73 protein-coding genes, 1 rRNA gene and 4 pseudogenes (1 of these 78 running past the window's edge) are annotated in these 81,434 nt (G+C 65.9%); 35 read left to right on the top strand and 43 right to left on the bottom strand.

Annotation, left to right across the window (positions count from 1 at the left end; all coding sequences use genetic code 11):
• Nucleotides 1-88 (bottom strand): 16S ribosomal RNA (locus ACNQQL_RS09440); the annotation flags it as partial.
• A 712-nt stretch (nucleotides 89-800) separates the two neighbouring features.
• On the opposite strand from ACNQQL_RS09440, the gene ACNQQL_RS09435 reads away from it, so the two are divergent.
• Nucleotides 801-1,238: an ATPase gene (locus ACNQQL_RS09435; protein ID WP_072440314.1), complete on the top strand. Its 438-nt coding sequence runs from the start codon at nucleotides 801-803 to the stop codon at nucleotides 1,236-1,238.
• A gap of 188 nt (nucleotides 1,239-1,426) precedes the next feature.
• Here the strand turns inward: ACNQQL_RS09435 and ACNQQL_RS09430 are convergent, their stop codons facing one another.
• The 8 genes from ACNQQL_RS09430 to ACNQQL_RS09395 all read right to left on the bottom strand — a co-directional run bounded on the left by ACNQQL_RS09430 (nucleotide 1,427) and on the right by ACNQQL_RS09395 (nucleotide 12,552).
• Nucleotides 1,427-2,113: a DUF429 domain-containing protein gene (locus tag ACNQQL_RS09430; RefSeq protein WP_347063948.1), complete on the bottom strand. Its 687-nt coding sequence runs from the start codon at nucleotides 2,111-2,113 to the stop codon at nucleotides 1,427-1,429.
• 9 nt (nucleotides 2,114-2,122) lie between these two features.
• A complete protein-coding gene (locus ACNQQL_RS09425) occupies nucleotides 2,123-2,647 on the bottom strand; it encodes an HD domain-containing protein (protein ID WP_034182569.1) in 525 nt (174 codons plus the stop codon).
• Between the two features lie 121 nt (nucleotides 2,648-2,768).
• On the bottom strand, nucleotides 2,769-6,239 hold the full coding sequence (locus ACNQQL_RS09420) for an ATP-binding protein (protein ID WP_347063947.1): 3,471 nt from the start codon (nucleotides 6,237-6,239) through the stop codon (nucleotides 2,769-2,771).
• Nucleotides 6,240-6,242: 3 nt separating this feature from the next.
• Nucleotides 6,243-7,493 carry a DNA repair exonuclease gene (locus ACNQQL_RS09415; RefSeq protein ID WP_347063946.1) on the bottom strand — a complete coding sequence of 417 codons (1,251 nt, stop codon included), beginning with the start codon at nucleotides 7,491-7,493 and terminating at the stop codon, nucleotides 6,243-6,245.
• 54 nt (nucleotides 7,494-7,547) lie between these two features.
• Nucleotides 7,548-7,664, bottom strand: a complete 117-nt coding sequence (locus ACNQQL_RS09410; protein WP_371287112.1) for a CbrC family protein — start codon at nucleotides 7,662-7,664, stop codon at nucleotides 7,548-7,550.
• A gap of 444 nt (nucleotides 7,665-8,108) precedes the next feature.
• Complete coding sequence (locus ACNQQL_RS09405) at nucleotides 8,109-8,888, bottom strand: hypothetical protein (RefSeq protein ID WP_204420928.1); 780 nt, start codon at nucleotides 8,886-8,888, stop codon at nucleotides 8,109-8,111.
• Nucleotides 8,889-9,265: 377 nt separating this feature from the next.
• The gene (locus ACNQQL_RS09400) at nucleotides 9,266-9,808 is read right to left on the bottom strand and encodes a hypothetical protein (protein ID WP_347063945.1); all 543 of its coding nucleotides are present in this window, start codon (nucleotides 9,806-9,808) and stop codon (nucleotides 9,266-9,268) included.
• Nucleotides 9,809-10,566: 758 nt separating this feature from the next.
• A complete protein-coding gene (locus tag ACNQQL_RS09395) occupies nucleotides 10,567-12,552 on the bottom strand; it encodes a gamma-glutamyltransferase family protein (RefSeq protein ID WP_347063944.1) in 1,986 nt (661 codons plus the stop codon).
• 117 nt (nucleotides 12,553-12,669) lie between these two features.
• On the opposite strand from ACNQQL_RS09395, the gene ACNQQL_RS09390 reads away from it, so the two are divergent.
• Complete coding sequence (locus ACNQQL_RS09390) at nucleotides 12,670-13,149, top strand: DUF2165 family protein (protein WP_416392563.1); 480 nt, start codon at nucleotides 12,670-12,672, stop codon at nucleotides 13,147-13,149.
• On the top strand, nucleotides 13,122-13,940 hold the full coding sequence (locus tag ACNQQL_RS09385) for a site-specific integrase (RefSeq protein WP_416392562.1): 819 nt from the start codon (nucleotides 13,122-13,124) through the stop codon (nucleotides 13,938-13,940). The genes ACNQQL_RS09390 and ACNQQL_RS09385 overlap by 28 nt, the downstream gene beginning before the upstream one ends.
• A gap of 34 nt (nucleotides 13,941-13,974) precedes the next feature.
• Here ACNQQL_RS09385 and ACNQQL_RS09380 read toward each other — a convergent pair whose 3' ends face one another.
• The 3 genes and pseudogenes from ACNQQL_RS09380 to ACNQQL_RS09370 all read right to left on the bottom strand — a co-directional run.
• Nucleotides 13,975-14,454 carry an RES family NAD+ phosphorylase gene (locus ACNQQL_RS09380; protein WP_175963970.1) on the bottom strand — a complete coding sequence of 160 codons (480 nt, stop codon included), beginning with the start codon at nucleotides 14,452-14,454 and terminating at the stop codon, nucleotides 13,975-13,977.
• The gene (locus ACNQQL_RS09375; RefSeq protein ID WP_347063943.1) at nucleotides 14,451-14,906 is read right to left on the bottom strand and encodes an antitoxin Xre/MbcA/ParS toxin-binding domain-containing protein; all 456 of its coding nucleotides are present in this window, start codon (nucleotides 14,904-14,906) and stop codon (nucleotides 14,451-14,453) included. Before ACNQQL_RS09375 ends, ACNQQL_RS09380 begins: the two co-directional genes overlap by 4 nt.
• A 324-nt stretch (nucleotides 14,907-15,230) precedes the next feature.
• Nucleotides 15,231-15,323: pseudogene (locus tag ACNQQL_RS09370) on the bottom strand (catalase); the annotation flags it as partial.
• On the opposite strand from ACNQQL_RS09370, the pseudogene ACNQQL_RS09365 reads away from it, so the two are divergent.
• The 3 genes and pseudogenes from ACNQQL_RS09365 to ACNQQL_RS09355 all read left to right on the top strand — a co-directional run.
• Nucleotides 15,322-15,483, top strand: a pseudogene (locus ACNQQL_RS09365) (helix-turn-helix domain-containing protein); the annotation flags it as partial. The pseudogenes ACNQQL_RS09370 and ACNQQL_RS09365 overlap by 2 nt on opposite strands.
• Before the next feature lie 322 nt (nucleotides 15,484-15,805).
• Nucleotides 15,806-16,117 carry a DUF4148 domain-containing protein gene (locus ACNQQL_RS09360; protein ID WP_347063942.1) on the top strand — a complete coding sequence of 104 codons (312 nt, stop codon included), beginning with the start codon at nucleotides 15,806-15,808 and terminating at the stop codon, nucleotides 16,115-16,117.
• A 319-nt stretch (nucleotides 16,118-16,436) separates the two neighbouring features.
• Nucleotides 16,437-17,150, top strand: coding sequence for a dienelactone hydrolase family protein (locus ACNQQL_RS09355; RefSeq protein WP_204420930.1), 714 nt, complete (start codon nucleotides 16,437-16,439; stop codon nucleotides 17,148-17,150).
• A gap of 414 nt (nucleotides 17,151-17,564) precedes the next feature.
• On the opposite strand, the gene ACNQQL_RS09350 is transcribed toward ACNQQL_RS09355, so the two are convergent.
• Together ACNQQL_RS09350 and ACNQQL_RS09345 are read right to left on the bottom strand one after the other, a co-directional pair.
• The gene (locus ACNQQL_RS09350; RefSeq protein ID WP_347063941.1) at nucleotides 17,565-18,506 is read right to left on the bottom strand and encodes a LysR family transcriptional regulator; all 942 of its coding nucleotides are present in this window, start codon (nucleotides 18,504-18,506) and stop codon (nucleotides 17,565-17,567) included.
• A 299-nt stretch (nucleotides 18,507-18,805) separates the two neighbouring features.
• Nucleotides 18,806-20,104 (bottom strand): adenylosuccinate synthase, encoded by a 1,299-nt coding sequence (locus ACNQQL_RS09345; protein ID WP_347063940.1) that lies wholly within the window; start codon nucleotides 20,102-20,104, stop codon nucleotides 18,806-18,808.
• A 140-nt stretch (nucleotides 20,105-20,244) separates the two neighbouring features.
• Between ACNQQL_RS09345 and gcvA the strand changes: the two genes are divergently transcribed.
• On the top strand, nucleotides 20,245-21,150 hold the full coding sequence (gene gcvA / locus ACNQQL_RS09340) for a transcriptional regulator GcvA (RefSeq protein WP_347063939.1): 906 nt from the start codon (nucleotides 20,245-20,247) through the stop codon (nucleotides 21,148-21,150).
• A gap of 179 nt (nucleotides 21,151-21,329) precedes the next feature.
• Here the strand turns inward: gcvA and ACNQQL_RS09335 are convergent, their stop codons facing one another.
• Nucleotides 21,330-21,641, bottom strand: a complete 312-nt coding sequence (locus ACNQQL_RS09335) for a DUF4148 domain-containing protein (protein ID WP_347063956.1) — start codon at nucleotides 21,639-21,641, stop codon at nucleotides 21,330-21,332.
• 759 nt (nucleotides 21,642-22,400) lie between these two features.
• A complete protein-coding gene (locus tag ACNQQL_RS09330) occupies nucleotides 22,401-22,682 on the bottom strand; it encodes a hypothetical protein (protein WP_347063938.1) in 282 nt (93 codons plus the stop codon).
• A 1,482-nt stretch (nucleotides 22,683-24,164) separates the two neighbouring features.
• Here ACNQQL_RS09330 and ACNQQL_RS09325 point away from each other — a divergent pair.
• Entirely contained in the window at nucleotides 24,165-25,481 is a 1,317-nt protein-coding gene (locus tag ACNQQL_RS09325; protein ID WP_072440344.1) for a replication initiation protein, read from the top strand.
• Between the two features lie 93 nt (nucleotides 25,482-25,574).
• Here ACNQQL_RS09325 and ACNQQL_RS09320 read toward each other — a convergent pair whose 3' ends face one another.
• The 3 genes from ACNQQL_RS09320 to ACNQQL_RS09310 all read right to left on the bottom strand — a co-directional run bounded on the left by ACNQQL_RS09320 (nucleotide 25,575) and on the right by ACNQQL_RS09310 (nucleotide 30,442).
• Nucleotides 25,575-26,606, bottom strand: a complete 1,032-nt coding sequence (locus tag ACNQQL_RS09320; protein ID WP_347063937.1) for a ParB/RepB/Spo0J family partition protein — start codon at nucleotides 26,604-26,606, stop codon at nucleotides 25,575-25,577.
• Nucleotides 26,599-27,294, bottom strand: coding sequence for a ParA family protein (locus tag ACNQQL_RS09315; RefSeq protein ID WP_006759638.1), 696 nt, complete (start codon nucleotides 27,292-27,294; stop codon nucleotides 26,599-26,601). The genes ACNQQL_RS09320 and ACNQQL_RS09315 overlap by 8 nt, the downstream gene beginning before the upstream one ends.
• A 2,020-nt stretch (nucleotides 27,295-29,314) precedes the next feature.
• Nucleotides 29,315-30,442, bottom strand: a complete 1,128-nt coding sequence (locus tag ACNQQL_RS09310; RefSeq protein WP_347063936.1) for an MBL fold metallo-hydrolase — start codon at nucleotides 30,440-30,442, stop codon at nucleotides 29,315-29,317.
• An 82-nt stretch (nucleotides 30,443-30,524) separates the two neighbouring features.
• Between ACNQQL_RS09310 and ACNQQL_RS09305 the strand changes: the two genes are divergently transcribed.
• Both ACNQQL_RS09305 and ACNQQL_RS09300 read left to right on the top strand, forming a co-directional pair.
• Nucleotides 30,525-31,178 carry a TetR/AcrR family transcriptional regulator gene (locus ACNQQL_RS09305; RefSeq protein ID WP_072440350.1) on the top strand — a complete coding sequence of 218 codons (654 nt, stop codon included), beginning with the start codon at nucleotides 30,525-30,527 and terminating at the stop codon, nucleotides 31,176-31,178.
• 198 nt (nucleotides 31,179-31,376) lie between these two features.
• Nucleotides 31,377-31,868: a flavodoxin family protein gene (locus ACNQQL_RS09300; protein ID WP_072440351.1), complete on the top strand. Its 492-nt coding sequence runs from the start codon at nucleotides 31,377-31,379 to the stop codon at nucleotides 31,866-31,868.
• A 99-nt stretch (nucleotides 31,869-31,967) separates the two neighbouring features.
• On the opposite strand, the gene ACNQQL_RS09295 is transcribed toward ACNQQL_RS09300, so the two are convergent.
• Nucleotides 31,968-32,552, bottom strand: coding sequence for a DUF2889 domain-containing protein (locus ACNQQL_RS09295; RefSeq protein ID WP_204420937.1), 585 nt, complete (start codon nucleotides 32,550-32,552; stop codon nucleotides 31,968-31,970).
• A 771-nt stretch (nucleotides 32,553-33,323) separates the two neighbouring features.
• On the opposite strand from ACNQQL_RS09295, the gene ACNQQL_RS09290 reads away from it, so the two are divergent.
• On the top strand, nucleotides 33,324-33,986 hold the full coding sequence (locus ACNQQL_RS09290; RefSeq protein ID WP_347063955.1) for a ProQ/FinO family protein: 663 nt from the start codon (nucleotides 33,324-33,326) through the stop codon (nucleotides 33,984-33,986).
• A gap of 501 nt (nucleotides 33,987-34,487) precedes the next feature.
• Nucleotides 34,488-35,549, top strand: a complete 1,062-nt coding sequence (locus tag ACNQQL_RS09285) for a DMT family transporter (protein ID WP_347063935.1) — start codon at nucleotides 34,488-34,490, stop codon at nucleotides 35,547-35,549.
• 138 nt (nucleotides 35,550-35,687) lie between these two features.
• Here ACNQQL_RS09285 and ACNQQL_RS09280 read toward each other — a convergent pair.
• From ACNQQL_RS09280 to ACNQQL_RS09245, 8 genes and pseudogenes are all read right to left on the bottom strand, one after another.
• Nucleotides 35,688-36,047 (bottom strand): annotated as a pseudogene (locus tag ACNQQL_RS09280) (bleomycin resistance protein); the annotation flags it as partial.
• 59 nt (nucleotides 36,048-36,106) lie between these two features.
• On the bottom strand, nucleotides 36,107-36,709 hold the full coding sequence (locus ACNQQL_RS09275) for a nitrogen fixation protein NifQ (RefSeq protein WP_347063934.1): 603 nt from the start codon (nucleotides 36,707-36,709) through the stop codon (nucleotides 36,107-36,109).
• A gap of 87 nt (nucleotides 36,710-36,796) precedes the next feature.
• The gene (locus ACNQQL_RS09270) at nucleotides 36,797-37,222 is read right to left on the bottom strand and encodes a TOBE domain-containing protein (RefSeq protein WP_347063933.1); all 426 of its coding nucleotides are present in this window, start codon (nucleotides 37,220-37,222) and stop codon (nucleotides 36,797-36,799) included.
• Between the two features lie 189 nt (nucleotides 37,223-37,411).
• Nucleotides 37,412-38,911, bottom strand: coding sequence for an efflux transporter outer membrane subunit (locus tag ACNQQL_RS09265; protein ID WP_347063932.1), 1,500 nt, complete (start codon nucleotides 38,909-38,911; stop codon nucleotides 37,412-37,414).
• Nucleotides 38,908-39,885, bottom strand: a complete 978-nt coding sequence (locus ACNQQL_RS09260; RefSeq protein WP_204420943.1) for an HlyD family secretion protein — start codon at nucleotides 39,883-39,885, stop codon at nucleotides 38,908-38,910. Before ACNQQL_RS09260 ends, ACNQQL_RS09265 begins: the two co-directional genes overlap by 4 nt.
• A 1-nt stretch (nucleotide 39,886) precedes the next feature.
• On the bottom strand, nucleotides 39,887-40,099 hold the full coding sequence (locus ACNQQL_RS09255) for a DUF1656 domain-containing protein (protein WP_034182541.1): 213 nt from the start codon (nucleotides 40,097-40,099) through the stop codon (nucleotides 39,887-39,889).
• A gap of 34 nt (nucleotides 40,100-40,133) precedes the next feature.
• Nucleotides 40,134-42,266 (bottom strand): FUSC family protein, encoded by a 2,133-nt coding sequence (locus ACNQQL_RS09250; protein WP_347063931.1) that lies wholly within the window; start codon nucleotides 42,264-42,266, stop codon nucleotides 40,134-40,136.
• On the bottom strand, nucleotides 42,263-42,742 hold the full coding sequence (locus ACNQQL_RS09245) for a MarR family winged helix-turn-helix transcriptional regulator (protein WP_347063930.1): 480 nt from the start codon (nucleotides 42,740-42,742) through the stop codon (nucleotides 42,263-42,265). The genes ACNQQL_RS09250 and ACNQQL_RS09245 overlap by 4 nt, the downstream gene beginning before the upstream one ends.
• Before the next feature lie 300 nt (nucleotides 42,743-43,042).
• Between ACNQQL_RS09245 and ACNQQL_RS09240 the strand changes: the two genes are divergently transcribed.
• On the top strand, nucleotides 43,043-43,903 hold the full coding sequence (locus ACNQQL_RS09240) for an FAS1-like dehydratase domain-containing protein (RefSeq protein ID WP_347063929.1): 861 nt from the start codon (nucleotides 43,043-43,045) through the stop codon (nucleotides 43,901-43,903).
• Between the two features lie 87 nt (nucleotides 43,904-43,990).
• Here ACNQQL_RS09240 and ACNQQL_RS09235 read toward each other — a convergent pair whose 3' ends face one another.
• The 3 genes from ACNQQL_RS09235 to ACNQQL_RS09225 all read right to left on the bottom strand — a co-directional run bounded on the left by ACNQQL_RS09235 (nucleotide 43,991) and on the right by ACNQQL_RS09225 (nucleotide 47,452).
• Nucleotides 43,991-45,691, bottom strand: a complete 1,701-nt coding sequence (locus ACNQQL_RS09235) for a dihydroxyacetone kinase family protein (RefSeq protein ID WP_347063928.1) — start codon at nucleotides 45,689-45,691, stop codon at nucleotides 43,991-43,993.
• Between the two features lie 238 nt (nucleotides 45,692-45,929).
• Nucleotides 45,930-47,087 carry a sigma-54 interaction domain-containing protein gene (locus ACNQQL_RS09230; RefSeq protein WP_347063927.1) on the bottom strand — a complete coding sequence of 386 codons (1,158 nt, stop codon included), beginning with the start codon at nucleotides 47,085-47,087 and terminating at the stop codon, nucleotides 45,930-45,932.
• Nucleotides 47,084-47,452, bottom strand: a complete 369-nt coding sequence (locus ACNQQL_RS09225; RefSeq protein WP_347063926.1) for a hypothetical protein — start codon at nucleotides 47,450-47,452, stop codon at nucleotides 47,084-47,086. Before ACNQQL_RS09225 ends, ACNQQL_RS09230 begins: the two co-directional genes overlap by 4 nt.
• Nucleotides 47,453-47,681: 229 nt before the next feature.
• Here ACNQQL_RS09225 and msuE point away from each other — a divergent pair, with 229 nt between their 5' ends.
• Together msuE and sfnG are read left to right on the top strand one after the other, a co-directional pair.
• Nucleotides 47,682-48,242 carry an FMN reductase gene (gene msuE / locus ACNQQL_RS09220; protein WP_072440639.1) on the top strand — a complete coding sequence of 187 codons (561 nt, stop codon included), beginning with the start codon at nucleotides 47,682-47,684 and terminating at the stop codon, nucleotides 48,240-48,242.
• 35 nt (nucleotides 48,243-48,277) lie between these two features.
• Entirely contained in the window at nucleotides 48,278-49,381 is a 1,104-nt protein-coding gene (gene sfnG, locus ACNQQL_RS09215) for a dimethylsulfone monooxygenase SfnG (RefSeq protein WP_347063925.1), read from the top strand.
• A gap of 35 nt (nucleotides 49,382-49,416) precedes the next feature.
• Here sfnG and ACNQQL_RS09210 read toward each other — a convergent pair whose 3' ends face one another.
• Nucleotides 49,417-50,064, bottom strand: a complete 648-nt coding sequence (locus ACNQQL_RS09210) for a LysE family translocator (protein WP_072440641.1) — start codon at nucleotides 50,062-50,064, stop codon at nucleotides 49,417-49,419.
• A gap of 106 nt (nucleotides 50,065-50,170) precedes the next feature.
• On the opposite strand from ACNQQL_RS09210, the gene ACNQQL_RS09205 reads away from it, so the two are divergent.
• Nucleotides 50,171-51,022, top strand: coding sequence for a LysR substrate-binding domain-containing protein (locus ACNQQL_RS09205; protein ID WP_204420952.1), 852 nt, complete (start codon nucleotides 50,171-50,173; stop codon nucleotides 51,020-51,022).
• A gap of 22 nt (nucleotides 51,023-51,044) precedes the next feature.
• Here the strand turns inward: ACNQQL_RS09205 and ACNQQL_RS09200 are convergent, their stop codons facing one another.
• The gene (locus ACNQQL_RS09200) at nucleotides 51,045-51,932 is read right to left on the bottom strand and encodes a LysR substrate-binding domain-containing protein (protein WP_347063924.1); all 888 of its coding nucleotides are present in this window, start codon (nucleotides 51,930-51,932) and stop codon (nucleotides 51,045-51,047) included.
• A gap of 152 nt (nucleotides 51,933-52,084) precedes the next feature.
• Here ACNQQL_RS09200 and ACNQQL_RS09195 point away from each other — a divergent pair, with 152 nt between their 5' ends.
• The gene (locus tag ACNQQL_RS09195; protein WP_347063923.1) at nucleotides 52,085-55,135 is read left to right on the top strand and encodes an FAD-binding and (Fe-S)-binding domain-containing protein; all 3,051 of its coding nucleotides are present in this window, start codon (nucleotides 52,085-52,087) and stop codon (nucleotides 55,133-55,135) included.
• 85 nt (nucleotides 55,136-55,220) lie between these two features.
• Here ACNQQL_RS09195 and ACNQQL_RS09190 read toward each other — a convergent pair whose 3' ends face one another.
• The 3 genes from ACNQQL_RS09190 to ACNQQL_RS09180 all read right to left on the bottom strand — a co-directional run bounded on the left by ACNQQL_RS09190 (nucleotide 55,221) and on the right by ACNQQL_RS09180 (nucleotide 58,300).
• Nucleotides 55,221-55,523, bottom strand: coding sequence for an XRE family transcriptional regulator (locus tag ACNQQL_RS09190; RefSeq protein ID WP_347063922.1), 303 nt, complete (start codon nucleotides 55,521-55,523; stop codon nucleotides 55,221-55,223).
• A gap of 87 nt (nucleotides 55,524-55,610) precedes the next feature.
• Entirely contained in the window at nucleotides 55,611-56,765 is a 1,155-nt protein-coding gene (locus tag ACNQQL_RS09185; RefSeq protein ID WP_347063921.1) for a branched-chain amino acid ABC transporter substrate-binding protein, read from the bottom strand.
• Between the two features lie 635 nt (nucleotides 56,766-57,400).
• A complete protein-coding gene (locus ACNQQL_RS09180; RefSeq protein ID WP_347063920.1) occupies nucleotides 57,401-58,300 on the bottom strand; it encodes a DMT family transporter in 900 nt (299 codons plus the stop codon).
• 57 nt (nucleotides 58,301-58,357) lie between these two features.
• Between ACNQQL_RS09180 and ACNQQL_RS09175 the strand changes: the two genes are divergently transcribed.
• The 4 genes from ACNQQL_RS09175 to ACNQQL_RS09160 all read left to right on the top strand — a co-directional run bounded on the left by ACNQQL_RS09175 (nucleotide 58,358) and on the right by ACNQQL_RS09160 (nucleotide 61,475).
• Entirely contained in the window at nucleotides 58,358-59,344 is a 987-nt protein-coding gene (locus ACNQQL_RS09175; protein ID WP_347063919.1) for a LysR substrate-binding domain-containing protein, read from the top strand.
• A gap of 169 nt (nucleotides 59,345-59,513) precedes the next feature.
• Entirely contained in the window at nucleotides 59,514-60,176 is a 663-nt protein-coding gene (locus ACNQQL_RS09170) for a nitroreductase (protein ID WP_204420956.1), read from the top strand.
• Nucleotides 60,177-60,288: 112 nt separating this feature from the next.
• The gene (locus ACNQQL_RS09165) at nucleotides 60,289-60,750 is read left to right on the top strand and encodes a sodium:proline symporter (RefSeq protein WP_347063918.1); all 462 of its coding nucleotides are present in this window, start codon (nucleotides 60,289-60,291) and stop codon (nucleotides 60,748-60,750) included.
• 224 nt (nucleotides 60,751-60,974) lie between these two features.
• The gene (locus ACNQQL_RS09160) at nucleotides 60,975-61,475 is read left to right on the top strand and encodes a hypothetical protein (RefSeq protein WP_347063917.1); all 501 of its coding nucleotides are present in this window, start codon (nucleotides 60,975-60,977) and stop codon (nucleotides 61,473-61,475) included.
• Between the two features lie 58 nt (nucleotides 61,476-61,533).
• Here the strand turns inward: ACNQQL_RS09160 and ACNQQL_RS09155 are convergent, their stop codons facing one another.
• From ACNQQL_RS09155 to ACNQQL_RS09140, 4 genes and pseudogenes are all read right to left on the bottom strand, one after another.
• On the bottom strand, nucleotides 61,534-62,697 hold the full coding sequence (locus tag ACNQQL_RS09155; RefSeq protein ID WP_347063916.1) for an acyltransferase: 1,164 nt from the start codon (nucleotides 62,695-62,697) through the stop codon (nucleotides 61,534-61,536).
• Between the two features lie 155 nt (nucleotides 62,698-62,852).
• Nucleotides 62,853-63,014: pseudogene (locus ACNQQL_RS09150) on the bottom strand (glutathione S-transferase); the annotation flags it as partial.
• 63 nt (nucleotides 63,015-63,077) lie between these two features.
• Nucleotides 63,078-64,250 carry a porin gene (locus ACNQQL_RS09145; protein WP_347063915.1) on the bottom strand — a complete coding sequence of 391 codons (1,173 nt, stop codon included), beginning with the start codon at nucleotides 64,248-64,250 and terminating at the stop codon, nucleotides 63,078-63,080.
• A 214-nt stretch (nucleotides 64,251-64,464) separates the two neighbouring features.
• Complete coding sequence (locus ACNQQL_RS09140) at nucleotides 64,465-66,321, bottom strand: ABC transporter ATP-binding protein (protein WP_347063914.1); 1,857 nt, start codon at nucleotides 66,319-66,321, stop codon at nucleotides 64,465-64,467.
• Nucleotides 66,322-66,611: 290 nt separating this feature from the next.
• On the opposite strand from ACNQQL_RS09140, the gene ACNQQL_RS09135 reads away from it, so the two are divergent.
• The 6 genes from ACNQQL_RS09135 to ACNQQL_RS09110 all read left to right on the top strand — a co-directional run bounded on the left by ACNQQL_RS09135 (nucleotide 66,612) and on the right by ACNQQL_RS09110 (nucleotide 70,895).
• Nucleotides 66,612-67,178 (top strand): TetR/AcrR family transcriptional regulator, encoded by a 567-nt coding sequence (locus ACNQQL_RS09135; protein WP_204420970.1) that lies wholly within the window; start codon nucleotides 66,612-66,614, stop codon nucleotides 67,176-67,178.
• A 223-nt stretch (nucleotides 67,179-67,401) separates the two neighbouring features.
• Nucleotides 67,402-67,827 carry an organic hydroperoxide resistance protein gene (locus tag ACNQQL_RS09130; RefSeq protein WP_204420971.1) on the top strand — a complete coding sequence of 142 codons (426 nt, stop codon included), beginning with the start codon at nucleotides 67,402-67,404 and terminating at the stop codon, nucleotides 67,825-67,827.
• Between the two features lie 57 nt (nucleotides 67,828-67,884).
• A complete protein-coding gene (locus ACNQQL_RS09125; protein ID WP_072440396.1) occupies nucleotides 67,885-68,919 on the top strand; it encodes an alpha/beta hydrolase in 1,035 nt (344 codons plus the stop codon).
• 350 nt (nucleotides 68,920-69,269) lie between these two features.
• Nucleotides 69,270-69,641 carry a CidA/LrgA family protein gene (locus tag ACNQQL_RS09120; protein ID WP_034182620.1) on the top strand — a complete coding sequence of 124 codons (372 nt, stop codon included), beginning with the start codon at nucleotides 69,270-69,272 and terminating at the stop codon, nucleotides 69,639-69,641.
• Nucleotides 69,638-70,372, top strand: coding sequence for an LrgB family protein (locus ACNQQL_RS09115; RefSeq protein WP_034182521.1), 735 nt, complete (start codon nucleotides 69,638-69,640; stop codon nucleotides 70,370-70,372). The genes ACNQQL_RS09120 and ACNQQL_RS09115 overlap by 4 nt, the downstream gene beginning before the upstream one ends.
• A 217-nt stretch (nucleotides 70,373-70,589) precedes the next feature.
• Complete coding sequence (locus ACNQQL_RS09110) at nucleotides 70,590-70,895, top strand: hypothetical protein (RefSeq protein ID WP_072440397.1); 306 nt, start codon at nucleotides 70,590-70,592, stop codon at nucleotides 70,893-70,895.
• A gap of 120 nt (nucleotides 70,896-71,015) precedes the next feature.
• On the opposite strand, the gene wrbA is transcribed toward ACNQQL_RS09110, so the two are convergent.
• Entirely contained in the window at nucleotides 71,016-71,618 is a 603-nt protein-coding gene (gene wrbA, locus ACNQQL_RS09105; RefSeq protein ID WP_034182519.1) for an NAD(P)H:quinone oxidoreductase, read from the bottom strand.
• Between the two features lie 61 nt (nucleotides 71,619-71,679).
• Nucleotides 71,680-72,405, bottom strand: a complete 726-nt coding sequence (locus ACNQQL_RS09100; protein WP_347063913.1) for a pirin family protein — start codon at nucleotides 72,403-72,405, stop codon at nucleotides 71,680-71,682.
• Between the two features lie 128 nt (nucleotides 72,406-72,533).
• On the opposite strand from ACNQQL_RS09100, the gene ACNQQL_RS09095 reads away from it, so the two are divergent.
• From ACNQQL_RS09095 to ACNQQL_RS09080, 4 genes are all read left to right on the top strand, one after another.
• Nucleotides 72,534-73,451 carry a LysR family transcriptional regulator gene (locus ACNQQL_RS09095; protein WP_347063912.1) on the top strand — a complete coding sequence of 306 codons (918 nt, stop codon included), beginning with the start codon at nucleotides 72,534-72,536 and terminating at the stop codon, nucleotides 73,449-73,451.
• Between the two features lie 93 nt (nucleotides 73,452-73,544).
• A complete protein-coding gene (locus ACNQQL_RS09090; protein ID WP_347063911.1) occupies nucleotides 73,545-74,666 on the top strand; it encodes a Fic family protein in 1,122 nt (373 codons plus the stop codon).
• A gap of 30 nt (nucleotides 74,667-74,696) precedes the next feature.
• Entirely contained in the window at nucleotides 74,697-74,861 is a 165-nt protein-coding gene (locus tag ACNQQL_RS09085) for a hypothetical protein (RefSeq protein ID WP_347063910.1), read from the top strand.
• 131 nt (nucleotides 74,862-74,992) lie between these two features.
• Complete coding sequence (locus tag ACNQQL_RS09080; protein ID WP_347063909.1) at nucleotides 74,993-76,063, top strand: lysozyme inhibitor LprI family protein; 1,071 nt, start codon at nucleotides 74,993-74,995, stop codon at nucleotides 76,061-76,063.
• A gap of 34 nt (nucleotides 76,064-76,097) precedes the next feature.
• Here the strand turns inward: ACNQQL_RS09080 and ACNQQL_RS09075 are convergent, their stop codons facing one another.
• Entirely contained in the window at nucleotides 76,098-77,183 is a 1,086-nt protein-coding gene (locus tag ACNQQL_RS09075; RefSeq protein WP_347063908.1) for a LacI family DNA-binding transcriptional regulator, read from the bottom strand.
• A gap of 241 nt (nucleotides 77,184-77,424) precedes the next feature.
• Between ACNQQL_RS09075 and rbsK the strand changes: the two genes are divergently transcribed.
• From rbsK to ACNQQL_RS09055, 4 genes are all read left to right on the top strand, one after another.
• Nucleotides 77,425-78,351 carry a ribokinase gene (rbsK, locus tag ACNQQL_RS09070; protein ID WP_347063907.1) on the top strand — a complete coding sequence of 309 codons (927 nt, stop codon included), beginning with the start codon at nucleotides 77,425-77,427 and terminating at the stop codon, nucleotides 78,349-78,351.
• Nucleotides 78,352-78,411: 60 nt separating this feature from the next.
• Nucleotides 78,412-79,731 carry an MFS transporter gene (locus ACNQQL_RS09065; RefSeq protein WP_072440408.1) on the top strand — a complete coding sequence of 440 codons (1,320 nt, stop codon included), beginning with the start codon at nucleotides 78,412-78,414 and terminating at the stop codon, nucleotides 79,729-79,731.
• Between the two features lie 43 nt (nucleotides 79,732-79,774).
• Nucleotides 79,775-80,722: a dihydrodipicolinate synthase family protein gene (locus tag ACNQQL_RS09060; protein ID WP_347063906.1), complete on the top strand. Its 948-nt coding sequence runs from the start codon at nucleotides 79,775-79,777 to the stop codon at nucleotides 80,720-80,722.
• A gap of 473 nt (nucleotides 80,723-81,195) precedes the next feature.
• Nucleotides 81,196-81,434, top strand: partial view of a hypothetical protein gene (locus ACNQQL_RS09055; protein ID WP_347063905.1) — the beginning only. The gene runs 409 nt beyond the window's last position; the window shows 239 of its 648 coding nt (coding positions 1-239); it begins with the start codon at nucleotides 81,196-81,198; the stop codon falls past the right edge of the window.

The following is an 81,434-nucleotide window of genomic DNA, read 5'->3' as shown; positions in this document are numbered from 1 at the left end:
GGTGCAAGCACCCGTGCTGCCGTTCGACTTGCATGTGTAAGGCATGCCGCCAGCGTTCAATCTGAGCCAGGATCAAACTCTTCAGTTTAAACCTGTTACTGTTTTCGGTTCTTTCGAACCGGTCGCTCACTCAAAGCTGACAGGAATATGAATCACTTCATAAACCTGACTTACTTTAGTGTGAGACTCTTGATACTTTCGCTTTCTGATCCGAAGATCAGCTCGCTTCCATCAAGCGCCCACACTTATCGGCTGTTAATTTTTAAAGAGCATTTCTGCGAGAAACTTCGTGTTTCTCAGCAGCGCTGCGTTTTCAGCAGCAAAGAAACGAGATCATGAACCGTGTTTCGCAGATCGTCAACAACTTTTTAACTGCTTCGTTGCGACTGCGGGGTCCATCTTCCTGCGCCAGCCGTGCGCCCAACCCGCTGCACACCACCGACTTCGCTTCCCCTCTCCCGCGCCGCGTTGCCGTTAGCGCGAAAGAGGCGTGATTCTATGCACCCCGCACCCTTCGCGCAAGCCCCTTTGTGAAATTATTTTGAAAAAGCCGCCATAGATACCGGGAAAGCCTCTCTTTCCTCATATATATACGAGGCCGACGGCATGCTGTCCCAGGCGCGCTCCGGATTCGCATCCCCGCCAATCAACGGGCCGCTGGAACGCAACGCCGCGCCGCCCGGCTGCAACGTCGCGCGTTCGTGCCTTCATGGGTTTCGCAACCCTGTCCTGAGGATCGGACAAGGGGGCTCGCGCAGTCGAGTATCATGCCGCGACCGAACCACGTACTCACATCGACGATGGATAGCACCACTCAACCCGGCGACGCCGATCTTCGCGACGAATATGCAGCGCTGCGCGAGCGCGCCATCCTGCTCGAAGAACAGGCCCCGCCGCTTCTGCAACGCATCTCGGATGTATTGCCGCGGATCAGCGGCGAATCCGAACTCGCGGACGAGCATCGCGAACGGCTCATCGGCGCACGCAATGCGGCGCTGGTTTCGATCGAAAACTATCAGCAAGCGATTCCTTTCCTGCAGACGGCCGACTCGATCATCGAGCAGATGGACAAGACACCCGAGCGCGACGAAGACATCGAGTGGCGTGAATCGCTGCTGCAACGGCTCGACGAACTGATCGACGTCGCGGTCGTGATGATCGACGATGCGGAAGGCTACTTCGAACAGGCGCAAGCCTGCGATCTGTCCAGCGTGCCGAAATCCATCCTCGAGGATTGAGCAGTGCCGCTCGGGATCGCGCGGCGCACCGGCGTCATGTCGTGTGCACCCGCAATCCCGATGCGTGCCGACAGACAATCGCTGCCTGACACCTTCGTCGTCAGGCCAGCCGCACACCTCCCGCAAAAGCTCACCTTGCCGCAACGACAATCCTGCGATCTGCGCCCGCCCGGGGTCGCGCGTCGCATCTACAGTGAGTCGAGCACAATCGTTTCGCTCACGATCGGCACACGGATATACCCCCCCTCTGCATCGCCATACGCATGCGCGCTTCCATCGATGACGTATTGCGCCGTCAGCGCGCACAAGGTCGCGTCCCGCGCATCGACGGATAGCAGCGTCGACACGTCGATCCCCAGACGCGCCAGCAATTGCCGGCGCTGGTTGCGCTTCTGCTTTGCCGACGCAACCGCCTTGCCCAGCATCGCGCAGGTAATCGCGTACGGATAGGTTTCGAAGCTCGCGCGCCCGCCCGCATAGTGCGCGCCGGTCAGCAACGGATACGCATCCGCGAGCGCGCGGTAGACACGCTCTCCGGTGAACATCCAGTCGAAGAAGCCCGACGTGCTCGCGACCGCCTGCTCCCGCGACGGCGTCGGAAAGCACGAGATCCGTTCGCGCGCGAGCGCCTGTTCGGCCGCCCGGCGCCCGCTTCCCGCCCACCACAGGCTCGGCGCGTCGACGCCAACGGCCACGACGTCATGGGCGAGGCACAGCGCAGGCAACGCCTCGGGCGCGATCCGCCGTTCGCGGCAGACAACCGTCGACCCGCGCAGGATCACGAGATCGCACAGCTTCCTGTCGCCCCCGACGTCGACACCCGCCACGGCAGCCGGTTGCCGTGCGACGGATCCGACGGATCGGGCCGAACGCATGCGGGCGCCTCAGTCCGCGGGCCGTGCGCCGTACGCGGCGTCGAAGATCGCCTCGAGACCGGGATGCACGCCGCGCATCGGATCGACAACCGATTTCGCCCAGTCGAAGTACGCCTGCTTGCGCTCGAGCGGCCAGTCCGCGGGCGGATGCCGCGCGATGTCACGCAGGTTGCAGATCTTGTCGGCCAGCTTGACGAGCTTCGCGCGCCGGCTGATGGTCGCCGCATGCTCGACCTGCAGGCGCTTGCGCTCGTCCTTCGGCAGCGACTTGTCGTCCGTGACTTCCATCACGATGTCCGCCACGTCCTTGCCGAACAGCCGCAGCAGTTCCTGCTCGGTCGTCTCCGTATCCTCGACCGTGTCGTGCAGCACGGCCGCGACGATCACGCGTTCGTCCTCGACGCCGGCTTCGTTGGCCAGCACGTCGGCGAGCGCGATCGGATGATTGATGTACGGCGACGCTTCTTCGTCCTTGCGCCGTTGATTGCGATGCTTGTCCGCCGCGAACGCGATCGCGGCTACCAGCTTTTTCATGTTCCCCCCTCGTGTGGCCAGTCCCGCGACCGGCAGAACCGGTCGCGTGCATTTCGGAACCGCACATACTACCTGCACGCGATGACCCTTCCCGTGTGCCGGCATCCCTGCGCGCCCCGCATCACGCGCCGGCCGGCGCGCGCTGCAGCTCGACCACGTTGACCCGCGCGCCGAATACGTCCTTCACGAGCGGCAGCAGGTGATCGTGGTGCGTCAGGAACAGCACCTGGGTTCGCGTCGACAGATCGCGCAGCGCGTCGAGCCCGGCCTTCGCGCGCGCGTCGTCGAAGTTGATGAACAGGTCGTCGGCAACGAACGGCAGCGCGGTCCTGCTGCCGAGCTGCAGCTCCAGCGCCGCGATTCGCAGCGCGAGGAACAGCTGATCGCGCGTCCCTTCGCTCAACCCGGCGACCTCGACCGACGTTCCCTTCGTCCGCCGTGCATACAGCGCCGGCGGCGTCCGCTCGGTATCGACGGTGAGCTTCGCGAACTCGCCCAGCGTGAGCCCGGCGAAGATCTCGCCCGCCCGCCTGAGCATCGGCCCCTGCTTCTGGTCGCGATAGCGATCCGTCGCCCACTTCAGCAACCGGCTCGCGGTGGCCGCCTCCAGATACTGTTCGGCCGCGTCGCCCATCGCCGCCAGCGCTTCCTGCCGCTTCGATTCGGCGACGGCCGCGTTCGCCTGGCCGTCGATCGCGCCGAACGCCTGGTCGGCCACGACCTGCTGTTGTGCGAGCTCGTTCAACCGCTTGCCGACATCGCCCAGCGACTGTTTCACAGCCTCCAGACGCGCCGGCACGTCGGCGATGTCCTGTTCCGCAACCTCAGCCTCGACGGCCGAACGGGACAGCCCGTCGCCGTCGCGCACCAGCGCCTCGTGCGCGGCATCGACCGCCTGCCGAAGCTGGCGCTGTCGATCCGAGCGTTCGGCCAGCGGCAGCGCCGCGTCGATCGACGCCACGCCGGCCAATTGAAGCAGCGGCTGGATACGCGCATCGGCGCCCGCCACCGCGGCGGCCGCATCCGTGACCTTGCCGTCGGCCTGCCGCACGGCTTCGTCGGCACGCTCGATCGCGCGCGCGATTTCCTTTGCGGCCGCGAGACGCATCGCCAGCCTGCGTGCAACGTCCAGCCAGTCGCCGCTCGCCAGCCATTCCGGCGCGAGCGCTTCGGCAAGCCGCCGCGCGCCGGCCTCGAGCGCGGCCAGCTCGGCGCGGATCGCAGCGATCCGGTTGCGCGGCGCATCCGCATCGGCCAGTTCGGCCGTCACCACATTCGCGAGCCCGAGCGCGCCTTCTGCCGCCGCCAGCGTCACCGCGCTCGCGGAAAGTTTCGCGTCGGCCAGCGCGTCGCGGCATTGCGCGTGCCACGCATCGTAGGCTGCTTGCGCATGGCCGACTCGCGACTGCGCCGTTGCGCAACCGCGTTCGGCTTCCCGCGCGCGGTCGTCGAGGCTGTCCTTCTGCGCGATCGCTTTCTCGGCCGACTGCACGAACGTCTCGGCGATGGCGACGAGTGCCGCCAGTCCGTCCGTCTCGCTGCCTCGCGACACCGTATGCAGCGCCGAACGCAACGCGGCTTCGGCACCGGCGCGCGCCGCGCGAATCGTGTCGAATTCGCGGCGCTGACGATCGAGATCGGCCTGCGCCGCGAACACCGTATCGCGCTTTGCGAGCCAGTCGCCCATCGCCGCCAGCGGCATGCCGGGCACCGCGGCCGTCATCGCGAGCTCGGCCCATGCGTCGCGATGCGCGGCCAACTCGCGCTCGCGTTCGTCCGACGCAGCCTGTCTGCGCGCCACACCGGCACGCGCGGATTCGACCTGCTGACGCAGCGACTGCAGCGTCGCCGCCGCCTGCGTGGCGCCGAGCTGCGCATCGACGAGTTCGTCGGCCAGACGAATCGCGTCGTCGACCGCCGGTGCGCCCGTTGCCAGATCGACGGCGCCGCTGCGGATGTCGCCCCATGCGCCGTCGCGTCGTGCGCGCGCCGCCAGCACGTCGGCGGTCGTGACGACCTTGTGGTTCTCCGCGAAATGCTTCTCCTGCAATTCGAGCCGCTCGAGCTCTTCGAGCGCGCCGTCCCGCGCGTCGCGCGCGGCAGCGGCCGCGCTGGCGCGCTCACTGTCCTCCTTGAGCAGCGCGCCGAGCCGCGCCGCCGACGGCACGTCGAGCGCGCGCAGCGTGTCGACCGGCATGCGCCACTGGCCAAGCGCATCGAGCGCGCCGGACAGCGTGCGCCCGGCGGCAGCGATTTCGTGTTCGAGCGCCTGTTCGCGCTGGCCGCTGTTGCGAAAGCCTTGCGCATCGGCGAGCGCCGCGCGCAGCGCTTCCGGCACGTCGGCGGTCGACAGGCGCGCCCGTTGCTCCTGCACCTGCGCAAGCTCGCGCGTGCGTTCGTCGAGCGATTCTCGCGCGCCGGCGAGCGCCTGGTGCAGCGCGCCGTGTTCGCGCAGCAGGTTCGCGACGGTCTTCAGCGACAGCGCCGTCGGCAGCGATGCGCGCAGCGTCGCTTCGTCCGTCGGCCAGCCGAGCTGCGCGGCGGCCGAAAACGCGGCGGACAGGTGCCGCTCGACGTCGGCGCCGAGCAGCAACAGATCCTGCGCGTGATTCATGCAGGCACCGCGCAGCCGATCGAGCGCTTCGATGTCGGCTTCGAGCGCCAGCGTGTCGGCGTCGGCATCGATCGCATCGCGCGCCTGCCGTTTCGCAAGCAGGTCGGCACGCCGTTCTTCGAGCACCTTCTGTTCGGCCGCGAGATCGCCCTGCGCCTTCAACAGGTCCGCATACGCGGTCGGCGGCAACTCGACGACCGCGCCCAGTTCTGCCAGCGCCGCATCCTTGACCGTCAGCTCCTTCAGGTACGGCGCCAACCGCCGAACGCGCTCGAGCTTCGAGCGCAGCGATTCGAGCCGGCGCTGCTCCACCCGCGCGTGCTCGATCTGCTGTTCGACCGCCTCGCGCGCGTCCTTGCGATCGACCCAGTCGCGCGTGCGCACCTGCACCGTCTTCAGTTCGGTCACGGCTTCGTTGAACGATGTTTCTGCCAGCGCAAACGCGCTGCCGCTGCGGCGCGGTGCCCAAAGTTCGACCGAACGCGCGTCGAGTTCCTCGCGCACCGGCCCGAGACTGCCAACACCGGCGGCCGATTCGAACAGTACCTGGCCGAGCTTGTCGGACGCGTCGAGAATGCTGCGGCCACCGTCGACCAGCCGCCCGTGATCGAGCCCGAACATCTGCTCGAAGAATTCGCGCGTCGCGCCATCGAGGATGGCGGCCAGATAGTCGTCGGGAAGTTTGTCGTCGGCAGGCGTGCGCAACGGACTGCGTCCGCGCGCACGGTGGAACGCGAACTCGCCCGTGCCGTTCTCGAGCACGCCGCCGATCCGCAGTTCAGGCGTGCTGTGCAGGAAATCGAGCGGCGTCTGCAGCTTCATCCCGAACAACAGCTCGGACACGGCCGTGCGGATCGTCGACTTGCCGGCCTCGTTCGGCCCGACGATCACATGAAAATCCTCGCCGGCCGACGGGAACCGCAGTGTTTCGTCGGTGAATTTGCCGTACTTGATCAGATCGAGCTGGCTGATGCGCATCGCTTACTCCCCCCTTGCCAGCCGCGCGAGCAACGCGGGACCGACCTGCTCGACCAGCGCCGTGAGCTCGCCCGCGCGCGCCATCGTCAACAACGGCACTTCCTCCTTCACGTCGCTGCGGACCTTGCCGACGAACGGCTTCAGGTCGCGTTCGAGCAGCGCGAGGAAATCCGGATCGTGCGCGGCTTCGGCCAGGATCTGCTTCAAATCCTCCAGCGCTTCAAGCTGCTCGCTCTCGCCCTGCTGATGATCGGCGGCGGACGTCGCGAGCCGGACCTTCTCCAGCCACAGCCGCTCGTTGCCGATGATGCCGATCTGGTTCAGCACCTCCGCACGCAGCTGCGGCGCGCGGCCGAAAAAGAGCCCATGCGCGGGCGTGCGCCCCGTGACCGTCACGCGCACCGCGCGCGGCACGTGGCCGTCGACGGTCAGCAGCGCCTCCAGCGACTGGCCGATCTTTCTCGACAGGTCGGCGACCGTGAAGCAATCGGATGCGTCGACCGACACGGCTTCCCAACGAAGCACGTCGAGATACAGGCGCTCGACCTGCGTGCGGCCTTGCTCGACCGTCACGAGCACCGCGCCGCGGCGCCCCGTCTCGCGGATATGGCGCCCCTGCAGGTTGCCCGGAAACACGACGGTGGACGGCCCCGTCCATTGCTGGAATTCGTGCACGTGGCCGAGCGCCCAGTAGTCGTAGCCCTTTGCGTGCAGTTCGGCCAGCGTGCACGGCGCATAGTTCGCGTGCGCCGCATAACCTTCGAGCGCCGTGTGCAGCACGCCGATGTTGTAGTACCCGGGGACCGGGTCCGGATAACCGATCGCGAGATTGTCGACGACGGCCTTGTCCTTGAAGCTCTGCCCGTGCAGCGCGACATCGAATTCCGGCAGCTTGTGGGTTTCGGGCTTGCGGTGGCCGAACACGGTGACGTTGTCGGGCAGCGTCAGCTTCTTCGTCATCTCGCTTTCGGCATCGTGGTTGCCGCCGAGGACGAATGCGCGAATGCCGGCCTTGCGCAGGCGCCCCATCTGCTGGCCGAAGAAGATGCCCGTGTTGTGATCCTTCCAGTCGCCGTCGTACAGATCGCCGGCGATCACGAGGAACGCCACTTCCTCTTCGATCGCGCGATCCACGAGTTGCCGCAGCGCCTCGCGCGACGCGTTGCGCAACTGCGCGGCCGGCGCGTCGGGATACGCGCTCAGGCCGTGCAACGGGCTGTCAAGGTGAATGTCTGCCGTGTGGATGAACTTCACGAAGATTCCTCTGTTTCATGACGAAGGGCGGCGCCGCTCGCGCAGGCCCGGCCGTCAATCGCAATCCTGGTAGCCGCACGCATCGCCGCAACACACGCCCCGCGCGTCCGACCGGATCACGCTGCCGGTTGCCAGCGGGTCGGGATGGTACCTGAAAGCGGGTAACGACATGGGGTTCTCCGTCGGTCCGGATGGTGGAGAAAGCACGCGATGCGAATTCGAACAACCATTGTGCCGTGGCGCGACTGTCTTACCGCGGAACCTCGACTTCAGCAAACGTGCCGCTCACGAAACGATAGACGCGATGCGTTGCGCCGTCGTGCGCGAGATATTTCCACCGGATGTCGCTGCCGCCCGGTGCGTCGCGCCCATTCGATCGCATGGCCGTTGGCGGGACGCACCGATTCGGGCGTCGGCGTTTGGAAACCAACAGCGCCAGCGCCGCTGTCTTCAATGCAACCGATATCGTCCGGCGGTTTCGTATTCGCATGGATCGCGCGGGATCACAGCGGGGTTCGTCGTATGCGCCGGCGTACCACCCGGGCATTACCGTTTCCGGATCGCGCCGCGTGCGTCGTTCGTCGCGACGAACGCGGCGCGATCCGCTGCATGCCGTCACTCGCCGCGCGGCACCGGCGGCGGCGCAAAGCCGTTGTCGTTGCCGGGGAACGGATTCGCGTTGCGGCGCAGCGCTTCCTCATCGTTCTCCTTCTGCGCGAACAGCGCGACGCCGATCACGCCGACGTTCGCGGCATCGCCGTACTTCGAGTTCGCGACATAGCTGTCAGGTACCGCCGCGAAGCGGAACGCGGCGACTTCGTCGCGGCTCTTGCGGAAGCCCTCGATCGTCAGCGTGCGGCCCGGATACAGCACGTAACCGCCGTTCGTATAGCTGCCCGGCCGCCCTGACAGCACGTCGAGCCCGTCGACCGTCGACACGACTTCGAACGTGCGGCGCCCCTGGTTGCGCAGCACGATCATGTAGCGCGAACCCTCGACACCCGCCATGTGCCAGCGGCCGTTGCTGCGCGCGAGGCGCAGCGGCGCGCCCTTCTCGTCCGTAAACGACAGCGCGATGTCGCCGTTCGCGAGCGCGACGCGGGTCGGCAGCCGGCGCACCTGGGATGCGGGAAGATGTCCGGGCAGCGCGTCGTTGTAGTAGACCGACGCGAGATCCGTCGGCTTCGCCGGATCCGCGCGTTCGAATTCGACATTGCGGGTTTCGGATCGCACCGACTCGCCCCACGCGGTGCCGAGCCCGCGGCGTTCGCTGGCGTCCGGAACCAGCGGTGAAGCCGCAGACGCGCCGATACTGCCTGACGGCGGGGGCGGCGCTGCGCAGGCCGCCAGCCAGAGCGCGCAGGCGAGCGCGAGAAGACGGAACAGGATGGTCATGACGTGATGCCTCGGAATGTTATCGGGCCGCGCCGGGCTGGCCGGAACGGCGTTTTGGTGTCGTCTGTCGTCACGATGTCGATCGGACATGCTTGCCCGCGTCGGCCGGCGCTGCCATCGCGGCGGCCCGGCAACCGGGAGCCCCGCTATTTAAGCATGGCGGCCGGGCAATGGGCAGGGGCCGCGCGCGTCGCCTGTCGCGGGCTCGTGCCCGGGGCATCCGGTAGCGCGCGTGCCCATCGCGCCGCCGGATTCGCGGCGAACGCCGATGCATCGCCGTATTGCGAGGAACGTCGAACGGCGTGCCGTGTGCGCCGATAAAAAAAACGGCCCGGCCCGCTTCGAAGCGGACCGGGCCGTGACTGGATGCGTGTTGCTTACAGCGCGCCGCCTTGTGCCGAAGCCGAACCCTTCACGCCGACCGATGCGCCGCCCTGCACCGAATTCGTCGCGCCTTCGAGCGCTTCGCCGGCCTTCGCCTTCGCGCCGCCCGCAACATCGCCTGCCGTCGACACCGCGCCTTGCGCGTGGCTCTTTGCGGTGCCTGCGACATGCTTCACGTGCGACTTCGTCGAGTGTACGGCCGAGGCCGCGGCATCCTTCGCCGTACCCGCTGCCGAACCCACCGCCTGGGTCGCGCCACCCACCGCATTGCCGGCTGCCGCGCCGACGCCGCCGACCGTCTTGCCGACGCCGTTCAGCGCACCGCCGACGAGGTTGCCTGCGCCCGAACCCGAGCCTCCCGCATTCGCGCCGGCACCTGCCTGCACGCCCACGCCGCCGCCGAGCAGCGGCGTCTGGACCTGTGCGCCGACGCCTGCGGAACCCTCTGCGCCGGTCTGGGCCGTCTGTGCGAAAGCAGCCGACGTCGCCATCGCCGTCAGAGCGGCACCCAGCAGAATCGTACGAATCTTGTTCATGGTCATTCTCCCCAAAGACGTTGTTGCTGCGGGCCGCGTTCGTGCGGCTTGTCGCATGCCTCGCCGCGACGTGCGGCAGGTGGAGCTAATGTAGCGGCGCCGACGCGCAAAACGATTGATTTGCGGGGACTGTTACTTCAGTTGCAAATGCTGACGATTGACTCACACTGTTTGACAATCGGGGGCTTGAGATGGGAAAGACGGCGTACTTGCCGACGAGCAGGCGCGAACCCGACGGCATGCGGCACGGGTCGCCCCGCGATCACGCTTCACCCGATCGCCGCGCATCGGGAAACCACGAACGTGAAACGGCTAGCAGGGGAACCAGCCGTTTTTATATGCATTCCAAAGTATGTGTGTCGACCGGACCTCGGTGCGGTGCGACAACTGGCACCTCGCGATCGATTCGATATCGTCGGACACGCACGCCGCCGCTCCGGCGTTGTCCGATGCGCCGAGGCGAGCTTGAATGCCTTTTCCCGCAATGCGTCTACTGCCGGCCTGTCGATCGCCGTACCCGGATCGTCGTCGATCGCATCGAATGCCGCCATCCACTGCGCATCGAACGGCTCGGCATCGCGACTGTCCAGCGCGCTGTCGCAATCGACACCGCCGAGGAAATCGAAACGCCTGGCACCGACAGGACTGCGTCCATTTCAAGCAGACGTGCATGCGTCATCGCAGCCCCTTGAAGAAACGCGACCCCGATCGCCTGTTGGCAGATACAGGCAGATCGGGGCCGTGCGCGTTCCGCCCGGTTACGGCCGGAACGTATCGCCGAGCACGACGCCTTCGCGACGCGGATCGGTGCCGCCCTGCAACGCGGGCGACTGGCCGACCGTCACGCGCATTACGGTGTTGACGCCGCTCGCCTGCGCGGACGTCGACACCTTGTGCCCGAGCGCGAGCAGCCCCGTGATCAGCGGATCGTTCGCACCGTTGTTCGCCGCGTTGACGTTCGGATGCTCGCCACCGATCGTGGTCGTCGGGCTGTTGCTCGCGCCGAAATCGACGAGGCCCGCGGACTGCTGCGCATCGAGCCCCCAGTCGAGCGCGCCGACCAGCGTCTTGACCACGTATTGCGGAATCGTACCGCCGCCCGGCGAACCGGTCGCCATCACGAAATCGCCGCGCGAGCCGTCGGCGGCCTGACCGAACACGATCGTCGGCGCCATCGAGCTGCGCGGCCGCTTGCCCGGCTGCAGGCGGTTGGCCACCGGATTGCCGGCGCTGTCGACCGGGTTCGCGGAAAAGTCGGTCAACTGATTGTTCAGCAGGAAACCGTTGGTCATGTGGAACGAGCCCATGCTCGACTCGACCGTCGTCGTCGCGCTCAGCACGTTGCCGTCGCCGTCGACGATCGTGAACTGGTTCGTGCCGTGCTCGATCAGCGTCGTGTCGACGCCGAGCGGCACCGCGCCGAAATTGCCGGGCTGTGCGGTGCCCATGCTCTTGGTCGTGTCGATCAGCGCCGCTCGCGATTTCAGGTACGGCTTGTTCAGCAGCGTGTCCCACGTGCCGCCCGGCAGCGGCACGAAATCCGTATCGGCCACGTACTTGTCGCGGTCGGCATACGCGAGCCGTTCGGCCTCCGTGACGAGGTGCACGCCCGCGACGGTCGGCTTGCCGCCCTCGAGATCGATTGCCGTCGGCTTCAGCGACTTCAGGTCGAAGTTCTCGAGAATGCCGAGCGCCGCGGCGACCGCGATGCCGCCTGACGACGGCGGCGGCATCCCGCACACCCAGTAGCTGCGATAGGTCGTGCATACGGGTTCGCGGCGCTTCGCCTGATACGCGGCCAGATCCGCGACGGTCGTCTTGCCCGGCGTGAGCGTCGAGCCGTCCGCGCCCTTCGTCGTTGCGATCTTCGCGACGATGTCCTGCGCGATCTGCCCGGTGTACAGCGCATTCGCACCCGACTGCGCCATCAGCGTCAGCGTGTGCGCGTACGCGGGGTTCTTCAGTACGGTGCCGAGCGTCTTCGGCGAGCCATCGGCATTCAGGAAATACGCGGCGGCCTCGGGGTCGCGCTTCAGGTTCGCGGCGTTTGCCGCGATCGCGTCGGCGAGCCGGCCGCCGATCGGGAAGCCGTTGGTCGCGAGCGTGATCGCATCGCCGAACAGGTTCTGCCACGGCAACCGGCCGTGATCCTGCTGCAGTGTCTCGATGAGCCGCGGCACGCCGATCGTGCCGATCGAGCGGCCGCTGGCGCGCGCGGTCGGCAGCGGCGCCGAATGGTCGGTCGTGTCGTCGACGTAGCGCAGGTAGTTCTCCGTCGCGGCGGCCGGAGCGGTTTCCCGGCCGTCGTACGCCTGCAGCGTCTTGCCGCGCGCATCGTAGTAGAGCAGCACGCCGCCCGACCCGAGGCCCGTCGCCTCCGGCACCGTCAGGCCGAGCACGGCCTGCACGGCGACCGCCGCGTCGGCGGCCGTGCCGCCTTTCTTCAGCACCGCGCAGCCGGCAGCGCTCGCGTAAGCGTTCGACGTCGCCACCAGGTAGGTCTTCGCATAGACGGGCTTCATCCCGGTGCGATAACCCGACGACGCTTCCGGCAGCGACGGATCACCCGGCTGGTTCGAGCCCACCACAACCGTCGCGCCGCTGTTGTCGACCGCGAGGCAGCTCGTATCGGTCGAAGGTGCCTGCGTGCGCCCCGCTTCGTTCTCGACGTCGCCGCCGCATGCCGTCAGCAGGGCAGCCGCGAGCAACGCGGACGCATACGGGAAAATCGCTGTTCTGTTCATTGTCTGTCGATGTTCTTTTAGGTCGTTGCGATGGACATCGCGCTGCCTGCGACCCCCTCGGTGCACAGGCAATGCGTTCGATAGTCCCACGAACAAATTTTTTTCCGCAATAAGGAAATGACGCGACCGGTCGTTGTATGTGCAGCGCCACCGCGCCGGCTTGAGGGTTCGCTTGCTGCACTGCATCGGCGCGCGCAGGTCCTCGACCCGCGTCAGCGCGTTGTCGAAATCGCGCAGGCCACGCCGCTCGCGCAGGCAATTCCTGCCGCCGTGGTCAGTGGCGAATGGTTCGGAATGTGGATGTCGAAGCAATGGAACGAATGCTCGACGACGGTATCGACGAGACGCGTGCCGCGCACTGATGCGCCGGTTGCATTGCACGGGCCGACCGGATTGGAATGGACATCGGGACGATTGCCGGCGTCACCGCGTCCGGCTATAAATCGTGGATGGATACGAATCGCTGGATTCACGATCCCGTCGGCGCCTTTCGCGCATGGCAGGAAACCACCGCGACCGGCGCCGGCCGCCGGCCGTTCGCGCCGCGCTCGGTCGTGCAGCACGTCGCGATGTTCGAACGGTTCCTGCGCCATCTGATCGCGCACCGCGTGTCGCTGGCCACGTTCGGGCCCGACCACGTCGCAGCCTTCCTGACGGAGCTCGAACGCACGTGCGCGCCCGGCACCTCGACCCGCGTGCGTTACGCGAAGCTGATCGACCGGCTGGGCCGGCATCTGGTCGACACCGGCGTGCGGACGATCCATCCGGCCGGCCGGACGACGCGCCATCTCGCGTGGCCGGACGGCGAGCCCGAGCCGTGCTACCTGCCGCCCGACGCCGACGCGGCGCTGCAGCGCCACGTGCAGCCGCGACCGGACGACACGCCGGCCGACTGCCGGAATCGCGCGATCGTCGCGCTGCTGCTTGCGAGCGGCATCACGTCCGCCGAGATTCGCGTGACGACGCATGACGCGCCCGATCTCGACGCGCTGCCGCCGGCGCTGTCCGTGCCGCGCGATCGCGCGCGGCCGGCGCGCCGGATCGAACTCGCCGCGTTCGCGCTGGCGCCGCTCGCCGCATGGCGTGCGCGCTCGGCAGACGCACCGGCATCGGTACTGCTGTTTCCCGCGCCACGCGGCGGTGGCGCGATGAACGACATGTTTCTGCTGCTCGTGGTGCGCGACGCGCTGACCTCGATCGGCTTCCACGCAGCGGACATGAGCCCGCGCGTGCTGCGCAACACGTATGCGCGCCGCCAGTTGCTCGCCGGCCACACGCACGCCGATGTCAGCGCCATGCTCGGCCTCTTCAGTACGCGAACGGTCACGCGCATCCGGCAGACGCTGCCGCCCGATGCGGCCGCGGATCGCGCCGCGCACGAGCGTTGAACCAGCTCACGGCATGGGCCCTGTTCTTTTTTTTCTATTCGCCCGGCTTCGACTCGATCAGCCGCAGAATCCGGGTGTCGTACGGCGATTGCATGACTTCCGCGACGCGAATCTCGGGCGCGGCCGGATGCAGCGGATTCAGCAGGAAGTTGTGCGCGTGCGGCACGACGACACTCGGGACGCGCAACAGCGCGCTCGGCTGCGTATGCAGCCACTCGGTGCCGGCGCTGCGGGTCCAGTCGACGTTCGTTTGCCAGTCGTCCGGCGCGTCGCCTTCCGCGATCTCGGCGACGTCCACCGATTCCGGCACCTCGATACGAAGCAACTGGTATCCGCTCGGCAATTGCGCGACGGTGGCGATTTCGAAATGCACGAGCGTCTCGAGCAATGCGAGTGCCGGATGCTCGGCGAGATACACGACGGGCTGTCCGGCAAAATGCCAGCGCCCGCCGGCGCGCAACCCGCCGATGCCTTTCAGGTCGGCGTAATTGCTGATCCGCCACAGCGTCATCAAGCGAAGTACCCCTCGTCGATCTGCGTGAGGACCTCTTCGACGAGCCGCGCGCCATGCTCGGTGCTCGCCATGTCGAGCGACGTGCGGCCGCCGAAGCGCTGAAGCCCGTTGCGCAGCCACGCCATCGCCTTGTCCTGGTCGCCGAACGTGGCCGTCGCCTGCGCGACGATGCGCGCGAGGCGAATCGCCTTGTCGGATTCCTCCGGCGACAGGCGTTCGTGCGCCTGGCGACGGTGGCTCAGCGTGCGGCGCGGGATGATGAAGGCCAGTTCGTCCGATTTCAGCCCGCGCTCCGACAGCCGGTCGATCACCGAGACGTCGACACGCGCGCTCGCCAGCTCGGCAAGATCGGCACCCGATCGGACACGGATCGCCAGTAGCTGCTCGAGAATCGTGAATTCGGCCTGACGCGGATGCGCGACACCCGAAGGATGAAAAGCGATGTTGCTCATGACCTCTCTCCGGCAATTTGCCCAATCATTATAGGCGTTTTGCCGATGACTTGTGGGGGCGGGTTGGGAGAGCCGTGGTGGCCTGTCCGTCAAGCGTCGGCGAAGGAGCCAGCGGATGTGGCCGGCTGTCTGGCAGCAGATTCCGGCGATTGCGAATCGAAGATTCGCCTGGGTGAGGTGATGCAGCTATTCAGTATATAAAGTTAGAGAAACATCTGGTGATTGTTACGTAACAACTTTTTTACTGATTTAAGGCGATTCCGCCCTCGGCGGTGCTCGCGAAGCGTTCTCGCTCACGCTTCGACGGGGCGTGGCCACTAAGAGACACTTCGGCGCGTTCACGGGAATCTGATTGAAATTGACGCCGAGACGGTAACGCTGCGCATCGCCGGCGAAAAACAGGCGCGCCTGCAATACGGCGGCTCGTCATTTGCTCGAGAACACGCATGACACGCAGAAGCAGGTCGCCGCGAAAGGCGGCTTCGCGAATGTCGATACGCTCAGGCGGTCATTCACCCGGCACGTCGGGATCACGCCCACCGAATATCGGAAGCGTCAGGCGGCCCCGACCAAGTGACGCGGAAGTACATGAGCCATGCCGACCGTCTCGCCCAAATACTTCGGAATGCGATTCACTTGATCGTCACGCGGCCGCTGGTCGATCGATCACATCGAGACCCGAACGGCTGCGCCTTACGCCCCTGTGCAGCGCGAACCGACAGGCCCTCCGGCATGCCCGCAATCACCAGACCAAAACGCTAATCCCCGCGGATCGTTTACCCAGTTGCAATAATTATTCGCTGGAACGCGTATTTCCGACCGGTAACGCGATCGCTACGATGCAATCAACCACTGAACGCAACAAGCGAAGCGCGAAATCAATGAAACCGGAGGTCATCATGAAGTCGTTCATCTACGCTGTCGTCACCGCAACCGCCCTGTCCGCCTCGTATGGCGCATTCGCACAATCGAACCCGTCGGGCCAGTTGACGCGTGCCCAGGTGCGCGCGGAACTCGTCCAGCTCGAACAGGCCGGCTACAAGCCCGAAGTCTCCGATCAGTACTACCCCCGCGCGCTGCAGACGGCACAGGCCCGCGTAACGAACGCCGATGAAACCGGTTACGGCGCACAAGCCGCCGCCGGCGTGCGTGCCGGCCGCGCAATCGCGGTCAAGCAGGATGGCCGCGACTCCGTGTATTTCGGCCAGTAAGCCCGACGCACACGGCGCGTTCCGATCCGCGCGCGGCAAACGAAACACCCCGCTCCCGTTCATCGGGCGCGGGGTGTTCGCTTTTCGGTGATCCGCTCCGTGACCGGATCGCGACCGTCGACTGACACGCCCCCGCCGATCGCGCGCCGCGCGGCGCCGTTCACGCAGGCAGCCGGCGTTTGCGCATAGAATGGCCGCGTGGTCGGTGTCGGCCGAAACGAACGCGAGCAAACCACGACGCCCTGCATGCCCGATCGTCGCCGCGCCCGCTGGCCGGCCCGCTGCCGTACTCATCGCATTTTTGAAAAGGAGCGGTTTCATGTCTCAAGCATCCGGTTCCATGATCACGTTTCGCCGCCCGGACGGCCAGGAACTACAGGGTTATCTCGCCAGGCCGGAAAAGACCGAAGGCGCGCCCGCGGTCGTCGTCATCCAGGAATGGTGGGGGCTGAACGACCAGATTCGCGGCGTCGCGGATCGCCTCGCGCGCTGCGGCTACTTCGCGCTCGTGCCCGACCTGTATCGCGGCAAGTCGACGGTCGAGGAAGAAGAGGCACACCACCTGATGACCGGCCTCGATTTCGGCGACGCCGCATCGCAGGACATTCCCGGCGCCGTCACATATCTGAAGACGTTGGCTCCGCGCGTCGCGGTGACGGGCTTCTGCATGGGCGGTGCGCTGACGCTGTTGTCGCTGCAGTTCGCCGACGCGGACGCGGGCGTCACGTGGTACGGCTTCCCGCCGCTCGACTACCTCGATCCGGCGAAGCTCAACGTGCCGCTGATGGGCCACTGGGCCACACAGGATGCATTCTTCGCGATCGACCAGGTCGACGCGCTGGAAAAGAAGCTGACCGATGCGAAGGTCGGTGTCGAATTCCATCGTTATCTCGCGCATCACGGATTCGCGAACGAAACGGCCGTCGGCACCGGCCGCATCGCCGGCACGCAGTTCGATCCAGTGTGGTCGCAAATCGCGTGGGATCGCACGCTTACGTTCTTCGGCCGCACGCTCTGGGCGAAGCCGCAGTAATACGCGATCGACGCGCTCGCGATAAGCCGACGCAAAGAGAAACGCCACGGACTTTCATCCGTGGCGTTTTTGTTTGCCGGGTACCGTCGAGCGGCGTGGCGGCCGGCCGTACGTGTACCCGCTTCCGGACGACGTCGCGCTGCCGTTCCGCCGTTGAGCGAATACTGGGCCGGCTGCACCGCCGCGCGAACGCGATGAAGCAGGTCGAACCGATTCCAGGAAGTTGGCACCGCGCATCGAACCAACCATGTTCGATATCGAAAGCAAGCGATTTCACAAGGACGTGCTGGTTGCCGGGGGCGTCGTTTACCGGATCGATCGCGATCGCATCGTCGACGTCTGCCTTAAATGCAGGACTACGGATTATTTCATTTACCGGAGCAAAACGCGCATATGAACAGCGGCAGTGCCGACTCAGGATTTGCAGGACGCATTCAGCGCGGCCTCGTCGGCGGACAGCATTTCGGGCACGCATTCGCGCAGGAAATCGATGAACGTGCGGATCTTCGCGTCGAGATACTGACGCGAAGCGTACAGCGTGTAGACCGTCAGCTTCTGCAACCGGTATTCGGGCAGCACGCGCACCAGCGCACCGCTCGCGAGCGCGGGCAGTGCGGACGACATCGGCAGCGAGCCGATCCCGAGGCCGGCGCGCAGTGCGGCACCCAGCGCATCGGCGATGTTCACCTGGAAATCGGGCAACGGCAGGTCGAACGTCTCGTGACCGTCCGGGCCGTCGAGATGCCAGCGATCGCGCGGGAACACCGGCGTGACGATCTGCAGGCACGCATGCCCTTCGAGCTCGCGCACCGTGCGCGGCGTGCCGCGCTCCTTCAGATACGCGGGCGACGCGCACAGCACGCTGTGCACCTCGCCGAGCCGCTGCGACACGAGCCCCGAATCGGGCAGCTCCGTCGTGCTCAACTGCAGCGACACGTCGTAACCTTCGTCGATGATGTCGGGCACGTGCTGCGACAGCGTCAGCTCGACCGCGACCGACGGATAGCGCTGCCGGTAGCGCACGACCGCGGGCACCACATAGGCCTGGCCGAAACTCGTCGTCGCGTGAACGTGCAGCCGTCCGGACGGCTTCGCCTGTGCGTCCGCCGCCTCGGCTTCCGCTTCGTCGATATAACCAAGGATGCGCTGGCAACGATCGAGATAGCGCTGCCCGGCGTCGGTCAGCGCGATGCGGCGCGTGCTGCGGTTGAGCAGACGCGTGCGCAGATGCGTTTCGAGTTGCGCGACAGAACGCGATGCGTATGCCGTCGTGATGTCCAGGCGCTGGGCCGCGCTCGTGAAGCTGCTCTCCTCCGCGACCCGGACGAAAATGCGCATCATCTGTAACGTGTCCATCGGCCTGTCCCCGGGATTGAGATCACGGCGCGCCGCCGTGCGGCCGTGGTGCCGACGGCGCCGGCGCAGGCCGGTCTGGCGCGAATTGTGCGGAACAGTACAGCAGCGCTGCAGGCGTGTCCAGTTCGCCGTGTGCGGCGTGATCCGGACGCCGAATCGTATCGTGGAGCCGCCCTTCGCGCCGCGTCCGGGCCTGGCGTGTACGCGATCGAACACGCCGGCACGCAAACTACGTCGGGTCGGCAAAAACTACCCGGCGACCACGATGCCGATCCGCGATTTACGCCATCGACGGCACGTTACGCGGCGGCCGCCGCATCGAACGGATTACGCAACACGATCGTGTCGTCGCGCTCCGCACCCGTCGTGATCATCGATACCGGCGCGCCCGCGACCGCTTCGATGCGCGCAATGAAATCCTGTGCGGCGCGCGGCAGCGCCGCACGCTCGCGCACGCCCTTCACGGTGCCATGCCAGCCGTCGAACCGTTCGTAGACCGGCTTCGCGCGCGACTGCGCGTCGAGGCTCGCGGGCAGATGGTCGACCCGCGCGCCGTCGAGTTCGTAGCCGACGCACAGCTCGATCGACTTGAAACCGTCGAGTACATCGAGCTTGGTAAGCGTCAGCGAATCGATGCCCGAGATCCTGACCGCTTGGCGCAACTGCGCGGCATCGAGCCATCCGCAGCGTCGCGGCCGGCCGGTGTTGACGCCGAATTCCTGCCCGCGTGCGCGTAGTGTTTCGCCCGTTGCATCGGTCAACTCGGTGAGGAACGGGCCGCCGCCGACACGCGTCGCATACGCCTTGGTCACGCCCAGCACGTGGCCGAGCTTCGACGCGCCGAGGCCCGTGCCGGCCGCTGCCGCCGATGCGACAGTGCCCGACGACGTCACGAACGGATACGTGCCCCAGTCGATGTCCAGCATCACGGCCTGCGAACCCTCGAACAGGATGCGTTCGCCGCGGTCGGTCGCGTCGTTGAGGTCGGCCCAGACGGGACGCACGAACGGCAGGATCTTCGGCGCGAGATCGACGAGCGTCGCCAGCATCGCGTCGCGCGAACACTCGTCGAGCCCCAGGCCACGGAACCACGCGTTGTGATGGTCGACGAGCACGTCGAGCTTGTCGGCGAGCCGGCCGGGTTCCGCGAGATCGCCGACGCGCAGCCCGCGACGCCCGACCTTGTCCTCGTAAGCCGGCCCGATCCCGCGCAGCGTGGTACCGATCGGTTCGCGGCGCAGGCGCTCCTGCGCCTGGTCGATCGCGCGGTGAATCGGCAGCACCAGCGTCGCGTTCTCGGCGATCGACAGGTTGTCCGGCGTCACCGATAGTCCGAGCTCGGCCATCCGCGCGATCTCCGCGAGCAGCGCTTCCGGATCGAGCGCCACGCCGTTGCCGATCACACCGCGCTTGCCGCGCACGATGCCGCTCGGCAGCAGCGCAAGCTTGTATGTCTTGCCGCCGACGACCAGCGTATGGCCCGCGTTGTGGCCGCCGTTGTAGCGTGCGACGAGGTCGGCCTGAGCCGCCAGCCAGTCCACGACGCGCCCCTTGCCCTCGTCACCCCATTGGGCACCCACGACCACCACGTTCGGCATGCTCCGCACTCCATGTGAGAAATTCAGACACTCGTTCGGCCGAGCCGGCCGTTTGTGTGCCATATTGGCGGAGCTGGATCGCCCGATCAAACGATTAAACCTGAACTATCGCGTGAGTAAATTTCACGTGAAACGATGCAATGGCCCGACGTCTTCCTCCGTTGAATTCGCTACGCGCGTTCGAAGCAGCCGCCCGACTCGGCAGCTTCACGCTTGCCGCCGACGAGCTGTGCGTGACGCACGGCGCGATCAGCCGGCACGTGCAGCAACTGGAGGCGTGGCTCGGACGGCCGCTATTCGAACGCCACAACCGGCGGGTTGAACTGACCGACGCCGGCCGTGCGTATCTCGCCGAAGTCGGTGCGTCGTTCGACCGGATCGCGCTCGCCACCGCGCAGCACTTCGGCCACGCGCAGCAGCGCGTGCTGCGCGTCAGCGCGCCCGCGACGTTTTCGTTGCGCTGGCTCGTGCCGAAGCTGTCGTCGTTCCAGGTCGCCCATCCGACGATCGCGGTACGGCTGTCGACGTCGAACGAGCCGATCGAGAAACTGCGCGACAAGGTCGACCTGATCGTTCGAGGCGGCCCGCAAGCCATCGACGGTTACGTCGCGGAGGAATTCCTGTCCGAAGTCCGGCTGCCGGTGTGTGCGCCGAAGCTGCTGGAAGGCCGGCCGTTGCATACGCCCGCCGATCTCGCCGGCTTCACGCTGCTGCACGCGGCGACCTATCCCGGCATGTGGCCCGAATGGCTCGCGGCGGCCGGGCATCCGAATCTCGTGCCGCGACATTCGCTCACGCTCGAGCATTTCTACCTGACGCTGCAAGGCGCACTCGACGGACTCGGCGTCGCGATGGGGCCGATCGCGCTCGTCGCGGACGACATCGCCGAAGGCCGGCTCGTGCAGCCGTTCAGCGAACCGGCTCTGCCGCCGTGGCGCTACTTCACGTATGTGGCGTCCGCGCGCGCGGACGACGAGGCGGTGCGTGCATTCAAGAACTGGCTGAAGGTGACGGGGAACGCAGCCGCATCGGGCGCGCAGCACTGACCGTATCGACCTGCCGGTCGTGCCCGCCATTCAATGCAGGATTCCGAATTAAATAGCACAAATGCGCGGATCGGGTTTGCGCTCGTTCATGAGCGGCATTCTGCTTTTGACGTGCATCGCGTGACCGCGATGCACGCGGCAAGCCGCGGATCGTATCGCGGCTTGCCCCCGAACGGCGCTTACTGGCTTGCGCCGGCGGCTTTCTTCTCCGCGTTCTGCAGGTTCTGCGGATAGTTCGGGTCGTTGGCCGCCGGCTTGTAACCAGCGTCTTCGAGTTTCTTCAGCTCGGCGGTGTTTTTCGCGCGCGCAGCCTTGCGCTCCGCTTTGCGTTGAGCCCTGGCCGCCTTGCGTGCCTGGCTCTTCGCCGCCTTGGCGTCCTGTGCAGCAGGCGCGCTGGCGGCGTCGGTCTGGGCAAATGCAGGAACTGCCGAGCCGAACAGGAACGCGGCTGCGGTAGCAGCCAGCGTGAGTTTTCTGATCTGGATTCGCATCGCTGAACTCTCTTTTCTGATGATTATCACGGTTGGAAAGACCATCGAGATACCGCCCCTGTCCTGATCGGTCGTCATGTCGCGATCGGGACCTGTGCATCATAACCGCGTCGTGAAAAATGTGGCGCCAACGTGCAAACGGAGTTGGGGATACACGTATGGGAGAACACAGGGATGTTGCTCTACCGTCGCGCGGAAGAGGCAGGGACGGTACATCGCGTTTCGGCGCGCGGTGAAGATCGCGCGGTCGAGACAGCGGCAACGTCGGACGTACAGCACGCTTCGGTGATGAAGATCGATCACATGGCGTGATGCGAGGCTGCGATTCCGATGACATTCGTATCGTCGTGTCCAGCTCGCATGCCGATTGCTGTTTCATAGGTGGTGTTAGCAGCACGCTCATGCTTGCCGTGATCTTCATCACACGAAGCGCAATCACCGCGATAGTTGTCGATCTGTGTGCAACGTTGCCGCTCGACGCGGCTCCAGCGACGGGTTCTCCCATAAACGATCACGATTCGGTTCGTCCGGTGATCGATGCGATCGTCTCGTGTTACCGCACCGGAAGGCGACGTCGTCTGGTGTGTATAGCGAAATGGGTAGACGCTCGGCATAGGGTGAGGACGTTGACCGGAACCCCCTCACGAATGCGCGGGGGGAGCCGCACAAGCATTGCGATACTCCGTCCGGCACACGTTGCGCGTCGTGTTGATGCCGCGACAACGCTTGTCAGCCGGCCCGACTCTGGTCGTGAACACTTCAGGCAACGCGCGCGGGCCACAGATTTTTCATTCGACGATTTTGGCCGTCGAGTATCCCGTGCGGATGCCGCGGCTGCACGGCTTGCATATACCTGTGGGACGCGTCGCCGGTGAGCTTTTCCGGGATCAGGAAGTTTCTGACGGTGAGAATGTTCGGGATCGTTATTCGAATTCGATTGCGGTGAGCTTCTTCAGCGGCAGCATCTTCACGTTGGCTCGTAACTCTCACGAGATCGGCCCAGGAGCCGGCGACCTGTGCGGCTTGGTAGTTGCCATTCAAGAGCACAGCGTTACTCTTCGGTCGATCCAAAGGTAGAAAGTTGCGGGACCTCGGGGCGGAGAAGCAAGCCGCGTCTATTTCCTCTGTGCACAGTCCACAGGCTAAATGTAACGAGAAGCGTCGATAGACGACCGGCAAAAAACTTGTCCACCGAACGGGAAGCATGAGTACAAAAAGCCATTCGCGTGCCGTCCAGGGTGATTTCGAACTGCTGTGGGTGAAACTGACGATGTTCGTGCGTTCGGTCGCTGGTCCGATTTGGCTGTCGATCACAGGAGCGCGGGTCGTCGCGGCCCCGGCTTTTCGGTCCCATAGATGGGAACCTGAATGCGGAAACCGGTGATCTTCGCCCGATTTCCTCCCATAGGTTTCTACTTTTAGGTGTTGTGAGTGGGCACTTACCTCCCCGGGAAACGTTGTCGGGCCTGAGGCCTTGTTCCATCAAGGCCTCAGGCTCTGTCCAGCAGGCCTGAATCGAAGCGGCGGGATGCTTGACGAACCATGGACAGATCCCATGGGTAGCGGTTTATGGGGCTTGTCTTTCTGTGACAGCACACGTGTGTTTACATCTTTGGTAAACCACGTTTACTTCTTTAACTACTTTTAGACGGCTCACAGCCTTATTCCACAAGGCTTTGGCCGGTGTTCGGTACCCATTTATGGGAGCACAGGTGGAAGGGTTTGGGGTTTCAGGTCTGTGGATTTGGGGTTTTGGGTACCGGGTTGTGGGGAATCGGGGCTGTGGATATGGGGCAAGCGTACCCGGTTATGGGAAATCAGCCTGAAAACAAGATGGGTAGTCGTCTATGGGAACGCAGGCAGGTAGCCTTTTATGGGGCGTTTTTTTTGATCCGTAAGTGCTTGCGTCCACAGTGATTTTTTTCAGGTAGCCGTTTATGGTGTCTCTCGATGGTAACCTTTTATGGGTGGTCAATCGGGCCGGTCGAGCGTGTTTCACCAGGACCCCTCTGCTGGCTGCTCCCATAGACAGGATCGATGTCGCGGACAGGTAACCTTTTATGGGATAACCGAATGGTTGCCGTTTATGGGAGCGATTTCTCCCTTCGAGGCCGAAAGTAACGCAATTGCCCATGTCGAAGGCTGCCGACAGGTAGCCGTCCATGGGAGTCGATGAAGGTAGCCCGTTATGGGAGAAAAACGGCCGCGTGTTGCAAGGCACCAGGAATCCGGTCGTCGATCGCGATTCCGCTCGTTTGCCCCCATGGATGGGTACCTTCCCTAGGGCAAATCTCGTGCCGGGTTTCTGTAGCCGGACCCGAAAGGTAGCTTCTTGTGGGAGGTTTTTTGGCCAAAAGGTAGATGGATATGGGGCCCCGCGCAGATTGCTTCATCACGAATTTCCCTTTTGCATCTGAAGGTTAGCCGTGATATTGCAAGTGATGCTGGAGCGAGGGCGTTGCTCTACGGCGTGAGAAGGTATAAAGTCCGCTCTCAACAAGGTCACCTTATCCGGACATCACGATGCCGCGCAAGCCCGCAAGCAAAGGCTCAGACAAACAGGTTTCACTGTTTCAGACACCCGAGCCTCCCGACTTGCTGCGCAAGGCGGTCCAGGCGATTCATATCGCGCCCAAGTCGGGAAAGATCGGTCTGCAGCAGCGCAAGATGTTCAGCTCGCTGATCAAGAACGCGCTTCGGCAGGAGGCGTTCGAGCCGGGTCGAACGAGCTTCTCGATCTCGATCGCCTCGCTTTCGCACGAGAGCGGGTTGAACAGCAACAACACGAAGTACGTGAAGGACACGGTCAACTCGCTGATCAGTACCGTCGTCAACTGGGACTACCTGGCCGCGGACCGTTCGACGGTCTGGAAAGCGTCGGGCCTGCTCGCGGGCGCGGAGCTCGAGCAATCGGTGCTGAAGTACAGCTTCTCCGACCAGATTCGCAGCGAGCTGCTCAATCCGGAAATCTACGCGCTGATCGATATGCGGATCGCCCGCGAATTCCGGCGCTCACACTCGCTCGCGCTGTGGGAAAACACGGTGCGCTACGAAGGGATCGGCATCACCGCGAAGATTCCGCTGCCGAAATTCCGCGACCTCATTCTCGGCCAGGACAAAGCGTCGCAGTCGTACAAGGAATACAAGCTGTTCAAGAGCAAGGTCCTGGTGCCGTGCATTCAGGAGGTGAACGAAGTATCGGATCACACGCTCGAGCTGATCGAACACAAGTCCGGCCGCAGCGTGGAAGCCGTTCAGTTCAAGGTGACGCGCAAGCAGAGTGCCGATACGGTCGAAGACGGCGACGTCAAGAACGAAGCGCTGGTCGAGGAGGTCGCGAAGTTCGGCATTCCGCGTTCGGAAGCCCGCCGGCTGATCACGCAATACGGCGTGCAGCGCATCAAGGCGGCGATTGCCTATACGCTCAATCGGACTACGAAGAAGAACGCGGCGCCGGTCGACAACGTGGCCGCGTATTTCCGCAAGGCGCTGACGCACGGCTACACGCTGGCCGACGGGCAGGGAACCGAAGCGGCCGCACCGGCGAAGGAATCCGCGCAGAGCAAGCAGGAGCAGATTCGCGACAAATATCTGGCGGCGAAGGTTGAGGAAGCCGGCGCGTATTTCCGCGAGTTGGAGATCGACGACCAGACCAAGCTGATCGATCGCTACAACGAGACGGTGGCGGGCTCGAAGGATCTCACGCTGTCGCCGAAGAAGAAGGCGAGCAAGCTCGCGCAGACCAGCTTTTTCCGATGGCTGGCGCTGGATACCTGGGGCGAACCGACCTCGGACGACCTGCTGGAGTTCCTGCTCAAAAGCAGTCTCGCAAGCAACTGAACAAGGCCTCGCAACCGGGCGGGCGTCATGCGCCGGACTTCATCGTCCGGTTTCGCGGCGCAACGCGGATGCGAGGCCTTTTGCTTGGGCGCGTTACTTCTGCGTGGCGGCTGCCAGCTCGGCGACGTAGGCGTCGATAACGGTCTTGAGCCTGTCGGCGAGCGCTTCCTGGTGGGACGTGTCGACGCCCTTGAGCTGCAGGTCCAGACGCCCGTCCGGGTAGGTCTTCAACTGGCCGATCGCTTGCGATTCGAGCGCGAAGTCGTGACGAACGCTGTAGCGCGTGCGTCCCGCTTTCTTGTTGTCGTCACTCTGCGCACGCAGGAAATTCTCGAGATCGCGGACCGATTTCTTCCGGTCGATCACGGCCGTGAGCAGCCGGTCGGCCGTCGGTTCGCCCAGGCGCTCGAAGATCAGCTTCAGGAAGTACGCTGCCTGCAGGCCGACCACGTCGTTCGCGCTGGCCATCCGCTCCAGCAGCGTGTTGGGCAGTGCGTTGAGCGATAGCGTCTTGCTGATCGATGCCTTGTCCTTGCCGATCTTCTCCGCGAGCGTGTTCTGGTCCTGAAAGACCTTCTCGTCGAGGAGACGCTTCCATGCGACCGCATCGTCGAAGATCGTCTGGCGTTCGTGATCGTGGTTCGCCCGATACGCGATCGTATAGAGCTGCTCGGGCGTGTGGTCCGTGCGGAACGTGGCGTTGATGGTTTCGTCGCCGTTGATGCTCGTCGCGCGCAGCCGGCGTTGCCCGTCGATCACGACGAGCTTGCCGGGAAACTCCGGGAGCCGCGTGACCTTGATCGGCTCGATCTGCCCTTCCCGTTTCAATGTCAGCGCGAGTTCGTGCAGGCTCGACTCCGAATAGAACACGCGCGGGTTGAACGGGTTCGGGATGCAGTCCTTGACCAGTACCTTCTGCGGCGCGCCAAGATCCGGTGTGCCGGCGGGTGCGACCGCGGCCGGGGGCACGGCGGCGGGCGTCGCGTCGACGACGTTCGGTGCAGCCGGCGGCTCGGGCAAGCGGGTTTCCAGTGCAGCGTTTTCCTGCGCGAGCCCGCGCAACAGGCCGGCCGCGAGATGCAGGTTGCCGGTCGGCTTCTTGTCTTTCGATGTGTCTTTAGCCATGGGCGGCTCCGGTAGCGCGCGTCGACGCGATGTATTGGGCCATTTCCGTGACCAGCCTTTCGATTTCCGCGCGGGCTTCCTTCAGCCCCTTCAGGTATCGATTGTGATGATGGATCGTGGTGCCGAGTGCGAACGTCTGACGGTAGACCTCGCGTTGGGCGATCTGGCTGTCGAGCAAATGCTCCCCTATTTCTTCGGCTCTTAGAATTTTTAAAATTTCTTCACGCATTTTAGTTTTTCCATTAACACTATTCAGCATTAATGCGGAAGAAAGATTCGGGTTACGAACGGCTCGCATCGACTCGATCATGCGAATCATCGCGACGGTGCTGTACAGGTCCGCCGGCGACGGTGACAGCGGCACGAGGCAGAAGTCGGCGACTTCGAGCACGGACGCGATGCGCGGATCTTCGAGGTTGCCCGGACAGTCGACGACGATCACGTCGAAGTTTGCGTCCTGCTTCTTGATCTCGCCGCCGATGCCGCGACCGGCGGGGGCCAGCGAAAGGACCGTCATCGGCAAGGTGTTCTCACCGCTCGTCACCCACCGAACGGAAGTGCCTTGAGGGTCGGCATCGATCAACGCGACCTTGTTGCCACCGGCCTCGAACGCAGCCGCGATGTTGACGGAGATGGTTGTCTTTCCAGTACCACCTTTTTGATTACTGACGGCGATCTTGAAAGCCATTAAATTCCTCCAAGGAGTTTTGCGTAATATATTCAGTTGTTATCGAAATGTCCAGAAAAGTGTTCGGATTGATGCATGTCTTGGAGATCGTTGTTGTTGTCACGTGACAAGTAGGTCGAACGGTTAACGAACCAATCGTGAGTGATGATCGAGTAAAAATAAAATTGTCGATTGCGGTCACGAAGAATGCACAAAGGGTTGAAGGAAATTCGACTGTCATTGGCGTCGGTGATGAAACTCGATCGCAGAGACTTGTGGAATGGCAGTGCCTTTGGTGCCAACAGAACCCCTTGCGAATCTGATTGGCCGGTTCGCGGATATCGTCGAGGGGCGTAGTTGTCACGTGACAAGTCGCCGGGAATTGGTCGCAGTCGATGTTGCGTGTCGACAGGAAGAACTTGATTCGATTGGGATGTGGATTTCGGTTATGTCAATCAACGCTCGATAATAAGCGTAAGCCGGTGGCAGGCTCAATTGCTTGCCTAGGGAGTTGTCACGTGACAAGCAACTAGGCTGTAACGCAGCGGCGTTGCTAATTTCTCGATAACGGTTACGATCGGTCAAATTTAGATGCGTCAAGCGGATCAAAGCGGATCGAATTTATAGATAGTTCCTGTTGCAGCGTTCAGTTGGTAGATGTTCTGTCCGAGAAGTTGTCACGTGACAACAAAGGCAGCCCGGGCATCATAGAAAACGGCAGGACGGCCGTCGCAGTCGTCAGAGGCAAGTGTCTTCGCCGAAGATTGAGGCGGCATTCGTCCCGGTCGTCAGGACCGGCGGCGGCGATGCCCGACATTCTCGTGGTGGCTGAATGCCCTGATCGCCTGGTGAGTCGCACTCAAGGGCAGACAATCATTAACGCATCATGATATGGCCCCATTTAATGATGTGGCCATCGCCGACGTGGTGCGCGCATAGTCCGGCAGGCGAGGGGTGCGAGGTTTCGCTGTATCTTCCAGCGCTACAACCGGCGCAACGGCGTATCCCGCATTCCATATCTATTAGCAGTCTGACAACGGTCGGCACAGGAATGAAGGCAAATCACTACGCCAAAGGTCGCCTGCCGGTCCAGCCGAGTTGAATCGTGAAACATTCGCAAAAAATGGGGTTCTGCCAGAAATCCTTATCCAGCAATGGTTTGCGCCATATTCTTCATGTTGTTTCACGCAAAACACGCCCGATCCTCCTTGGAATTGGGGGCGCATGAATTTGTCATGCGCTACTGACGTCGTCCAGGAGTTGGGTGGTGAATTATGTTGTAATTGATACGTAATTGGTGGTGTTTGATACATTTTGCGCCGAGCGCTATCGTAGACAACGTCCAGTGAGTGTTGGTCCGGTGCACGACGATCGCTCGCCGAGTCACTGATCTGATGTCCGGCGCGAGTTGTCACGTGACAACGCTTTTCACCGATCGCGCGATACTACAAAGGGTTGTGGAATTCTTGGGGGCGACCGACGGCTCATCTGCCGTTGCAAATCGGTTGAACAGCAAGGTCACATCTATTCTTCTGCGGGCTCATGTCGGTGAACTGGTGGAAGTAATGATGGAAGATTGAGCCGTCTATCTAAACTTGCGTGCGAACCCATCGACTCGTGACGACCTGTCGAACATAAGGCGGTTGAACTGGTCGATATAAGGTCAGCGCCCACGAATTGCCCGATTCTTGCCCAGAATGACGAGGCCGAAGCCGTGGGCAATCATGCAGCCTATCGGATGTGTAGGCACTTTCCTGCGATGGAAACGTAGATTCGAAAGGGGCTGCAGCTAGGCACTCGCCGGTTTCGTGCGAATTTGCAGATGCGATCCGCCCGTGTTTGCCGAAGCCTGCTGCCGCGGTCGGTCAACCGGTGCCCCGTATTGTTGAATGAAGCTATCGGGCGGCGCTGCGTGCATCATTTCCGATCCAGGTGATCGTATCGGCAGACAATCCGCCAACGAACAACTGCCCCGAAAACGCGATGGCCGGAAACGCGGCACCGCCGCGCTTCCGCACGAAAGACGTAACGACAGGCGAACCTATTTCGTCGCTTGCGACGCGCAAAATTGCCACCTGCGCGATTTCGTTGCTGCCGCCGCGTTCGCGTGCTCGTCTACCGTGCGCCACCACCGCTCACCTCGATGCGGCTCGTCGAGATCGAGGCGCTCGCCCATTCTGGGCGTGGACAACTCGATGCCGCGCACGATCGACAACGCCGTTACTCGCTCGAACGGCTCGTGCCAGCGATGCATCGCGAGATCGAATGTACCGTTGTGGATCGGGATCAGACAGCGCCCGCGCAAATCGATATGCGCCTGAACGGTTTCTTCCGGTTGCATGTGCACGTACGGCCATTGCGCATCGTATGCGCCCGTTTCGATCAGCGTCACGTCGAACGGCCCGAGGCGCTCGCCGATCGTACGGAACCCGTCGAAGTAGCCCGTGTCGCCGCTGAAAAACACGCGCAGGTTGTCGTCGACGATGGCCCACGACGCCCACAGCGTGCTGTTGCCGTCGAACAGGCTGCGCCCGGAGAAGTGTTGCGCGGGTGTTGCGGTCAGCGTCAGGCCGGCCACGTCGACGCTCTGCCACCAGTCGAGCTGACGGACCTTCTTAGCGTCGATGCCCCATTCGATCAGGCGGTCGCCGACGCCCAGCGTTGTCACGAACACGCCGGTGGTGGCCGCGAGCGCGAGCACCGTTTCGCGGTCGAGGTGATCGTAGTGATCGTGCGACAGGATCACACCGCGTAGCGGCGGAAGATCTTCAAGCGCTATCGGCGGCGCATGGAAGCGCTTGGGGCCAACATTCCGAAACGGCGATGCACGCTCGGCAAACACGGGATCGGTCAGCCAGAATTCTCCACGCAACTTGAGCAGCAGCGTCGAATGGCCAAGCCGGTACAGGCTGCGATCGGGCGCCGCGTCGAGCTGTGCACGAGTCAGCAAATCGACGGGCAGCGCGCCAGCCGGCACGGTATTGCGCGGCTTGGTGAACAGCATGTTCCAGGCGATCCCGAGCGTCTTGCCGATACCTTCGACGGGACGCGGCGCAACATTGCTGAAGCGCTCGCCATTGTGCTGCGGCGAACCGCCGGACAGCGCGCGGCCGCGCCTGGCGGCTGCAAAACCCAGAATGCGGTGAATCAAAACGAGAGGCGATGCCATGTCGGTTCGTCCGAAGAAAAAGTGCACTGAACAGTGTAGTTTATTTCCGGGATAAGTAAACTGAGCGGTGTAAAATTTCCACATGGATACCAGCTCTCTCCCTCAACGCCTGACCGATCGAAAGCGTGCGGCCATCATCGACGCGGCGATCGAGGAATTTCTCGCTGCCGGCTACGATGCAACCAGCATGGATCGCATCGCTGCGCGCGCGGACGTGTCGAAGCGTACGGTCTACAACCACTTTCCCGGCAAGGAAACGTTGTTCGCCGCGATCCTGCACAAGCTGTGGGATGCGACCCAAACCGGTAGCTCACCGACTTATCGCACCGACGTGCCGCTGCGCGAGCAACTGCTCGCCTTGCTGGAGCGCAAATTGCGCCTGCTGAACGACGATGCGTTTCTCGTACTTGCGCGCGTCGCGATCGGCGCGGCCATCCATTCGCCGGAGCGTGCGCGCGACATGGTCGAACGCCTCGGCGAGCGCGAGGAAGACCTGACGGTCTGGGTGCGTGCGGCAGCGTTGGCCGGCCGCCTGTCGGTCACCGATCCGGTGTTTGCCGCGCATCAGTTGCATGGTGTCGTGAAGGCATTCGCATTCTGGCCGCAGGTGACGATGGGCCAGCCGCCGCTCACGGCGCCGGAGCAACAGAAAGTCGCGGAATCGGCCGCCGACATGTTTCTCGCGTACTACGCGCGTCCGGACGACGGCGACGCATTACGCGTCGCGCCGGATTGACCGCACATCAGGAAGATCATGCGCGAATCGAGGTCGATGTCATGCACGCGATCGATGCACGCTTGGCATCGCTGAGCCGGCAAACCGACTGATCCGCAAGAGCGAACGCACAACCGCCCCCACACACGCGACGACTGTCCATCCAGCGGAAACCGGCGATACCCCGACCCACCTGAAGCCTGACGCGAGCGACTACGAATGAAGACGCTGTTGATCGTCTATCACACGATGACCGGAGGCACGCAACAGATGGCCGAAGCGGCGGCCGACGCGGCGCGCGAGCAACCCGGCATCGACGTCAGGCTGCAGCGCGCGGACGCGACGAGTGCAGACGATGTGCTGGCCGCCGACGCATACCTGTTTGCGACGCCCGAGAATCTTGCGTCGATGTCCGGGCTGATGAAGGACTTTTTCGATCGCTGCTACTACGCGGCGCTCGATCGCGTGAACGGCCGTCCGTACGCGGCAATGATCTGCGCGGGAAGCGACGGACAGAACGCGCTGCGCCAGATAGACCGGATTGCGACCGGATGGCGATTGAAGAACGTGGCGCCAGGCCTGATCGTCTGTACTCACGCGCAGACGCCTGAGCGCATCCTCGCGCCGAAGACGATCGACGACGATGATCGTGCGCGCTGCGCCGAACTCGGCGCGGGCCTTGCCGCCGGACTCGCGCTGGGCGTCTTCTGATTTCGGACCGGCAGCTTTCGCGCTGGTCCGCGCAGACAACGCACGCATCCATGTGCGTCACCGATCCTGCAGACGCCGAACCGGCCGAATGCCGGGACCTTAGCTTCCTTTTGCCGTCGGCACAGGCCGGTGGTATTCGGGCCAAAGACGTTTCACGAGATCGCGCGACGCGCCATACGCATGGCAACTGTCGATCTTGAGCGGCTTGCCTTCGCGGTCGCGGGCGTCGAGCGACGACCGCCGCACGCCGACCATCGTCTGATAGGCCGTGGTTGCGACCGGGCCGAGCAATTCCTTCAGATGCGTGCACGTATCGCAGGACGGCAGACGCTTGCGGATCTCGCTGTTCCAGCCGGAACCGATGCTCAGTCCGACGAGCGCCTGCAGCGAGTCGCCGCCGCCGGGACACTGCGCATACGGATGCGACCGGATGAACGTGGATACGGCGCGTACGACCATGTCGGCGTCGAAGACCAGCGTCACGCCGAGATCGTGGATCGGAGACAGCGCAGCGACCGTTCGTGTGCCGCCCGGTGGCGTGAAATCGCTGGTCTTGCGGTCCGCGAGGCAGGCCGTCACTTCGAACAAGCCGTCGCTGCGCCGATAACCGCGCATGTCGATCTGCCGATGGTGAATCTCCTCGCGCGTGATGCCGTCGTGCGGGATGTCGTGTGGGAGAACCATGTATCCGCTCCGCTTCGTACAACCGGTTCTTTTAGCAGGCAAGAGGGATGTCGCCGGCCGACCGGGGACGCCGCAAAACGGGCCGAGGCACGGGCCAAGGTACGCTGCCGACGACGTTGACCCGGCCATACTACGCATTTTCCGGCACCTTCGTACGCCACACGATCGATGCGGACGCAACGAGTCGTGCATGGGTCCGGTGCAATCGATGGGCGTCCCGGGATGTCACGACAGGCTGCGTCGATCCATCGTCATGTGCGTCCCGCTGTCGCGATCGCGGATTCGCATGCAGCCGCCGGGGCGCCGTCCGCGATCCGGAATCGTCGCCGTGGCCGGCGATGCGCTCGCGCGGCACGATCTTTTTCGGCTCCGCAACGCGTAACACCACGCGTCGGGCGTCGATCAGCGGACGCCGTCGGGCCGACCGTTTCGCTCACAACTGGCCCGATTTTCGACGACGGTTGTGAACGACGTGACTTCCGGAAACGTATACATATAATGCGCAACGCGGTCGCGCGGACGCATTTTCCGCACGCTGGATCGGGCAAATGCAGACCGGCGAGTCAGCCGGCCGTCGCGCGTACCGGTATACTTCCCTCCTGCCTTGTCCGGCATCGTGGCCGGGTGCCTGAAAACAGAGTGGCGTGCGCGATGCGGCCCCGTAGTGTTCCGCATCGGCGGCAGACGGGTCGCACGCGTGGCGGCGAAGCTTTTTGCGTCGCGCGGAATGGTCGCACGAACCACACCTTATATTCCTGGTGGATTGAATTTATGGGTTTTGAACAACTTGCCGAATTGCGGGCGCAGCTCGCAGCGAAGGCCAAGCAGGAGCGCAACGCGAAGCGACCTGCAGCGCCGACGGACGCCGGCGCGAAGCCGAAGTCCGGCGACCAGCCGGCCCGCGGGGCCAAACCGGGTGCCGGCGCCAAAGCGCAGCACCGCGCGAAGCCCGCTTCGGCGAAGCCGTCGGCGCCGGTCGATCCGGTCATCGTTGCGATCGGCAAACTGCAGCGGAAGTTTCCGCGCGCGTTCCCGAAGAATCCGGCCCCCAAAGTACCGCTCAAGGTCGGCATCTGGGACGACCTCGCACGCGAGGCTCAGGCCGTGGGCCTCAACGAAGCCGAACTGCGTGAAGCGATGTCGACGTGGTGCCGCGGCAACCGCTACTGGTCGTGCCTTGTCGAAGACGCGGTGCGGGTCGATCTGCAGGGCAACGAAGCAGGGCGCGTGACGCATGACGACGCCGCACGGGCGCGTCGGCTGAAGGCACGCCGTCCCGGCAAGGGTGCGGCGCAATCGTCCAAGGGCGCGCAGCAGCAGCCGAAGGCCGAGCAGCAGGCCGAGGCCGCAGCAGCAGCGCCGGAACCGGCGAACGCGGAAGCTCAAACCGACGTTGCGCAGCAGATCGAGCAGCAAACGGCCGGAAACGAGTAACCCGCACCGCGTCGCCGTCGACTGTACGGCGCTCACCCGCATGCATGCCGCATGCTGTGAATCACACGACAGACTGACCTGCCTCGAAAGGGGCAGGTCAGGACTACCTCCACCGGCGGTTGACTCGCCGGCACTCCCCCTGCGACATCAGACCGGCAACGCAACCGGACGAACAGATTCCGTCAATCGGCGCTGCATCTGCGATGCTTCGACTTTGAAGTTTGCGCATGGATAGTACGCATGCCTGATTGCGATGGCACTTCAATCACATAATTCGGTTTCCTAAAATAGCGATATCGGGATCGTCGATCGGCATGTGAACGACGCGGTCCGGCCATCGTGACATGATGACGAGCGATAATCCCGGCTGGATCGTGACACCACGCGCAGGTTGTTCAGCGCGATGCGGCTTGCACTTCGAAAGGTGCGGGAGGCTTGCTCCGACACGAACCGACTCGAAGCCACGGCCACCGTTTTTTTTACGTCAATTCAACCCGGATCATGAACCAGAGACATTCCGCGATTCTCGTCGCGCTCGCCGCGGCCGCGCTGTTCGGCGCCGCGACACCGCTCGCCAAGGCGCTGATCGGCGCAATGTCGCCGTTCATGGTCGCCGGGCTGTTCTATCTCGGCAGCGGCGTCGGGCTCGGCATCGGGATCCTGCTGCGCGGGTTGCGCAACCGCCGCGCATCGGCCGCGGATGCCGCGCCGCTGCAGCGCGCCGACCTGCCGTGGCTGGCCGGCGCGATCGCTGCGGGCGGCGTGGCCGGCCCGGCGTTGCTGATGCTTGGGCTGTCGAGCACGCCGGCTGCGACGAGCGCGCTGCTGCTCAATCTCGAAGGCGTGCTGACGGCCGTCATCGCGTGGGTCGTGTTTCGCGAGAACGTGGATGTGCAGGTGTTCCTCGGAATGATCGCGATCGTCGCTGGCGGCGCGCTGCTGTCGTGGATACCGGGCCGGGCAGGCGTGCCGGTCGGCGCGCTGCTGATCGTCGGCGCATGCCTGTGCTGGGCGATCGACAACAATCTGACCCGCAAGGTCGCCGCGAACGACGCGATGGTCATCGCGTGCGTGAAAGGGCTGATCGCCGGGCCCGTGAACATCGGCATCGCGCTGGCGACCGGTGCAACGCTGCCCGCCGTACCGGTCACGGCCGCCGCGATGCTGACGGGGCTCGGCGGCTACGGGATCAGCCTCGTGCTGTTCGTCGTCGCGCTGCGTCATCTCGGCAGCGCGCGTACGGGCGCATATTTTTCAATCGCGCCGCTGTTCGGCGTGGTGCTGTCGCTGCTGATCTGGCCCGCGCTGCCGCCCGCGACGTTCTGGATCGCCGCCGCGCTGATGGCGCTCGGCATCTGGCTGCATGTGCGCGAACGGCACGAACACACGCATGCGCACGAGCGGCTCGAGCATACTCACCGGCATCGGCACGACGAACATCACCAGCATACGCACGACTTTCCGTACGATGGCAACGAGCCGCACACGCATCCGCATGTGCATCTGCCGATCACGCATAGTCACGCGCATTTCCCGGACATTCATCACCGGCATCGGCATTGACTGCGTCGTAAGCGATGAACGGCCCGACGCATGCGATGCGCATCGCAAGGTAACCGTTTATGGGGCATGCGTCGAATCGTACGCCCGTGTATTTCCATCGCCGCTCGATCGCGGCAGCGACAGGGGGCGTGCCTGGTCTTCCGTCTGGATCAACCGGATCAGCGAACCGTCCGGATCGATCAGTGCGCCGACCGTGCCGCCCCACGCTTCGCGTGTCGGCCGGTGCGCACGCGGCCAGCCGGTCCGTTGCTCCGGAATGCCGGCTGCGAGCATGTCGTCGAAGAAGGCGCCGACATCCGCGAGCCGGAAACAGCAACTGAACCAGCTCGCGGCCGGATCGAGTTCGGGGTGCGGAAAGAATTCCAGCAACAGGTCACCGCGTTTGAGGATCATCCAGCCGTCGTCGCGCCACGTTTCGACGAACCCCAGTTTCTCGTAGAAGCGGGACGTGGTTTCGAAATCGCGCGACGGCAGGTTGGGGCTCGCAATGTCGGTCAAGGCGGTTTCTCCGGTTGGCGATGCGACGAAACGCGCGGGCAGCGCAGCCGCCGCGGCGGCTATCGCGCGTGAGGAAAGCAGAAGCCGAAATCTTCGCAGCCCGGGCATCCGGGGGCGGGCCCCGGTGGTATGCCGAGCGATGCAGCCACTTCCTGTGCGAGGAATTTTTTCCAGCGCAGGTGAGCGACGTTGCGCGCGGCGAGTGCGGGGAAATAGCGATCGAGCATCGCCGATACCGCATCGCGTCCGTCGAGCCCGAGGTCGCGCCACAGATGATCGGGGCGCAGGCACGCATGCGCGATGATCGACGCGAGGCAGTCGGCGTCGTCGCGGGTCGCGGCGGGATTCGCGTCGTCCATCAGCCGCGTGTGCAGCGTCGCGATGAATGCCGCGTGGGTGGATGGCAGCAGCGCCATCGCAACCGTCGACACGAGTGCGGCGGCATCGGGGGAAGGCAGGCGCGGAAACCGGCGCGCAAGCAGGCCAGCCAACTGCGCATGAGACAGGCCGAGCAGCCCGAGTTCGTTGCGGCGCGCGCGTGCCGCAACGAGGGCGCCGAACAGGCGAGCGTCGGGCGTGTCGGCGTTGGCCGCCGCGAGCAGCAGCGACTGCAACGCCCGTTCATGCGAGGGCGGTTCGGTGCGATCGAGTGCGGCGATCATCGTGTGCACTCGCGTGACGGCCGGGCGACACGACCCGCGCGAATGCGCGGCGCACACCGGATCACGATCGCGGCGCTCGTCATGCGATCACTCGACGCCGACGATCACGCTCGATGCCTTGAAGATCGCAGCCGCGGCCGTGCCGCTCGCGAGGCCGAGACGATCGACGCTGTCGTTGGTCACGATCGCGACGATTTCGGCGCCGCCCGCGGCCTGGATCACGACTTCCGAATTGACCGCACCCTTCGCGACCGACGATACGGTGCCCGCGACGCAGTTGCGGGCCGACACCTTGCTGCTGTCGATGTCGACCATCACGATGACCGACGATGCCTTGACGAGCGCGAACGCCTGCGTGCCGGCCGCGAGGCCCAGCGAAGCCGCGCTGCCGTGAGTGATCACGGCGACGATGTCGAGGCCGTCCTGCGTGCGGAGCGTGATTTCGTCGTTGACGGCACCGGGCTTGACGGCGCTGATCTGGCCGGCGAAATGGTTGCGGGCGCTGGTTCGCATGATGACTCTCCGAGGGGATGCCGCTGCCGGAGCGGCAGCGGAAGATGAATGGAAGTGCATCGGGCAGTTTACCGTCAACGCGGGCGTCCGTCGTTCTCCGGATGCTATGGCGCGAATCAGGAAAACCCGTTTGCGCACGGCGTTTCACGAAGCCGGCGCCATATACCGAGATCTATGACGCTGGGGCCATTACTCGTTCGCCGCGCGTGTCGAGGCGGCACGCGCGGCGGTGGGCCGGGCATCCCCCGCGGTCGCCGCGTTGTCGCTGTCCCATCCGCCGCCAAGCGCGAGGAACAGCCGCACCTGATCGGCGGCGACCTGCCCTTCGGCCGCCGCGACCTGTGCCTGCACGCTCGTCAGCGTGCGCGTCGCATCGAGGTCGGAAAGGAACGACTCGCGGCCGGCCGCGTAGAGACGATGGGTTTCGTCGGCGGAATGGCGCGCCGATTCGTAGGCCGTACGCAGCGCATCGGTGCGCTGCACGTCGGCGGCATAGGTCGCGAGGCTCGACTGCGTTTCGCGCAGCGCGTTCAGCACGACACCGTCGAAGTGCGCGAGCGCGCCGCCCGTCGCAGCCTCGGCTTCGCGTACACGCGCACGCTGGCCGTTGACGGGGAATGACCAGCTGATCAGTGGTCCAAACGACCAGCGATTGGTCGTGGACGAAAACAGGTCGGCGGCGAGGCCGACCGAGCCGGCCGACGCGCCGATGCTGATCGACGGGTACAGCGCGGCGGTCGCCACGCCGATTCGCGCGGTTGCCGCGGCAAGCTGCCGCTCGGCTTCGCGAACGTCGGGGCGGCGGCGCAGCAGCGCGGCGCCGTCGCCGATCGGAATCGGCTGGCGCAGCTTAGGCAGGCGTTCGCATTCGGCGACGGCCTTCGGCAGGTCGGCCGGCGAGCGCGCGAGCAGCGCGGCGAGCTGGTATTGCGCGACCTCGCGGCGGCCTTCGAAGCGCGGGATATCGGCGGCGAGCGTGCGCACCTGCGTCACGCCGCGCGTCACATCGGTCTGGTTGCCGCGCCCGGCATCGCGCAGCCGCTGCGACAGCGCGACGCGCTGCTTCTGCAGCGCGAGCGACTGTTTCGCGATCGCCAGTTCGTCGCCGGCCGAGCACGATTCGACGTACGCCCGCACCACGTCGGCGACGACCGTGATGCGTGCCAGGTCGCCGGCCGCCCTGACGGCTTCGCTGTCCGCGCGCGCGGCTTCGACGCCGCGCCGCAGCTTGCCGAACAGGTCGATCTCGTACGACACGTTGATGCCGACCGCACCTTCGTTGACGACCGGCAGCTTGTTTTCGAGCAGGTACTGTTCAGCCGATTCCTGCGCGCGTTGCACGCCCGCCTCCGCGCCGCCCGAGAACCCGCCCTGTTCGTTCGCGACTTCCAGCGCCGCACGCGAGCGCGCGAGGTTGGCAGCGGCGACGCGCAGGTCGGTGTTCGACTTCAGCGCGCTGCGCACGAGTTCGTCGAGCACGGGATCGTCGTATAGCTGCCACCAGTTGCCGGGCACGGCGTCACGCGATACGAGCATGCCGTTCGCGTCGTCGAGCGCGTGGTTCGCCAGCGGCGCATTCACGTACGCCTGCTGCGGCAGCGTGTAATCGGGGCCGACGGACTTGCACGCGCCGAGTGCGAGCGCGAGCGGCGCGAGTGCCGCCGCGAGGCGCAGACCGTGCCGTTTCATCGCGATGCTCCCGCCGTGCTTGCGGCCGCACCGGAAGCCGTCGATACCGGCGCGACTGCCGACGTCGCGCTGGCGGCAGCCGGCTTCGCGTTGTCGCGGCGGCGCGTGTCGGCTTCGCGCATCGAAACCGTCGCGGTGCGGCCCGCGATCATCCGGAAGTCGTCGGGCACCTCGTCGAGCACGACGCGCACCGGCACGCGCTGCGCCAGCCGCACCCAGCTGAATGCCGGGTTCACGTTCGGCAGCAGGTTCGCACCCTGCGTGCGGTCACGGTCCTCGATCGCGGCGACGATGCTCTGCACGTGGCCGCGCAGCGCATGCGGCTCGCCCATCACGACGATGTCGACCGGCTGGCCGATATGAATGCCGCGCAGCTTGGTTTCCTCGAAGTAGCCGTCGACGCGGAACGAATTGCGGTCGACGACCGACAGCACCGCGCGGCCGGCCGGCACGTATTCGCCGACGCGCGGCGCGCGGTCGTTCAGGTAGCCGTCGACCGGGCTCACGATCGTCGTGCGCTGCAGGTTCAGTTTCGCGGTGTCGAGCGACACCTGCGCATCGGCGACGGCGGCCTCGCCCTGTTCGACGCGCGTGCGGCTTTCCTCGACCTGCTCGCTTGCGACGAGGTTGCCGAGCTGCAGGTTGCGCGCGTATTCGCGCTTCGCCTGGGCGAGCGTCGCGCGGCGCTGCGCGAGCGTCGCTTCGGCGAGCCGTTCCGCGAGCGTGTAGCGGGCCTGGTCGATCACGAACAGCACCTGGCCGCGCCTGACCTCCTGGTTGTCGGCGACCTGCACCGACGTGATGAGGCCCGACACGTCCGGCGCGACCTGGATCACGTCGGCGCGCACGTGCCCGTCGCGCGTCCACGGCGAGAACATGTAGTAGTTGATGATCCGCCACAGCACGAGGCCGGCCACGACGACGACGATCAGGGTGAGCAGGATTTGCCCTGCCGAGAGCCAGGATTTTTTCACGTTAGGTAGCCGCGAGATGGTGGGAAACGATCACGACGGCGGCAAACACGAACACGTAGATGCCGAGGTCGAAGATCGAACGGTGCCAGACGAGGCGGTAGAAGCCGACGCGCTCGAGCACCGCGCGCACGACGATGTTGATCAGGTAGGCGATCAGCATCAACACGAGCGGAGCCGGCACGAATACGCCGAAGATGTCGATTTCGCCGATCATGGTCGCGCTCGGAAGGACGGGTTGGCAAGCCGGATCATGCGCGTGCTCCGCCCGGTGCCTGCGGCGCTTGTGCGGCCGCGGCCGGATACAGCGACAGGCGCAGGCCGACGAGCGCGTGCAGCGTGTCGCGCAGCCGGCGGTGCGTGGCGGGCGTGGCCGGCGCCGCTGGTGCCGTGCTGCCGTCGGCCGGTGCGGTGCCCGGCAGGTTGCGGCCGGCCACGCGGTGCAGTGCGTCGTCGATCGACGCAAGCAGCGCCGGCGGCGCGGGCTGGCGCGCGTTCGCGGCCGCGCAGCGCGCGTAGTGGTCGGTGACGCCGGCGAGCACGCGATCGATCGCGTCGGGCACGTCGCCCGACAGCCGGCGGCGTGAGCGGCGCAGGTCGAGCGCGTTCAGCGCGATGCGCAGGTCGCGGAAGCTTTCGATCGACGGGTGGCGGTGGTCGTCGGATGCGCCGAGGCGCGGCAGCAGTTGCGTGACGCGATCGAGCATCCGCGATGCGTGGTTGCGCTGGTCGTCGAGCGGCTGTGTCGATGCGGAGCGCACGACGTCCTCCCAGCCCGAGCGCAGCAGGCGCCGCACCGCGAGTTCCGCGCCGAACGGCCGCGTCGCGCGTGTCCACAGGTACGCGAACAACAGCCCGGCAACGCCGGCGAGATTGCTGTTCAGGAACACGAAGAAGTCGGCTTCGTATGCGCTCTGGATGCTGATGAAGGTGGCCGTATTCACCGCGACGAGCATCGTCACCATGTTGAACTGCGGGCGCGGCAGCAGCGTGCCGATCAGGATGAACGGGCCCGCGAACATCAGCACGAGCATCGCGAAGTCGTGCACGTGCGGCAGCACGACGAACAGGTACAGGCCCGCGAACACGACGCTCGCGGCCGTCGACAGGAAGAACTTGAACACCAGCGGCGCGGGCTCGTCGAGCGCGGCGAAGAAGCTGCACGATACGGCCACGAGCGTGACGGCGGCCGCGCCGTCGTGCCAGCCGGACGAGATCCACAGCCAGCACGCGAACACGATCGCGAGCACGACGGTCAGCGTGGAGAACAGCATCATCCCGCGATCGAAGAAGTGTTCGGTGCCGCCGAGCCGCCAGTGCCGGTAGCGCGGCTGCCAGACGCCTGACTCGTTCGCGATCAGCGCGCGCAGCGAGCGGCAGTCCTGCCAGATGTCGATGACCTGGCGCAGCCGCCACAGCGCATTCGACAGCAGCGCACCGTCCCAGCTCGTCAGCGCACTGTCGGCGGGCTGCAGCGCGGCGATGCGCTCGCGCAGATTGTCCGCGACCGGATCATGCGCCATGTCGCCGTCGGCGCCGGATTTCACGGCCGGCAGCGGTGCGTCGAACCACTTCGCGGCGTCGGCCAGCAGCGCGTCGAGCGCGGGCGGGCGCACGTGCAGGTCGCGCATCAGCGCGATCAGCGGATCGGCGAGCGACGACATCAGCGGCAGGAACAACTGCATCCGGCCCGCGAGCGCCTGCGCGCGTGCGAGGATGCTCGGATGCGCATGGTCGTAACCCAACTGGCTCAGCAGGAATTCGAGGCCGGTGATCGTCGTCGCGAGGCGCTGCCGGCACGCGGACAGCGCCTTGCCGGCGATATGCCCGGACAGCGTCTCGCGACCGTAGAACGCGGCGTCCTTGAACCATGCGTCGGTGCGCTCGATCAGCGTCGGCGCGAGCCGGTTCGGGAACACGGCACTGCCGACCACGCTCGCGCACACGATGCCGAGCACGATTTCCTCGGTGCGCGCGATCGCGACGTCGAATACCGTGGACGGATCGGTCACGGTCGGCAGCGCGATCAGCGGCATCGTATAACCGGCGAGCATGAACACGTAGCTGCGCGCGGTGCGGTCGGAGATCGCGAGGTAGAGCAGCGTGCCGCACCACGTCGCGACGATGATGCTGAACAGGATCGGCGTTTCGACGAACGGCGGTACAAAGAAGATCGCGGCGGCCGCGCCGAGCGCGGTGCCGAGCGCGCGATACAGCGCCTTCGAGCGCGTCGCGCCGACGAACGGGTTCGACACGATGTAGACGCTCGCCATCGCCCAGTAAGGGCGCGGCAACTGGAAATACAGGCCGAGGTACAGCGCCAGCATCGACGCGGCGAACGTCTTGCCCGAGAACAGCCAGTCGCGAAGGCTCGGATAGGTCATGACGCGGAGTCGGCGGCGTGGGGCGGGTGCGGCGCGGGCTGCACCGCGTCGGACGCGTTGAATGCGTTCAGCACGCGCAGTGTCGTTTCGAGGTCGGCGCGCGTGACGCCCTTGAGCACCTGTGCGCGCAGCACGCGCAGGTCTTTCTCCATCTTCGCGGTGACCGCGCGGCCGGCGGCCGTCAGCGAGATCGTTTTCGCGCGCCGGTCGTGCGGATCCTCGTCACGGCGCGCGAGGCCGGCCGCGCACAGCTGGTCGAGCAGGCGCACGAGCGACGGCCCTTCGATGCCGACATGTTCGGCGAGCGTGCCCTGCCGTACACCTTCGCCGAGGCGGCCGGCGATCAACAGCGGCGTCGCGCAGGCTTCGGACACGTTGTACGCGTTCAGCACGCCGTCGCTGGTACGGCGCCACTTGCGCGCGGACAGCACGAGCAGGCTGCTGACGGCGAGGCGGAGGTCGTGCAGATTGGTCATGGGCGAGATGATAGGAGCAAAAACATTCGATAGCAAACTATCGGTTTGTTGTCACCCGCGTGTCATGTCGCGCGTGGCCCGGCCGGCCCGTTTGAAGCAATTTAGGCAGCGTGCCGGCGATGGTCAAGCTGTAAGGTTGGTGTCCGGGAGGCGCGTGGGGCAGGCGCGGCAACTATATCGAATAGTCGGACGAGATCCGTCGGGCAGGGCTGCGCGTCAGGAAAATGCGGAGCGAGGGTTCGCGAAACGGCGCGCGGCGTGCATATTAGGATCATTGCAACCGTATCGGAGACTTCACACGTGTCGACCTCATCTTCCCAGCCCGCCGACGCGGCGTCGATCGACGCGTGGCTCGGCAAGACCGAAACGCTCGACGACGACATCACCGCATTCCCGCTGAACGCGCTGGCCGCCACGCTCGACCGCCCGTCGCCCGGCGATGTCGTACCGCCGCTGTGGCACTGGCTCTACTTCCTGCCGGTCGCGCCGATGGCCGAAGTCGGCCCCGACGGCCACCCGAAGCGGGGCGGCTTCCTGCCGCCTGTGCCGCTGCCGCGCCGCATGTGGGCCGGCGGCCGCCTGACGTTTCACGCGCCGCTGCGCGCGGGGCGCAGCGCGACGCGCGAATCGACGATCGCGAACATCGAGGACAAGACGGGCCGCAGCGGCCGGCTCGTGTTCGTGACGGTGCAGCACCGGATCGAGTGCGACGGCGAGCTGTGCGTCGAGGAAGAGCACGACATCGTCTATCGCGACGCGCCGCAGCCGGGCGCGAGCGCGCCGAAGCCGATCGCGGCGCCCGCGGGCGAAACGTGGTCGCGCATCGTTACCGCCGACGCCGTGATGCTGTTCCGCTATTCGGCACTGACCTTCAACGGTCACCGCATCCACTACGACCGCAGCTATGTGACGCAGGAGGAAGGTTATCCGGGGCTCGTCGTGCACGGCCCGCTGATCGCGACGCTGCTCGTCGATCTCGTGCATCGCGAACGGCCCGACGCGACGCTCGCGAGCTTTGCGTTCCGCGCGGTGCGCCCGGCCTTCGACGGGCAGCCGTTCACGCTGTGCGGCAAGCCGTCGGACGACGGCGGGACGATCGAGCTGTGGGCGAAGGATCAGGATGGCTGGCTGACGATGCAGGCTACGGCGACCGTTGCATAGCGCACGCTCTGCGTTCCCTCCATTCATCGGCGACGCTGTTGCCCGGGCGGACGAGATAGCGCCCGGCGCGCCCGGGCGCGTTTGCGCTTACCGCACGTGCGGCTGCAACGCGCGCGCCCAGTACGACACCGCAACGGCCCCCCCATCCGGCGTGCCGATCGCGCGCTCGCCGAGATAGCTCGCACGCCCCGCGCGCGGCGTCATGCGCGCCGTTTCCTGCGCGCCGTGTTCGGCGGCCTCGACGGCCGCTGTCCAGGCGCTCGCGGGATCGCGATCGCCGTCGAGCGCTCGGTCGAATGCATCGGCGGCCGGCACCAGCGCATCGAGCATCGTCCGGTCGCCGGCGTGCGCGCCGCCGAGTTCGCTGATCGAATCCACCGCACCGCGGAACGCCGCGGCCCAGTCGCGTGCCGACGGCTCCGCGATATCGGCCAGCCGGCGCGACGCGCGCAGCAGCGCGGTCGCATAGAACGGTCCCGAACTGCCTGCAATGGCACGGCGCAACGCGGCGCCAAGCGCCGCGAGCGCACCGGCCGGCGTGCCGTACACGGCTTCGGGCAATTCGAGAATCGCCTGTGCGGCACGCAGCATGCTCGCGCCGAGATCGCCGTCGCCGGCCGCCGCATCGAGGTCGGTCAGCGTCTGCTCGTGATCGATCAGGGTCTGCGCGACCGCGTGCAGCGCCGGCTGCAGGCGCGCGGCCCATGCGCTGCCGGCCGCATCGAGCGGCGGCAGCGGCGCGTCGTGCGAGTCGGCCGCAGCCACGCGGATGTGCGCATTCACGGCACCGCCGCCCGGCCATGCACGCGCCTGCGTCGGCGCGTCGAGCAGCGCCGCGCGTTCTTCGTTCAGCCGCAGCACCGAGATCGAGCAGCCGGGCATGTTCAGCGCCGACAGGAAGGTGCCGGCCCACGCGCGCGCGACGACGATGCCGCGCCGGCTCAGGTTGTCGTACGCGGCGCGCAGCACGATCGCGAGTTCCATGTCCGGCGTCGCGCCGAGACCGTTGACGAACAGCGCGACGCGCTCGCCGCCGCCGAGCACGAGATCGGCGACGATGCTCGACAGCAGTGTGTCGACCAGCGCGTCGGCCGGCAGCGGCGCGCGGCGTTCGACACCTTTCTCGCCGTGGATGCCGAGGCCGAGCTCGATTTCGTGATCGGCGAGGCTGAAGCCCGACTTGTCGGCGCCCGGGATCGTGCAGCCGTCGAGCGCGACGCCCATCGTGCCGAGCTCGGCCGCCGCGTCGCGCGCGATTCCCGCGACGCGGGCGAGCGGCAGCCCGCGCGCGGCGGCCGCGCCGGCGAGCTTGTGGATCAGCACGGTGCCGGCGATCCCGCGCCGCTGGCCGCGCTCGACACGGCTGCGCAGCGACACGTCGTCGGCGACGATGACGGTCTCGACCGGAATGCCTTCCGCCCGCGCGAGTTCGGCGGCGAGCCCGAAATTGAGCCGGTCGCCCGTGTAGTTCTTCACGATCAGCAGCGCGCCGTTCGGGCCGGCGCTCGCGCGGATCGCGGCGAGCACGGCGTCGGTGGACGGCGACGTGAACACTTCGCCGCACACGGCCGCGCTCAGCATCCCTTCGCCGACGTAGCCGCCATGCGCGGGCTCGTGGCCGCTGCCGCCGCCGGAGAGGATCGCGACGGGCCGTTGCGCCGGCTCGGGCAGCGGCTGGCGGACGAGCACGAGCTCGTCGCCGAGGATCGCGAGATGCGGCGACTGCCGCGCGATGCCTTCCAGCATTTCTCGCACGACATCGGACGGGCGGTTCACAAGCTTCTTCATGGCGACGGTTCCTGACGGGTGAACGGGGCTCGGTCGGGCCCGCGCGGGCGCCGGACGGCTTTCGTGCAGCGGATGTTCGTGCGGGTGCCCTGTCGCAGGCAGGGTCGGCATCGCCGCCCGGATGCGGCGACGGGCGCGCGCTTCGCGCCACGATACATCAGGTCGGGACGTCGCTGCACGGATCGCGGGCGCGATCGTGCCGTGCCGGGGCGAGCGATGGTCCGCCCAGGGGACGCCGCTACTTCGCCGCCGCGATCTCCTTCGCGCGAATCAGCCGCGCGCGCAGCACGTTGCGGCTGATGCCGAGCAGCCGCGCCGCCTGGATCTGGTTGCGGTGGCTGAACTCGAACGCGACGCGCATCACGGTGTCCTCGATGCGTTCGAACAGGTTGCCGTGCCCGTCGTCGAACAGGTCGCGCAGCGCGCGTTCGAGCGCGTCCTGCGCGGCGGCGGACGAATCCGGCGCGCGCGCGGCGGCCGTCGGCATGCACGGCGATGCAATGTGCAGGTCGGTGTCCTGCAGCGAATCGTGGCGGCTTACGAGCAGCGCATGATGGATCACGTTCTCCAGTTCGCGGATATTGCCGGGCCAGCCGTGCGCCTCGAGCCTGCGCTCGGCGCGCGGATCGATGCTGCGCGGCCCGTAGCCGAGGCGGCTGCGGTAGTCGTCGAAGAAGTGGCGCGCGAGCGGCAGGATGTCGCCCGGCCGCTCGCGCAGCGTCGGCACCGCGAACTGCACGACGTTGAGCCGGTAGAACAGGTCGCCGCGAAAATGCCCGGTCGCGACCGCCTGCTGCAGGTCGACGTTGGTCGCGGCGACCACGCGCACGTCGATCGGCGTGCTCGTGCGCGAACCGAGCCGCACGACCTCGCGCTCCTGCAGCACGCGCAGCAGCTTGACCTGCATCGACAGCGGCAGGTCGCCGATCTCGTCGAGAAACAGCGTGCCGCCGTTCGCGGCTTCGAACCAGCCCGGTTTCGCGCTGAACGCGCCCGTAAACGCCCCTTTCTCGTGGCCGAACAGTTCGCTCTCGACCAGGGTTTCGGAGAACGCGCCGCAGTTCACGGCGACGAACGGCCCGTTGTTGCGGCGGCTGAGGCTGTGCACGTGGCGTGCGATCAGTTCCTTGCCGGTGCCCGTCTCGCCGACGATCAGCGCGTTCGCGTCGCTCGGTGCGACGAGGCGAATCCGTTCGAGCAGCGCGACCGAACGCGGATCGACGAACACCTGCGCGCGGGTGCGGATCGACGTCGCGAGCGCAGGCCGGTCGGGCAGCGTGAGGACGGGCGCGAGGCGTTCGGCTGTTTGCCGGGCGTCAGACGCGCCCGGTTCGTCGCGGGACGGCGTGACGACGCGCAGGTCGGCCGCGCGAGGCGATACGGAATGGGATGTCATGGCTGTGTAGGCATCGGGTCGCTGCACGGATCGGTCAGGCCACGATGGACATTGCTGCCCGGGTGCTGCGTATTCAGCAGAGTGTTCAACGTTTTGCGCCACGCGGGAAACATCGATTTCTGATAACCAATGCCGGATTGCTGCGCTGGACGCAGTTGCGCAATGCGATGTCGTTCGGTGAAGCGAATTGTGGCGCACGGACGTTGATAAAGCATCGATTTCGACACTGCTGCAGCGATGTGCCGCGTTGCGGCGGCGCGCGATCGCTGCGAACGGGTGCCGCGTGCGTTGCGGATTCCAAGCCGAAATGGAAAGACGCCCACGACATACACCGTGCTGCTGATCAGGAAGCAGCGAATCAGCACAGCTGTTTTCCGTGATTCATCTCGCTGCGGAATATGGTTGTGATGCGCCGGCTGGCACGCTTATCGACATGCGGCGATCGGCGAATATGCCGCGACAGGCCGTCGATCGCGACGCATTTCGTCATGCAGACGATCGCTTTTCATGGCGATCTCCGCATTGGCACGCTCCTTGCGGACCCATGACGTGACGGGTGCGTTGGCGCCCGACTCGACAATGGGAATGCAACCGATGAGCAATGCCATCAACGTGGTCGCGATATCGGGCGGCCTGCAACGGCCGTCGCGCACGCTGGCGCTGACCGACGCGATCGTCGCGGCGCTCGGCGTCGCGCTGCCGATCGATACGCGGCTGATCGAACTCGGCGAGATCGGCGGCCGGCTGGCCGGTGCACTGACACGCGCGCAGGTGCCCGCTGACCTCGAAGCGCGGATCCGCGCGATCGAGACGGCCGATGCGCTCGTCGTCGCGAGCCCCGTGTATCGCGCGTCATACACGGGCCTCTTCAAGCACCTGTTCGACCTCGTGCGTCACGACGCGCTCGTAGACGTGCCCGTGCTGCTCGCCGCCACCGGCGGCAGCGAGCGTCATGCGCTCGTGATCGATCATCAATTGCGGCCGCTGTTCAGCTTCTTCCAGGCGCGCACGCTGCCGATCGGCGTGTACGCATCCGAAAGCGATTTCGACCGATACGAAATCGCGAACCCGGCGCTGCGCGCGCGCATCGCGCTCGCCGTGGAACGCGCCGTGCCGCAACTGCGTCCGCATGCGCTTTCCGCCGCGGCTGCGTAGGCCGTTTCCGTTTCCCCTTCGACCAGGACACCTTCATGAGCCTTACCGACTCTTCCGCCGATGGCGTCAAATTCGCCTACTGGGTACCGAACGTCAGCGGCGGCCTCGTCGTCAGCACGATCGAGCAGCGCACCGACTGGAGCCTCGAATACAACCAGCAGCTCGCACGCACGGCCGAAGCGGCCGGTTTCGACTATGCGCTGAGCCAGATCCGCTTCACGGCCGGCTACGGCGCCGAATACCAGCACGAGTCGGTGTCGTTCAGCCAGGCGCTGCTGCATGCGACGACGAAGCTCAAGGTGCTCGCCGCGATCCTGCCGGGGCCGTGGCATCCGGCGGTGGTTGCGAAGCAGCTCGCGACGATCGATCACATCTCGAACGGACGCATCGCGATCAACGTCGTGAGCGGCTGGTTCAAGGGCGAATTCACCGCGATCGGCGAGCCGTGGCTCGAGCACGACGAGCGCTATCGGCGCTCGAAGGAATTCATTCAGGCGCTGAAGGGCATCTGGACGCAGGACAACTTCACGTTCAAGGGCGACTTCTACCGCTTCAACGACTACACGCTGAGCCCGAAACCCGTGCAGAAACCGCATCCGGAAATCTTCCAGGGCGGCAGCTCGCGCGCGGCGCGCGACAACGCGGCGAGCGTGTCCGACTGGTATTTCACGAACGGCAATACGCCGGAGAACCTGAAGGCGCAGATCGACGATATCCGCGCGAAGGCGGCCGCGAACAACCATCGCGTGCGCATCGGCGTCAACGCGTTCGTGATCGCGCGGGACACCGAGGAAGAGGCGCGGGCCGTGCTCGACGACATCGTCCGGCACGCGCACGTCGAAGCCGTGCATGCGTTCGGCGATGCGGTGAAAGAGGCCGGCAAGGCGTCGCCGGAAGGCGAGGGCAACTGGGCGAAATCCACGTTCGAGGATCTCGTGCAGTACAACGACGGCTTCCGCACGAACCTGATCGGCACGCCGCAGCAGATCGCGGAACGGATCGTCGCGCTGAAGGCGATCGGCGTCGATCTCGTGCTGGCCGGATTCCTGCATTTCATCGAGGAAGTCGAGTACTTCGGCCGGCGCGTGCTGCCGCTCGTGCGCGAACTAGAGGCGCAGCGGCAGGCGGTGGCCGCGTGATGGATGCGGGAGCCCGCGCTGCCCCAGCGCGGCACTCACGCCACGCCAGCCATCTTCGATGCATCGACAACCATCTGCACGCCGAGGCTGCCGAGGACGAGGCCCATTGCCCAGCGCTGCGCGAGCAGCAGCGTCGGGCGCCCGTGCAGGAATTTCGCGATGCTGCTCGAACAGATCGCCACCAGCCCGTTTGCCGATGCGAACGCGGCGATCAGCAGTGAACCGAGAAACAGCGACTGGCCGAACACGCTGCCTTGCCGGTAGTCGATGAACTGCGGCAGCAGCGACACGAACAGCATCGCGAGCTTCGGATTCAGCACGCTGGTCGTCGCGCCCATCGCCAGCAGCCGCAGCGGCTGCTCGTTCGGCAGCGCCCGCACCTCGAACGGCGAACGCCCGCCGGGCCTGACCGCCTGCCATGCGAGGTACAGCAGGTAGGCCGCACCGACCGCACCGAGCACGCTGCCCGCATAGGGCACGCTCATGAACAGCGTCGTGATGCCGAACGCGGCGCCGAACATGTAGAACAGGTAACCGATCATCACGCCGGCCAGCGAAATGAGCCCGGCCGCGCGCCCTTGCGCGATCGAGCGCGACATCACGTAGACCATGTTCGGCCCCGGTGTGACCGCGAGCATGCCGCCGATGACGAGAAATCCGTAGAGCGATCCGGACGTATGCATGTTTTCCGCTTCCTGCAACGAGTGCTGACGGGATTCATTGTCCGACCGTGGAGGCGAACAGTAAAACGGGATAAACTGAATCGATTGATCAGATTATCTGAATGAAATGAAGAAGCTCGACCTCGATGTGCTGGCGATGGTGGTGGCCGTCGCGGAATCCGGATCGTTCGCGCACGGCGCGCAGGCCGTGCATCGGTCGCCGTCGGCGGTGAGCATGCAGATCAAGGCGCTGGAAGACGCGCTCGGCAAGCCGCTTTTCATCCGCGACACGCGCAACGTGACGGCCACCGACGACGGCAGGACGCTCGCCGAATACGGGCGCCGGATGCTGGCGATGCGCGACGAGGCGTGGGCATCGGTCGTGCGCCCGGAGATCCGCGGCCGCGTGACGATCGGCGTGCCCGACGACTACATTTCGTCGCTGCTGCCGCAGGTGCTCGGCAAATTCGCGGCGATGCATCCGCGCGTGGAAGTGCGCGTGATCGGCCAGCCGAGCAGCGCGCTCGTGCCGATGCTGAAGGACAACACGGTCGACCTCGCGTGTCTCACGCGGATCAAGGGCGTGACGGGCGAGCTGATCCGGATGGAGCCGATCGTCTGGACCGGATCGCCGAAGCGGAACGTATGGGAAGAGCGGCCGCTGCCGGTGGCGTTTTTCACGCACGGCGGCAGCATGGCGCGCGATCACGCGATCAAGGCGCTGAACCGGCAGCGCATCCCGTTCCGGATGTCATACGAAAGCCCGAGCTACCTCGGGCTGCTCAGCATGGTCGAGGCCGGGCTCGCCGTCGCGCCGCTGGCGCGCTGCTGCATTCCCGATCACCTCGTCCAGCTTTCCGAGAGCCACGGGTTGCCGCCGCTGGGGGAACTCGAGGTCGTACTCGCGCGCAGCGCGCAGTCCGCGCGCCCGCCGTGCGACTACCTCGCCGAGCAGATTCTCGGCGAATGGCGCGCGTGACGGTCACGTTGCCGGCGGCATTTCAGCACGATTTCAGCAACCAATCGCGGAACGCGACGAGCGACGGCAGCGTCTCGTTTCCCGGCGGGTAGACGAGGTAATAGCCGCGCTGGCTCGTAATCGCGTCGCCGATCGACACGAGCTCGTCGCGGCTCAACTCGTCTTCCACCAGCACCTTCGGCACCAGCCCGATTCCCATCCCGGCCCGCACGGCCTGGATCAGGTGCGACGTCAGCTCGAAGCTCGGGCCGATACGCATCTGGCGATGATCGAGCCGATAGTGCGAGAACCACTCGGCCCACGCCTGCTGGTTGCTCGTCACGCCCAGCAGCGTCTGCTTTGCGGCCCAGGCCGGCGTGCGCGCGCCGGCCTTGCGGCTGCCCGCATCGGGGCTCGCGATCGCGATCAGGAACTCGTTGTACAGCCGATGCGCGTGCAAGCCGGGCCAGTCATCCGCGCCGACGGTGATGGCCGCGTCGAGGTCGTCGTTGAGGAAATCGATCGCGCCGATCCGCGAATGAAGGTGCACGGTCACGCCCGGATGCGCGGCGTAGAAGTCGTGCAGGTGCGGCAGCAGCCATTTCGAGCCGAACGTCGGCAAGGTCGCGAGCCGCAGCGTACCGGCGCCTGCCTGGTGGGACATGGCCTGCAGCGTCGCGCCGCGGATGCGCCCCAGTGCGCCGCTCAGCTCGACGAAGTAGCGGCGCCCGACTTCGGTCAACTTCACGGAGCGGCCTTCGCGCCGGAACAGCGGCACGCCGAGCTGATCCTCTAGCGTCTGGACCTGCCGGCTGATCGCGCTCTGGCTCCGCGACAGTTCCTCGGCTGCGCGCGTGTAGCTTTCGTGCCGCGCGGCTGCCTCGAACACGAGCAGCAGCGACATCGACGGGGTGAGGCGACGGTAATTCATGAGTTTTATTCAATATTCGCCGGGCGAGAATTCGTTTGTTTCTCGCGGAATTTACAAAGATACTGGAATTCCCGGTTGCATGGAAACTTGCTCAAAACTCATGTTTCGAAGCACGCGAGCACACCGGTTCACCCACCTTGCGCCTTTACCCCATGTCGATCGCCCCGTTGCCCCGTCCCGCCAGCCCGCCCGCGAACGCGTACCGTGACTTTCTCGCCGCGCTGCAGGCCGCCGGGTTCGCCGGGGAAATCCGCGCGGACCACGCGAACCGAACGGTGCAGGCCACCGACAACTCGATCTACCAGCGCCTGCCGCAAGCGGTGATCTGTCCCGCGCATGCCGACGACGTCCGGCTGGTGGCCCGGCTGCTCGCGGAACCCGCGCATCGCGATGTCGCGGTGGCCGCGCGCGGCGGCGGCACGGGCACCAACGGGCAGTCGCTGACCGACGGCGTGGTCGTCGACCTGTCGCGCAACATGAACCGGATCCTGGAAATCGACGTCGAGCAGCGCTGGGTGCGCGTGCAGGCGGGCGTCGTCAAGGATCAGCTCAATGCGGCGCTGAAGCCGCACGGGCTGTTTTTCGCGCCGGAGCTGTCGACGTCGAACCGTGCGACCGTCGGCGGGATGATCAACACCGACGCGAGCGGGCAGGGTAGCTGCACATACGGCAAGACGCGCGATCACGTGCTCGAGCTGGACTTCGTGCTGATGGGCGGCGAGCACCTGCACAGCGGCGCGCTTGCGGACGACGAACTGGAGCGCCGCTGTGCGCGGCAGGACCGTGTCGGCAAGGTCTACCGCACCGCGCGGCGCATCAGCGACGACAAGGCGGCGCTGATCGAAGCGAAGTTTCCGAAGCTCAATCGCTGCCTGACCGGCTATGACCTCGCACACCTGCGCGAACCCGACGGCCGCTTCAACCTGAACAGCGTGCTGTGCGGCGCCGAGGGTTCGCTCGGCTTCGTCGTCGAGGCGAAGCTCAACGTATTGCCGATTCCGAAGTATGCGGTGCTGGTCAATGTGCGCTATGCGGGCTTCATGGACGCGCTGCGCGATGCGCGCGCGCTGATCGAGCACAAGCCGCTGTCGATCGAGACGGTCGACTCGAAGGTGCTGATGCTCGCGATGAAGGACTTCGTGTGGAGCAGCGTGGCCGAGTATTTTCCGCAGGACGACGCTCGGCGCCCGACGCTCGGCATCAACCTGATCGAATTCAGCGGCGACGATGCTGACGACGTCGATACGCGCGTGCGCGCGTTTGTCGACCACCTGCATACCGATACGAGCGTGGAGCGCCTCGGCCATACGCTCGCGGCCGGCGACGATGCGGTGAAGCGCGTATATGCGATGCGCAAGCGCGCGGTCGGCCTGCTCGGCAACGTGCAGGGCGAGGCGCGTCCGCAGCCGTTCGTCGAGGACACCGCGGTGCCGCCCGAGAACCTCGCCGCGTATATCGCCGAATTCCGCGCGCTGCTCGACGGCCACGGGCTGCAGTACGGGATGTTCGGCCATGTCGACGCGGGCGTGCTGCACGTGCGTCCGGCGCTCGACATGAAGGATCCGCGGCAGGCCGCGCTGGTGCGGCCCGTGTCGGATGCGGTGGCCGAACTCACGCAGCGGCATGGCGGCCTGCTGTGGGGCGAGCACGGCAAGGGCGTGCGCTCCGAATATGCGCCGGCCTTTTTCGGCGAACTGTATCCGTCGCTGCAGCAACTGAAGGCCGCGTTCGATCCGCACAACCAGTTCAACCCGGGCAAGATCGCGACGCCGCCGGACCACGCGATGCGGCTGCTGAAGATCGACGAAGTACCGACGCGCGGCGACCACGACCGGCAGATCGACGAGCGCGTGTGGCAGAGCTACGGCACCGCGATGCACTGCAACGGCAACGGCGCGTGCTACAACTTCGATCCGGACGACGCGATGTGTCCGTCGTGGAAGGCGACGCGCGAACGCGTGCATTCTCCGAAGGGGCGCGCTTCGCTGATGCGCGAATGGTTGCGCCTGCAAGGACAGGCCGGCGTCGACGTCGTCGCGGCGGCGCGCGCGCGGCAGCCGTTCCTGAGCGGCGTTGCCGCCCGCTGGCGCAACAGCCGCGCCGCGCGCAGCGGCGCGGCCGATTTCTCGCACGAGGTGTACGACGCGATGGCCGGGTGCCTCGCCTGCAAGTCGTGCGCGGGACAGTGCCCGGTCAAGGTCAACGTGCCCGAGTTCCGTTCGCGTTTTCTCGAGCTGTATCACCGTCGTTATCGGCGGCCGCTGCGCGACTACCTGATCGGCTCGCTCGAATTCACGATGCCGTGGATGGCGCGGGTGCCCGCGCTGTACAACGGGCTGATGCGCGCGGGGTGGGTGCGCACGCTGCTGGAACGTCGGGTCGGCGTGGTCGACAGCCCGCTGCTGAGCCGCTTCGATCTCGCGGCCGTGATCCGGCAATGGCGCGTGAAGCCGGCCGACCCGCATGCGCTCGCGGCGCTGAGCGACGCGCAGCGCGCGCGCAGCGTCGTCATCGTGCAGGACACGTTCACGCGCTATTTCGATACCGAGCAACTGGCGACGCTGATCGAGCTGGCGGCGCGCGTGGGTTTTCAGGTGTGGCTCGCACCGCTCGCGCCGAACGGCAAGGCGCTGCATGTGCAGGGCTTTCTGCGAGCGTTCGAGAAGGCGGCGATCCGCAATGCCGCGCAGCTTGCCGCGCTCGCGCAGTCGGGCGTCGCGCTGGTCGGCCTCGATCCGGCGATGACGCTCACGTATCGGCAGGAATACCTGAAGGTGACGGGGCTCACCGATGTGCCGAAGGTCGCGCTGCCGCAGGAATGGCTGCTGCAGGCGCTGCCTGAAGCCGGCGCGGACGGCATGTTCGGTACATACCGGCTGCTGCCGCACTGTACCGAGAAGACCAATGCGCCCGACAGCGGCAAGCAATGGGCGCAGGTGTTCGCGCGGCGCGGGCTGCGTTTGCAGGTTCAGGCGACCGGGTGCTGCGGGATGTCCGGTACGTATGGGCACGAGGCGCGCAACCTGCAGACGTCGAAGACGATCTATTCGCAGTCGTGGGCGGCGCACGTCGATGCGCCGGAGGACCAAGGAGAGGCGCTGGCGACCGGGTATTCATGTCGCAGCCAGGTGAAGCGCATGTCGTCGACGCAGTTGCGTCATCCGTTGCAGGCGCTGCTCGATCACGTTCGTGCGGCGGGGTGACGATCGGGCGGTGCGTGCTGCATTGCCCGTGTGACGGCGTCGCGCGGCAATCTCAGTGCCGCCATCGACACATGCGAAAGGGTAGTCAGGAATTGGCTTTCGCGGCCTTCCGCGCATGCGGCTTGTCGGCCGCGGGAAACGTGCCGACGCCGCGCGGCCGTTTCGGTTCGATCCGCATTTGCCGGATCACGCGCCGGAAGTCGATCTCGTGCGCGGCCAGCGCGCCGATCAGCTTCGCGATGACCGCGAGGTGGGAGGGCACCGTGCCCTTGCTCGAATAGTTCGTGATCGAGCTTTCGTTCATCCGGATCAGACGCGCGAACTCGCGCGACGTCAGTTGCGCTTTTCTCAACTCCTGCTGAAATTCGGTATACGCCATTGCACACATGTTGCTTCGTCTCCGTGTTTCAGAAATCGGCCCGCGCGGCGCCGGCGCCGACGGGTGGCGTTCCCGTCGTGCCGGCACACTGGCGGGTTACATCTTGACCTGGTCGAGGAAGGTCTTCTTGCCGGTCTTGTAGCCGTAGATCGAGATGATCCCGTGCGTCAGGTCGCCCTTCGCGTCGAACGTCGTCGTGCCGATTACGCCGTCGTACTTCGTCGCCGGCATCGCCGCGAGGATCTTCGCCGGGTCCGTCGAGTTCGCGCGCTTCATCGCGTCGACGGCGATGTAGACCGCGTCGTACGCGAACGGCGCATCGAACTTGATGCCCTGGTTGAAGCGCTTTTCGTACTTCGCGACGAACTTCGCGCCGCCCGGCATCGTCTCGAGCGCCGCGCCGGCCTGCGAGCACAGCACGTTGTCGGCTGCCGGGCCGGCCAACTGGGCCAGCGAGTCGGTGCACACGCCGTCGCCGGACAGGATCTTCGCGCGCAGGCCGAGCTGCTTCGCCTGCTTCGCGAGCGGGCCGCCGGTGGCGTCCATGCCGCCGTACATGATCGCGTCGGGGTTCTCGCCCTTGATCTTCGTGAGAATCGCGCGGAAGTCGACCGCCTTGTCGTTGGTCGCATCGTGCGACAGCACCTTCAGGCCGAGCGCCTTCGCCTTCTTCTCGAACTCGTTCGCGAGGCCCTGGCCGTATGCGGTCGAATCGTCGATCACCGCCACGCTCTTCACGCCCTTCGACTGCGCGTAGCTCGCGAGCGCCGGGCCCTGCTGCGCGTCGGTCGCGACGACGCGGTAGGTCGTCTTGAAGCCTTGCTGCGTGTAGGTCGGGTTCGTGGCCGACGGCGAGATCTGCACGATGCCGGCATCGCTGTAGATCTTCGATGCCGGGATCGACGTGCCCGAGTTCAGGTGGCCGATGACGGCGACGACCTTGTCGTCGACGAGCTTCTGCGCGACCTGCGTCGCCTGGCGCGGGTCGGCCGCGTCATCCTGCGCGTCGAGCTGCAGCGTGACCTTCTTGCCGCCGATCGTCAGCCCCTTCGCGTTGATTTCCTCGACCGCGAGGCGCGCGCCGTTCTCGTTGTCCTTGCCGAGGTGCGAAATGCCGCCCGTCGTCGGTTCGACGCTGCCGATCTTCACGACCTGGTCGGCCATCGCGGTCGACGCGGCCGCGAATGCGGCGGCGGCCAGTGCAACGGTGATCAGGGGTTTGCAGCGCATGCCGACAGTGCTTCGTTCCATCTGCCATCTCCGAATTGAATGTCTTTCTTCGACGTCTCGACCAGCCGGCTGCGGGCCGGGGCGATCGGACGAGTCTCCATACCCATCATGGGCTTCACTTGCATCGCGCCCGGCCGTGTGACGGGCCGCCCGGGCCAGCGGGCGGGCTATCGCCCGGCGCCATGCAATTCGTATGAATATATCCGAAGCCGATTTTGCGCGCTGCAGCGAACCGTGTGACGGGGCGGGCACGGCCCGATTCGATGCCCGGATTTCGAAGGTTCCGGATGCCGGGAAATCGCGCGACGTGGCTGGCCAGGCTGCGGTTCGCTGTCGATGGCCTTACGGTCGCATCCATTATTCGGCCGGTTGCAGGGGTGAAGCCATGGACACTGATACCCGGTCAGTCAGGAACTGTTCGGTCGATTTGTCTGCACAGTTTGGGCACTCGCAAGCGCGCACCCGGATTCGTGGAAAAGCTTCATCGAGCGAGATACCTCCCACATGCAACTAACGGTCAAGTCCGACAGTGCCGACGAATTGGCGCGGGGCGACTGCGCGGACAATGCATCCGGCTTCGCAGATGTCGGGGCTCGCCTGGACCGCCACGCTTTCGGATCGTCGGGGCGGCGTTGTCATCCGGTGCAACCGCGATCCTACGAACGTCCGCGCAATGCGACGAAGACCACGCCTGCAATCGCCAGCAGGCCGCCGCACAGCGTTTCGATGCCCGGCCGTTCGCCCGTCAGCACCATCGACAGGGCTGTCGCAACCGCTGGCGTAAGATAGAGGAAGTTGGCGGCGCACGCCGCACCGAAGTAGCCGAGGGCGAAGGTCCAGGTCGCGTAACCGAGTGCGGCCGGAAATATGCCGAGGATCAATACCGCCAGCGTCGTGTCGTGTGACGCGCCGCCGAGCGAGGCGAGCGCGCCGGGCAGCCAGGGCGTGAGCAGCAGCGCGCCGGCCAGCAGCGTGTACGCGGCACAGGGCAGTGCGCCGTACACGGGAATCAGCCGCCGCTGCAATACGAAATAGCTGGCCGAACACAGGGCCGCGCCGAGAATCAGCGTGCTCCCCGAACCGAGGACAAGCCCGTCCGGCTGCCCATGCGCGATCACCGCAATGCCGGCCAGACTGACCAGCGAACCGAGCCATCCGCGGAGATTGAATCGTTCGCCGAGAAACACGGCGGCAAGCAGCGCCGTGAAGATCGGCAGCGTGTTCACGATGAAACTCGCCGCGCCGGCCGATACGGTTTGCTCGCCGGTATTGAGCAGTGCGTTATAGAGTGCGATGCCGAGAAAACCGCAGGCCAGGAAGCGCAACGCGTCGCGTTTCGCGGGCCTCGTAGGCCGCCGCCACGCAAGCCACGCGATCACGAGCAACGCGGCGGTGGCAAAGCGCGCCGCCGCGAGTTGCAGCGGCGTGAGGCCGTGCAGGCCGATCCGGATGAACGGGAATGCGGAGGCCCACGACACGATCGTGAACGCGACCGCGCCTGCCGCGACCAGCGGTTGCCGCGCGCCGCGCGACGACGGTGAGGAAAGGGTATTCATGCGGCAATGGTGCGATGTTGCGAGATGTTAAGCTAGCGCACAGATCAACATCCGGATATGACCATGGCTCACAGCTCGGTTCGGCGGCGAGCCGATAGTCCGGCGCGTGCGCGTCAGGTTTCGGATGCACTGCCGGTTGCAGCGTCGGCGCCTGGCCCGCGGCCGCCGCTTGCCAGCCTGGAGACCGTCTGCACGGTGGCACGTCAGGGTTCGTTCCTGGCGGCCGCCGACGTTTCCGGCGTGACGCACGGCGCGATCAGCCGGCGGGTGGCCGCCGTGGAAAACTGGCTGGGCATGGCGCTGTTCGAACGTCATGCGCGTGGCGTGCGCCTGACGCCGGACGGGCAGCGCTTCGTCGGCCGGATCGAACAGGCGTTCGCGATCATCGACAGCGCGGCCGACCAGTGGCGCTCGCCGCGTACGCCGCGACTGGTCAGGATGAGCGTGGTGCCGGCATTCGCGCAGCTCTGGCTGTTCGAGCGGCAGCATGCGCTCGAGAGCGAGGCCCCCGCGTTGCGCATCGAACTCGGCATCGAGCTTCGCAACGTGGATATCGCCGGCGGCGAAGCGGATCTGTCGATTCGGTATGGGCGCGGCAACTGGCGTCAGCTCGAAACCCGCGCGTTCATGCCGGAGCGGCTTTATCCGGTCGCGCATCCGCGGCTCGCCGCGCAACTGGCGAAGGCGCGCCGCCGGCACGGCGATGCCGCGCTGCTCGAGATGCCGCTGCTGCACGATTCCGACGTGACCGGATGGCGCACCTGGTTCGACGCGCTGGGCATTCCGTTCAAGCCGCGTGCGCAGGATCGCCGCTTCGAGGATTACAACCTGGTGCTGGCGGCAGCCGAAGCAGGGCTCGGCGTGGCGCTGGCGCGGACGCCGCTCGCGGACGCGTATCTGAAGCGCAGCGAGCTCGTTCGGGTGAGCCGCCACGAGGTCGATTCGCTGCTCACGTACCACTTCGTGCATGCGAAGGGGGAGAGTCGGCCCGAGGTGCTCGCGTTGATGGAGCGGATGCGGGCGGCGTTGGCGGAGCAGGGTTAGGTGGTGGGGGCGAGGGGGCCTGCTTCGGCGGCGCGCTCGGGGCCCGTGCCTGGATACATGGAGATGGGCCGCGGGATCGTCGACAGTGCGACCGCGGAAACGATGAGGTTGGAGAGATGAACGCAAATCGAGAAATTTTGCAGCCGTTCGGATACACGGGAGGTACACGATGAACAGACCAGACAAGTCGTCGAAAGCGCGTGCGGCGCTTGATCAGCTGTTCTCGGGCATGGCGCCCGCGGACGCGAAGAGTGCGTCACGTCCGGGCAATCCGTTCGAAGCGGCGGGAGACGAGGTGTCCACCGACGCCGACGGCCGGGTCGAAGTGACGCTGTCGACCAGAATCCAGTTGCGCGGCTATCCGGGCGCGGACGCGTTCATGAAGCGCATGGCCGAAGCGTGGGGCCTCGAGTGGGGGACGTACGACAGCGTTCAGGCCATCGCGAAGCTGCCTGCCGGATGGCGTTCGCGCCGGCTTCCGGAAGTCACGCAGATCGTCGACGGACACGATGTGCTGCGCGCGGAGAGCAGCCTGCAGGGCGGCGAGATGTCGTATCTGAAAGTGAACCCGCGGTACTACATTGACGCACGCAAGGGGTTCGGCTGGGGAAAGTCGTCGAAGGCGTCCGACGATCCGGATCTCGACGGCCCCGACTGGAACTGCTTCGTGATCGATCGGGAAAAGTCCATCGAAGTGCACGAATTGACGACCTCGTCGTTGAAAGCCGATATGGACAATGCCCGCGCGACATTGCTGAAATGGCTTGACGAACACTATCCCAAACATCGCGATCCGTTTGCGTACTGGACGGACTGCGAAGGAGCGTCCTGACTTTGCGTGGCCGCCCGGTTCGGTATCGCGGGCACACGCTGCCCGATCGGAATCGGAGCGAACGGGGCGCACGCCGCTTCGATGCATCGGCCGGTCGTGATGGGGGCGCCAATTGAAACAAACCAGTCCGGTCCCGATTCTCTGGGCAGCGTTTGGCGCGGCTGTCGGGTCGACCGTCATCGAGCTGCTGCTCTGGTCGATCGCCGGCGATGACGCCGTTCGGAACCTGCTTCGCGACGCGCGCCTGACGGCAGCGATCGTGATGGGGCGCGGCGTGCTCGGTTCGTCCACCGGCTTCGATCCGCTGGTCATGGGTGTCGCGACACTCGTGCATGCTGTTCTGTCGCTTGCCTATGCAGCCGTGCTGGCGAAGGTGGTGCGGAACATGTCGCTCGGGGCCGCGCTTCTCGCAGGCGGCGCGTTCGGGCTCATCCTGTACGGCGTCAACCTGCACGCCTTCACGGCGATCTTCCCGTGGTTCATCCCGGTTCGCGGCGCGATCACGCTGGTGGCCCATCTGGTATTCGGGGTGACGGCAGCGGTTGTCTACCACGTCGTCAAACGCCTGGTTTGACGCCGACCGCCGCAACGATTGCCGACGGCTCCCGCTTCCGTCATTCGCATCCCGACCCCTGGAATAACCGGGCGTGCTGCTTCGTTTAGCCGTCAGGAGACCCGATACGAAGCGGTGGCCCGTTACCGCCGCGCGATGAATCTTGCGCAAGCAATCCAGCGTGCCGGGCGCCGCCCGTGACGCCGGCGGTCAAGTGGTCGGGGGCAACAATGCAGGAGCCGATCATGGGCAACATGTTTCGATTCGGGATAGGCATGGTCTGTCTTGGCCTTTCCGCGCCCGTCCTTGCGCAAATGGACGACGAATTACCGGACTACGGCACAAACTGCCGCGCGGTCGTCGCGCAAGCGGACATCGACGGCACGGAACAGCAAATCGTGGGGCGTGCGTGCCTGCAAAGCGATGGCACATGGCGGATCGTGCAAAGTGACGACGGCAGCGTGCTGTGGTACCCGGCCGCGGCCTATCCGTATCCCGACCCGTGGTACTGGGGGCCGCCGCTTTTCATCGGCGCGGGCGTGAGCTTCATCTTCGTCGATCGTTTCCGTCATTTCCACCATTTCGATCACGTCGATCACTTCAACCGGATGGATCATCGCCACTTCGGCATGCCGGTGGGGTCGGGCTTTCACCGTGGCCCGTTCATCGGCGGCGGGGGCCACGGGTTCGGCGGCATGCATCGATTCGGTGGCATGAGCGGAGGTGGCGGGATGCGGCGGCATTAGGCCGGCGTTTCCGGCGGGATCCCGCGTCCTGTTGTGCACGCGTCGCGAATGTCTGCCTTTACAGGATCGACTCGAGCTTCGGCAATCGAAGCAGGAGGCCGGCAATCAGATAACACGCGACGCAAGCGACGCAGCCGGTCACGGCGAACTTCAGGAGCGGGGCCGCCGGCACGTTTCTCCACGCGAGGGCGACTGCCACCAGCACGGGCGGATGGATGATGTAAATGGTGTACGCGCGTCGCGACAGTGGCCGCCACACGCTCGTCAGTCGATCGAAACGTCGCTGAAAATATCCAGCGAGAAACAGTATCGTTCCCCACGCAACCAGCGGTTCCCAAAATGCGTAGACAACCGCTTGCGGACGGCCGCGCAATTCGGGAACGTGCTTCGCGAGCAGGTAGGCGAGCGGCAAGACAGGTAGCGCCAGCAGCGCGACGCGCCACCACCGGCCGACCTGTCGCGCCGGCAGATGCTCGATCCAGTGCACGCGGGCGGTCCGGATACCGGCTGCGTACAACACGACATAGCTGGCGAAGTACCCGAGCTGAAGCCCCCATACATTGACACCTACCGGCCATCGGGACCGCAACGCCAGTGCCGCGCTGCCCGTCAGCAATGCCGCGGCGGCCAGGGTCCTGTCGGACGGAAAGGGTTGCCGGACCGTATGGCCCGTGTCGCGATCCGCGGTGCGCGGGAAGGCGATGCGCCAGAGCGCTGCAGCCGCACTGAAAATCAGCAACGTCTCGGCGAACCACATGGGACCGTTCTCGAACGTGCCTTTCCGCCACAGGCGGGCCAACGTATCGGCAAACGGATGGCCCGCGCCCGACCGTGCAAGTGCGATCGTCGCGGGGCCGATCAGAAAGCCGTACACCAGCAAAGGCAGGCCAAGCCTGAGAAACCGGTCCGCCAGGAAACGGGCGGCGCCCTTGCGATCGATGGACCCCGACGTGTAGTAACCCGCCAGCAAAAAGAACAGGCCCATGAAGAACGCCTGGTTGATCGCACAGAACAGCGTCAGCAGCGCGGATTCCACGGATGGGCCCGCTGCCACCTCGTGGTAGTACCACCCGCCGATCGCGCCGTACGTGATCGCGCAGTGGTGAAATACCACCAGTAACGTCAGGCAGGCCCGCAACGCGTCCAGACCGGCGTTTCGATGTACGGCAACCGCCTTGTCCGGCTCGAACGCGAAGTCGGCCGGGACGTCTTGAGCGCTCATCACATTGCCTGTGTGGTTGGTCCGCGATGACCCGTACCGGGACGAGAATCGTCGCGGCGATGCGCATGCATCCGGTGGGCGTACCGGTCGGAAAATACGCCGTTGTTCTTACAACCTTCCAACAAGCGGCTCCAATGCCTGCCCGCCACCTGGTAATCGAGCCGCCCGCGCAGTTCGTCGAACGGAATCATCACGTGCGTGCGATACGCGGGCCGCGCCTTCAGCCGTTCGTACCACGCCTCTCCGTGCGGGATACTCGGCCGCGCGACGTCGAGTTCGAAATAGCGATACAGATGCGTGCCGGCTGCGATGTCAGCGTAAATGGCGCAGGCGCGCACCATGGTGCGCGCCTGCGTGGTTCGCGCGAAGCGACGTCGCAATCAGAACTTGTGGCGAATCCCGACGATCGCGAGTTCCTGCGTATCGGTGCCGGAGTTCACGCCGTACGAGCCGACCGACGCGGCGGCCTTCACGGTCGCACCGCTCGCGTTGAGCGTGTTGCCGCTCGCCTTCTGATAGCCGAACAGCGCGTACAGGTCGGTGCGTTTCGACAGCGCGTAGTCCGCGCCGAGGTTGACCTGGTTGTAGTGCGCGGAAGCCGGGCCAGTCAGCGACGTGTAGTTGTAGCCGACGCCCGCGCGCAGCGCCGGCGAGAACTGCCAGTTGAAGAACGCCGAGCCGTTGTTGAACTTCGCGTTCTGGCTGAACGCCGACAGCGTGTCCGCACCGTACTGCGTGTTCGAATACGCGAGGCCGAAGGTCGCCGGCCCGGCTACGTACTGGCCGGCCACGCGCACGATCTGGATCGACTTCGCGCTCGAAAAGCCCTGGTTGATCACGGTATTGAACAGCGTGTCCGAGCTGCTCGACCACGTGCGCACGCCGTTGGCGACCGTCGAGCCGCCGTTCGCGTAGAAGAAGCCGGCGCCGAGCGACAGCGGGCCGTTCGCGTAGCTCGCGCCGAAGCTGTACGTGCGGCCGTTGCCGGTGGCGCCCGCGACGCCGCCGAAGCCGTACAGCGCCGCGAACTGGAAGCCCGAGATCAGCGGGCTCGTGTATTTCACCGAGTTGCTGACGCGCTGGCTGTTGTCGTAGTTGTCGAGATCGCCCGGCGTCGCGAATACGCCGCCGAAGTAGTTGTCCTGCGTCAGGCCCTGCACGAGATCGACGACCGGATCGTACTGGCGGCCGAGCGTCACGGTACCGTACGTGCTGCTCGCGAGGCCGACGACGGCCTTGCGGCCGAATTCGCGCTGGCCCTGGCCGAGCGCACCGGTGCCGATGTTGAAGCCGTTCTCGAGCTGGAACAGCGCGGACAGCCCGCTGCCGAGATCCTCGATGCCGCGCAGCCCCCAGCGGCTGCCCGACAGGTTGCCGCTGCTGAACTTGACGAGGCTCGAAGCGTTGCCGCCGTTCGCGTTCTGCGCGTTGTGCACGTATGCGATGCCCGCGTCGGCGATGCCGTACAGCGTGACGCTGCTTTGCGCATGCGCGCCGGCGGCGCAGAGCGCGGCCGGCAGCGCGAGCAGTGCGAATGAGCGGATTCGTTTCATGGTCGGATTCCCCCGTTGGTCGATTTGTCTGACGAGTCGGTGAACGATACGGACAGCGCATCGTCGAGGGAACCAACAAATCTTCGAATCGTTATGAGGCGGCGCGCCGCTCGGGCTGCCGCCGTATGGTTGTGTTGGCAACCGATGCGGCAGAGGCGGGCCTTTTCAGGCGTCTGCGCTATTGGGCACGACGCCTGGCGTTTCGACGCGGCGCCTACTGCTCTGCCCCCTCCGCCTCCGCCGTTTCGCCGAGGAACCCGCCGCTCTGGTGCGCCCACAGCGCCGCATAGATGCCGCCCGCCTGCAGCAGTTGCTGGTGCGTGCCTTCCTCGACGATGCGCCCTTCGTCGAGCACGATCAGCCGGTCCATCGCCGCGATCGTCGACAGCCGGTGCGCGATCGCGATCACCGTCTTGCCGCTCATCAGGCTGTCGAGGCTGCGCTGGATCGCGACTTCGACTTCGGAATCGAGCGCGCTGGTCGCTTCGTCGAGCACCAGGATCGGCGCGTCCTTGAGCATCACGCGCGCGATCGCGACACGCTGCCGCTGGCCGCCCGACAGCTTCACGCCGCGCTCGCCGACCTCGACGTCGTAGCCGCTGCGCCCGTGGCGATCGCGCAGCCGGTCGATGAACTCGGACGCCTCTGCGCGCACGGCCGCGTCCTGCATTTCGCGCTCGGTTGCATCGGGTCGACCGTACAGCAGGTTCTCGCGCATCGTCCGGTGCAGCAGCGACGTATCCTGCGTGACCATGCCGATCGCGCTGCGCAGGCTGTCCTGCGTGACGTGCGCGATGTCCTGCCCGTCGATCCGGATCGTGCCGCCGCCCACGTCGTAGAAGCGCAGCAGCAGGTTCACGAGCGTCGACTTGCCGGCACCCGAGCGGCCGATCAGGCCGATCCGCTCGCCCGGCCGGATCGTCAGGTTCAGCCCGTCGAACACCGCGCGGTCGTTGTCCTCGTGCGCGAACTGCACGTTGTCGAACACGATCCCGCCGCGCTGCACCGCGAGCGGCTTCGCATCGGGCGCGTCGACCACGCTGCGCACCTTCGTCAGCGTGTTGATGCCGTCCTGGATCGTGCCGACGTTCTCGAACAGCTCGGTCATCTCCCACATGATCCAGTGCGAATAGCTCGACAGGCGCAGCGCCATCGCGATCACGGCCGCGACGACGCCCGCGCTCGCTTCGCCATGCATCCACAGATACAGCGCGAGGCCGGTCGAGCCGACCAGCAGCAGCGTCGACAGCAGGTGGTTGACGATCTCGAACGCGCTGACGAGCCGCATCTGCGCGTCGCCGGTCGCCTTGAACGCTTCCATCGCGCGGCGTGCGTGGTCGGCTTCGCGCCGCGTATGCGAGAACAGCTTCACGGTCGTGATGTTCGAATACGCGTCGGTGATGCGGCCCGTCATCAGCGCGCGCGCGTCGGCCTGCCGGCTGCCGACGGCGCCGAGGCGCGGCACGAAAAACGCGCACGCCGCGCCATAGCCGAGCGCCCACAGCGCGAGCGGAATCATCAGCCGCCAGTCGAAGCTCGCCGCAAGCGCGAGGATGCCGATCAGGTAAGCGGCGACGCCGATCACGACGTCGACCGACATGAACAGTGCATCGCGCACGGCGAGCGCGGTCTGCATGATCTTGGTCGTCACGCGGCCGGCGAACTCGTTCGCATAGAACGACAGGCTCTGGTCGAGCATCAGCCGGTGAAACAGCCAGCGCAGCCGCATCGGGAAGTTGATCGCGAGCACCTGGTGCTTGACCATCGTGTGCAGCGCGATCAGCAGCGCGCTGCCGACGAGGATCGCCGCGAAGCCGGCAAGCGTGCCGAAGTGGCGGCCGCCGAACTCCGCCGGCGTCGCCGACGACGACAGCCAGTCGACCACGCGCCCCATCATCGCGAACAGTGCGGCTTCGTACGCGGCCAGCGCGGCCGACGTCAGCGCGATCAGCAGAATCCAGCCGCGGGCGCCTTTCGTGCACGCCCAGACGAACGAAAAGAATCCCTTCGGCGGCGTGACGGGATCTTCGAGCGGGAAAGTCGGCAGGCGCCGTTCAAACCACGAGTACATCGACTGTTCTCCTTATTCGGTCCGACGCAGCGGGCGGGCCGGTGATGCAGGTGCCGGGCGCGACGCGATGTCGGGGTGCTGGCGCGCACTCCGTACCGACCGACGATTGCGTCGTGGTCGCGTCGCCCGGCTGCGAGTGTCGCATCGATTCGATCGGGCTGCAGGCCGGTTGTAAGCAGCCGCGGCTGGGCGGGGCGGCGCGTGCCCGCACCGCCGGGCTTTCGCGACTTTTCATCCCGCCCCAAAAAAAGTCCTTGACTGTCTATCTATGAGTAGATAAAGTTCGATCCATGGAAACGAAACCGACCGTCCGCGAACAGATTCTCGACCACGCGATCACGCTGATGATGCTGCGCGGTTACAACGGCTTCAGCTATCGAGACCTGTCCGACCTGGTGGGCGTGAAGACGTCGAGCATCCACTACTATTTCCCGTCGAAGGACGACCTCGTGCTGGAAGCGGTAGCGGCCTACAGCGACGAAGTCCTCGCGGCCATGCGGGCGATCGATCCGGCGTTGCCGGCCGACGTGAAGCTGAGCCTGTACACGAAGCTGTTCGGCCGGACGCTCGGCGACGGCAACCAGATCTGCCTGTGCGGGATGCTCGCGGCCGACATCGAATCGTTGCCGGAGAACGTGCGGCAGGCCGTGCAGGCATTCTTTAAGGCCAACGAGAGCTGGCTTGCGGAATTGCTGGCGCAGGGCGCGAAGGAAGGCACGCTGCGGTTCAGCGGCAAGCCCGAAACGGCGGCGCGCGCGTTGTACGCGGCGTTCCAGGGCAGCGTGCTGGCCAGCCGGCTGTTTCACACACGGGCGCGTCTCGAGGATGTCGAGGCTGTCTGGAAAACCCGGTCCTGACGGACGGGGCAAGCAGTCAGGCGGTTCGCCGCCTTTTATTGGGCTTTGTTATCTATCTGTTGGTAGATAGATGATCGGGGCAGGTGGATTGCCCGCCTGCATTTTTGGGGGATGTTTATCTATCTATGAGTAGATAAACAAGCGTGACGCCGGCGGCCAGGCTGTCGGCGCGCGGTCCCGGGTTGGAAAGCTGTTTCATTCACTGATTGAAAAGGAGTCTGTCATGTCGATCGAAAAAGTGCTGTACCGCGCCCATGCAAAGGCCACCGGCGGCCGCGACGGCCGTGCCACGGTGCCCGAAAGCGGCCTGGACCTGAAGCTGACCACGCCGCGCGAACTCGGCGGCGCGGGCGGCGCAGGCGCGAACCCCGAGCAACTGTTCGCGGCCGGCTATAGCGCGTGCTTCATCGGTGCGATGAAGTTCGTCGCGGCCCGCGACAAGATCGCGATCCCCGCGGATGCCGCCATCGAAGGCAGCGTCGGCATCGGCGCGATCCCGAACGGTTTCGGCATTGAAGTCGAACTGAAGATCTCGCTGCCGGGCCTCGATCGCGACGCCGCGCAAACGTTGATCGACCGTGCACACGTCGTCTGCCCGTACTCGAACGCGACGCGCGGCAACATCGACGTCACGTTGACGCTCGTCTGATCGCACGTACTACGAACCATTGATCGCCATTCACCGGTTAAGCCAAGGAGTTTCGTCATGAAGATCGTCAAGCCGCTGCTGATCGCCGCCGCTGTTGCAGCCACGTTGTCCACCGCGTCCGCCGCATTCGCCGCCGGCGCCGAAGCCGTCCGGCCCGACGCGGCGACGAGCGGGTTCCTCGCCGCGCTGAACGGCCAGAAGGGCCCCGGCCTCGAAACGTTGAGCCCCGCGAAGGCACGCCAGGTGCTGGTCGACGCGCAGAACGGCGCGAAGGTCGACCTGTCGGGCATCGACGTGTCGAACCGCACGATCGAGCAGGACGGCTTGTCGGTGCCGATCACGATCGTTCGCCCACAAGGCGCGACGGGCACGCTGCCGGTGTTCATGTTCTTCCACGGCGGCGGCTGGATTCTCGGCGACTTCCCGACGCATGAACGCCTCGTGCGCGATCTCGTCGTGCAGTCGGGCGCCGTCGCGGTATTCGTGAATTACACGCCCTCGCCGGAAGCGCATTACCCGGTCGCGATCAACCAGGCGTATGCGGCGACGAAGTGGGTAGCCGCGCACGGCGCGGAGATCGGTGTCGACGGCAGCCGCCTCGCGGTGGTCGGCAACAGCGTCGGCGGGAACATGGCGGCCGTGGTGTCGCTGATGGCGAAGGACAAGGGCGGCCCCGCGATCCGTTTCCAGGGCCTGATGTGGCCCGTCACGGACCACGACTTCAATACGGGCTCGTACAACGCGTATCAGCAGGGTCACTTCCTGACGCGGCCGATGATGAAGTGGTTCTGGGACGCCTACACGAAGAACGAAGCGCAACGCAACGACATCTACGCGTCGCCGCTGCGTGCGAGCACCGCGCAGTTGAAGGGCCTGCCGCCCGCGCTGATCCAGGTCGCGCAGTTCGACGTGCTGCGCGACGAAGGCGAAGCATATGGCCGCAAGCTCGACGCGGCCGGTGTCGACGCGACGACCACGCGCTACGACGGCACGATTCATGATTTCGGTCTGCTGAACGCGCTGGCTGCGGATGCACCGACGAAGGCCGCGACGAAGGCGCTGGCGAATGAAATCGCGACTCGGCTGAAGTAACGTGGCGGGTGGCATTCGAATTCGAAAGAATGCATTCGAATGCGAACGACGAAGCGGCGGGCTCATGCCCGCCGTTTTTGCATGCGGACGACGGGCGTGGCGAAAGGTGACGCCACTCGCGTCCGGACCGTCGCGCGATCGCTCCTTCGTCTCGCCCGGTTCCGCCCGCTCTCCTGGCTGATCCGACCGGATTGAAACGGCGGAACCGGGATCTCGCAATCGTGCGATTGCGCCGTCGCGACCAGCCGCATGCATTGTTGATACGATCGCGCATATCGTTCACGCCGGCGCCGCAAGCCGCCGGCCCGGCGGCCGCGCGGACTCGCGGCCAACTTCGGGAGAAGCGGTTCATGCTGCAGGCGTTCGCGGTCTTGCTGGTCTTCCAGTGTCTAGGGGAAGGCGTGTCCTATCTGTTCGCCCTGCCGGTGCCGGGCCCGGTGATCGGCATGCTGCTGCTGTTCGGCTTCGTGATGCTGCGTCCGCAGGTGGCCGACGCGATCGAGCCGACCGCGCTCGAGCTGCTGCGCCACCTGTCGCTGCTGTTCGTGCCGGCCGGCGTCGGCATCATGGTGTCGGCCGACCGCGTGCGCGGCGATGCGGTGGCGGTCGTCGTCGCGCTGGCGGTGAGCACCACGCTCGCGATCGCCGTGACGGCGCTCGTCACGCGTGCGCTGCTGCGGCGCCAGCGCCGCGCGGACGGCACCGCGGAGCGCACGCAATGACGGCCTTCCCGAAACTCGGCGCGATCTGGGTCTATCTCGCGGCGACCCCGCTGCTGGGCCTGACCATCACGTTGATCGCATATCTGTTCGCGCAGGCCGTTTATGCACGGGCGCGCTTCAACCCGCTCGCGAACCCCGTGCTGATCGCGGTCGCGCTGATCGTCGTGCTGCTGACGATCACGCATACGCCGTACCCGACCTATTTCGAAGGCGCGCAGTTCGTCCATTTCCTGCTCGGCCCCGCGACCGTCGCGCTCGCGCTGCCGCTGTACCGGCAGTGGTCGAAGCTGCGGCGCAGCGCGCTGCCGCTGCTCGTCGGCCTGCTCGCGGGCTCGCTGACAGCGATCGTGTCGGCGGTCGGCATCGCCGCGCTGTTCGGCGCATCGCACCAGACGATCGCGTCGCTCGCGCCGAAATCGGCGACGACGCCGATCGCGATGGCCGTCGCCGCGGAGATCGGCGGCATTCCGTCGCTGACCGCCGTGCTCGTGATCTCGACCGGGATCTTCGGCGCGGTGTGCGCGCGCGGGATCCTCAACGCGCTGCGGATCGACGAGCCGGCCGTGCGCGGCTTCGCGCTCGGCGTCGCGTCGCACGGGATCGGCACCGCGCGCGCGTTTCAGGTCAGCGAGGAGGCCGGCGCGTTCGCCGGGCTCGGAATGGGGCTGAACGGCGTGCTGACGGCGTTCGTCGTGCCGATCCTGCTGCCGGTGCTGTCGCGCTGGGTCTGAGCGCCGGGTTATCGGTTTCCCTGATGGGCGCAGACGGCATGGCGACACGACGGCGTGCCCGGCGCGCATGTATCGCTGTCGTTATCAGGAAAATTCAGGAACGCACACGGACATTTGCGCAGCGATCGGCTAACGTTGCATCGGCGCCGTCGTCGCAAGCCGTCGCGTGCGCGCTGATATTCGACCCACAACCAACAATCGACAAGGAGATCCGGCCATGAAGAAGTCTCGCGTGGTTTCAGTGGCAGCAGCAGTAACGGCGTCGTTCGGTCTGCTGTTGACCGCCGCGCCGGCGGCATACGCGCAGGATCCGGCGTCCGCGCCGACGCAGAAGCAGCTCGACAAGGCGCAGAAGAAGGCGGCACGCAAGGCGGCCCGGGCGCGCCACGCGTCGGACCTGAAGGCGATCGGCACCGGCAGCGGCTACCGGCTGACCAACGACCAGAGCAACTATCCGCAGAACGCCGTGCAGAAGGCGCCCGCGACGAAGGCGGCGCCCGCCGCGCCGGCGTCGGGGCAGTAACGGCCGGCAAACACGCACGAACGGACGGCGCCGGGTTGCCCCGGCGCCGTCCGTTCGTGTGCGGTTTCCCGGGAATGCCGGACCGTGTGCGGCCGGCGGATTCCCGGATGGTGCGACGCGTTACGACGCGAGCTTGCTCGCGAGTTCCGCGACGTGCTTGCCCTGGTAGCGCGCGATTTCGAGTTCGTTCGCGCTCGGCTGGCGGCTGCCGTCCGCGCCTGCGAGCGTCGTCGCGCCGTACGGCGTGCCGCCGGTGATTTCGTTCATGTTGACGAGCCCGCTGCACGCATACGGCACGCCCACGATCACCATCCCCTGGTGCAGCAGCGTCGTGTGGAACGACGTGATCGTCGTTTCCTGGCCGCCGTGCTGCGTGCCGGTCGACGCGAACACGCTGCCGATCTTGCCGACGAGTGCGCCCTTCATCCACAGGCCGCCGGTCTGGTCGAGGAACGTGCGCATCTGGCCGGCCATGTTGCCGAAGCGGGTCGGCGTGCCGAAGATGATCGCATCGTAATCGGCGAGTTCGTCCACCGTGGCGACCGGTGCGGCCTGGTCGACCTTCACGCCGATCGCCCTGGCCTGGTCGACGGGGATCGTTTCCGGCACGCGCTTGAGCGCGACTTCGACGCCGGGCACCGATTTCGCGCCTTCCGCGACGTGTTGCGCCATCGTTTCGACGTGCCCGTAGGACGAGTAGTAAAGAACGAGTACCTTGGCCATGATGCGAATCTCCGATTAAAAGGGCCCCGCGTTCGGCGGGGCCCGGTTTCCCGAACGGGGGTTATGCCCACTCGGCCGTCACTTCGACCGGGCGCAGGTCGAACACCAGCACTTCGGCATCGTTGCCGTCGGCGAGCGTCAGCGCCTGTTCGCCGCGGATGCGCGCGCCGTCGCCTTCGCCGAGCGTCACGCCGTTGACCGTCACGCTGCCGCGTGCAACGTGCACGTAAGCAAAGCGGTCCGGTGCCAGTTCCAGCGTCGCGCGCTCATCGCCGTCGAACAGGCCCGCGTAGATCCGCGTGTCCTGCCGGATCTTCAGCGAACCGGTGTCGCCGTTCGGCGACACGACCAGCGTGAGCTTGCCGCGCTTTTCGTCGGCCGCGACGTTCGTCTGCTGATAACGCGGCTCGGCACCCTTTTCGGCCGGCCCGACCCAGATCTGCAGGAAGTGGACCCCCGCGTCCGGCGAGTGGTTGAACTCGCTGTGGCGCACGCCCGTGCCCGCGCTCATCAGTTGCACGTCGCCCGGCACGATCACCGATCCGGTGCCCATCGAGTCCTTGTGTTCCAGCGCGCCGTCGAGCACGTACGACAGGATCTCCATGTCGCGGTGCGGGTGCGTGCCGAAGCCGCGGCCCGGTGCGACGCGGTCGTCGTTGATCACGAGCAGGTCGGAGAAGCCGACTTGCTTCGGATCGTAGTAATTCGCGAACGAAAACGTATGACGGGAGCTGAGCCAGCCATGCTCCGCACGGCCACGTTGGTTTGCTGCACGGATTTCGATCATGATTTCTGTCCTTGAAGTCGCCGGGCCTCGGAAGTGGGTCCGGCCGTTCGTTGAGATGAATCTTAGGTCAATCGATTTGACAAATAAATGGCTGTAGAGATAATGACTGTCGCTATGGAGTGGACAATATGGAACTCAACGATCTGAGGATCTTCGTCGCGACGGTCGACGCGGGCAGCTTCACGGCGGCGGCCGACCAGCTGATGCTGTCCAAGCAGTTCGTCAGCCGGCGCACGATGGCGCTGGAGGCGTCGCTCGGCGTGCGGCTTCTGCACCGCAACACGCGCAATCTCGCGGTGACCGAATCGGGGCAGGAGTTTTATGCGCGGGCGCAGCGGATCCTTGCCGAGATCGCCGACGCCGAGCAGGCAATGTCGGTGCGCAGCACCGAGCTGCACGGTTCGCTGAAGATCAGCGCGCCGCTGTCGTTCGGGATCACGCACGTGTCGCCGCTGATCGCCGAATTCCTGTCCACGCACCCGGCCGTGCGGCTGAACCTCGACCTGACCGACCGGCGCGTCGACCTGATCGGCGAGGGCTTCGATCTCGTGCTGCGGATCGGCTCGCTCGAGGATTCGACGTTGATCGCGCGCCCGCTCGGCGCGTGGCGGATGATCGCGTGCGCGAGCCCTGCCTATCTGAAGCGGCAGGGCACGCCCGAAACACCGGCCGATCTCGCCGGCCATACGTGCCTGCTGTACGGGCGCGAGAGGCGCGTCGGCTGGGAATTCCGCGTCGATGGCGCGGCGCGCACGTTCGACGTGCAGGGGCCGCTCGTCGCGAACAATGGCGAAGTGGTGCGCGATGCGGCGATCGCGGGGCTCGGCATCGTGCTGCTGCCGCACTTCATCGTCGGCGCGGCGCTCGACAGCGGCGCGCTCGTGCCGGTGCTCGAAGCGTATGCGCCGCCGCCGATCACGCTCAATGCGGTGTTTCCGCAGCACCGCGAAGGATTCGTCACGCTGCGCACGTTCATCGGGTTTCTCGCGGAACGGCTTGGCGAGGCTGCGCCGGCGGCGAAGGGCGGGGCGGGCAGGCGGCGGTAGCGGGCGAGGTGCGGTGAATAGACGCGTTATTCTCCGCAGATATTGCGGAGAATATTGAGCCATGCGGTGAATCGGTGGGATAATCTCCGCATCATGAGCGGAGATTACACCTTCGTCTGGGAGGCGGCCGACTGGCCCGCATGGCGCTTCGACCTCCCGGCACTCGCCACGTCACTCGCCGACGTCAGCCGTGCGCAAGGCATGCTGGCCGGGCGGCTGGCGGATATCGGCCTGGCGCTGCGCGATGAGGCCAGCCTGGTCGCGCTGACGGAGGACGTCGTCAAGACCAGCGCCATCGAGGGCGAAAACCTGAGCGTCGCATCGGTCCGATCGTCGATTGCACGCCGGCTCGGGGTCGATATCGGCGCACTGGCGCCGGTCGATCGCCACGTCGAGGGCGTGGTCGACATGGTGCTGGATGCGACGACCCATTCGGCGACGCCGGTCACCGAAAGCCGTCTGTTCGGATGGCATGCAGCCCTTTTCCCGACCGGCTATTCCGGGATGTCGCGGATCGCGGTCGGCGCATGGCGTACGGATGCGAGCGGGCCGATGCAGGTCGTGTCCGGGCCGATCGGCCGACAGCGCGTGCATTTCGAAGCACCGCCCGCCGCGCGTCTCGCGAACGAGGTCGGGCGCTTTCTCGCGTGGCTCAATGCCGCGCCGGTCGAGCCTTTACTGATCCGCGCCGGCCTGGCCCATCTGTGGTTCGTCACGCTTCACCCGTTCGACGACGGCAACGGCCGTATCGCGCGAGCGCTCGGGGATCTGGTCCTGGCGCGCGCCGATCGGAGTCCGCAGCGCTTCTATAGCCTGTCGGCGCAAATCCAGCGCGAGCGTGACGTGTATTACGACGTGCTGGAGCGTACGCAGCGCGGTTCGCTCGACGTCACCGAATGGCTCGCGTGGTTTTTGAATGCACTCGGCAGGGCCGTCGATCACGCTCACACGACGCTCGACGCGGTCCTGGTCAAGGCGCGCTTCTGGCAGCGATGTGCGGGCTTCGCGATGAACGAGCGTCAGGTCAAGGTCATGAATCGCTTGCTCGACGGCTTCGAAGGGAAGTTGACGACCACCAAGTGGGCGGCTCTCGCAAAGTGTTCGCAAGACACGGCGCTGCGCGACATCACGGAACTCGTCGGGCACGGTGTGCTGCTTCGTTCGTCGTCCGGCGGGCGGAGCACGAGTTACGAGCTGGTGCCGTTCGACGGCTGACGCCTGCTCGCACCGTAACCGGCTTCGACGTTGGATGCCGCGCAGGCGCCGCCTGCCGCACCCGCGCACGAACGCGATGACGTAATGGTGTTCATCGGGAACATCGATGCCGTCGTGGAAGCTGCATCGCGCGACGGCATCGTGCAATGCAGCGTGGCCGCCGGAACGGTTGCGATGACATCGAACGTCGATTGATCGGCGTCGCGCATTCGGGTTACGCTGCGGCGGGCGACGGCATGCGTCGCATGTCGGGCCGGGCGTTTTTACCTTGAATGTCGCGTGCAGGTAGCTTCTACGGGCGCGCGACCCAGCGACGATCCAAGCCGATGACCATCCAGAATCGATCGAACGCGCGCGGGCAAGCCGCGATTCCCGCATGTGATACGCGGTACTTGCACCTGCGATTCATCGCGGCGGCCGCGCTGCTGACGCTGTTGCCGATCGCCGCGCATGCAGCCGGCTTCGACTGCGCGAAGGCCGCTTCGCCGACCGAGAAGACGATCTGCGCGGACGCCGCGCTGTCGAAGCTCGACGGTGACCTTGCAGCGGCGTGGAAGAAGGCGCTCGCGAAAGGCGGCGATACGGCCGGGCTGAAGGCCGCACAGTTGAAGTGGCTCAAGCAGCGCGACCAGTGCGGCACCGAAGCGCCGTGCCTCGGCGACCGCTATCGCGAACGGCTCGCGAGCCTGAACGGCACGCCGCTTGCCGCCGATCGCTGGCAACAGACCCGGTACCTGACGAGCGACAACCCGTCGGTCGGCGGCGTCCTGACGTTCACCGGCACGGCGCCGCGGCTGCATTTCGAGCTGGGCGCCAACAACGGCGCGAATACCGGCGGGCTCGACGGCGACATCGTGCTGCACGGCGACAGCGGCACCTACCGCAACGACAAATGCCGGCTCGATTTCGACCGGAAGGGTGGGCGCATCCGCGTCACGCAACAGGGTGGGGATTTCGATTGCGGCGCCGGCGCGGGCGTCGTCTACGCGGGCGACTACGTGACCGCGTCGCAGTTCCAGGCCAGGCCGCAGGCCGACCTGCTGAGCCTCAAGGTCGTGACCGACGCGACGCAGAACGCGACCGCGCACAAGCTGCTTGGCGCCGATTACCCGACGCTCGTCGACATGGTCAATGACAGCGCCGACGAAAAGGATCTCGACGGGCTGAATGCGCGCGTGAAGTCGTATTGGGTGCGCGGTATCGCGACGACGAACGCGGCGATCGTGATGAGCCGCGGTACCGATCTGTGGATCGGGCTGCTCGTGTTCGATGCGCAGAACAAGGTCCGGATGCGTTATTACTCGAACGCGCAGGCGTGGAAGAAAACCGTGCCGAAGACCATCCAGGCGTGGCACGACAATCTCGACAGGACGCTGCCGATCGACGTGATGCAGTGAGCGCGCGGGACGGCCGGAGCCGCTCGACGCGTCTTCATTCTTTGCGCGATGCGCGAGCCCGCGCCGGCGGCGCGGTCGATTCCCGTATGCGCAACTCCGGCATGACGGCTCGACCGGGTCCCGTTACGCCGTTCTCGAGCGCATCGAGCAACGCATGCGCGGCCTGCCGCCCGATCGCATCGGTGTCGACCCACATCGTCGTCAGCGGCGGCCGGATCTCGCGCGCGAGCGCGATGTCGTCGAACCCGGTGATCGACAATTGCGCGGGCACGTCGATGCCGAGCGCCTGCGCCTCGAGCAACGCGCCGAGCGCGAGCGCGTCGTTGCCGCAGATCACGGCCGTCGGCCGCGTCGCCGCGTCGCTGTCGGCGATCGCGCGCAGGCTCGCCCGCCCGAACGCGATCGTGGCCGCGCCTTCGTGCTGATGCACGGGGCGCACCGCGAGCCCGTGCGCGGCAAGCGTGTCGTGAATGCCGCGCAGGCGGGCCTGCACACGGTCGTTGTCGGCCGACGGCTGCATGATGATCGCGAAATCGTGGTGGCCGAGGTCGAGCAGGTGCGTGGTGAGCCGCGCGAACGCCGCGCGGTTGTCGAAGCCGATGCAGCAGTGCGGGCTGTCGTCGCGATAGGCGTACGTGACGACGTACGGCACGCCGTGCATCGCAAGCAGTTCGAACAATTCCGGCGGATACGCTTCGCCGACCAGCGATACGGCTTCGACGCCGCGCGACAGCATCGCGCGCACCTGCGCCAGCGCCTGAGCGGGATCGTAGTTCGAGCAGCCGAGAAACAGCGTGATGCCGTGCTCGGCCATGACCGTCTGCATGCCCGCGACCTGCGACGCGAACACCTGGTCGTCGAGCGTCGGAATGATCGCGCCGGTGATGTGGGTGCGCGTGGACGCGAGCGCACGGCCGGCCGCATTCGGAATCCAGTTCAGTGCGCGCGCCGCGTCGCGCACGCGCTGCTGCACGTCGGCCGACACCTTGCCGGGATCGTTGTACACGCGCGAGACGGTCGCGGTCGACACGCCGGCCAGCTTCGCGACGTCACCGAGCACCGAGCGGCCGCTGCCGCGGCGCGCACGGGACGCGCCGCCGCGGGACGGGGGCGTGCTCATCGGCCGTCTCCCTGCGCGGCGGTGTTGCCGACGCCGCGCGCTGCCAAAAGCGTCATTGTTTACCCTCGATTCATGGTGGTCCCGCTTGCATCCCGATTCGATCCTGTGAGAATGTAAGCGCTATCTTGATGGTGTTCCGTATTATGTCAGACACATATTCCATCCGTATCGCGAAATTTTCATCGACGACGGCCTTCCCGGCCGTTTTGTCCACTTCAAATGTAAGCGGTTACATCGAGAAATGAACAGCGCCCGTTCACCGCATATCGCTGTCGTCGGCAGCGTGAACATCGACCTCGTCACGCGTGCGCCGCGCCTGCCGGTGCCGGGCGAGACGCTGCTCGGCACTGAATTCCAGACCGATCACGGCGGCAAGGGGGCGAACCAGGCGGTTGCGGCCGCGCGTCTGGGTGCGTCGGTCGCGATGATCGGCTGCGTTGGCGACGACGCGTTCGGTGTGCGCCTGCACGGCGCGCTGGCGGCTGAACGGATCGACGTGACGCACCTGCATCGCATCGGCGGCACGTCGACCGGCGTTGCCGCGATCACGGTCGACGACGGCGGCGCGAACAGCATCGTCGTCGTGCCCGGCGCGAATGCGTGCCTCGACGCCGGCCGGATCGACGCGGCGCGCGAAACGATCGCCGGGGCGGCGCTGCTGGTATGCCAGCTCGAAGTGCCGATCGCGACCGTGGCGCACGCGATTGCCTGTGCGAGCGCGTGCCACACGCCGGTGCTGCTCAATCCCGCGCCTGCGCAGCCGCTGTTCGACGCGTTGCTGGCGCGAGTCGACTACCTCGTCGTCAACGAAACCGAAGCCGAGTCGCTGACCGGCATCGCCGTCGGCGACGATGCGTCGGCCGTGCGCGCCGCCGATGCGCTGTGCTCGAAGGGCGTCGGCAACGTGCTGGTCACGCTCGGCGCGCGCGGCGTGTGCTGGCGCGGCAGCGCAGGGAACGGCCGCCATCGTGCGATGTCGGTGACGGCCGTCGATACGACCGCGGCCGGCGACACGTTCGTCGGCGGGTTCGCGGCCGCCCGCGCAGACGGCGCGTCGATGGACGACGCGATCGGCTTCGGTCAGCGTGCGGCCGCGATCAGCGTCACGCGCTACGGCGCGCAGACCTCGATCCCGACGCACGAAGAAGTGACACGGATGGATACCTGAATTCCGCAAGCGACGGAATGGCCGGAACCGGCCGATACCCGAGACATGGAGACAAACGTAATGAGCGAAAACCAGACTGTTCCGCACGCGCCGCCGCGTATCCGGCGCGGGCAACGCATCGCGCTCGCGCTGTTGATGGCGAGCGGGATCGTCAATTATCTCGATCGCGGCACGCTGGCTGTCGCGAGCTCGGCGATCCGGGGCGATCTCGGCTTGTCGCTCGCGCAGATGGGGCTGCTGCTGTCGGCGTTCTCGTGGAGCTATGCGCTGTGCCAGTTTCCGGTCGGCGGGCTCGTCGACCGCATCGGTCCGCGCCGGCTGCTCGGCATCGGGCTGATCGTCTGGTCGTTCGCGCAGGCGGCCGGCGGCATCGTGTCCACCTTCGGCTGGTTCATCGTCGCGCGCATCGTGCTCGGCATCGGCGAGGCGCCGCAGTTCCCGTCGGCCGCGCGGGTGGTGAGCAACTGGTTTCCGCTGCGCGCGCGCGGCACGCCGACCGGGATCTTCAACGCCGCGTCGCCGCTCGGCACCGCGCTCGCGCCGTTGCTGCTGTCGATCCTCGTCGCATCGTTCGACTGGCGCTGGGCGTTCATTGCGACGGGCGCAGCGGGTCTTGTCGTCGCCGTCGTCTGGTTTGCGCTGTACCGCGATCCGGTGCGCGCGCAACTGACCGTGGACGAGCGCAGCTATCTCGATGCCGATGCGCAGAGCGTCGTCGCGGCGCCGAAACTGACTTTCGGCGAATGGCGCAGCCTGTTCTCGCACGGCACGACCTGGGGGATGCTGATCGGTTTTTTCGGTTCCGTGTACCTGAACTGGGTGTACCTGACCTGGCTGCCCGGGTACCTGACGATGGAGCGGCACATGAGCCTGATCCGCACCGGGTTTGCCGCGTCGGTGCCGTTCCTGTGCGGGTTCGTCGGCTCGCTGGTCGCCGGCTGGCTGTCGGACGTGGTCACGCGTCGCAGCCGTTCGCCGGTCGTGAGCCGGCGCAATGCGGTGGTGGTCGCGATGCTCGGGATGGTCGCGTTCACGATCCCGGCCGCGCTCGTGCAGAGCAACGCGGTCGCGCTCGCATGCATTTCGGTCGTGATCTTTCTCGCCAACGCGGCGTCGGCCTCGTCGTGGGCGCTCGCGACGGCGGCCGCGCCGCCGAGCCGTGTCGCGTCACTCGGCGCGATCCAGAATTTCGGCGGTTTCATCGGCGGCGCGCTCGCGCCGATCCTGACGGGCATCATTGCGCAGAAGTGGTCGTTCGTGCCCGCGCTGCTGACCGCCGCGGCGATCGCGTTCGCCGGTGCGATGGCTTACCTGCTGCTGGTGCGCAAGCCGATTCCCGAGCAGGCGGCGAATGCCGCGCACGGACCGTTGCCGGCCTGAGCACGCAGCTTGTACACGCATTCACTGAAGGAAGGAGAAACAGATGCAACACCAGCAGCAAGCGAACGTGACCATCGAGGGGATCGTACCGGTGATGCTGACGCCGTTCGACGATGCCGGCGCGATCGACTACGCGGGGCTCGAGCGGCTCATCGAATGGTATCTGGCGCACGGCGCGGATGCGTTGTTCGCGGTCGCGCAATCGAGCGAGATGCAGTTCCTGAGTCTTGCCGAACGCGCGGAACTGGCGCGCTTCGTGGTCGAGCGGGTGGCCGGGCGCGTGCCCGTCGTCGCATCGGGGCACGTCAGCGACGATCTCGACGCGCAGGTCGCCGAACTGTGCGCGGCGGCCGAATCGGGTGCGCAGGGCGTCGTGCTCGTGACCAACCGGCTCGATCCGCAGCGCAAGGGCAGCGCCGCGCTGCTCGACCATCTTCACAGGCTGCTCGCGCGACTGCCGTCGGATCTGCCGCTCGGCCTGTATGAGTGTCCGGCGCCTTACCGGCGGCTTCTTTCGGATGACGAACTGCGCGCGTGCATCGACACGGGCCGGTTCGTGATGCTCAAGGACGTGAGCTGCGACCTCGAGACGGTGAAGCGGCGCGTCGCGCTCGCCGCGGGATCGCCGCTGAAGATCCTGAACGCGAACGCCGCGATTGCGTGGGACGCGATGAAGGCGGGGTCCGCGGGCTTCAACGGCGTGTTCACCAACTTCCATCCGGATCTCTACCGGTGGTTGCGCTCGCAAGGAGGCGCGAACCCGGCGCTGGCCGACGAACTGTCGACGTTCCTGGTCGTGTCGGCGGTGTCGGAAGCGCTGGGCTACCCAGCGCTCGCGAAGATCTACCATCAGCGGATCGGCACCTTCGGGTCGATCAAATGCCGCGCGATCGATTACGACGTGCGCGAACGATTCTGGGCGCTCGATGCGGTGCTCGACAAGATCGTGGCCGGTACCGAGCATTTCCGCCGGCGGATCGCCGCGCAATAGCGGATGCGGCGCGCCGTGCGGTGCTGGCGGCGTACCTGCAACGTCCCGGATGGTATGAGCCCGGCGCCGCGTTCGTGCCGGGTGCGTAACGCAACGAAACCATCGGGATGCCAGATTACATCGGTGGCGGCAATGCCGCCTGCCGCGACCACACCACTGCGGTAGCCGGCCGGGACGGGCACGATGCCCGTTGCCACGAACGGCGGTGCACCGCGGACACGCCGTCCGGCCTTCATCCACCGCATCACAAAATCGAACCGCCCGCGCTCCACGAGCGCGGCGCCGACGCGCGTCCGACTCCTGCGCTGCGTACTGCTTCGGTGGCGTCCGGTGACCTGTCCGGCACGCTCCGTCACCGCACGACAAAAGCATACAAATCTGCTCAATCCGTCTATCGGTTCTTGTAACGGTTCGTAATATTATGCCTCGGAGCGTTTTTTACCGATGAACCGTTGAATCCGTATTCGTTTCCGATGCAACCAGTGACGACGACTAGCCAGCCACCGATCCTGGCGGCGCCGGTAGATGCCATGCTGCACGCCGTGATCGACGAGGTCGTCCATCGGAGCGTATCGGAAGCGACGACGCGCAGCGGCTACATGCGGTGCGCCGACTACGCGATCGTCGGCGCACAGGTGCTGACGCTGCTGACCGGCAAGGCTTACCGGCCGTTCGCGGGCGGCGAAGTGATGGATTTCGGCAACGGCAACCT

Origin of the sequence: Burkholderia sp. LFS061 (assembly GCF_047978125.1) — a bacterium.
Taxonomy (GTDB): domain Bacteria; phylum Pseudomonadota; class Gammaproteobacteria; order Burkholderiales; family Burkholderiaceae; genus Burkholderia; species Burkholderia pyrrocinia_C.
Note: the sequence above shows the minus strand (reverse complement) of the source record. Positions and strands in the feature narration are given on the sequence as shown.

Coding starts and splice junctions, on each gene's coding strand:
- ACNQQL_RS09310 (WP_347063936.1), bottom strand. CDS start 30,442: ATGGCATCGCCTCTCGTTTTGATTCACCGCATTCTGGGTTTTGCAGCC.
- ACNQQL_RS09345 (WP_347063940.1), bottom strand. CDS start 20,104: ATGCCGAACGTGGTGGTCGTGGGTGCCCAATGGGGTGACGAGGGCAAG.
- ACNQQL_RS09060 (WP_347063906.1), top strand. CDS start 79,775: ATGCAACACCAGCAGCAAGCGAACGTGACCATCGAGGGGATCGTACCG.
- ACNQQL_RS09425 (WP_034182569.1), bottom strand. CDS start 2,647: ATGAAAAAGCTGGTAGCCGCGATCGCGTTCGCGGCGGACAAGCATCGC.
- ACNQQL_RS09235 (WP_347063928.1), bottom strand. CDS start 45,691: ATGAAGAAGCTTGTGAACCGCCCGTCCGATGTCGTGCGAGAAATGCTG.
- msuE (WP_072440639.1), top strand. CDS start 47,682: ATGAGCAATGCCATCAACGTGGTCGCGATATCGGGCGGCCTGCAACGG.
- ACNQQL_RS09420 (WP_347063947.1), bottom strand. CDS start 6,239: ATGCGCATCAGCCAGCTCGATCTGATCAAGTACGGCAAATTCACCGAC.
- ACNQQL_RS09195 (WP_347063923.1), top strand. CDS start 52,085: ATGTCGATCGCCCCGTTGCCCCGTCCCGCCAGCCCGCCCGCGAACGCG.
- ACNQQL_RS09180 (WP_347063920.1), bottom strand. CDS start 58,300: ATGAATACCCTTTCCTCACCGTCGTCGCGCGGCGCGCGGCAACCGCTG.
- ACNQQL_RS09360 (WP_347063942.1), top strand. CDS start 15,806: ATGAAGTCGTTCATCTACGCTGTCGTCACCGCAACCGCCCTGTCCGCC.
- ACNQQL_RS09230 (WP_347063927.1), bottom strand. CDS start 47,087: ATGACATCCCATTCCGTATCGCCTCGCGCGGCCGACCTGCGCGTCGTC.
- ACNQQL_RS09100 (WP_347063913.1), bottom strand. CDS start 72,405: ATGATCGAAATCCGTGCAGCAAACCAACGTGGCCGTGCGGAGCATGGC.
- ACNQQL_RS09200 (WP_347063924.1), bottom strand. CDS start 51,932: ATGAATTACCGTCGCCTCACCCCGTCGATGTCGCTGCTGCTCGTGTTC.
- ACNQQL_RS09350 (WP_347063941.1), bottom strand. CDS start 18,506: ATGGACACGTTACAGATGATGCGCATTTTCGTCCGGGTCGCGGAGGAG.
- wrbA (WP_034182519.1), bottom strand. CDS start 71,618: ATGGCCAAGGTACTCGTTCTTTACTACTCGTCCTACGGGCACGTCGAA.
- ACNQQL_RS09305 (WP_072440350.1), top strand. CDS start 30,525: ATGGATACCAGCTCTCTCCCTCAACGCCTGACCGATCGAAAGCGTGCG.
- ACNQQL_RS09125 (WP_072440396.1), top strand. CDS start 67,885: ATGAAGATCGTCAAGCCGCTGCTGATCGCCGCCGCTGTTGCAGCCACG.
- ACNQQL_RS09110 (WP_072440397.1), top strand. CDS start 70,590: ATGAAGAAGTCTCGCGTGGTTTCAGTGGCAGCAGCAGTAACGGCGTCG.
- ACNQQL_RS09175 (WP_347063919.1), top strand. CDS start 58,358: ATGACCATGGCTCACAGCTCGGTTCGGCGGCGAGCCGATAGTCCGGCG.
- ACNQQL_RS09410 (WP_371287112.1), bottom strand. CDS start 7,664: ATGTCGTTACCCGCTTTCAGGTACCATCCCGACCCGCTGGCAACCGGC.
- ACNQQL_RS09155 (WP_347063916.1), bottom strand. CDS start 62,697: ATGAGCGCTCAAGACGTCCCGGCCGACTTCGCGTTCGAGCCGGACAAG.
- ACNQQL_RS09210 (WP_072440641.1), bottom strand. CDS start 50,064: ATGCATACGTCCGGATCGCTCTACGGATTTCTCGTCATCGGCGGCATG.
- ACNQQL_RS09075 (WP_347063908.1), bottom strand. CDS start 77,183: ATGAGCACGCCCCCGTCCCGCGGCGGCGCGTCCCGTGCGCGCCGCGGC.
- ACNQQL_RS09080 (WP_347063909.1), top strand. CDS start 74,993: ATGACCATCCAGAATCGATCGAACGCGCGCGGGCAAGCCGCGATTCCC.
- ACNQQL_RS09140 (WP_347063914.1), bottom strand. CDS start 66,321: ATGTACTCGTGGTTTGAACGGCGCCTGCCGACTTTCCCGCTCGAAGAT.
- ACNQQL_RS09285 (WP_347063935.1), top strand. CDS start 34,488: ATGAACCAGAGACATTCCGCGATTCTCGTCGCGCTCGCCGCGGCCGCG.
- ACNQQL_RS09390 (WP_416392563.1), top strand. CDS start 12,670: ATGACGCGACCGGTCGTTGTATGTGCAGCGCCACCGCGCCGGCTTGAG.
- ACNQQL_RS09300 (WP_072440351.1), top strand. CDS start 31,377: ATGAAGACGCTGTTGATCGTCTATCACACGATGACCGGAGGCACGCAA.
- ACNQQL_RS09170 (WP_204420956.1), top strand. CDS start 59,514: ATGAACAGACCAGACAAGTCGTCGAAAGCGCGTGCGGCGCTTGATCAG.
- ACNQQL_RS09065 (WP_072440408.1), top strand. CDS start 78,412: ATGAGCGAAAACCAGACTGTTCCGCACGCGCCGCCGCGTATCCGGCGC.
- ACNQQL_RS09355 (WP_204420930.1), top strand. CDS start 16,437: ATGTCTCAAGCATCCGGTTCCATGATCACGTTTCGCCGCCCGGACGGC.
- ACNQQL_RS09295 (WP_204420937.1), bottom strand. CDS start 32,552: ATGGTTCTCCCACACGACATCCCGCACGACGGCATCACGCGCGAGGAG.
- ACNQQL_RS09265 (WP_347063932.1), bottom strand. CDS start 38,911: ATGAAACGGCACGGTCTGCGCCTCGCGGCGGCACTCGCGCCGCTCGCG.
- sfnG (WP_347063925.1), top strand. CDS start 48,278: ATGAGCCTTACCGACTCTTCCGCCGATGGCGTCAAATTCGCCTACTGG.
- ACNQQL_RS09250 (WP_347063931.1), bottom strand. CDS start 42,266: ATGACCTATCCGAGCCTTCGCGACTGGCTGTTCTCGGGCAAGACGTTC.
- ACNQQL_RS09205 (WP_204420952.1), top strand. CDS start 50,171: ATGAAGAAGCTCGACCTCGATGTGCTGGCGATGGTGGTGGCCGTCGCG.
- ACNQQL_RS09185 (WP_347063921.1), bottom strand. CDS start 56,765: ATGGAACGAAGCACTGTCGGCATGCGCTGCAAACCCCTGATCACCGTT.
- ACNQQL_RS09145 (WP_347063915.1), bottom strand. CDS start 64,250: ATGAAACGAATCCGCTCATTCGCACTGCTCGCGCTGCCGGCCGCGCTC.
- ACNQQL_RS09430 (WP_347063948.1), bottom strand. CDS start 2,113: ATGCGTTCGGCCCGATCCGTCGGATCCGTCGCACGGCAACCGGCTGCC.
- ACNQQL_RS09160 (WP_347063917.1), top strand. CDS start 60,975: ATGGGCAACATGTTTCGATTCGGGATAGGCATGGTCTGTCTTGGCCTT.
- ACNQQL_RS09095 (WP_347063912.1), top strand. CDS start 72,534: ATGGAACTCAACGATCTGAGGATCTTCGTCGCGACGGTCGACGCGGGC.
- ACNQQL_RS09120 (WP_034182620.1), top strand. CDS start 69,270: ATGCTGCAGGCGTTCGCGGTCTTGCTGGTCTTCCAGTGTCTAGGGGAA.
- ACNQQL_RS09405 (WP_204420928.1), bottom strand. CDS start 8,888: ATGACCATCCTGTTCCGTCTTCTCGCGCTCGCCTGCGCGCTCTGGCTG.
- ACNQQL_RS09315 (WP_006759638.1), bottom strand. CDS start 27,294: ATGGCTTTCAAGATCGCCGTCAGTAATCAAAAAGGTGGTACTGGAAAG.
- ACNQQL_RS09325 (WP_072440344.1), top strand. CDS start 24,165: ATGCCGCGCAAGCCCGCAAGCAAAGGCTCAGACAAACAGGTTTCACTG.
- ACNQQL_RS09255 (WP_034182541.1), bottom strand. CDS start 40,099: ATGATCGGCGAAATCGACATCTTCGGCGTATTCGTGCCGGCTCCGCTC.
- ACNQQL_RS09385 (WP_416392562.1), top strand. CDS start 13,122: ATGTTCGAACGGTTCCTGCGCCATCTGATCGCGCACCGCGTGTCGCTG.
- ACNQQL_RS09115 (WP_034182521.1), top strand. CDS start 69,638: ATGACGGCCTTCCCGAAACTCGGCGCGATCTGGGTCTATCTCGCGGCG.
- ACNQQL_RS09400 (WP_347063945.1), bottom strand. CDS start 9,808: ATGAACAAGATTCGTACGATTCTGCTGGGTGCCGCTCTGACGGCGATG.
- ACNQQL_RS09335 (WP_347063956.1), bottom strand. CDS start 21,641: ATGCGAATCCAGATCAGAAAACTCACGCTGGCTGCTACCGCAGCCGCG.
- ACNQQL_RS09130 (WP_204420971.1), top strand. CDS start 67,402: ATGTCGATCGAAAAAGTGCTGTACCGCGCCCATGCAAAGGCCACCGGC.
- ACNQQL_RS09090 (WP_347063911.1), top strand. CDS start 73,545: ATGAGCGGAGATTACACCTTCGTCTGGGAGGCGGCCGACTGGCCCGCA.
- gcvA (WP_347063939.1), top strand. CDS start 20,245: ATGGCCCGACGTCTTCCTCCGTTGAATTCGCTACGCGCGTTCGAAGCA.
- ACNQQL_RS09190 (WP_347063922.1), bottom strand. CDS start 55,523: ATGTGTGCAATGGCGTATACCGAATTTCAGCAGGAGTTGAGAAAAGCG.
- ACNQQL_RS09320 (WP_347063937.1), bottom strand. CDS start 26,606: ATGGCTAAAGACACATCGAAAGACAAGAAGCCGACCGGCAACCTGCAT.
- ACNQQL_RS09290 (WP_347063955.1), top strand. CDS start 33,324: ATGGGTTTTGAACAACTTGCCGAATTGCGGGCGCAGCTCGCAGCGAAG.
- ACNQQL_RS09245 (WP_347063930.1), bottom strand. CDS start 42,742: ATGACCAATCTGCACGACCTCCGCCTCGCCGTCAGCAGCCTGCTCGTG.
- ACNQQL_RS09135 (WP_204420970.1), top strand. CDS start 66,612: ATGGAAACGAAACCGACCGTCCGCGAACAGATTCTCGACCACGCGATC.
- ACNQQL_RS09395 (WP_347063944.1), bottom strand. CDS start 12,552: ATGAACAGAACAGCGATTTTCCCGTATGCGTCCGCGTTGCTCGCGGCT.
- ACNQQL_RS09275 (WP_347063934.1), bottom strand. CDS start 36,709: ATGATCGCCGCACTCGATCGCACCGAACCGCCCTCGCATGAACGGGCG.
- ACNQQL_RS09375 (WP_347063943.1), bottom strand. CDS start 14,906: ATGAGCAACATCGCTTTTCATCCTTCGGGTGTCGCGCATCCGCGTCAG.
- ACNQQL_RS09435 (WP_072440314.1), top strand. CDS start 801: ATGGATAGCACCACTCAACCCGGCGACGCCGATCTTCGCGACGAATAT.
- rbsK (WP_347063907.1), top strand. CDS start 77,425: ATGAACAGCGCCCGTTCACCGCATATCGCTGTCGTCGGCAGCGTGAAC.
- ACNQQL_RS09270 (WP_347063933.1), bottom strand. CDS start 37,222: ATGCGAACCAGCGCCCGCAACCATTTCGCCGGCCAGATCAGCGCCGTC.